Source organism: Chromobacterium fluminis (assembly GCF_011602385.1).
GTDB lineage: Bacteria > Pseudomonadota > Gammaproteobacteria > Burkholderiales > Chromobacteriaceae > Chromobacterium > Chromobacterium fluminis.
This window is the reverse complement of the sequence record NZ_JAAOMA010000022.1, coordinates 1-93,651: the sequence shown is the minus strand read 5'-3', so window position 1 is coordinate 93,651 and position 93,651 is coordinate 1. Positions and strand designations below refer to the sequence as shown.

At 61.7% G+C, this 93,651-nt stretch carries 111 protein-coding genes and 2 pseudogenes; 49 read left to right on the top strand and 64 right to left on the bottom strand.

The features are described 5' to 3' along the window. From HA052_RS16155 to HA052_RS16135, 5 genes are all read right to left on the bottom strand, one after another. On the bottom strand, positions 1 to 481 hold a 481-nt coding region (locus HA052_RS16155), incomplete at its 3' end, for a phage portal protein (RefSeq protein ID WP_166452658.1). Then, positions 481 to 648 carry a hypothetical protein gene (locus tag HA052_RS16150; RefSeq protein WP_166452657.1) on the bottom strand — a complete coding sequence of 56 codons (168 nt, stop codon included), beginning with the start codon at positions 646 to 648 and terminating at the stop codon, positions 481 to 483. The genes HA052_RS16150 and HA052_RS16155, both read right to left, overlap by 1 nt. After that, entirely contained in the window at positions 645 to 2,351 is a 1,707-nt protein-coding gene (locus HA052_RS16145) for a terminase large subunit (protein ID WP_166452656.1), read from the bottom strand. Before HA052_RS16145 ends, HA052_RS16150 begins: the two co-directional genes overlap by 4 nt. Before the next feature lie 4 nt (positions 2,352 to 2,355). Next, positions 2,356 to 2,841 (bottom strand): phage terminase small subunit P27 family, encoded by a 486-nt coding sequence (locus HA052_RS16140; protein WP_166452655.1) that lies wholly within the window; start codon positions 2,839 to 2,841, stop codon positions 2,356 to 2,358. Between the two features lie 138 nt (positions 2,842 to 2,979). After that, positions 2,980 to 3,231 (bottom strand): hypothetical protein, encoded by a 252-nt coding sequence (locus HA052_RS16135; protein WP_081575655.1) that lies wholly within the window; start codon positions 3,229 to 3,231, stop codon positions 2,980 to 2,982. Positions 3,232 to 3,499: 268 nt separating this feature from the next. Between HA052_RS16135 and HA052_RS16130 the strand changes: the two genes are divergently transcribed. Continuing rightward, a complete protein-coding gene (locus HA052_RS16130; RefSeq protein ID WP_081575657.1) occupies positions 3,500 to 3,673 on the top strand; it encodes a YegP family protein in 174 nt (57 codons plus the stop codon). Between the two features lie 101 nt (positions 3,674 to 3,774). Here the strand turns inward: HA052_RS16130 and HA052_RS16125 are convergent, their stop codons facing one another. The 11 genes from HA052_RS16125 to HA052_RS28255 all read right to left on the bottom strand — a co-directional run bounded on the left by HA052_RS16125 (position 3,775) and on the right by HA052_RS28255 (position 8,808). Then, positions 3,775 to 4,158 (bottom strand): HNH endonuclease signature motif containing protein, encoded by a 384-nt coding sequence (locus HA052_RS16125; protein ID WP_081575658.1) that lies wholly within the window; start codon positions 4,156 to 4,158, stop codon positions 3,775 to 3,777. Continuing rightward, positions 4,158 to 4,355, bottom strand: a complete 198-nt coding sequence (locus HA052_RS16120; protein WP_166452654.1) for a hypothetical protein — start codon at positions 4,353 to 4,355, stop codon at positions 4,158 to 4,160. The genes HA052_RS16125 and HA052_RS16120 overlap by 1 nt, the downstream gene beginning before the upstream one ends. Positions 4,356 to 4,500: 145 nt before the next feature. Beyond that, positions 4,501 to 4,845: a hypothetical protein gene (locus HA052_RS16115; RefSeq protein WP_019100043.1), complete on the bottom strand. Its 345-nt coding sequence runs from the start codon at positions 4,843 to 4,845 to the stop codon at positions 4,501 to 4,503. After that, positions 4,814 to 5,122, bottom strand: a complete 309-nt coding sequence (locus HA052_RS16110; RefSeq protein ID WP_166452653.1) for a hypothetical protein — start codon at positions 5,120 to 5,122, stop codon at positions 4,814 to 4,816. The genes HA052_RS16115 and HA052_RS16110 overlap by 32 nt, the downstream gene beginning before the upstream one ends. 1 nt (position 5,123) lies before the next feature. Continuing rightward, on the bottom strand, positions 5,124 to 5,510 hold the full coding sequence (locus HA052_RS16105) for a hypothetical protein (protein ID WP_166452652.1): 387 nt from the start codon (positions 5,508 to 5,510) through the stop codon (positions 5,124 to 5,126). Positions 5,511 to 5,517: 7 nt separating this feature from the next. Next, on the bottom strand, positions 5,518 to 5,958 hold the full coding sequence (locus tag HA052_RS16100; RefSeq protein WP_081575026.1) for a RusA family crossover junction endodeoxyribonuclease: 441 nt from the start codon (positions 5,956 to 5,958) through the stop codon (positions 5,518 to 5,520). Beyond that, positions 5,958 to 6,164, bottom strand: a complete 207-nt coding sequence (locus HA052_RS16095; RefSeq protein WP_081575025.1) for a hypothetical protein — start codon at positions 6,162 to 6,164, stop codon at positions 5,958 to 5,960. The genes HA052_RS16100 and HA052_RS16095 overlap by 1 nt, the downstream gene beginning before the upstream one ends. Then, positions 6,161 to 6,898, bottom strand: coding sequence for a replication protein P (locus HA052_RS16090; protein ID WP_166452651.1), 738 nt, complete (start codon positions 6,896 to 6,898; stop codon positions 6,161 to 6,163). The genes HA052_RS16095 and HA052_RS16090 overlap by 4 nt, the downstream gene beginning before the upstream one ends. 31 nt (positions 6,899 to 6,929) lie before the next feature. Further along, positions 6,930 to 7,958 carry a hypothetical protein gene (locus HA052_RS16085; protein WP_166452650.1) on the bottom strand — a complete coding sequence of 343 codons (1,029 nt, stop codon included), beginning with the start codon at positions 7,956 to 7,958 and terminating at the stop codon, positions 6,930 to 6,932. A 27-nt stretch (positions 7,959 to 7,985) separates the two neighbouring features. Beyond that, on the bottom strand, positions 7,986 to 8,558 hold the full coding sequence (locus HA052_RS16080; RefSeq protein WP_166452649.1) for a DUF8585 domain-containing protein: 573 nt from the start codon (positions 8,556 to 8,558) through the stop codon (positions 7,986 to 7,988). Between the two features lie 34 nt (positions 8,559 to 8,592). After that, positions 8,593 to 8,808, bottom strand: a complete 216-nt coding sequence (locus HA052_RS28255) for a Cro/CI family transcriptional regulator (protein WP_369598569.1) — start codon at positions 8,806 to 8,808, stop codon at positions 8,593 to 8,595. Here HA052_RS28255 and HA052_RS16070 point away from each other — a divergent pair. Continuing rightward, complete coding sequence (locus HA052_RS16070; protein ID WP_240937383.1) at positions 8,807 to 9,265, top strand: helix-turn-helix domain-containing protein; 459 nt, start codon at positions 8,807 to 8,809, stop codon at positions 9,263 to 9,265. The two genes, HA052_RS28255 and HA052_RS16070, sit on opposite strands and share 2 nt — an antisense overlap. Positions 9,266 to 9,699: 434 nt before the next feature. Here the strand turns inward: HA052_RS16070 and HA052_RS16065 are convergent, their stop codons facing one another. From HA052_RS16065 to HA052_RS16035, 7 genes are all read right to left on the bottom strand, one after another. Beyond that, positions 9,700 to 10,464 (bottom strand): autoinducer binding domain-containing protein, encoded by a 765-nt coding sequence (locus HA052_RS16065; RefSeq protein WP_081575021.1) that lies wholly within the window; start codon positions 10,462 to 10,464, stop codon positions 9,700 to 9,702. A gap of 296 nt (positions 10,465 to 10,760) precedes the next feature. Beyond that, the gene (locus tag HA052_RS16060; protein ID WP_166452646.1) at positions 10,761 to 10,979 is read right to left on the bottom strand and encodes a hypothetical protein; all 219 of its coding nucleotides are present in this window, start codon (positions 10,977 to 10,979) and stop codon (positions 10,761 to 10,763) included. A 1-nt stretch (position 10,980) separates the two neighbouring features. Then, positions 10,981 to 11,217 carry a hypothetical protein gene (locus HA052_RS16055; protein ID WP_166452645.1) on the bottom strand — a complete coding sequence of 79 codons (237 nt, stop codon included), beginning with the start codon at positions 11,215 to 11,217 and terminating at the stop codon, positions 10,981 to 10,983. Positions 11,218 to 11,219: 2 nt separating this feature from the next. Then, a complete protein-coding gene (locus HA052_RS16050; RefSeq protein WP_166452644.1) occupies positions 11,220 to 11,426 on the bottom strand; it encodes a hypothetical protein in 207 nt (68 codons plus the stop codon). 13 nt (positions 11,427 to 11,439) lie between these two features. Continuing rightward, complete coding sequence (locus HA052_RS16045; protein ID WP_166452643.1) at positions 11,440 to 11,874, bottom strand: DUF4124 domain-containing protein; 435 nt, start codon at positions 11,872 to 11,874, stop codon at positions 11,440 to 11,442. Between the two features lie 10 nt (positions 11,875 to 11,884). Then, entirely contained in the window at positions 11,885 to 12,511 is a 627-nt protein-coding gene (locus HA052_RS16040) for a BRCT domain-containing protein (RefSeq protein ID WP_166452642.1), read from the bottom strand. Between the two features lie 428 nt (positions 12,512 to 12,939). After that, complete coding sequence (locus HA052_RS16035; protein WP_166452641.1) at positions 12,940 to 13,254, bottom strand: hypothetical protein; 315 nt, start codon at positions 13,252 to 13,254, stop codon at positions 12,940 to 12,942. A gap of 322 nt (positions 13,255 to 13,576) precedes the next feature. Here HA052_RS16035 and HA052_RS16030 point away from each other — a divergent pair, with 322 nt between their 5' ends. From HA052_RS16030 to HA052_RS15890, 30 genes and pseudogenes are all read left to right on the top strand, one after another. Continuing rightward, on the top strand, positions 13,577 to 13,804 hold the full coding sequence (locus HA052_RS16030) for a hypothetical protein (RefSeq protein WP_166452640.1): 228 nt from the start codon (positions 13,577 to 13,579) through the stop codon (positions 13,802 to 13,804). Between the two features lie 79 nt (positions 13,805 to 13,883). Beyond that, on the top strand, positions 13,884 to 14,297 hold the full coding sequence (locus HA052_RS16025) for a hypothetical protein (protein WP_166452639.1): 414 nt from the start codon (positions 13,884 to 13,886) through the stop codon (positions 14,295 to 14,297). Beyond that, on the top strand, positions 14,297 to 14,908 hold the full coding sequence (locus tag HA052_RS16020; RefSeq protein WP_166452638.1) for a hypothetical protein: 612 nt from the start codon (positions 14,297 to 14,299) through the stop codon (positions 14,906 to 14,908). Before HA052_RS16025 ends, HA052_RS16020 begins: the two co-directional genes overlap by 1 nt. Then, positions 14,905 to 15,096 (top strand): hypothetical protein, encoded by a 192-nt coding sequence (locus HA052_RS16015; RefSeq protein WP_166452637.1) that lies wholly within the window; start codon positions 14,905 to 14,907, stop codon positions 15,094 to 15,096. The genes HA052_RS16020 and HA052_RS16015 overlap by 4 nt, the downstream gene beginning before the upstream one ends. A 39-nt stretch (positions 15,097 to 15,135) precedes the next feature. Continuing rightward, entirely contained in the window at positions 15,136 to 16,077 is a 942-nt protein-coding gene (locus HA052_RS16010) for a YqaJ viral recombinase family nuclease (RefSeq protein ID WP_166452636.1), read from the top strand. A gap of 56 nt (positions 16,078 to 16,133) precedes the next feature. After that, positions 16,134 to 16,760, top strand: a pseudogene (locus HA052_RS28355) (RecT family recombinase); the annotation flags it as partial. A gap of 425 nt (positions 16,761 to 17,185) precedes the next feature. Then, positions 17,186 to 17,398 carry a hypothetical protein gene (locus tag HA052_RS16000; protein ID WP_019103072.1) on the top strand — a complete coding sequence of 71 codons (213 nt, stop codon included), beginning with the start codon at positions 17,186 to 17,188 and terminating at the stop codon, positions 17,396 to 17,398. 10 nt (positions 17,399 to 17,408) lie between these two features. Beyond that, complete coding sequence (rdgC, locus tag HA052_RS27695) at positions 17,409 to 18,605, top strand: recombination-associated protein RdgC (protein ID WP_166452634.1); 1,197 nt, start codon at positions 17,409 to 17,411, stop codon at positions 18,603 to 18,605. 150 nt (positions 18,606 to 18,755) lie between these two features. Further along, the gene (locus HA052_RS15990; protein WP_166452633.1) at positions 18,756 to 19,202 is read left to right on the top strand and encodes a hypothetical protein; all 447 of its coding nucleotides are present in this window, start codon (positions 18,756 to 18,758) and stop codon (positions 19,200 to 19,202) included. Then, a complete protein-coding gene (locus HA052_RS15985) occupies positions 19,199 to 19,972 on the top strand; it encodes a hypothetical protein (protein WP_166452632.1) in 774 nt (257 codons plus the stop codon). Before HA052_RS15990 ends, HA052_RS15985 begins: the two co-directional genes overlap by 4 nt. After that, a complete protein-coding gene (locus tag HA052_RS15980) occupies positions 19,972 to 20,151 on the top strand; it encodes a hypothetical protein (RefSeq protein WP_081575003.1) in 180 nt (59 codons plus the stop codon). The genes HA052_RS15985 and HA052_RS15980 overlap by 1 nt, the downstream gene beginning before the upstream one ends. A 9-nt stretch (positions 20,152 to 20,160) precedes the next feature. Beyond that, positions 20,161 to 20,484: a helix-turn-helix domain-containing protein gene (locus HA052_RS15975; RefSeq protein WP_166452631.1), complete on the top strand. Its 324-nt coding sequence runs from the start codon at positions 20,161 to 20,163 to the stop codon at positions 20,482 to 20,484. Then, complete coding sequence (locus HA052_RS15970; protein ID WP_166452630.1) at positions 20,481 to 21,116, top strand: hypothetical protein; 636 nt, start codon at positions 20,481 to 20,483, stop codon at positions 21,114 to 21,116. Before HA052_RS15975 ends, HA052_RS15970 begins: the two co-directional genes overlap by 4 nt. A gap of 55 nt (positions 21,117 to 21,171) precedes the next feature. Beyond that, positions 21,172 to 21,432, top strand: coding sequence for a hypothetical protein (locus tag HA052_RS15965; protein WP_166452629.1), 261 nt, complete (start codon positions 21,172 to 21,174; stop codon positions 21,430 to 21,432). Next, positions 21,429 to 21,728, top strand: coding sequence for a hypothetical protein (locus tag HA052_RS15960; RefSeq protein ID WP_166452628.1), 300 nt, complete (start codon positions 21,429 to 21,431; stop codon positions 21,726 to 21,728). The genes HA052_RS15965 and HA052_RS15960 overlap by 4 nt, the downstream gene beginning before the upstream one ends. Further along, a complete protein-coding gene (locus HA052_RS15955; protein WP_166452627.1) occupies positions 21,725 to 22,111 on the top strand; it encodes a hypothetical protein in 387 nt (128 codons plus the stop codon). The genes HA052_RS15960 and HA052_RS15955 overlap by 4 nt, the downstream gene beginning before the upstream one ends. A 2-nt stretch (positions 22,112 to 22,113) precedes the next feature. Next, complete coding sequence (locus tag HA052_RS15950; RefSeq protein WP_166452626.1) at positions 22,114 to 22,527, top strand: hypothetical protein; 414 nt, start codon at positions 22,114 to 22,116, stop codon at positions 22,525 to 22,527. 61 nt (positions 22,528 to 22,588) lie between these two features. Further along, a complete protein-coding gene (locus HA052_RS27690; RefSeq protein ID WP_166452625.1) occupies positions 22,589 to 23,029 on the top strand; it encodes an XF1762 family protein in 441 nt (146 codons plus the stop codon). A 38-nt stretch (positions 23,030 to 23,067) separates the two neighbouring features. Beyond that, on the top strand, positions 23,068 to 23,748 hold the full coding sequence (locus HA052_RS15940) for an ASCH domain-containing protein (RefSeq protein WP_166452624.1): 681 nt from the start codon (positions 23,068 to 23,070) through the stop codon (positions 23,746 to 23,748). A 1-nt stretch (position 23,749) separates the two neighbouring features. Next, positions 23,750 to 24,061: a hypothetical protein gene (locus HA052_RS15935; protein WP_166452623.1), complete on the top strand. Its 312-nt coding sequence runs from the start codon at positions 23,750 to 23,752 to the stop codon at positions 24,059 to 24,061. Between the two features lie 18 nt (positions 24,062 to 24,079). Continuing rightward, positions 24,080 to 24,784 (top strand): hypothetical protein, encoded by a 705-nt coding sequence (locus HA052_RS15930; RefSeq protein ID WP_166452622.1) that lies wholly within the window; start codon positions 24,080 to 24,082, stop codon positions 24,782 to 24,784. Further along, positions 24,777 to 25,661: a hypothetical protein gene (locus HA052_RS15925; protein ID WP_166452621.1), complete on the top strand. Its 885-nt coding sequence runs from the start codon at positions 24,777 to 24,779 to the stop codon at positions 25,659 to 25,661. The genes HA052_RS15930 and HA052_RS15925 overlap by 8 nt, the downstream gene beginning before the upstream one ends. Positions 25,662 to 25,868: 207 nt before the next feature. Then, entirely contained in the window at positions 25,869 to 26,147 is a 279-nt protein-coding gene (locus HA052_RS15920; protein WP_166452620.1) for a hypothetical protein, read from the top strand. After that, positions 26,147 to 26,350: a hypothetical protein gene (locus HA052_RS15915; protein WP_166452619.1), complete on the top strand. Its 204-nt coding sequence runs from the start codon at positions 26,147 to 26,149 to the stop codon at positions 26,348 to 26,350. Before HA052_RS15920 ends, HA052_RS15915 begins: the two co-directional genes overlap by 1 nt. Continuing rightward, positions 26,347 to 26,481: a hypothetical protein gene (locus HA052_RS27985; RefSeq protein ID WP_277345107.1), complete on the top strand. Its 135-nt coding sequence runs from the start codon at positions 26,347 to 26,349 to the stop codon at positions 26,479 to 26,481. Before HA052_RS15915 ends, HA052_RS27985 begins: the two co-directional genes overlap by 4 nt. Beyond that, on the top strand, positions 26,478 to 26,702 hold the full coding sequence (locus HA052_RS15910; RefSeq protein ID WP_166452618.1) for a hypothetical protein: 225 nt from the start codon (positions 26,478 to 26,480) through the stop codon (positions 26,700 to 26,702). The genes HA052_RS27985 and HA052_RS15910 overlap by 4 nt, the downstream gene beginning before the upstream one ends. After that, positions 26,689 to 26,955, top strand: a complete 267-nt coding sequence (locus tag HA052_RS15905) for a hypothetical protein (protein WP_166452617.1) — start codon at positions 26,689 to 26,691, stop codon at positions 26,953 to 26,955. The genes HA052_RS15910 and HA052_RS15905 overlap by 14 nt, the downstream gene beginning before the upstream one ends. A gap of 13 nt (positions 26,956 to 26,968) precedes the next feature. After that, positions 26,969 to 27,457, top strand: coding sequence for a hypothetical protein (locus HA052_RS15900; protein WP_166452616.1), 489 nt, complete (start codon positions 26,969 to 26,971; stop codon positions 27,455 to 27,457). Between the two features lie 229 nt (positions 27,458 to 27,686). Continuing rightward, positions 27,687 to 28,862 (top strand): tyrosine-type recombinase/integrase, encoded by a 1,176-nt coding sequence (locus HA052_RS15895; RefSeq protein ID WP_166452615.1) that lies wholly within the window; start codon positions 27,687 to 27,689, stop codon positions 28,860 to 28,862. Positions 28,863 to 28,864: 2 nt separating this feature from the next. Continuing rightward, positions 28,865 to 29,290: a hypothetical protein gene (locus HA052_RS15890; protein ID WP_166452614.1), complete on the top strand. Its 426-nt coding sequence runs from the start codon at positions 28,865 to 28,867 to the stop codon at positions 29,288 to 29,290. Positions 29,291 to 29,371: 81 nt separating this feature from the next. On the opposite strand, the gene argS is transcribed toward HA052_RS15890, so the two are convergent. From argS to HA052_RS15820, 13 genes are all read right to left on the bottom strand, one after another. Then, the gene (gene argS / locus HA052_RS15885) at positions 29,372 to 31,090 is read right to left on the bottom strand and encodes an arginine--tRNA ligase (protein WP_166452613.1); all 1,719 of its coding nucleotides are present in this window, start codon (positions 31,088 to 31,090) and stop codon (positions 29,372 to 29,374) included. Between the two features lie 167 nt (positions 31,091 to 31,257). Continuing rightward, positions 31,258 to 32,292: an MBL fold metallo-hydrolase gene (locus tag HA052_RS15880; protein WP_166452612.1), complete on the bottom strand. Its 1,035-nt coding sequence runs from the start codon at positions 32,290 to 32,292 to the stop codon at positions 31,258 to 31,260. Positions 32,293 to 32,400: 108 nt separating this feature from the next. Continuing rightward, positions 32,401 to 33,240: an ABC transporter permease subunit gene (locus tag HA052_RS15875; protein ID WP_166452611.1), complete on the bottom strand. Its 840-nt coding sequence runs from the start codon at positions 33,238 to 33,240 to the stop codon at positions 32,401 to 32,403. After that, positions 33,237 to 34,145 (bottom strand): ABC transporter permease subunit, encoded by a 909-nt coding sequence (locus tag HA052_RS15870; protein WP_043631192.1) that lies wholly within the window; start codon positions 34,143 to 34,145, stop codon positions 33,237 to 33,239. Before HA052_RS15870 ends, HA052_RS15875 begins: the two co-directional genes overlap by 4 nt. Before the next feature lie 436 nt (positions 34,146 to 34,581). Continuing rightward, a complete protein-coding gene (locus tag HA052_RS15865; protein WP_166452610.1) occupies positions 34,582 to 35,682 on the bottom strand; it encodes a polyamine ABC transporter substrate-binding protein in 1,101 nt (366 codons plus the stop codon). A 736-nt stretch (positions 35,683 to 36,418) separates the two neighbouring features. Further along, entirely contained in the window at positions 36,419 to 37,762 is a 1,344-nt protein-coding gene (trhP, locus tag HA052_RS15860; protein ID WP_166452609.1) for a prephenate-dependent tRNA uridine(34) hydroxylase TrhP, read from the bottom strand. A gap of 33 nt (positions 37,763 to 37,795) precedes the next feature. Beyond that, positions 37,796 to 38,215, bottom strand: coding sequence for a hypothetical protein (locus HA052_RS15855; RefSeq protein WP_019101451.1), 420 nt, complete (start codon positions 38,213 to 38,215; stop codon positions 37,796 to 37,798). 166 nt (positions 38,216 to 38,381) lie between these two features. Beyond that, positions 38,382 to 38,597 carry a hypothetical protein gene (locus tag HA052_RS15850; protein WP_166452608.1) on the bottom strand — a complete coding sequence of 72 codons (216 nt, stop codon included), beginning with the start codon at positions 38,595 to 38,597 and terminating at the stop codon, positions 38,382 to 38,384. Positions 38,598 to 38,629: 32 nt separating this feature from the next. Further along, on the bottom strand, positions 38,630 to 39,463 hold the full coding sequence (locus HA052_RS15845; protein ID WP_166452607.1) for a ferritin-like domain-containing protein: 834 nt from the start codon (positions 39,461 to 39,463) through the stop codon (positions 38,630 to 38,632). A 177-nt stretch (positions 39,464 to 39,640) separates the two neighbouring features. Continuing rightward, positions 39,641 to 40,873 (bottom strand): ATP-binding protein, encoded by a 1,233-nt coding sequence (locus HA052_RS15840; RefSeq protein ID WP_346774564.1) that lies wholly within the window; start codon positions 40,871 to 40,873, stop codon positions 39,641 to 39,643. After that, positions 40,792 to 43,494 carry a histidine kinase dimerization/phospho-acceptor domain-containing protein gene (locus HA052_RS27685; RefSeq protein WP_240937382.1) on the bottom strand — a complete coding sequence of 901 codons (2,703 nt, stop codon included), beginning with the start codon at positions 43,492 to 43,494 and terminating at the stop codon, positions 40,792 to 40,794. The genes HA052_RS15840 and HA052_RS27685 overlap by 82 nt, the downstream gene beginning before the upstream one ends. A 10-nt stretch (positions 43,495 to 43,504) precedes the next feature. Beyond that, entirely contained in the window at positions 43,505 to 44,236 is a 732-nt protein-coding gene (locus tag HA052_RS15825; RefSeq protein WP_166452605.1) for a response regulator, read from the bottom strand. Next, positions 44,233 to 45,447: an EAL domain-containing response regulator gene (locus HA052_RS15820; RefSeq protein WP_166452604.1), complete on the bottom strand. Its 1,215-nt coding sequence runs from the start codon at positions 45,445 to 45,447 to the stop codon at positions 44,233 to 44,235. The genes HA052_RS15825 and HA052_RS15820 overlap by 4 nt, the downstream gene beginning before the upstream one ends. A 207-nt stretch (positions 45,448 to 45,654) precedes the next feature. Between HA052_RS15820 and fliW the strand changes: the two genes are divergently transcribed. Further along, the gene (gene fliW, locus HA052_RS15815) at positions 45,655 to 46,089 is read left to right on the top strand and encodes a flagellar assembly protein FliW (RefSeq protein WP_166452603.1); all 435 of its coding nucleotides are present in this window, start codon (positions 45,655 to 45,657) and stop codon (positions 46,087 to 46,089) included. Continuing rightward, on the top strand, positions 46,089 to 46,655 hold the full coding sequence (locus HA052_RS15810) for a DNA-3-methyladenine glycosylase I (protein ID WP_081546677.1): 567 nt from the start codon (positions 46,089 to 46,091) through the stop codon (positions 46,653 to 46,655). Before fliW ends, HA052_RS15810 begins: the two co-directional genes overlap by 1 nt. 58 nt (positions 46,656 to 46,713) lie before the next feature. Here the strand turns inward: HA052_RS15810 and clpB are convergent, their stop codons facing one another. Further along, positions 46,714 to 49,293, bottom strand: coding sequence for an ATP-dependent chaperone ClpB (clpB, locus tag HA052_RS15805; protein WP_081546679.1), 2,580 nt, complete (start codon positions 49,291 to 49,293; stop codon positions 46,714 to 46,716). 244 nt (positions 49,294 to 49,537) lie between these two features. Here clpB and HA052_RS15800 point away from each other — a divergent pair, with 244 nt between their 5' ends. Beyond that, on the top strand, positions 49,538 to 50,020 hold the full coding sequence (locus HA052_RS15800) for a hypothetical protein (protein ID WP_107732555.1): 483 nt from the start codon (positions 49,538 to 49,540) through the stop codon (positions 50,018 to 50,020). Between the two features lie 13 nt (positions 50,021 to 50,033). Here the strand turns inward: HA052_RS15800 and HA052_RS15795 are convergent, their stop codons facing one another. Together HA052_RS15795 and selD are read right to left on the bottom strand one after the other, a co-directional pair. Then, complete coding sequence (locus tag HA052_RS15795; protein ID WP_166452602.1) at positions 50,034 to 50,531, bottom strand: LexA family protein; 498 nt, start codon at positions 50,529 to 50,531, stop codon at positions 50,034 to 50,036. A gap of 10 nt (positions 50,532 to 50,541) precedes the next feature. Next, positions 50,542 to 51,582 (bottom strand): selenide, water dikinase SelD, encoded by a 1,041-nt coding sequence (gene selD, locus HA052_RS15790; RefSeq protein ID WP_166452601.1) that lies wholly within the window; start codon positions 51,580 to 51,582, stop codon positions 50,542 to 50,544. 20 nt (positions 51,583 to 51,602) lie between these two features. Here selD and mnmH point away from each other — a divergent pair, with 20 nt between their 5' ends. Continuing rightward, the gene (gene mnmH, locus HA052_RS15785; RefSeq protein ID WP_081546687.1) at positions 51,603 to 52,640 is read left to right on the top strand and encodes a tRNA 2-selenouridine(34) synthase MnmH; all 1,038 of its coding nucleotides are present in this window, start codon (positions 51,603 to 51,605) and stop codon (positions 52,638 to 52,640) included. A gap of 225 nt (positions 52,641 to 52,865) precedes the next feature. Continuing rightward, the gene (gene mnmC, locus HA052_RS15780) at positions 52,866 to 54,851 is read left to right on the top strand and encodes a bifunctional tRNA (5-methylaminomethyl-2-thiouridine)(34)-methyltransferase MnmC2/FAD-dependent 5-carboxymethylaminomethyl-2-thiouridine(34) oxidoreductase MnmC1 (RefSeq protein WP_166452600.1); all 1,986 of its coding nucleotides are present in this window, start codon (positions 52,866 to 52,868) and stop codon (positions 54,849 to 54,851) included. A gap of 72 nt (positions 54,852 to 54,923) precedes the next feature. Here the strand turns inward: mnmC and HA052_RS15775 are convergent, their stop codons facing one another. After that, entirely contained in the window at positions 54,924 to 55,352 is a 429-nt protein-coding gene (locus tag HA052_RS15775) for an acyl-CoA thioesterase (protein ID WP_081546797.1), read from the bottom strand. Positions 55,353 to 56,404: 1,052 nt separating this feature from the next. On the opposite strand from HA052_RS15775, the gene HA052_RS15770 reads away from it, so the two are divergent. Further along, entirely contained in the window at positions 56,405 to 57,133 is a 729-nt protein-coding gene (locus HA052_RS15770; protein WP_081546691.1) for a peptidylprolyl isomerase, read from the top strand. Positions 57,134 to 57,193: 60 nt separating this feature from the next. Here HA052_RS15770 and HA052_RS15765 read toward each other — a convergent pair whose 3' ends face one another. Then, on the bottom strand, positions 57,194 to 58,444 hold the full coding sequence (locus HA052_RS15765) for a chitinase (protein ID WP_166452599.1): 1,251 nt from the start codon (positions 58,442 to 58,444) through the stop codon (positions 57,194 to 57,196). Between the two features lie 232 nt (positions 58,445 to 58,676). Between HA052_RS15765 and HA052_RS15760 the strand changes: the two genes are divergently transcribed. Then, on the top strand, positions 58,677 to 59,261 hold the full coding sequence (locus tag HA052_RS15760; RefSeq protein WP_166452598.1) for a LysE family translocator: 585 nt from the start codon (positions 58,677 to 58,679) through the stop codon (positions 59,259 to 59,261). On the opposite strand, the gene HA052_RS15755 is transcribed toward HA052_RS15760, so the two are convergent. The 5 genes from HA052_RS15755 to HA052_RS15735 all read right to left on the bottom strand — a co-directional run bounded on the left by HA052_RS15755 (position 59,235) and on the right by HA052_RS15735 (position 64,124). Continuing rightward, entirely contained in the window at positions 59,235 to 60,098 is an 864-nt protein-coding gene (locus HA052_RS15755; protein WP_166452597.1) for an AraC family transcriptional regulator, read from the bottom strand. The genes HA052_RS15760 and HA052_RS15755 overlap by 27 nt on opposite strands. Positions 60,099 to 60,102: 4 nt before the next feature. Beyond that, on the bottom strand, positions 60,103 to 60,867 hold the full coding sequence (locus HA052_RS15750; protein ID WP_166452596.1) for a YdcF family protein: 765 nt from the start codon (positions 60,865 to 60,867) through the stop codon (positions 60,103 to 60,105). A 54-nt stretch (positions 60,868 to 60,921) separates the two neighbouring features. Beyond that, a complete protein-coding gene (locus HA052_RS15745; protein WP_166452595.1) occupies positions 60,922 to 62,004 on the bottom strand; it encodes a type 1 periplasmic-binding domain-containing protein in 1,083 nt (360 codons plus the stop codon). 25 nt (positions 62,005 to 62,029) lie between these two features. Beyond that, on the bottom strand, positions 62,030 to 62,884 hold the full coding sequence (locus HA052_RS15740; RefSeq protein WP_166452594.1) for a hypothetical protein: 855 nt from the start codon (positions 62,882 to 62,884) through the stop codon (positions 62,030 to 62,032). A 208-nt stretch (positions 62,885 to 63,092) separates the two neighbouring features. Then, positions 63,093 to 64,124: a flagellin N-terminal helical domain-containing protein gene (locus HA052_RS15735; RefSeq protein WP_166452593.1), complete on the bottom strand. Its 1,032-nt coding sequence runs from the start codon at positions 64,122 to 64,124 to the stop codon at positions 63,093 to 63,095. 229 nt (positions 64,125 to 64,353) lie between these two features. On the opposite strand from HA052_RS15735, the gene HA052_RS15730 reads away from it, so the two are divergent. Together HA052_RS15730 and HA052_RS15725 are read left to right on the top strand one after the other, a co-directional pair. Beyond that, positions 64,354 to 65,103 carry an MgtC/SapB family protein gene (locus HA052_RS15730; protein WP_166452592.1) on the top strand — a complete coding sequence of 250 codons (750 nt, stop codon included), beginning with the start codon at positions 64,354 to 64,356 and terminating at the stop codon, positions 65,101 to 65,103. Positions 65,104 to 65,208: 105 nt separating this feature from the next. Next, a complete protein-coding gene (locus tag HA052_RS15725) occupies positions 65,209 to 66,234 on the top strand; it encodes an SPM autocatalytic domain-containing protein (RefSeq protein WP_166452591.1) in 1,026 nt (341 codons plus the stop codon). A 63-nt stretch (positions 66,235 to 66,297) separates the two neighbouring features. Here the strand turns inward: HA052_RS15725 and flgL are convergent, their stop codons facing one another. The 11 genes from flgL to flgB form a co-directional block, all read right to left on the bottom strand. Continuing rightward, a complete protein-coding gene (flgL, locus tag HA052_RS15720; RefSeq protein WP_081546709.1) occupies positions 66,298 to 67,221 on the bottom strand; it encodes a flagellar hook-associated protein FlgL in 924 nt (307 codons plus the stop codon). Positions 67,222 to 67,231: 10 nt separating this feature from the next. Then, positions 67,232 to 69,013, bottom strand: a complete 1,782-nt coding sequence (gene flgK / locus HA052_RS15715) for a flagellar hook-associated protein FlgK (RefSeq protein WP_166452590.1) — start codon at positions 69,011 to 69,013, stop codon at positions 67,232 to 67,234. 81 nt (positions 69,014 to 69,094) lie between these two features. Further along, a complete protein-coding gene (gene flgJ, locus HA052_RS15710; RefSeq protein WP_240937381.1) occupies positions 69,095 to 70,081 on the bottom strand; it encodes a flagellar assembly peptidoglycan hydrolase FlgJ in 987 nt (328 codons plus the stop codon). Positions 70,082 to 70,169: 88 nt separating this feature from the next. Further along, a complete protein-coding gene (locus HA052_RS15705; protein ID WP_439823240.1) occupies positions 70,170 to 71,246 on the bottom strand; it encodes a flagellar basal body P-ring protein FlgI in 1,077 nt (358 codons plus the stop codon). An 80-nt stretch (positions 71,247 to 71,326) separates the two neighbouring features. After that, entirely contained in the window at positions 71,327 to 72,007 is a 681-nt protein-coding gene (locus HA052_RS15700) for a flagellar basal body L-ring protein FlgH (RefSeq protein ID WP_081546715.1), read from the bottom strand. Between the two features lie 59 nt (positions 72,008 to 72,066). Continuing rightward, a complete protein-coding gene (gene flgG / locus HA052_RS15695) occupies positions 72,067 to 72,849 on the bottom strand; it encodes a flagellar basal-body rod protein FlgG (RefSeq protein WP_043593001.1) in 783 nt (260 codons plus the stop codon). 72 nt (positions 72,850 to 72,921) lie between these two features. Then, positions 72,922 to 73,665, bottom strand: coding sequence for a flagellar basal body rod protein FlgF (locus tag HA052_RS15690; protein ID WP_081546717.1), 744 nt, complete (start codon positions 73,663 to 73,665; stop codon positions 72,922 to 72,924). 17 nt (positions 73,666 to 73,682) lie between these two features. Further along, positions 73,683 to 74,927, bottom strand: a complete 1,245-nt coding sequence (gene flgE, locus HA052_RS15685) for a flagellar hook protein FlgE (RefSeq protein WP_081546719.1) — start codon at positions 74,925 to 74,927, stop codon at positions 73,683 to 73,685. Between the two features lie 36 nt (positions 74,928 to 74,963). Continuing rightward, positions 74,964 to 75,674: a flagellar hook assembly protein FlgD gene (locus HA052_RS15680; RefSeq protein ID WP_081546721.1), complete on the bottom strand. Its 711-nt coding sequence runs from the start codon at positions 75,672 to 75,674 to the stop codon at positions 74,964 to 74,966. A gap of 19 nt (positions 75,675 to 75,693) precedes the next feature. Then, a complete protein-coding gene (gene flgC / locus HA052_RS15675; protein WP_081546723.1) occupies positions 75,694 to 76,104 on the bottom strand; it encodes a flagellar basal body rod protein FlgC in 411 nt (136 codons plus the stop codon). Next, the gene (flgB, locus tag HA052_RS15670; protein ID WP_166452589.1) at positions 76,104 to 76,517 is read right to left on the bottom strand and encodes a flagellar basal body rod protein FlgB; all 414 of its coding nucleotides are present in this window, start codon (positions 76,515 to 76,517) and stop codon (positions 76,104 to 76,106) included. The genes flgC and flgB overlap by 1 nt, the downstream gene beginning before the upstream one ends. Before the next feature lie 300 nt (positions 76,518 to 76,817). Here flgB and HA052_RS15665 point away from each other — a divergent pair, with 300 nt between their 5' ends. Next, positions 76,818 to 77,615 carry a response regulator gene (locus HA052_RS15665; protein WP_081546727.1) on the top strand — a complete coding sequence of 266 codons (798 nt, stop codon included), beginning with the start codon at positions 76,818 to 76,820 and terminating at the stop codon, positions 77,613 to 77,615. Between the two features lie 161 nt (positions 77,616 to 77,776). Here HA052_RS15665 and HA052_RS15660 read toward each other — a convergent pair whose 3' ends face one another. Then, positions 77,777 to 78,604, bottom strand: coding sequence for an AcrVA2 family anti-CRISPR protein (locus tag HA052_RS15660; RefSeq protein WP_081546729.1), 828 nt, complete (start codon positions 78,602 to 78,604; stop codon positions 77,777 to 77,779). A gap of 75 nt (positions 78,605 to 78,679) precedes the next feature. After that, positions 78,680 to 80,209, bottom strand: a complete 1,530-nt coding sequence (locus tag HA052_RS27680) for an EAL domain-containing protein (RefSeq protein ID WP_240937379.1) — start codon at positions 80,207 to 80,209, stop codon at positions 78,680 to 78,682. Between the two features lie 520 nt (positions 80,210 to 80,729). Here HA052_RS27680 and HA052_RS15650 point away from each other — a divergent pair. Continuing rightward, entirely contained in the window at positions 80,730 to 82,049 is a 1,320-nt protein-coding gene (locus HA052_RS15650) for a DEAD/DEAH box helicase (protein ID WP_081546731.1), read from the top strand. Positions 82,050 to 82,119: 70 nt separating this feature from the next. On the opposite strand, the gene HA052_RS15645 is transcribed toward HA052_RS15650, so the two are convergent. Both HA052_RS15645 and HA052_RS15640 read right to left on the bottom strand, forming a co-directional pair. Continuing rightward, a complete protein-coding gene (locus HA052_RS15645) occupies positions 82,120 to 83,796 on the bottom strand; it encodes a glycoside hydrolase family 9 protein (protein WP_166452588.1) in 1,677 nt (558 codons plus the stop codon). A 102-nt stretch (positions 83,797 to 83,898) separates the two neighbouring features. Next, on the bottom strand, positions 83,899 to 85,110 hold the full coding sequence (locus HA052_RS15640) for an ROK family transcriptional regulator (protein WP_166452587.1): 1,212 nt from the start codon (positions 85,108 to 85,110) through the stop codon (positions 83,899 to 83,901). A gap of 233 nt (positions 85,111 to 85,343) precedes the next feature. Here HA052_RS15640 and HA052_RS15635 point away from each other — a divergent pair, with 233 nt between their 5' ends. From HA052_RS15635 to HA052_RS15620, 4 genes are read left to right on the top strand one after another with little or no spacing between them, the layout of a single operon-like run. Further along, entirely contained in the window at positions 85,344 to 86,210 is an 867-nt protein-coding gene (locus tag HA052_RS15635; protein WP_141111196.1) for a glucosamine kinase nucleotide-binding domain-containing protein, read from the top strand. A 27-nt stretch (positions 86,211 to 86,237) separates the two neighbouring features. After that, the gene (locus HA052_RS15630) at positions 86,238 to 87,482 is read left to right on the top strand and encodes an ABC transporter substrate-binding protein (RefSeq protein WP_166452586.1); all 1,245 of its coding nucleotides are present in this window, start codon (positions 86,238 to 86,240) and stop codon (positions 87,480 to 87,482) included. A gap of 10 nt (positions 87,483 to 87,492) precedes the next feature. Continuing rightward, positions 87,493 to 88,359, top strand: a complete 867-nt coding sequence (locus tag HA052_RS15625) for a carbohydrate ABC transporter permease (RefSeq protein WP_166452585.1) — start codon at positions 87,493 to 87,495, stop codon at positions 88,357 to 88,359. Between the two features lie 17 nt (positions 88,360 to 88,376). Next, on the top strand, positions 88,377 to 89,234 hold the full coding sequence (locus HA052_RS15620; RefSeq protein WP_166452584.1) for a carbohydrate ABC transporter permease: 858 nt from the start codon (positions 88,377 to 88,379) through the stop codon (positions 89,232 to 89,234). Positions 89,235 to 89,240: 6 nt separating this feature from the next. Here HA052_RS15620 and HA052_RS15615 read toward each other — a convergent pair whose 3' ends face one another. The 3 genes from HA052_RS15615 to hmpA form a co-directional block, all read right to left on the bottom strand. Then, positions 89,241 to 90,098: an endonuclease gene (locus HA052_RS15615; protein WP_081546745.1), complete on the bottom strand. Its 858-nt coding sequence runs from the start codon at positions 90,096 to 90,098 to the stop codon at positions 89,241 to 89,243. A 98-nt stretch (positions 90,099 to 90,196) separates the two neighbouring features. After that, positions 90,197 to 90,643: an Rrf2 family transcriptional regulator gene (locus tag HA052_RS15610; RefSeq protein WP_081546747.1), complete on the bottom strand. Its 447-nt coding sequence runs from the start codon at positions 90,641 to 90,643 to the stop codon at positions 90,197 to 90,199. A 215-nt stretch (positions 90,644 to 90,858) separates the two neighbouring features. Further along, on the bottom strand, positions 90,859 to 92,076 hold the full coding sequence (gene hmpA, locus HA052_RS15605; protein WP_166452583.1) for an NO-inducible flavohemoprotein: 1,218 nt from the start codon (positions 92,074 to 92,076) through the stop codon (positions 90,859 to 90,861). Positions 92,077 to 92,324: 248 nt separating this feature from the next. On the opposite strand from hmpA, the gene HA052_RS15600 reads away from it, so the two are divergent. Both HA052_RS15600 and HA052_RS15595 read left to right on the top strand, forming a co-directional pair. Then, on the top strand, positions 92,325 to 93,116 hold the full coding sequence (locus HA052_RS15600) for an oxygen-binding di-iron domain-containing protein (protein ID WP_166452582.1): 792 nt from the start codon (positions 92,325 to 92,327) through the stop codon (positions 93,114 to 93,116). Further along, a pseudogene (locus tag HA052_RS15595) lies at positions 93,109 to 93,651 on the top strand (hypothetical protein); the annotation flags it as partial. The gene HA052_RS15600 and the pseudogene HA052_RS15595, both read left to right, overlap by 8 nt.

Sequence of the window (93,651 nt, the reverse complement as noted above, 5' to 3'; positions counted from 1 at the left end):
GAATCATCCGCATCGGCATCGCCGGGTTGCTGCCAATCCGGTAGTACGGCAGCAAGTCCTCGCCTTTCAGGACCGTTACTTTGGGATGGTCCAGCGGAATCAGCGCCACCGGGTAGCCTGCCGCATCACGCTCAATAAAGCTGTAAGCGGCACCTCGCAGCCCTGCCGATATCTGCTGCTGCTCACGGTATTCAAACGAGGTCTGCCACTGGTTAGGCGCATGATGAATCAGCGGGTAAACCGGGTGCTCCGTTGCCCGAACTCGGTTTTCTCCATCACGCCGGTACAGCTCGCAGGGGAGCTGGGCAACAGATTCGGCGATCTGCGTCACGCACGCCTGCAGTGTGGTCAACGCCAGCGCCTTTTCAGGCGAAACCCGAACGCCAGCTGCGCTGCGCGCCCCGGCTCCCATCAGGCTGGAGATCCACCCGCGCTCCGGGTTGGCAGCGTCCTGAACGCCAAACTGCTGTGAGGAGAACATTAGCCAGCCCTCCCGGCAGCCGCCCGGGCCGTCATGAACGACCACACCAGGGCGAAGCCGCCGCCAACTATCCAGCCGGCAGCGGAATGAAGAAGGGCCGCTCCGGTCGTAACCGCAGCGGCCCCCGCCAGGCCCACCAGCATGGTGAGCTTGTCCGTTTTGCTCATATATAAACCTCGTCCTCGTAGGCGGACTTGAAACCGCTGTCCGGCTGCTCCGGATTCATCGCGCGCGTCATGCCAATGATCAGCGCCACGGCGCCGTCGATCTTGTTCTGCGCGCTCTGCTTGTCCGGGAACAGGTTGTCGTTTTTGTCCGCCCGTGCGGTGACGTTGGACATCATCCAGGCCAGCACTGGGTCGCCGTTGTGATGCAACCGGCCCGAACGCAGCGCCGCCTCGATCTCGCGCATTGCCGGCGTCAGATACATGGCCTTCATCGGCACGTCCACCACGGTGGCGCCGCCAGCGGTCAGTTGCTGGGCGATCCAGGCAGCTCCGAACTTGTCCTGGCAGAACTCACGCACTTGGAACCGCGTCGGGATGTCCTCAAGATCCTGCAGGATCATGGCGAAGTCGTTCTCCGTCCCGTCGTGTTGTTCGATCCAACCTGCGTTGCGCCACCGCACATAGGCGGCCCGGTTCGGGTTGTCCTCCGCCTCCAGCGTCGCCTCGGGCAGATAGTGGTGCGCGAAAACGTAGTAGTGAGTCCGTCCAGTTTCCTCGTGTTTGCGAGCAAAGATTTTGACCCGCGTTGCAAAGTCCAATTTGCTGGCCAGGTCATACGCGGCCACGCACTCTTCACCGAGGAAGTCTTCCTCCCTCAGCGTCTCGTCGCCCGCGGCGTGCCACTCCGCCATATTGATCCAGGCCGATTTCGCCGAGCACCAGATATTCAGATGCTTCGTCTTGAAACGAACCTGCATGCTGGCGTTCTGCGCAGCCTGCCTCTGCTGGCTGAGCATGAAATCCGGATCAACGGATATTCCCCAGTTCGGGTTTGCCTTGATCAGCGTTCCCGGCGCATAAGGGTCGTCATCCTCGTCGGCGCTGAACATGATGCAGAACAGTTCGTTGTTCTCCACCAGCCCCTGCAGCACCTTCTCCGCTTCGATCCTCTTTTCGTAACACGGCCCGGCCAGGTTGAAGCCTGAGGTCGTGATGATGAAGGCCAGCGGCTGCTCGCGTGCCCCCATGCCGGAAATCATCGTGTCGTACAGATCAGACGAGTCGTGCTCGTGGTATTCGTCGATCAGCGCGCAGGATGGCGACGCACCGTCGCCCGGCTTCCCAATCACAGGCTCGAATCGGCTGCCATCCTCGGGGATGGCCATGGCCTTCGCGTAGACCTCCGCGCCGGATGCGTCTAGCAGATCCTGTGTCCTCTCCAGCATCTGCTTGGCCGGTCGGAAAACCTCCCAAGCCTGCTTTTCGCTGGAAGCGCCCGAATACACCTCGGCGCCAAACTCCCCGTCCGCAACAAAGCAGTACAGACCGACGCCGGCCGCCAACACTGACTTGCCGTTCTTCCGTGGGATCTCGTTGTACGCCTCGCGGAAGCGCCGGAGCCCAGTCTTTTTATGGACCCAGCCGAAGACGTTGACGAAGATGAAGCACTGCCAGGCGCCGAGCTTGATTGTCTCGGCCGACCGCGCCCACTTGCCCTTTGTGTGCGGAAGCTCTTCGACGAAGCAGCAAGAGCGCTCGGCCTCCGCCTTGTCCAGCTTGTACGGGAAGCCTTTGGTTTTTGCGCGGTCTAGGTCATCAAGGAAGCGCTGGGCGGAAAGCCGCGTCCACTTCCCTGCCGGGAAGCGGCCTGCCACCACATCACGCGCCCACCTGGTAGCCGCGGTGACGTGGGGGTATGCCATCGTTTCATGACGCTTTCTTTTTCAGCAGCCCGGTAAACCGGTTGGTTGTCTTCGTGGCCGCGCCGGCCGTTCCGAGCCTGCTTCGGCTGGAAGGGTCCAGGCCAAGCATGGCGCCGAAGGCGGCCAGCTGCCGGCTGGTCTCGTTGATGACGGTACAGGCCGGGTTCTTCTTCGGCCCGAACGGCGTGTCAACAATCACGCCATTCTTGCTGACGCTATTCTCGGCTTCCCGCCAGCGCGCATAGGCCTGGCAGAACACTTCGAGGTTGTGCAGGTCGACATCGGTCAACACCTTGGTGCCGGCCAGCAGTGGCGCCAACTCTTCCCACTTCTCAACGGCTAGCGGCGAAAGCCAGTCCGGCGGCGGCGCGGCCGGCACGGATGAATACTCCGGCTCCGCCTTGTTTAGCGCGCGCTTGCCCGGGTTGCCGGTGATGATTTTCAGGTGGGTCGGCTTTGGCTTCCGCCCTCCCCCTGGCGCTCGGGCCATCTCACCCCCAAATTTTTTATTTCGCGGGAAAAAATAAAGTCTGAAGCACGCGGTTCCGGAAGGCCGAATCCCGCGAAGGATTTACCCCCCCTACCCCCCGGCATGGTTCAAACGCGAACAGTTCGTACCGCATCCGGCTCAGGCGTCTGGCGGCCTCGCGCTGACCTGCTCCGCGTGGTCCTCGGTGATCTCCACCACGACGCGCGTCTTGCCGGTCCCGAGGCTGCCCTCGGAGTAGCTGGTGGTGTAAGCCCGCACCTTGACGTTCGCCGCGCGGGCATCCAAGCCAAGCTGCTGGGCGATGGCCTCAGTCACAAGCCGCAGCAGATCGGGCTCGTCAACGTGTGCCAGATGGATTGTGTGGTGTTGCTGAATGCTATTGACCTTCATGCCATCTCCTCGGCTATCAATCAGGTCTACTTGCTTGGGGTGCCTAGCACATATCGCATGAACTGCAACAACCTTTTCAGCATGCTTCCATTACCCACATCAATGACAAGACATATCTCTCCGTCATATGATGCATTGGAGGCGATACACCGTAGATGCTGCTTGGCCTCTTCAGCAGATCGCGCCTTGATCTGGAAGCCATACCGCTCTCCGTTATATCGGTACTCGAAAAGGTAGCTTTTGAACTCTTCTTCCATGGAGGATCACCATGCAATTCGTTGTGTACAAAGACAATGCTGGGCAATGGCGTTGGAGACTGTTCGCGGCCAACAACAAGATCGTTGCGGACTCCGCAGAGGGTTACAACAACAAGCAAGACTGCCTCCACGGCATCGACCTGGTAAAAAGTACTAACGCAAACACCCCTGTCCATGAAAAATAGAGTGTTTACAGTTTTTCTGCTGTGCCTGTGATCTACGGGCAGTGACAGCGGAAGACTGGAGATGCCCTGTGGCAATAGCTGCAGGGCAATGCACTTAATAATCAGCATCTCCCATTCCCAAACCCACCATCCTCGCGGGCGGTCTTCTCCGAGTGGCAGCGCCAGCACAGCGCCTGCCAGTTGGTCTTATCCCAGAACAGAGTCTGGTCGCCGCCATGCGGCTTGATGTGGTCTACGCACGCTGATGGCACCAGCCGGCCGGCGCGCTTACAGGTCACGCACCATGGGTTCTTTCGGCGGTAGCCGATGGATGCCTTGATCCACGCGTTCGAATAGCCGCGCTCGGTTCGGGTGCCGCGCCGCGCGTCAGCCTCTGCTGCCAGCTTGCGTTCGCTCTCGGCATGCGTCGGGCAGTAGCGCTCCGGCGGCGTCACCAGGGCGCCGCAACCAGGCCGGCCGCATAGCCGCTTGGGTGAGCCCGCCATCAGAACCTGACGCCTTGCCGCACTTGCTCCCACGACAACTCGACCAGCTCGCGCTGGCGCAGGCCCAGGTACTCGAACACGATGGAGTGCAGCTTGATCTCGGCGACGCGCGCGGCCTGGCCTGACGGCATCAGGACATGCTGACCGTGGGCCAGCCCCAGGGCGTCATGAACAACCCGCGTTTGCCGCATGTGCATACCGCCTCCGGAAATAAAAAAGGCCCGACAGAGTTAACTGTCGGGCCAGGTCGTCTTTGTTGTGCGTAGCTTCGCCACCACGCCGTCAATATAGCGAATCCCCGTGGTTATTGGAATCCACTCGCAATGAATTTATATATAGATTTTACTCGACCTTGATTCCACACTGACTGTAAAGCGCCTCTTTAAGCTCTACAAGCCCTTTTTCACCTACCCCTCTGATTCTAAGGGTTGAAGTTGCTTTTACATTCTTTATAACATCATCAATCTCAACGACACCGTTTGTTATAAGTGTAGATTTTAATCGCGAACTGATTGGAAGCTCTTTGACTTGGATAATCGAGCAAGTACTCATTATCTGTTTCATTTCGACTTGGTCCGCGATATACCGCAAATAGGCAACGAGCGCATCACTACTGAATTTGGTGTCTGCATCAAACTGTTTATCCAATTGCTGATCAAGCATTTCCTTGATTTCCCGATAAGACATAACTTGTCTCCAATGTTTTATCTTCCGCCATCAAAAGGAGGTCATCTGGCGCAGTATAGAAATATGCATTTGCAACCTTCGGCCCTTTACCATAGCCTCTTTGCATTTTTCGTGCACCTATCTTCCTCTGTTCTTTTAGCCAGATTAATGTCGGCATGATATAAGTGCCAGGGTAGTCACCATCAAGGCTCTCCACTATCTCGGACAAGAAAAGCGGCCTGGGCGCATCCATCAGCACCCAAAGGATTTGCTTGGCGATACTCGGCGAGGCCTTCACCTTACGCCGCCTTCCTGATTTGCACGCGCCATACCCGGCCAAAGCGCACGGTGGCCGCCAGCAACAGGGTGTCGAAGGCCCTGGCGCTCATGGCCAGCCGGCGCGCGATGTCCTCGTTCGCCAGATGCGGGTAATGGACGTGGCGCGCGCGCAGTGCTGCCTTCTCGCCCTGGTGCAACTGGTTCACCATCTGCTCGACCTGGCTGGCGATCAGCGGGCTATAGCGGACCTCGCAGCGGCGCCTCGCCGTCTCGGCATCCTCGGCGAACCGGTAGCGCTCCGGGTCGCTGGCATAGCGCCCCTCAATCGAAAACGTGGTGCCGCGCCAGCTGCCGCTGTCGTTCAGCCACTTTCCCCACTGTGCCAATGCTGCTGCCGGTTCGATCATGGCCGCCTCACGCCGCGAACAGTGCGCCGGCGATTTCGCGCACGGTCACTTCCACGCCGGGCTTATCCGCGTAGCGCTTCCGCACGACGATATCGCAGGCCTGGACGTCATCCACCCAGACCACGCCGTTGATGCCGTCGAAGATGGCCTTGATCACGTTGTCCGCGTCCGGCTTCTTCGTCGGGTACACCTGGCCCTGCAGCGCGGCCGCTTGCTTCTTCTTGCTCCAGCTGGACGGCACCGGCAGGAACATGGAGATTTCGACATCAGCAGGGCCGGCGATCAGCGGGTTGCCGGCCATTGCCTCCTGCGCCGCCAGGGCGATCAGGGATTCGTAATTCGCGGTCTTCTCCGGCGTGTACATCTGGGCGAACTTGCCCCCGCGGCTGCTCACCTTGGGGCGGCCCTTGCCTACCGGCGCGCCTGGCACAAAAAACGAAATGTTCATCACTGCCCTTTCTTGTTCGATTTGGCGAAGTGCTCCTCGCACCGTGCCATGTGGTCCTGGGCCGGGCCGGCGCCAACCGACAGCATGGCGCCCTCCGGCGTGAACGCCCGGTAGATCGAGTCGCCGCTGGCGCCGTGGCCGTACTTCACGACGCTATAGCCGCGCCATTCCATCGTGTCGTCGGCGGTCTTGACCCATTCGGTCACGCGGCTTCCTCCCCGTGGTCATTGGCGGCCACTAGTGCTCTCGCCGGCAAGAACGGCACCAACGCAGGCGGCACCGGCTGCCGGAGGTTGACGAACGCCTCAGCGGCCATGCGCTGGCCGTAGGCGTTGCCGTAATGCCCCCGCGCGGTCTTCTCGGCGATGCTGCGCGCCCAGTCCAGCTTGATGCCAGACGCCGGCGCACCTATGGCCTTGACCTTGCCGCCGATCTCGCGCAGCCTGTCTGCTGCCTCCGCCGGCGAGATGCGCGCTACGGCGATCTGCTTGGGGGCTTCCTCCGGCGCATCCGTGCGGTGCTGATTCGCCTCCATGGCCACACACCAACGCGCCTCCATGCCCTTGAACGTGCCGTACAGCAGGTCATTGCCGAGCGAGGCTGCGGCCCAGAACAGCGCCCAAGACGGCCAGTTGTCCGGCAGGCCATCGCGGCGCCGCTGCATCTCGGTCTGGGCGCGGTAGAACAGCGCCTCCGGCGTGTTGGTGCTGGCCGGCCGACAGGCTCGCAGGAACTCGGCGATGGACGGCGGCCAGTCGTAGAGCCGGCGGCATGCCTTGCGACCAACGCCAACATCGCGCGGCGTCAGCCCTTCGTCCTCGAACGCCTGCGCCCACTCGTCCTGCCAGTGGTCGATGGCGTGCTGGTCGGGGAACGCGGCGCGCCATCGGTTCGGATACGCGCCATCCAGGGCGTTGAACAGCCGGTCCATCAGCGACATGTCCAGTTTCCCATCCGGCCAATCCCGGCGCTCAAGCCACGCGCTGGGGCGTAACGTCGATAGGTTCGTTGCCATTGCCTGCTCCGTTGTCGTTGCCATTGGCCGCATCCCAGCGGGCGCGGTAACTCGGGTCGTTCACGTACAGCGTCGGGTTGAACTTCTCCCCTCGCCGGGCTGCTCCTGCTGTTGGCGTCGGCGGTGCGCCGGGCTGGCATTGGCGAGCTTCGATCAGATCGCCGATCACCGCCGCTACCAGACCAAGGTTGATGCGAAGCTGGCCCCGGTCCCGAAGTGTCTGCACCGCCAGGTGGAAGTCATCGTCGCTAGAGTCCTCCAGCCCGCGGTACTTGCCTTGCAGCTGGGCTGGGCTGCAATTCACCCCCTTGTCCCGCAGCAGTCGGCAGACATAGCCGATTCGCTGGACCTGGGCCGAGGGTTCGGAAAGCGGCGGCCGCGGCGGCGCTTGTTCGCGCGGAGTGGGATTTAGACTGCTACTACTGCTACCGTCTTTTCCTCTTCCTATTCCCTTCCTATTCCCTTCCACTTCCGTCAGTGAGTCCTCACTGAGTACTCCGTGAGTGTTCACTGAGTCCTCCGTGAATGCTTCGTTACTACTCACTGAATCTGCTATTGAATCGAGGCCTTCATCAGTGTTCGATTCACTCAGCTGATCAGCATCACTCACTGAGTCACCCTGTCCGGCGGCCTCGGGTTGCGGCATATGGCAATGCGGCGGCGAGGGGTAGCGGGACTTGGAGGGGCGATTGATCAGTTGGTGACGCTTCCAGCCAGTGACGAACCACCAGCGGCGGCCATCGGCTTCAAACAGGCCAAGGAGGCCCTGGCCAATCAGCTCGGAAACGAAGCCTTCGACATCCGCGGTCAGGATGTCGTCGGAGGGGAAAATTTGGGCCTTCACGGTCTTTGCGCTCGCCGGCATCACGCCGTTGTCGTCGCAGAAGTTCCACATGCCGATGAACATGAGGCGCGCTAGCGGCGAGCACTCCATCACCTGCTCAGCGGTCCAGAACTCCGGCTTTACCGTGCGAATTCGAGCCATGCCGCTGCTCCTCTTCCCGTAGCCGGTTTACTTGCCTTCAATGGTGTCCACCTTGGCGAACTCCAGCTCCCAGCCGGCCAGTTGCCCGGCGATCTGGCGCATAGCCTGACGCGCGTGCTTGATCTGCTCGCGGTCGTCGTGGTCTACCTTGCCGTCCGCAATGATCTCGGCGAGGTGTACGAACAGGTCGGCGGTGGTGCGCATCGTGGCACCCAGCGTTGCCGCGTCGGCGGTGGTGTCATTGGCCACCGCCAGCATGCCGTGGACTTTGAGCAGGTCGGCCAGGCACCCGTCGCGGTACTTACCTTCCAGGGTGGCCACCCAGGCGTCCAGGATCTCCAGGGGTATCTTAATTGCCCGTTTGATCCATCGCTCCACCGCCAGCGCGTTCTTGGCCTTAATCGCGTAAAACTCATCCGTGCTGCCATCCAGAGGGATTTCGTCCAGCGGGCAAGTCCGGCGCGCCTCCGGCGTCATCGCCAGATAGTTGTCGGTCAGCGCCTCGGAAAACTTGGTCAGGGGCTGCTTGGTCTCGGCCATTTGCTGCTTGGCCCAGGCAATCAAGGTGTCAGTCGGTGACTGAAAGTGTTGGGCGCTCATCGTGGTATGCCTTGTTTGCGATGTCATAATTGGATCATTGAGTTTGACTTGCGTTGCTAGCATCTACGCAGTCAGCCTTATCTAGGTCATAAAGAGCTGGAAATCGTTGGATCAATTGGTAGGCGCTTCCATCCGGGACAAACTCACGCCACTTAGCCACAGCGGCAGTTGAAACCCCGAGAGCTCGGGCGATTCTTGACTTTGCGCCGCGGCCACCACCGAAAAAGGAAACAACTGTAGAGGTCTTCATGAATAGAATGGTAACTTCAGTTCGCATGGGTTGCAACCCAAGGTTTTCACTCGATGCGCTAACCTTGGTTACCATGGAACACACACTCGGTGCGCGAATCCGCAGAGCGCTTGATGCGTTGACTGCTCGGAGCGGAGCAAAGAAGACTCCAAACTGGCTTGCAGGCCAAGTTGGAGTGTCGCGAAATGCTGCTTACAAATGGATGAACAACCCCAACGCGGGGATTGATGGAGAGAACCTATACAAAGCCGCAAAGGCGCTGCAGGTAAGTTCTGATTGGCTGGCTTCTGGAAAGGGAGAGATGGAGCCCGACGCCAACAACGGCAACTACGTTGTGGCCGAGACAATGGAAGACCTTGTTCGTCAGGTCAAAGCCCGTGGCCATGATGAAGTGCTGGAGCTGATCAAACTGCTGGCCGACAACAAGGATGAAATCTTCAATAAAAAAAGCGACTGATGCCAGTCGCTTTTTTCGCTTTACCGTAGCTCAATCCCCTTCAAAATCTCCCGTGCAGCAGCCAACATCCCTGCTACATCGCCCCCGTAGTTCATGATTTTTTTCCCATCCCGTCGAACTGCCAGATAGAAAAAACTGACCAGATCATCGGCGCCGCCTGTTTGAGTCCGCGGCCTGAAATGATGACAAGAAGCTGTGTGTGTACACGTGGCGCCAGGGTCAAGGGGTACTTCGGTGTTACCGCAGTGCATTTCTTACTCCGTTTCGTCGTCGAGCTAAGGGCCTATCTGTCATGTGTCAGTTCTGACATGTGAGGGTCATACTGATCTTGAATGCAAATATTGTCCCATCTGACATCGTTCAGAGTCACTGTGTAAAATTCTAGTTAACAGAAATATTCTGTACTGATGGCGAGTTTAGAAAAACTTAACAAGCTATGAGTTTTCTCCCGCTCCCAACTTGAACATCAACTGCTCCATCGTGGTACAGCCGTACTCGGCTTTCAGCTGGTCAAGGCTGTATCTCAGCCCATTAAGAGACATGTTCAATTGTAATGCGGCCTGCCGCTGTGTTAAGCCCTGGTTCAGTATCAGGTTTATTATCATTCTCTGATTGACTGTCATTTTTGCTAGTAATCTGTTTGAAGCAAAAACTCTATAGGCAACATCCGCAAAATCGGGCATTAGGATTTCCAGCAGCTCGCGCGCTGGGCGCTGAGTCTCCACATCCTCGCCGATCAGGGACAGAATCAGCCGGCAGTCTGGCCATGCCGCTTTGTACGAGAGACCATGCGTCAGGCCACTGGCGACCACGCCGCGGTGGAAGCGCTCTTCCAACTGCGTCTTGGGCCTCATGCCCAGCAGCAAGGGCGACCAAGGGAAAACAATGCCTGAGGGGCCGAGGGCGACGGGGTCGACTGTGTCATAGCGCGCGGCCGCGTATTGCTCCAGCCAAGAAGCCGGCCAGCCCAGATTGATGTGCATGCCCTCATCGAAGCCGTCATCCCCGAAAAACGCCACAAGGATCAGCGGCGCGCCGCCGGTAGTCACCCGCACGAGGGACAGGGCGGCGGCGAGGTCATCCTTGGTTTTGACTCGGATCAACAGCCGGCGAAGCACCGCAGTGTCGTGGACGGCGGCGCCGGCACGGTTGCGGAACAGCTCGATGGCTTCGGGGAGATTCGACAGGGTTATCTGCATTAAATGGCCTCCTCATTGTTCAAGGTAGGTTATTCGATGGAGCAAAAATACCCTGTCTCGTGACGTTACTGAATGACAAATAAAAAGCCCGCTTGCGCGGGCTGCCTGGCCGGGTGGGTTCTATTTGGGGAGATTTTGCCCTGCCTGTCCTAAGTATAGAGGAGGCGATTCTAAGATCAAGAGTGATTCGCTATGAAGTAAACGGCCGCCACCAGAGCCGACCCAAAGCCACAAACGAACGTCACCAGCTTCCCGGTCTGGGCGTTAATTTCCTTGTGCAAGTCAGCGCGCAGAGATCAAATCTCGCCAGTCAAATCTTCCTTGGTGGCCATGATGCGCTCTCTCACCGTAAGACGCGACTCAACCCCAGCGAGACGGTCACGGGTGGTTTCAGTAAGGGTTTCGAGCTTCGATACGCGGGCATCCATGTCTCCATTATGAGGGGGGCCGCCCCCACCTGCAAGTTGACCAACTTTTGAGATCAACTCACATTTTCGAGTTTGGAAATCAGACACGTTAGAGCTCTCCATTTCGCCTCCGGACAAGATCATTGGAGAACAGCTCGGCTCCATTCATTAGCCCATTGATGACGGAGCCTAACTCCGCCCTCACCTCCTCGGGGATGTCGCCTCTCTGAGTCATTCCATACAAAACATCCGTCTGGGTGATCACATTCATTACGAATGCTGAAGATGCCAACAAGAGTTTATCGAAGTCGCTTCTAACTTGGATTGTGTCCTGCTCCTCTTCCATGATCACTCCCCCATATGGTTGCCAATAGCCCCATCCAAATCATCTTGATAACGAGCAATTTGCTGCATCAATGTTTCTAGTGTCTCCTTGCGAGCACGGGGTATTCCTGCTTGGTCATCATTAAGCAGTTGCGTCACTTCATCACGAAGCTCACCGATAACACTACCCAACAATGCCGCTTGCACCTTTACGTTTTCGAAATCCGCCATAGCATCCTCCAGTTCACTCAAACTCTTTGCAGTTGTTGTCCTTCATGCCGTTTTGGACGTAGCGTTCCTGCCACTTGAGGTCACGGTCCTTTGCGCCGTTGTAACCCTGGCTACGCTCCTCGGCATTGTCATCGCGCCAGCTCTTGTAGAACTTGCACTTGCGCTGGTGATCCTTCTTGTCGGCATCCTCTATCGCGTTGCGGTACTCGTTTCTGGCCTGCTGCCGTAGGCGGTCGTTCTCTTTCCGCGCTTCGCGGTTCTGCCGTAGCCGTTCCTGCCGCTGGATGTCGCGGCTGTCGTATTCCATGTAGCCGCTGTCCAGCGTGTGGTGCCGCACCGATCCACTACAGGCCACGTCCGAGTAAGTCACCTTCCCGTCCGCTCCCACGCATTTGAAAATCGCGTGGGCCGGCGCCGCGGCGACGATGGCGGCAAAGGCCGCGATCAATGAAAGTGTTCTATGCGACATATCTCACCCAGTGGGACTCGGGAATGATGTGGATTTGACGGCCCTTAGTTTGGTACTCCACCGCCTTTTCGATCTTGTTTCCGAACGTGCTGTGCTTCCAGTCTCGGCTGCCAATGGTGCCGATCACTAGAAAATCCAGATCGGCTTTGACGCCAGACAGCACCACGCCGCCTTTGCTCTCTATCGCATCCTGCACCTTCTTCCTTGTGCCGAATTCAAACGTCCCAGTTACGCAGAACTTACAACCATCAATGGTGAGCTCCGGCAGAGGGCTAGAGAACGGGAGCTCAGTCGAGAGAGAGGCTACGTCGCCGGCAGGATTGCCTCCGGTAATGCCTGAAATGAGGCGGATCAATTCCAGTTGCTCATCTGGGTCCACCACGCCATCGGCCATGATTTCTGGCAATCGCTCAACAACAACATTCAGCGGCCATTGGTCCATTGCTTCTTGATGGGTGTGAAGCCAGTTCGCGATGAACTCCACCTCCTCGGCAACAACAAGGCCGTCAGCGATGACCCCCTTACAGATGCCAACGAATTCTGAGACGTCTCTCTTGATCCGGTCCTTTGACTGGAGGGCGGCGATTGGTTGCCCTTGGTTGTCGAGGTACTTCATGGCGAGCTCCGTATTTTGACATTGTCATTTTATCCCCAAAGTTGGTGTTGCATAAATGCGAACTGTAGTTAACAATTTTTGGAACCCTTGGTTGACATAAATGCGAACCAAGGTTTACATTTCACTCACCAGCCCAGAACACCGGGCAGCCAGCAGGCCAAGAGCCTGTCCTACACCGACACCGGAAAGCCTAAGCGGTTGCGAAGAGCGAAGCGCAGGTGAACAGCAAGGGTCGGTTCAGCGGATGAAGCGTGATAGCGCGGACGCGGGGATCAGATAAGGACGGATGATGTCGAGCCGCCGTCCTCGTGGTCGCCACTGGGCGCGGCGCTGATTGGTGGAAGATCTTTGATGGCCGCTTCTCGAAGAGGCCGGTAGTAAGTATGGATACGGTTTCCATCTCTTCGGGGATGCGACATAGTTACATGTCATTCTCTTGAAGAGGTGGAAATCATGTCGTTGCGGGATGAGTACATCAAGGCAGGGATCATCAAGCCTGCAGGAGTGGTTGCTGAACCAGTGGCCAGGCGTCCAAGAGATGTTGTTGGATTGGTGCTTCCAAGCGACAGGCCAAAGGCCCATAAGGGTTCAAAGGCAGCAAAACCCCTGGAGAAGAGCGTCCCACCAAAGAAGAAGACTGCAAAAAAGCATTCATTTCCAATCGCGATCCACCCAAAACCAAAACCGCTGTTCTGTCCACTTTGTGGTGAGAAAGTACCTGGCGGCACGCTGCTAGAACACAAGAGCCTCGCTCATGGCGAAAGCCTGTACTCGCGGCGGTCGAAACGCACGGCACCGATCTACGTTGAGAAAGCAACATTCGTCCAAGGCGGAGCGCCTGGACTGAAGAAAAGGTAGTCAACCCACGGCCCGCTAAGCGGGTTTTTTTACGACCACCGGCAGGCATACCAAAGCGCCTCCGCCCTTAGCTGGGGTGCTTTGGTGTGCCACGGCACACAGGCGAGAGCGGCCTGCACAAGAACGGCTTCAGGGGCCAGCGTGGCCCCACCTAACACCCCGTTGCCCAGCCTCCGCGCTGGGCTTTTTTATTCCCGAGGAGGTTGTATGCATGCACTGAAAGTAGACATGGCGCCGCGGGTGGTGGCCAGCAACACCGAACTGCCGGCGGCGCGCATGGGCGCCTACGTGATCGAGCTGCAGCAACCCCGGACTCGCATCCGCCGGACTCAAGACGTTGTCCAGCGCGACCTGGACGCGGCCCTGGCCACCGCCGCGCGGCTGAACCCTGGCTTCCTGATTTCCGGCTGGCGGCCGGCGGCAGGCCGGCAATGATTCGCGCAGCAGCACTCTTTACCTACCGCATGGCCGCCCTCTTCGCGGCCATTGTTCTTCTCTCCATGGTGATCCCCAAATGAAACTCGAACACATCGCTGGCGACCCGGCGCTGATCCACGCCGCCGGCCTGATCGCGGCATTCGCCGAACGCATCAACGGGCATTTTGAAGGCATGGAGCCCCGCCCCTCTGCGACCATTCGCCACGCCGGCGGCGGCCTGCTGCTGGACATTACCGCGCCGTGGGAGGGTGGCGGCACGATGTCGCGCTCTATCAGCAAGCTGGACTGGGAGGAGGCGGACCTCCTCGGCGAGCTGCTGCGCGTGGCGCTGAGCCGCAGCATGGAACGCACGATTGCGCGCCGGCACGAGCTGGCCCTGGCTTGGGCCGGTGCCGCGGCGCGCAGCATGTCGGCGCCGGACGCTGCTTCGCTGCGTGAGGACGACGGCAGCGCGCCGGCGAACTGGCAACGGGCTGAGGATGCGGCGTGATGACGCACACTAAAGAGCCATGGCCGCCTTTCATTGATCTTTGTGAGCCGTCCACACCGCACCCGGACAGCGAGCTAATCGTCAGATTGTCAGTTGATGACTACTACCGGGCGAAGATCTGCGTAAATGCCTTGGCCGGCTGGGACACTGCCACGCTGGAACCCTATGCACAGGGTGGTGCGCCTGGTAATCCTAACCTCGGCCAGAAGTTCTCCGAACTGAATATCGCACGCAAACAGCGCGATGAACTGCAGTCCCATCTTGCAAAGGCGAACGACGCTTTGGCAATTATGGCTGAGCAGCGCGATCAAGCTTGGGCCGAACTGCGCGCGATCCGCGAGGCGATTGGAGCTAATCCGGAAGAGTCTACACTCGACGAGGTCGCAAGCAAGATGACCTCCAATGACGAGGCAGTCAGCAAGCTGATCTCTCAGCGCGACAATATTCTGGGGGCGCTTGAGCTTATGGTGGAGCGCATCGCCGAGCCTCCTGAAGCGAATTGCTCTTGCCACCTCTCGCCCCCCTGCAACGACTGCGTTGACTACGGTGGCGAACGGGAGGCCTTCGAGACGGCTAAGGCCGAAATTGCAGAGGCTCGAAACGCCAAATGATCAGCCACAACACCAAGCTGCGCGACTACCTGATGGTTGCCCGTCAGGCGCGGTCCAACGAACTGGTGCCGAAAGTTCGCAGCGCGCCTGAATCCCCCGAACTGCGCCGCCGGCGCGACGACGCCTGGGAACGCCGCATCGCCCGCGAGCTCGCCGGCAACGATCCGATCACCGACAAGGCCGCCTAAGCGGCCTTTTTTACGCCCTCTGGGCGAGGAGGCATAGCATTGACCGCAATATCCCGCGATGAATGGCTTGCGCTGCGCAACACCGGAATCGGCGGCAGCGACGCCGGGACGGTGCTGGGCGTGAACCCCTACAAGACTCCCCTGCAGCTGTACTTGGAGAAGCGCAACGAGCTGGAGCCGGACGACATCGGCGCCAAAGAGGCAGTCCATTTCGGCAATGTGCTGGAAGACGTGGTAGCGCAAGAGTACAGCCGCCGCACGGGCCGGAAGGTGGAGCGCTGCAACACCATGCTGCGCCATCCAAAGCATGACTTCATGCTGGGCAATCTCGACCGTCTGGTATGGGAAGGAGACAAGCGCCCGCAGCACCGCGGCGAGATCCGCACTCGCCACCTGCTGGAATGCAAGACCGCGCTCGGTCGATTTATCGACAAATCGGCCTGGGGTCCGGATGGCTCCGACGAGGTGCCGATCACCTACATGGCGCAATGCCAGCATTACCTGGCAGTGACAGACGCCGAGCAGATCGATTTGGCTGTCCTGTTGTCCGGGCCGGAGTTTCGCATCTACCCCATCCGGCGGGATGACGAGCTGATAGCCGCGATGATTGAGCAAGAGGCCGAGTTCTGGGAGCAGGTGAAAAGCGGCCGCGCGCCGGCGATGGACTATGACCACGCCTCTACGCCCGACCTGCTGGCCAAGCTCTACCCCGGCACCGACGGCAGCGAGATCGTTCTGCCAGACGGCGCGCTGCACTGGCAGCAGGTCATGGCTGAAGCCAAAGAGCAGGCCAAGCACTATGAGGGCGTGGCCACCGGCGCCAAGAACCACCTCCTCCATCTCATGGGCAACGCCGCGATTGGCAAGCTTTCTGACGGGTCGCAGTTCACCCGCAAAGCCATCTCCCGCGGCTCTTACACCGTTGACGGCGTTACCTACATGGATTTCCGCTACAAGAAGGCCAAGGAGCAGGCAGCATGAGCGCCCTGATTGAACACGAAAGCATTGCCGAAGTGCCGGCATTCCACGGTCACCAGACGTCCACCTCCGCATTGGTTTTGGATGATGGCAGCCTTGACCGCATGATGCGCCTGGCTGAAATCATGGCCAGCGGCAAAGCCACCATCCCCCAGCACTTGCGCGGTAACTCTGGCGACTGTCTGGCAGTTGTAATGCAGGCAATGCAATGGCGAATGAACCCGTTTGCCGTTGCCCAAAAAACCCACCTGGTTAACGGCGTATTGGGCTACGAGGCCCAGCTGGTGGCGGCGGTCGTCAATACCAGTGGGGCAACCAAAGACCGGCTGAACGTTGAGTGGTTTGGCAACTGGGAAAAGGTCATCGGCAAATTCGACATCCGCAAAGGGGAGAAAGGCGAGTATCGCGTCCCCGGCTGGAAGATGGCAGATGAGGAAGGCCTTGGAGTTCGGATCTCGGCAACTATCAAGGGCGAGGCAGAGCCGCGCGTTCTTGAATTGCTGCTGGCCCAGGCGCGAACCCGTAACTCAACGCTTTGGGCGGACGACCCGAAACAGCAGTTGGCTTACCTCGGCGAAAAACGTTGGGCTCGCCTGCATGCCCCTGATGTGCTACTTGGCGTTTACACCCCGGACGAGCTTGAGCCTTCCGCGCCGGCGGAGCGCGACATCACTCCGCGCGCAGAAGCCACGAAGGAAGCGCCACGCACCCGCGCGGATCAGCTCAAGCAGCGCCTGGCATCCAAGCCTGCACCGGCAGCCCTGCCCGCCCCGAGCCTGGATGACGTTTTGCTTGCCATCAGCACCGCCGGCGGCCGGGCGCAGATGCAGGCCGCGAAGGAGATGGCCGGCCAACTGAGCGAGCAGGACTACGCCGTCGCCGCGCAGCGCTACCAGCAACGCGTCGATGAATTGCGCGCCCAGGCGGCGCCGGCCACCAGTAGCGCCAGCGGCTTTGATCTCGATGGGTTCAAAAACAAGCTGGCCAGCTGCAATGATCTCGACACCCTCGATGTGATGGCGGCTGACGCAAGTAGCCTTGCAGATGGCGTACAGCTGGACGAAGTAAGCCGGCTCTATGCGGCGCGGCGCGCCGAGCTGGGAGCCTGACCATGGCCCGCCCTTCTCTCAGTAGCCCCATTCACCAACTCTACACCGCCGACCAGTTCCGGCAGCTGCTGGCCAGCGCGGTGGCCAACGCCGCCGGCCGGCCGTGGGATGAACAGTTCATCAGCGACCTGGCGCAGCGTTACCAGCAGCACGGCCAGGAAATGCTGATCAGCATCCTCCAGCGGCACCAGCTGACGCGCATCGCCGGCGCATAGGAGACAAGCCATGTCATTGGCCTTTTACAAAAACCTCTCGCTCTTCCACATCCTGGGCGGCCGCTCCATCGTCCGCCTGGACATTGAGGAGAGTCTGGGCTTCCTGAAGTTCGCGCCGCCCAGCGCGCTGCAACTCACCAGCACCGGCTTTGTGAATCCGCTCACGTTGCAGCCTGACGACGAGCTGACCTATGCGGCCAACCAGTGCGTATTTTTCGCCCTGCGCACCGACGAGAAGCAGATCCCCAAGGCGGCACTGGATCAACTGGTCGCGGCGAAGGTGGCCGAAGTCGAAGAGAGGGAGCAGCGCAAGGTCGGGAAGAAGTGGCGCCGCGAGTTGCGGGATCAAGTCATTGAATCTGTACTGCCGACCGCCTTGCCCAAGCAATCGCTGTTGCGCGGGTACTTCGACCTCCGCCAGCGGCTGCTCGTGGTGGACTCCACCAGCGCCAGCAAGCTGGACGAACTGACCGGAGCCCTGACCAAAAATCTGTTCTTAAACTCCGGCAACGGCATCAGCTTCCTGGGCCTGAAGGTCGAACAGAGCGCGGCGGACGAGATGACGAGCTGGGTTAAAGATGGCTATCCACCGTTCGAAGATTTCACCATCGACGACCAAGGCGAGATCATCAAGACCGGCGACGACGCTGGCGCGATCCGCATCGCCAACCTCACCATGGTTGAGCCGGACATCATCAACCTGCTCTGCCCTGGCCGCGTCGTGAACAAGCTGGGCCTGACGTGGGACAGCCGGATCTCCTTCGTCATCAGCGCGCAGTTCCAGTTCAGCAAGCTGGCCTGGGGCGAGGCGGTGCAACTGCGCATCGCTGAACAAGGCGCCGAAACTGTCGAGGATCACCGCGACGCCAGCATGACGATCATGACCGGCGACATCCGCGAACTGGTCTATCGCACGGGCGAGTGCTTCGGCGGCATTAAAGTGCCGGACGAAGACGAGAAGAACCCGCGGCAGATCGAGCAAGAGCCCGTGTCCTATGACGGTGGTGACGCGCTGGTCAGTGAGGCCCTGCGCATCGTCACAATGACCGGCAAGGCCAGCATCAGCCACCTGCAGCGCAATCTGCAGATCGGCTACAACCGCGCCGCGCGGCTGCTGGAGCATTTTGAATCCGTCGGTGTGGTCAGCCCGATGGACGCCAGCGGCAACCGTGATGTCCTGATCGCAACCGAGAAGGCCGCCGCATGATCCGCCGCTTACCTAACTCACTGCGCCCCATCCTGATGCTGTTTCGGGATGGGGTAGTTTTTGGCGCGGGTGCCGTCGCCGGTGGTGCAAGCGTCGTGTCCCTCCTCCTCATATTTCAGTTCGTCGCGGAAGCGGCGGGAAAGTAAGACAATGACTTTAGCTCTCGTCAATTGGCCGGAACCCGCCGGCCAAACCGGAAGCGATGCCGGCTATATCGAGCGGCTGCAAACCGCATACCGGGACTTAAAACGGGACAACGAAAAGCTGACGCGCGGCATCGCGACCGCAAGCGAAAACGCCGCGCGGCACTTCGCCGCCCACGCCCAGATCCAGCGCGAGCTGGCACTCGCCCAAGCCCAGGTGGCTGCAGTTGCGGCTGACTTCGAAATGGAGCGGGCGAACAGCGAGCGCCTGGCGGCCGAAGTTTCCGAGTTGCAGAAGCGCATCGGCATCCTTGAACAGGATGTCGAGCTGCGCGACCAGCAACTGGAGGCCCGCGACCGGGAATGCGACGAGCTGACCCATGCACTTTCGATTGCCAAGTTGCGGCCCTCCAGTCGCAATAACGTGATCGACCTGCTGCGGAACGCTGCGTGATGGCCGGCAAATACAACCCGCGCAAAGCAGCCGAGCGCGCGGCCCGGCTGACGGACAACTGCACTTCGAACACGGTCGCGCGCGTCATCGCACAGGTCAACACCATGACACCCGGCCGGCAGTCTGGGCTGATGATGACCCGGGAGCAGATCGAGACCCACAGCATCGGCATGCTGGCAGCGCTGGACCAGCTGACCCAACGCTGGGACAGCTTCGCGTTCCGCTGCCTGAGCAGTTGGTATCGAATCGCCTACTACACCGCCCACAACCTCAGCCGACCGGACCTCGACAAGCTGGCGCGCGGCGCCCGCTGCGCGCTGTTCGACCTCAGCAACGACGGCATGCAGCCGGTGATGCGCGCCAATCAGTACCGCATCCTCCGCGGCATGGTGCTGGCGCTGATCAACGCCTTGCCCTTCGTGCCGGCCAAGCTGATGGACGTCATGCAGCAGCAAAGCCGAGAACAGTTCGAGCACGACGTCGCGCCGGAGTGGTACGACGCTCCGGCCTGGGCGCGTGACGCCGTGGTCAAGGTGATCAACGGCGCCAGCATGGCCGCAGCGATGCAGCGGCACGACCTGGGCAACCGCGAAGCGCGCGAACAGGTGATCACTCTCGGCATGGCCGCGCACGCGATGCTGCACGACAGCACCACGCCTATTCCCGAAACCCTCCAGGCTCTGCGGAGTCTGCGCCGGCAGTTGCTGCCGGTGATTGAGCGCTTCAACCGCGGCGACTACCTGCCCGAACCGATGAGAGCCGCGGCCTGATGTCGATTGCAGCCCACCGCCGCCGGATGTGGATTCGCGCGGCACTGAACAAACTGGCCCGCCAAGCGCGGGCCTTGTCATTGGAGCAAGCCCAAATGGAAGAAGCGGACGTGCAAGCCTGGCGCCGGATGAACCCCGGAGCGCCCATCAACCAACAGCCCCCCAGCCAACAGAAATAAGGAGTGGCCATGTCGTCTTTCGCCATCATCAAACAGCCCCGCGAGATCCGCCGCAAGCTCGGTCTGAACCAGCAAGAGTTCTGGAGCCGCGTCGGCGTTACCCAATCCGGCGGCAGCCGCTACGAGAGCGGCCGCAACATGCCCAAGCCGGTGCGCGAGCTGGTGCGCCTGGTCCACATTGAGCAGGTCGATCTCACCGCGGTGACGCGCGCAGATCTGGAAGTCATCGCGCTGCTGAAAGCCGAGCACCCCGACCTGTTCAAGAGCCTGCGCAAGGCGGCAAAGACCCGCGCGGAAGCGGCCAATCAAGAGCTGCAGGAGCAAGCCGCATGAGCTCGCTCTCCATCATCGACGTGATGAAAGCCATCTCTGCGCCGATCTCCATGCAGGCGCTGGCCGACGCCATGGGCATCGAACGCAGCGAGGCCCGCCGCCAGGTACGCGAGCTGACCGCCGCCGGGACCGTCAGCCCGGTCAAGGTCGGCAATGAAACCCACTACCGGCCGACCGACCATATTTACCCCACGGCAGCGCCGGCGCCAGAGACTGACACCGCAGCCGAGCAGTTGACGGCAGTGCGCGGCCGAGAACAGCAGCTGGCGCGCGAGGTGGACGACTTGAATCAGCGGCTGGCCATCGCCGAGCAAGAGCGGGACAAGCAGGCCGGCCTAGCAGAAGAGGCGCTGCAACTTTGCCAGGAACAGGTAGACCGACTGGCACAGCTGGAATGCAACGCCGCGGCCTTGGGCTTCTCCCCTTCGGCCGGTATCCCGTTCTTTGACTGGCTGGAGCTGACGCTGGCGGAACTCGTCAACGAGATGGCCCACATGCAGGCGCTGCAGAGCCAACTGGCCCAGGCCCGGAACCTGAACCGCGGCTTGCGCCTGGCGCTGGAACTCAACCCGGCGGAGCGCGCGGCGCTGGCCGAGTGCATCTCGCCGGCGGTAGAACAGAAAGCCGCGTAACTGCCTTTCCCTATATGCCGCCAACTTGGGCGGCTTTGCTTTTGGAGATGAGCGCATGAATACGAACTGCACATCCGCGTTAATCATCAAGGTTGGCGACCAGTTCTTTGCAGGGTTTGGCGGCAGGCCGGGAACGACAAAAGCGACAGTGATTACAAAGCTGCGCCCAGGGCTGAGCGAGGCCCTATTCATCGGCGGGAACAACACTAGGAAAGCCGGTGATTATGTGCGCCGATTGGCTGAGAAGGGCTTTGAAGCGACGGTATATCAAGTTCATCTCGGAGACGAGATGAAGATCATCCCGAGGTTCGTATGAAAACAACGGTTGCTATTGAAATCGACACTGACCGGCTGCGCGACCTTACTGACACCCACTTGGCCGAGCTGTGGCACATCGCCCAGGCTAACCCGGTGGACATTGAGGACCGCGATGCAGGCGAGCTCGTCGAGGAAATCGGTCGCGAGATCATCCGCCGGTTTCTGATGAACACCACGCCAGAACTTTGGGCCCATCAAGGGCGCCATCACTTCTGGAACAACCTCACCAAGCACTGCATTTGGTCCGATACAGCTAATGCTTGGGTGCCCAAAGCGCAAAAGGAAGAAGAATGAACCCGCAACACCTGCACGAAGCACCCGACACCGGCGCCGCCCTGGCCGGCCTGAACGAAGCCCACGCAAGTGGGCTTTTTAACGCCCGCGAGGAGCAGGCCATGAACAACAGCATCAACGGCATCCAGATCTACGTAATGAACGACTGCGATTGTGTGGTGGCGCGCAGCAAGGAAGAGGCCATCACGTTCTACAAAAGCATCTCGGCTGACCCGAAGGACTGGCAGGACGCGGAAGAGATGGATAGCAGTGAGTTAGATAGCCTTCGCTTCTACATCGAAAGCAGCCGTAGTGGCCAGACCATCAGTTTCCGCGAGCGTTTGCAGCAGATCGTGGACAACGGCGAGGAAGTCCCGGACCTGTTCGCATCGACGGAGTTTTAACCATGAACCCACTGAACCTATTGGCGGAAAAAGTAGAAAGCACGGCTGGCACTAGCGAAACAAAGTGGGCCATTCACATCCCAGGCCCGGACGACCTGTATGCAGCGCCCAGTCACGCCGCCGCCGTTTTTGTGGCCGAGCATCACAACAAAACGACACTACCCGCTATTCAGAAAATCATGGATAGCAAGCCGCCAGAAGATCGGCGGATGTATCCGCCAATCGAATGCATAACAGCAGAGGTTGTGCCGTGGCCATGGGACGACGCCGGACACAAAGAGTCGTTATCCGAGGACTGGCCCGAGTTCTTGGAAGAGCATGGCTTAACCGTTGACGGCGTCGCCTACGCCTCCAGGAATGCCGCCACGAAGGACATGTTCGACGGTGGCGAAAGCGCAGGCCCTGAACCGTCATGACCGGCTGCTGGGGCCACACCGTCTATCGCAAAGATGGCCGGCCAATCTTGAGGTGGGTCGCATGTCTCTGAACATCACACCGGTATCCATCAGCGAGGCGAACGAGTTCGTTCGTCAGCAGCACCGCCATCACAAACCGGTGGCCGGCGCTAAGTTCGCCGTTGCGGTGAGCGATAGCGATGGAGTGCGCGGCGTGGCCATCGTCGGCCGGCCAGTTGCGCGCGCCCTCGATGATGGCTGGACATTGGAGGTCAACCGCTGCTGCACCGATGGCGCGCGCAATGCCTGCTCGATGTTGTACGGGGCAGCGTGGCGTGCCGCCAGGGCGATGGGCTATCGACGCTTGATCACCTACACGCTACCGGCCGAGGGCGGCGGCTCTCTTCGCGCAGTTGGCTGGCGCCTGATTGGCCAGGCCGGCGGCGGCTCATGGAACTGCCCATCGCGGCCGCGCGTAGACACGCACCCCACCCAAGAAAAGCTGCGGTGGGAAATCGAATAACGGGTCGCTCACGCGGCCCTTACTTATTGGGAGTGAGCATGAAAGAACGCCCGATGCTGTACACCGGCGCCATGGTTCGAAAAGTCCTGGCGGATGCAAAGACCCAGACGCGGCGGATCATCAAGCCGCAACCCGACGTGACTGAAGAGCGACTGCGCGAGCTGGGCGCATGGATCGACGGCTTTACGCTGAGCCAGCAAGTGGACGGAGCGTGGCAACACGGGTTCATCGACACTGAATGCCCCTACGGCCAGCCCGGCGACCGGCTTTGGGTGCGGGAGACGTGGGGCGTCATCAGCCACTCGTGGGACAGGCACGGCAATAGGGTTAAGTGGACCCCAAACCGGCCGGCCACGGCAATCAGCGAGATGCCATTCGGCAATGGCTACTACTCCGGCCACGTCATCTATGCCGCTGATGGCCCGAATGAATGGTCAGACGACGACGATGGTGGCGGCGAGCCCCGTTCGCTGTGGCATCCATCGATCCACATGCCGCGGGCTGCCTGCCGCTTGATGCTGGAGATAACCGACGTCCGTGTTGAGCGGTTGCAGGACATCAGCGAGGCGGATGCTGTGGCAGAGGGCGGCCCGGTAGATCACCCCAACGGTACTGCCCGTGGGTGGTTCGAGCAGTTATGGGAGAAGCTCTACGGCGCTGGCAGCTGGGATGCAAACCCGTATGTGTGGCGAATTTCGTTCAAGAAAGTGGAGGCGTGATATGCAACAGAACCTGATCGACGCCGCGCGCGCCGTCATCGCAGCCGACCGAGCCGGCGAGCTGACCGACGAACTGATCAACGCGCTGGAGAAGGAGTTGACGCGCGCCGAGACACCGCGCGGCCGCGGCCCCTACGGCGTAGACACCGGCTATTTCGACCGCAAGCTGGCGCGCGTCATCCCGGCGCTGGACAACTACACGCCGGGCGACCTGGCGCGCGAGTTCGCTCGAATGGCCGCTGTTGCTGACCGTGATGCGGCGCTCGCAGAGCTGTCCCACTCCTCCCATGACCATCCCGCAGAGCGACGGTAACGCCATAGGAACTACACCATGAAATCTCTCTTCATCGGCGGCCCTGCCGACGGCAAACGCTTAGACGTGGCAGACGGCCTGGAGCAGGTCAAAATTGCCCCGCCAATGCCTGCTCTGGAACGTTTCACCCACGCTAACGCCACGCCGAAGAACACCACGTTTGAAGACGTCCCCTACTACGCGGGGAGGCTTCGGAACCACAGGGGCGAGTCCTTCCGCGTTTTTCATACGCGCGACATCGATGACGTGGTCAAGGCGCTGATCGATGGCTATCGCCAACCGTTGCATGATGCTGACCACCTCGCGGAGGAGTTGCAAACCGCCAAACACGAACTCTCCGTTCTGGCCAAGGCCATCCGCAACGCAGCGATTAAAGCCGGCATCTGCCGCGCCGATGCCGCATTGACCGGCCCGCATCTGCTGATGCTGTGCGATGACCTGGCAGAGGCCGCCCGAGAGAAGCCGGCCGGCGAGCCGGTTGCCTGGCGGCACAGCTTGACTCACAGCCTGCACGATCTCGAAGGCGAGGTGGAACTGGCTGATGGCAATGAGTGGGCCGAACCGCTCTACACCGCTCCGCCCGTGTCGCCTGATGCCTTCGCGCTGCTGGAAATCTGGCAAACCTGGCTCGGTTCGGGCCGCGAGTCGTGCAGCGAGTACGACAAGCAGCTATGGGACCGGATTGACGCTGTGCTGGCCAGCAAGGAGCCGAAACATGACTGATCTGGAAAAGCAGCTGCTCGATGTAGCGCGCTCGATACTGGCAGACGACATGCTGCCGCTTCTGCCGGCCGAGTATGTGGCCAAGGTTCGCTCTGCCATCGCAACCGCCGAGGCCGCAGCCACCAGCGCCCAGCCGGCGCCCAACTATCCGGCCGTTCCGGATGGTTGGCCGGATGAGTCGTGGCTGATCAACACCATTCTGAAGTTTCGCATCGGCGAAACGCCACATGGTATCGAAACGGCACAGCGCTGCGCCCGTCTGATCTCACGTCGATATAACGCCGCCATGCTCGCGGCCGCGCCGCAGGCAACCGGTAAGGATTCATTACAGGTTCAGGACGAGCCGCCCGCGCCGGGCAGCGGCCGCGGTGTCATGTTCATTGAGTTCTTGTCGGCGCAGGCGGCCAAGGCCGGGCGCAAAGAATTGTCGGCTGATCTGCTGGCCGCGATCCGCGCCGGCGGCGAGATGGGCATCCCAGGATTGCCGGCTCCGGCCGAACCAGCCTGCCACATTGCCGAGGTCAGCGACGAAGAAGTGGCCATCGCCTGCACACCGGCGCAGCGCCTGCTGTTGCGGGAAGGGATGCAGCTCTACGCCGCGCCGGTTGCTGGTGGCGCGATACAAGTCCGCAAGCTCGGGATTTTCGGCAAGGCGTATGACGGCCCGCAGGAAAAGCGCGCCTACACGTATACGGATCAGCCGCACAACGTCGCGGCGTGGAGGCTGGGCCGCGCGACAGCCAAAGTCTCTGCGGGTGGCGATCTCATAGATCGCGGGCTTTCGCTGCTATCCACGCTCCAGGCAGAAGGCTTTGGCGTGTTTGAGATGGCCGACGATTCGCTGGCGGCCGGACCGCAGGAAGGCGGCGAGGCATGAAGATCAAACTCGGTGATAAGGTCGTGACGCGGCTTCCACCGGTTGAGTTCGACACCGGCCACGACTCGATGCAATCCAAAATCGTTGCTGCCGGCCGGCGGCACGCGCTCAGAGGTGGAAGCATCTGCGACTGCCCGTGGTCCAGCGGCGTCACTGCCGAATGGTGGCACGCGGGGTTTGCGAGCGCAGAAGCGAGAGGGGGGAGTGATGCAAACCACTGACCAAAGCCGCGCGAAGCAGGAGTTGCAGGCGCGGCTGATCGAGATGACGGCCGTTGATGAGCATGAAGTCTCCTGCCTCTATCGGGACCACGAGATCCTTGTATCACGGGATTTTGAGGGCGACGACTGGTACATCCAAGTGTTCGCTCCGTGCGGCCGGATGGCTTATGACGGCTGGTGGCATTGCTCTACGGACAAGAGCGCTGAAGAGGCGGTGCTTGAGGCGCTGACCGGCGCATTGCTGCGAGAGAAAGGGGGCGAGTGATGGCGTGCGAGCACTGCACCGGGCTTGATGGCGACGTCTTGTGTCCGTACTACGGCCACGCCCCGCACGTCCACACTCAGCCGGTGGGCGGCACCGTCTTTGTCGGCGAGCCGCCGGACAACTTCATCCCGGACCCTGACGCGCCGGGCCTGGGAACTTGGTATTGCCCGGTCTGCAAGGCGGGCATGGAAGGAAATGAATGAAAGACGTCCTCGCGTTTATCGGAGCCGTCCTCGTCGTCCTCACGCTGCTCGGCTCTGCCGGCGTTGGCGACTTCGTTTTCTACTATGGCCCCAGCATTCAGCAGTGGTGCCAGCAGAAAGGAGCCAAATGAAAACCGCAGTTGAACAAGGCGCGGCGCTGATCGGCCGCGAGGTCAAGATTGGCAAGCGACAAGGCAAGATTGAAGCCGTCCGCAAGGGTCGGCCGCTGACCGACATCTACACCGAGGCTGTGGACAGCGACACCGTTCAGTTTCAACTGAGGCTGGCGGGCGGGCGCACTTGGTGGAGCGACAGCTACCCGCGGCAGGAGAGCGAACATGCTGACTGCTGACGAGCTGGACGCAATACGCGGCGCTGCGGCAAATGGTTTCGTAATGTCGCAAGCCATCATCTCCCATATCGACGCCCAAGCCGCCCGCATCACCGAGCTGGAGCAGGACGCAGCTCGGCTGGATAGCGGATGCATACGCACGCTGGAGCGGGATGATTTTGGCGAGGAACATTACTGCATCCGAAATGGAATTAATCTGCGCGCGGCCATCGACGCCGCGATGTCCACCCAGGCCGCCACCGAACGGCCATAGTTTTGAGGTGATGATGATCCCCGATCAACGTGTTATCCAGCTGGCCGGCGAGCACGGGCTCGCGCTGTCCGGCGCCGCAGTGCAGGGCAGTCGCCACGCCCTCCTCCAAACCATTCGCTCCGCAGTTGCTGAGTCTGTCCCTACCACGCCCTTCCATCTGCAGCTGGTCAACGAGATCCGCGACGAGATGCTGGCCGCCAACGCGCGCGCGGCGCAGCTTGAGCGCGATATCCAGACCCTCCTCCAGATGACCTTCGGCGGCGTCCGCTGGCCGGAGGGGCAGGACGCCGCAGCTGTTGCCCATTACATCGCGCAGCTTCGGCAGCAAAACATCTTGGGCGTTGACCAGCTGAAACCCGGCAATCGCTATTGGACACGCTGCGGCCCGCCGATGAAGTGGGCGCTGATCGATGTCAGCAACTTGGAAGGCATCCGCTACGGCATGAAGGGCTGGGAGTTTGTCGGGCCGGTACTTCCGCCAATGATTGACGCGGTGATATAGCGCCATCTGGAAACACGCATTTGATTAATTATGAGGCTGCTTCGGCGGCCTTTTTTATTTTGAGGGCAACCATGTATAGGTTCGTCACCATCGAAAGGTTTGCAGAGCAGACCGGATATACGCCGGTTGCCATCAGAACCAAAATCCGGGACGGCATTTGGAAGGAAGGTGTCGTTTGGAGGAAAGCGCCCGATGATCGGGTGCTGATTGACACGGAGGGTTATCAGGAATGGGTACAGAACGGGAGTACGACGGCGTTCGGGCCGCTTCGGCCTCAACGATCGAAATCGATTTCTACTATGCGGGAGAGCGCTGCAGGGAGCGGATCAAGCTTCAGCCCACCCCCGCTAATATGAAACGCGCGGCCCAACACCGGGCCGCCGTTTTGATTGCAATTGAGCAAGGTACTTTTGATTACGCAACGACATTTCCGAATTCGAAACGAGCCTCAACATTGGCGAGAGCGACTTCTGGCAAAATGTTGGCGAGCGACTATTTAGTTATCTGGCTAGAAAAGAAATCATTGACTATTAAGTCAAGCACAATAAATGGATATCGGAAAATAATTTACGGCCACTTAATTGCCATCCTCGGCAATGATTCATTGGCCGATGTTTCTCGAAGTTCTCTGAGGGATAAATTCTCCAACATCGCCTGCAAGAATAAAACCCTTGCCAATATTCAATCTGTCTTACGGGCCGCATTAACCGATGCACTTGAGGAGGGCTTAATAAGTTCCAATCCAATTGCAGATTGGACTTACCGAAAGGTCGAGCCACCGAAATTAAGCGATGATATCGATCCGTTCACCTCAGAAGAACAAAACCGCATCTTGCAAGCATGCGAAGGGCAAGCCCGAAATTTCATTCAGTTTGCTTTCTGGACTGGTCTGCGCACATCTGAAATAGTTGCGCTTGATTGGTCTGATGTCGACTGGACAAGAAAGGTTATCAAGGTCAATAAGGCCATAACCCAAAAGTCCGGGGAAGCTGAGGACACAAAGACCAGAGCGGGACGAAGGGAGGTGAAGCTTCTCGCCCCTGCTCTATCGGCGCTGATAGATCAAAAGCAATTCACCTATCAACAATGGGCGGAGATTTTCCAGAACCCGAACACGGGAGAACGCTGGACCGGAGACCAGCCAATCCGCAAAACGATGTGGACTCATGTTCTGAAGCTCGCCCATGTTCGTTACCGCTACCCCTATCAAACTCGCCACACCTACGCATCCATGATGTTGTCCGCCGGCGAGCATCCGATGTGGGTTGCAAAACAGATGGGGCACGCTGACTGGGGCATGATCAGGAAGACGTATGGACGCTGGATACCCTCCGAAGTCGACGATGCTGGCAGTAGAGCAGTCGCCATGTTTTGTAAGGAACCGGGAAGTGGTGAAGAGGAATAAAAATGGCCAGCGGTCTGTATTTGGTCGGCAATTCAAATCCTGCCTTTAATTTGCAAGGCTTTACGCGGGTTCGATTCCCGCCGCCTCCACCACAACACCATTTCATGACGCGTCATGAAGACTCAAAAGCCCCGACAGCTCAAAGCTATCGGGGTTTTTTGTCGCTTGAGGTTCAGCATGCGCCACCCTCGTCGCAGTGCCCCCATTCCAAGGATGTGAACATGAAAGAGCAGACGCCATCGAGCAAGCACCGTATTGAACCGGGACGCCACGACAAGACCATGCCGGCCGGCCTGGCCAAAGTACTGGAAATGCTTGGCGCCGCCATCAAGCCGCCGTCGGGCGACGCGACGGGCGTCAAAGAGGCTGAGCCGATGGCGGACGCAAACCGGGACCCCCAGGCTGGCAAACCACCCTCCGCGCCCTAAACGCCCCGACCATCTCCGCTCCCCATGAAAAATGCCGCCGGCGCGAAGCGCGGGCGGCATGCTTGAACAGGGAAGGCCAGCTTACATCGAATCCAACACCTTGATGCCCAACAGATCCAGGCCGGTTTTCAGCGTCTTGGCGGTCAGCGCCGACAACTGCAGACGGCTGGCGCGGACTTCGCCCTCGCTCTTGAGGATGGGGCAAGCCTCGTAGAAACGCGAGAACAGCGTGGCGATGTTGTACAGATACTGGGACAGGTAGTGCGGATAGCAGCCGTCCACCACCGCCTGCAAGGTGTCCTCAAACTGAGCCAACGCGGCGGCCAGGTGCTTCTCCGCCGGCTCGGCGATGACGATGGCGGCATTGGCGTCGTAGTCACCGGCCTTGCGGAACACGCTCTGTACGCGGGTGTAGGCGTATTGCAGATAGGGCGCGGTATTGCCCTCGAAGGCCAGCATGGTGTCCCAGTTGAAGATGTAGTCGCTCATGCGGTTCTTTGACAAGTCCGCGTACTTGACCGCGCCGATGCCCACGGCCGCGGCGATATTGCGGCGCTCGGCTTCCGACAGATCCGGGTTCTTCTCCGAGACCAGCGCGAACGCGCGCTCTTCGGCTTCCTGCAGCAGCTCGATCAGCTTGACGGTGCCGCCGGAGCGGGTCTTGAACGGCTTGCCGTCGTCGCCCATCATCACGCCGAAACCAACATGTTCCAGCTTCATGCTTTCCGGCGCGAAGCCGGCCTTGCGGCAGATGGAGAACATCTGAGCGAAGTGCTGGCTCTGACGCGCGTCCACCACGTAGATCACACGGTCAAGGTTCAGGGTTTTATGGCGATAGCGCACCGCGCCCAAGTCGGTGGTGGTGTACAGATAACCGCCGTCCTTTTTCTGGATGATCACGCCCATGGGCTTGTCTTCCTGGGTGCGGAATTCTTCCAGGAACACCACTTGGGCGCCGTCGTCCTCGGTCAACAGGCTTGCCGCGCGCAACTCCTCGACGATGACCGGCAGATCGTCATTGTACGAGGATTCGCCACGCACATGCTCGCGCTTGAGGCCGACGTTGAGCTTCTGGTACACCGCCTCGCAATGCTTCAGCGATACGTCGACGAACTGCTCCCACAGCTTAAGCACGTTCTGGTCGCCGCCTTGCAGCTTGACCACGTAGTCGCGGGCGCGGTTGGCGAAATCTTCGCTTTCGTCGAAACGCACCTTGGCGTTGCGGTAGAAGGTCTCCAGGTCGGACAGCTGCAGCTCGGCGTCGCCAGCGTGGCTGGTTTCCACCAGGTAAGCGGTCAACATGCCGAACTGAGTGCCCCAGTCCCCCACATGATTGGCGCGCACCACGTCGTGGCCGACATACTCCATCACTCGGGCCAGCGCGTCGCCGATGATGCTGGAACGCAGGTGGCCGACGTGCATTTCCTTGGCCAGGTTGGGCGAGGAGTACTCCACCATCACGCGCTGCGGCGCAACGCGGTGGATGCCTAGCTTGTCGTCTTTCAGGGCGGCTTCGCTTCGTCGGGCAAGATATTCAGGGGCTAAATGAATATTGATGAAACCCGGACCGGCGATTTCCACCTTGTCGGCGATGCCGGCAAGATCCAGCGCGGCAACCACTTTCTGGGCCAGTTCGCGCGGGTTGGTCTTAAGCTGCTTGGCAGCGCTCATCACGCCATTGGCTTGATAGTCGCCAAATTCCGGCTTGGACGCCGGCTGCACCACGGCGGGCGCGTCCGGCGCGCCGGCTGCCGCTAGGGCGGCCTGCACCCGTTGATTGATCAGTTGAAGAATAGTCATTAGAGCCCCAAGAATTGCCGCGAAAACGAAAATTAGTCTTCGCTTCTGAAAAAAACTACTTATTGATTGTATTCCCGCTTGCCATCAGGGGCAATGCTTGCAGCCAAGCCGCGTCGGTAAAATAAGCCTCAAGCGACGACGTTTGGGATTTACGGCCAAGAGCCGGCTCAAAACCAGCGGGTTTCGCCCATGGCCGGCAATTGAAACACCTCCGGTGAGATATTCCATTGCGCTAGCGCGGCGGCAAGATCGTCCTGCGGCCGGTCCAGCGGCTCGTCGGTAAGGATGAAGCTGCCCCAATGCACCGCCCAGGCGGCTCGCCCGCCGGTGTCCAGCAAAATGCGCACAGCCTCCTCCGGATTCACGTGCTGCGGGCGGAGAAACCAGCGCGGCTCGTAAGCGCCTATCGGCAACAAGGCCAGATCCACCGCGCCGATGCGTTCGCCTATCAGCTGGAACAGCTGGTCCTGATAGCCGGTGTCGCCCGGATACCAGAACTGAAGCCCGTCGCCGCGCACGGCGAAGCCGCCCCACAGCGCGCGGTTTTCATCGCCCATCATCCAGCGCTTGCTCCAATGATGAGCCGGCGTCAGTTCCGCCTCCACGCCGCCCAGACGGCAACACTGCCACCAGTCCAACTCCTGAATCCGCGACGCCGGCACGCCGGCGCGCCGCAGGGTCGCGCCCACGCCCAGCGGCGCGGCGAACTGCGGGCAGCCGGCCGGCTGGCGCGCCAGCCGGCGTACGGTGTTGAAGTCGAGATGATCGTAATGATTGTGAGTGATCAGCACCAAATCGATCGCAGGCAGTTCCTGCAAAGCCATCGGCGGCGGCAACTGCCGCTCCGGCCCGGCCCACTGGAACGGCGAGGCGCGTTGCGACCAGATCGGGTCGATCAGAATGTTCTTGCCGCACAGCTGGATGAAGCTGGTGGCGTGGGCGACCCAGGTCAGCGACGGCCGGTCTCGGTTGGCGTTCAGCGCGGCCAGCTCCGGCGCCTGGCGCGGGATACGCTCCAGCCTGTGCTTCACCGCCGGCATGCGGCTGCGCTGCCACTCCCAGCGCAACACGTCGGCCAGGCTTGGTTGCCGAAACGGAAACAGATTGCGGTAGCCGTCCGCCTGATGATGCGGCTGCCGCGGGTCCGGCCGGTAGACGGGCAGCGGCCAGCGGTCTTGCAGCCAGGACTTCAATCGCGACATGACGTCACCATACCGAAAGAATTCCGGCATTGTCGCCGATGAAAGAGGAAAACAAAAGACGGCCGGCGCCGCCGTCTCGCCGACGGCGCCGGCCCGCCTCCCCCGCGGTCAGCCTTGGGCAAAGGCCAGTTTCATCTCGCGCTCGCGCTTGCGCGCCGCCATGCGCATATAGATGTTGGCCGCCACCACACCGGCCGACACCAACACGATGAACAACGTTGCCAACGCGTTCATTTCCGGATTCAGGCCCAGCCGCACCCGCGAGAAGATCACCATGGGCAAGGTGGTTGAGCCGGGGCCGGACAGGAAGGCGGTCAGCACCAGGTCGTCCAGCGACAGCGTGAACGACAGCAGCCAGCCGGACACCAGCGCCTGCGAGATCAACGGCAGCGTGATCACGAAGAACACCTTCAAGGGACGCGCGCCCAAATCCATCGCTGCCTCTTCCAGCGACAGGTTCAATTCGCGTACCCGCGACTGCACCACGATGGCGACATAGGACACGCACAACATCACATGGCCTATCCAGATGGTGAACACGCCGCGCCCTTCCGGCCAGCCGAAGGCCTGCTCCATCGCCACGAACAACAGCAGCAGGGAAATGCCCTGAATCACCTCGGGAATGACCAGCGGCGCGTTGATCATGCCGGCGAACAACGGGAACAGGCGGAAACGGCCAAAGCGCGCCAGCACGAAACCGGCCCAGGTGCCGATCACCACCGAGGCGGTGGCGGTCATCAGCGCGATCTTGACGCTGAGCCAGGCGGCGTTGATCAGTTCGTCGTCCTCCAGCAAGGCGGCATACCACTTGGTGGAGAAGCCGGACCATACCGTCACCAGCTTGGACTCGTTGAACGAGTACAGAACCAGCAGCGCGATCGGCAGATAGAGAAAACCGTAACCCAGGCCCAACACCAGAAGGGACAACGTCTTGTTGGGCTTGATCATCTCGCGGCCTCCATATTCTTGACCTGGTAGTGCTGGAACAGCGCCATCGGCACCAGGAGCAGCAGCACCATCGCGCAGGTCACCGTCGCCGCCATCGGCCAATCCATATTGTTGAAGAACTCATCCCACATCACGCGACCTATCATCAGCGTGTCGGAGCCGCCCAACAGTTCCGGAATCACGTACTCGCCCACCGCCGGGATGAACACCAACAGGCTGCCGGCGATGATGCCGTTCTTGGACAACGGCAAGGTCACCTGTACAAAGGCCTTCCACGGCCTGGCGCCCAGGTCGTAGGCCGCTTCCAGCAAACGCAGGTCCATTTTCACCAGATGGGCGTACAAGGGCATGATCATGAACGGCAGGTAGGAAAACACCATGCCGATATAGACCGCCCAGTTGGTGTGGTAGAGCCGCAGCGGCGTGTCGACCACGCCCAGCCACAGCAGGAACTGATTGAGGAAGCCGTCGTTCTTCAGAATGCCGATCCAGGCGTAGACGCGGATCAGGTAGGAGGTCCAGAACGGCAGCATCACCATCATCATCAAGGTGTTGCGCGCGCTGTCGGAAGCCCGGGCGATGTAATAAGCCATCGGATAGCCGATCAACAGACACAGCACGGTGGAAACGAAGGCCATCTTCACCGAACTGATATAGGTGGCGAAGTACAAGTCGTCGCCCAGCATGAACTTGTAATGACCGATGTTCAGCGCAATGGTGAAAACGTCGTTTTCCAGCTTGGTGAGCGGGGTGTATGGCGGAATGCCCAGTTGTTGCTGCGAGAAGCTGATGCCCACCACCAGCAGGAAGGGCAGCAGGAAGAACACCAGCAAAAACAGGAACGGCATGCCGATGACGGTGGTTCTGCCCGACGGCAGCCAACGGCTTAGCTTAAGACTTTTCATGTCAGCACCACATGGCCGGTTTGATCCGGCTCGCTTGCATTGCTTTTGTGCCGTCCCCCAGGCCCGTCTTGGAAGCGGCTCAAAATCCAGCCAACTGGAGCGAGGCAAGGCGAAAACAGCGGAGAAAGCGAATGGGCATGGGGTGCATGAACATTTCGAATTCGGCGCTCGCCGAGGCACACCTCACTACGCGCAGCGGAGTTTGAACAGCTTATGACGCGGGCTGCCGGTTGAACGGCCTCCTCTTGAACTCCTCTCCCGGATACCCACGGCCGTGGCGGCCGGACATCGCGCCTTCCCTCCTCCTGTCACATGCGACCCGGCCGCGCGCGTGCCCGCCGGCCTGGCTGGCCAGCGGCGCGCTCGCGCTCGGATCGACTCACGGCAGCCGCCGGCCCGATTCAGACTGGCGCGGCGGCGTTGTTGGATGCCTGCCTCAGCGCCCTGTCTTCAACTGCGTCCACAGGCGGTTCTGCAGGCGCATGATGTCGGATGGCAGGGGCTTGAGCAGGAACAGCGTTTTAACGACGGACTCCGACGGATACACGCCCGGGGCGTTAGCTATTTCCGGCTTCACGTATTTGCGCGCGGCGGCGTTGGCTGTCGGGTAGAACACCTCGTTGGTGATCGCGGCGTTGACTTCCGGCGACTGGATGTAGTTGATCCATTTAAGCGCGGCCTCGGGATGCGGCGCATCCTTGGGCACCACCATCACATCGAACCAGAGCGGCGCGCCGCTCTTGGGAATCACATAGGCCAGTTGGTACGGCCGCTTGGATTCCTGGGCGCGGTGCTTGGCGATGTTGACGTCGCCGGAAAAGCCCAACGCCAGACAGATGTCGCCGTTGGCGAGATCGTTGATATAGCCGGAGGAATTGAACTGGGTGATGTAGGGGCGGATTTTCTTCAGCGCTTCGAAGGCGGCCTGGTAGTCGGCGGGGTTCTTGCTGTTAGGGTCTTTGCCCAAGTGGTGCAGAGCAACGGCGAACACGTCGTTGGCTTGATCCAGCACCGATACGCCGCAGCCCTTGAGCTTGGACACGTATTTGGGATCGAACAGGATGTCCCAGCTGTCCAGCGGCGCATCCTTGCCCAGCACCGCCTTGACCTTGGTCAGATTGTAGCCGAGACCGTCGGTGCCGTAGGCCCAGGGCACGCCATGGGCGTTGGCCGGGTCCGCGTCCACGATCTTGGCCATCAGCGCCTTGTCCAGATTGGCCAGATTGGGCAGCTTGGACTTGTCCAGCTTCTGGTAGATGCCGGCCTCAATCTGCTTGGCCATGAAGTTGGAGGTGGGCACCACGATGTCGTAGCCGGCGCGGCCGGTCAGCATCTTGGCCTGCAAGGTGTCGTCGCTATCGTAGACGTCGTACTTGACCTTGATGCCGCTCTGTTTTTCAAATCCGGGAATGGTGGACTTGGCGATGTAGTCCGACCAGTTGTAGACATTCAGCACCTTGTCTTCGGCATGCGCCGCCGCAACCGGCAGCAACATCAGCAATGAACACAGCGCTTTGCGAACCAGCTTATTCTGCATGACAGGCTTCCTAATGGAACGGGTCGCGCAGTCCGACGCCGGGCCTGCGGCCTGCGGACATCGGGCGACCCGATAACGGCAACCTCAGCGCCACGCTCCCCGCCCGTTGCCGGGCCATGGCGCTGCTCCATTTTCCCCGGCCGCCTGGGCGGACCTGGGTCGAATGCGGCACGAGCTTGCGGCTGGCGGACCGGTTCCGGCGCCGCCCATCGCGTGCTGCTCATGCCAACTTACACCCCGCAGCGCGCCATGCCATCTGTCCGCGCGTAACGGTTTGCAACTTTCGAGGTGCTAAGGGTCATGATTCAGGCCGTTCCGCCCCGCGTTCTATTTGGCGAGTGTCGATGAACGGCCAGGGAAACCTGCATGCGAAGCCTGCGCTTCCATGCCGATGCGCGACCGCTAGGCGGCCATTGCTGCTCACATCGTCTCCTCTTGTCTCCACGCTCAGCGAATGTTTAATAAAATTTACATCTCTCTCTGATACGTGACTACTTTTTAACCATATTTTTTTATACACGCAACTTTTATTGATCTTGCAGCGCAAAAAAATAAACACTTACGCCACAGTCTGATTACAAACGTTCACTATTATCAACAACTCGAGGTAAAGCTCACCCAATCCACAGCACCCAAAACGCATGAACGCGGCGTAGGGTTGACCAAAAACGTCGCAATAACGAAAAAAACAGGCGGCCATTAGCCGCCTGTCTTACTCCATTGCTACCCTACCAGATCAGAACAGCCGCGCCAGCAAGGCCTTTTCCTTGCCCTGCATGCCGGGGATCTTGACCTGCATGCCGTTGCCGGCCGCCACGCTCACCGGCTGATCGTTGCGCGTCATCTGCGCCAGTTCGATGATCTGGTTGCCATTCGGATGGATGATTTCAATGCGATCGCCCACCGCGAAGCGGTTCTTCACCTCGATCAGCGCCCAACCGTCGGCGTCCACCGACAGCACGTCGCCGACGTACTGGCTCTGCTTGGCCTTGGAATGGCCGGTGAGGTAGTTCTGGTATTCCTGGGTCTGGTGACGCTCCAGGAAGCCCGGGGTGTAGCCGCGGTTGGCGAGGCCGTCCAGCTCGGCCAGCAGGCCGAGGTCGAACGGGCGGCCGGCCACGGCGTCGTCGATCGCCTTGCGGTAGACCTGAGCCGCGCGCGCCACATAGTACAGGCTCTTGGTGCGGCCTTCGATCTTCAGCGAATCCACGCCGATTTTGGCCAGCTTCTCCACCTGCTCCACCGCGCGCAGGTCCTTGGAGTTCATGATGTAGGTGCCGTGCTCGTCTTCGATGATGGGCATCAGCTCGCCGGGACGGCTGCCCTCTTCGATCAGATAGGTCTTGTCCGCCAGCGGATGGCGCTCGGCGCCGCCGCAGGAGGCGAAACTCTGATTGGCCTCTTCCAGCGCCTTGTTGAAGTCGAACTGGATGGTCTGCACATCGCCGGCGTCGTCGCCCTGAGTGTCGTGCACCTTGTAATCCCAGCGGCAGGCGTTGGTACAGGTGCCCTGGTTCGGATCGCGGTGATTGAAGTAGCCGGACAGCAGGCAGCGGCCGGAGTAAGCGATGCACAGCGCGCCATGCACGAAGACTTCCAGCTCGATGTCCGGGCATTGCTGGCGGATTTCGGCGATCTCGTCCAGGCTCAGTTCGCGCGACAGAATGATGCGCGACACGCCCAGCTTCTGCCAGAACTTGACGCCCATGTAATTGACGGTATTGGCCTGCACCGACAAATGGATGGGCACTTCCGGCCATTTTTCGCGCACCATCATGATCAGGCCGGGATCGGCCATGATCAGCGCGTCCGGCTTCATCGCGATCACCGGCTCCATATCGGCCATATAGGTCTTGATCTTGCTGTTGTGCGGCAGGATATTGCTGGCGACGAAGAACAGTTTGCCGCGCGCGTGGGCTTCGTCTATGCCCTGCTTCAGCTCTTCCAGCTTGAAGTCGTTGTTGCGGGCGCGCAGGCTGTAGCGCGGCTGGCCGGCGTAGACGGCGTCGGCGCCGAAGTCGTAGGCGGCGCGCATCTTGTCCAGCGTGCCGGCTGGCAGCAGAAGTTCCGGTGCTTTCATTGTTTATTCTGGTGGGGTTCGTTGAGCGTGGGCTCAGTGCAGCAGACAGGACATCGGCAACGGCTCGCGGTCCGGCTCAACAAAGCCTTTGCGCGCCGACTCGTCGTCCAGGCGCTCTGAAGAATAGTGTTGCAGGATCACCGCGCGGGGGTCGGCCAGCATGTCCGGGCAGTGGCTGGCGAACGCTTCCCAATCTTCCAGCAACTGCGGCTGGCTGGCCATCCGGCTGTACAAAATCACCAGGATGGCCATGGTCAGGGTGTGGTGGTACTTCATCGCCGCGCCGTTCACCATGGCGAAACGGGACAGCGCGCGCGCGCAGCGGGCGGCGGCCTCCGGCGCCGGGTATTGGCGACGATAGGCCCAGGCGGCGTACAAATGCGCGCGATGGTTGAAGTCGGATGCAGGCAGCGCATTGGTTTCCAATTGGCGCAGGAATGCCTGATGGTCCATGACTCGGTTTCTCCGAAAATTCCAAAAAGCAAAGGCTCCACCCAATGTGGAGCCCTGACCCTTATCGATACGGGGGCGATTATGCGCGGCCTGCCGGTGTCAGTCAAGCCCGCTCGCCGTCCGCAATCAACACTTTAAGCCGCTGTTTTAAAAATCCTTTTTTGGTTTAAGGTCTTTTCGCCAATGCCAGCAAAGCGCTGAACTGGCAGATCAGGGCCAGCAACATCGCCAGCGGACACAGAATGACCAGCAACGGACCGGGACCGCCGTCAAAGCCGCGCCACAGCGCCGAGCTGAGCGCAAAGATCAAGGTGCTGAGCAGCAGCACCGTCATGGCGAAGCGTCGCTGCCTTTGCATCTTCTTAAACAAATTCAATAGCATGTTTCATCGTTCCAGGTAAGGCCGCCAGCATTCTAGCCGGCTGAAGCGGTGTCGTCTTCGCACAAGGCGCGCAGTGCCTCCAGCTCCCTGGCTGAAAACCCCGCCCGCTCGCGGGCGGCCAGATTATAAGCCCCGCGGTAAAGCTGGACATCGTGGCGTCGCAGCAGTTCCTGAAAACAGGCCTCCGGTTCCAGTCCGCGCTGCCGGCACAGCCGGCCGAACCAGGCGTTGCCGATGCGCACATGTCCCACTTCCTCGCGCAGGATGATGTCCAGCACCGCCACGCTCGCGTGATCGCCAATGCCGGCCAGCCGCCGCTGAATGCCCGGCGTCACGTCCAGGCCGCGCGCCTCCAGCACCCTGGGCACCAGGGCCATCCGCGCCAGCGGATCGTAATCGGTCTTGCAGCTCATCGCCCACAGGCCGTTGTGAGCGGGGAAATCGCCGTAGTCGTGGCCCAGCTCCCGCAGACGCCGCAGCAAGAGGGAGAAGTGGCGCGCTTCTTCCGCGGCGACTTGCAACCAGTCGCTGACGAAGGCGTCCGGCATCTCGCGGAAGCGCCAAGCGGCGTCCAGCGCCAGGTTGACGGCGTTGAATTCGATATGGGCGATGGCATGGAGCAAGGCGGCATGCCCTTGTCGCGAGGACAGGCTGCGCTTGGGCACTTTGGACGGATGCACCAGCTCCGGCAGCGAAGGACGTCCAGCCTCGGGCAACGGGTACGGCGGCGGCACATCCACTCGGCGTGGGAGCGCGTCGACGCGCCAGCCCCGCAAGGCCTCGACCGCCAGCGCCATCTTGCGCTCAACGTCGCGGCACAGCAGCGCCGCTTCCAACTGCGGGTAAAGTGATGTCGGCTCGCTCATGGTCGGACATTCTAGCCGACCTTGGCGCGCCTCAGCACCTGTTCAAAGTCTAGCGAGCTAAGGTGAGACAAGGCGAAAACCGCTGAGAAAGCGGCGTGTACACACGGTACATGAGCATTTCGAAGGGGCACTCTCCGTGTCACGTCTCACGACGCGCAGCAGATCGTAAACAGGTTCTCAGGCCGGATTGGTTTCATTCTGTCTGGCCATCCAGGCCTCAAACTCGGCCAGCGCCGCGTCGAAGGCCGGCATCAAGGCCGCCACCTGTTCCAGCGACTGGGCCTTGCCCGCCTTTTCCACCGCTTCGGCGGCGTCGCCCAAAGCGTTGACGCCCACCATGCGGCTGGCGCCCTTGACCCGGTGGGCGGCGAAGCTGACGCGGTCGCTGGAGCCTTCCTCGATGGCGCTGCGCAGCTCGCCCACGTCCTCGGCGTTGCCCTGCTGGAAGTCGCGCAGGATTTCCAGCTCCACTTGCAGGTCGCCGTTGCTGTACACCTGCAGAACGGAGCGGTCCACCGGCCCGTCCTCTGGCCCTGCCTCGGCAGGCGGCGGAGGCGCGATTTCCGGAGCTCCCTCCGTCGTCGTCCATTTTTGCAGAGCGGCGGACAGCTCCGCGATCGACAGCGGCTTGGTCAGGAAATCATCCATGCCCGCTTCACGAGTCTTGTCCAGCTCCTCCTTGGCGGCGTTGGCGGTACAGGCGACGATGGGAATATGGCCTCGCGCCGGTTCCTCTTGCTCCTGCGCGCGCACCAGCCGCGCTAGTTGATAACCATCTATGCCAGGCATGTGGCAATCAGTCAGAATCATCGAGTAGCGGCCGGTTTGCCATTTAGCGAAGGCCTGCTCGCCGTCCTCGGCCCATTCCGCCGAATAACCCAGTTTTTCCAGTTGTTTGAGTGTGAGCTTTCGGTTGGTCGGGTTGTCCTCGGCAAACAGAATGGGCAACACGCGCTGCTCCGGCGAAGGCGCCGCGGTTTCGATCTCCTCCTCGCGCGGCGTCTCCGCCGGCACATGGATCTGGGGCAGGCTGACCGGGGCCACCACCTGTTCCGACCACTCCGCTTCCAGCAACAGGCTCGCGCAACTGCCCTTGCCCAATTCGCTCTCCAGCTCCACGTGGCCGCCCATCAGACCGGCCAGCCGCCGGCAGATGGCAAGCCCCAGGCCGGTGCCGCCAAAACGCCGGGTGGTGTCGGAATCCGCCTGAGTGAAAGGCTGGAACAACCTGGACAAGCTGTCCTCGGTCATGCCGATGCCGCTGTCCTCCACCTCGAAACTAAGCGATTGATAATTGGCCATGGTGCTGAGCACCTTGACGCGGATGGTCACGCCGCCCTGAGCCGTGAACTTGATCGCGTTGCTGATGAAGTTCTGCAAAATCTGCCGTACGCGCAATGGATCCAGCACCAGCGTCGGCGCCAGTTGCTCATCCACCTCCAGCTGGAAATCCAAGCCCTTCTTGTAGGCGTTTTCCTGGTACAGACTGCGGATGCTCTCCAAACCGGCCGCGTCGCCGTGGGCGCGGTGACGATCTCCAGTTTGTCGGCCTCGATCTTGGAAAAATCCAGAATATCGTCGATCAATCGCAATAGCGTGTGCGCGGAATCGTGTATCGTGGCCACCGCGTCCCGCTGCTCGCCGTCCAGCCGGGTCATGTTCAACAACTCCAACATGCCCAGCACCCCGTTCATCGGCGTGCGGATCTCGTGGCTCATGGTGGCGAGGAAGGCGCTCTTGGCGCGGTTGGCGGCATTGGCCTGGTCCCGCGCCATGCGCAGTTCGAACTCGGCCATCTTGCGTTCGGTGATGTCCAGGCAGGCCAGGATCATCACGCCCTCCACCGTTTCCGTCGCCACCATCTGACCTTCGAACAAAACCCAGATCGGGAGGCCGGCACCGGTAAAACACTCCAGCTCACAGTGAACGCGCGTGCCTTGCCGCATTTGCTGCAAATGCTCGGTCAGCTCGATCCAGCCTTGATCCGAAGCCATCAGCTCCATCAAGTGCATGCCAACCAGGCCGTAGACTCCGACATCAAAAATCATTTCCGCCGTCTGATTGGAACGGGATATCTGCAATTGCTCGTTCAGACGCAGCAAGCCCACCGGGGACGAGGCGAACACCGCCTCCTCTTCCTGCAGCACGGTGCGCAACTGCGCTTCCGACACCTTGCGCCGAGCCTCCTCGTCGTAAAAACCCAGGATATTGGCGTAAGCGCCGATCAGAGGCTGCATGCCTACGCCCAGTCGGTACACATCCGGCTGTTGCATGCACACCGCGGCGGCGACATCGCCGCCCAGCATCACCGGCAGGGAAATCCAGGTAGAGCGCTCGCTGAGCAGTTGGAACAATTGACTGAGCGGAGCGGCCGCATGCGCCACTTCCGACAGCGGCGGCAACTCCGGCGGCCATTGGCCTGCCTGCAAGCACAAGGACTGCCCGCCCTCTTCCAACGGCGACCAAGCCACCAGCAGACATTCGCGAGCGCCAGTATGGTGGCAGAACACGCGATGCAGCTCTTCAAACACCTTGTCGCGCGGCTCCCTCGCCAACAGCATGCCCTCCACCACCGAAATCGCGGACAACAACTCGACGCTGCGCTCCAGCGAGGTTTCCGCCTGCCGCCTTTGCTGTTCGTTTCGCACCGTGAGCATGCGCCAACCATGGTCCCGGCTATTGTTGAACTGGCTAAGGGAAATCGCCACATAGAAACGCTCGCCCTTGGCGGACAAGCCCTCCCCGGCCAGCGCCACCGTTTCCTGATCGTTCAGCGCTTGGGTCAGATGCGCGGCGCCGCCCGGCACCTCCAGCAAACTGTAGACCGACATGCCGTGCAACGCCGCCTGAGGGTAAACGAACATCTTGCCGGCTCCGGCGTTGGCGATCTCGATCCGCCCATTGCGATTGACGATCAGCACCGCGTCGCCGGAGGCGTCCAGCATATGCTTCAAGGCGGACAACGGCCGCAGCACGCGCCGCACCATGTAGTACAGCAGCACCAGCACCAGGCCCAGCGCCAACATGCCAAACAGGCCGTCGCGCACCATGCGGAACAAATTGACTCGTCGGCTCTCGTCAATGCGATCGGCCGTCATCCGTTCCACCATGTCGAAAACCCGCTGCAATTCCCCGTCCAGCTCCGCCAAGCTGGCGTGAAAATTCGTGGCCTGACTGAAGGGCTGGGCGCCGTCGATTTGCTCAAGTTGCAGCTTAACCACCAATTGCAGCTTCAGCGTCAAGGTGGTCAAACTGGTGAACTCCGCGGTCAGCGCTTCGTCGTGCACCCCCAGGATCACCGGGCGCAGTTGCTCCACCATCAACATCGCAGAACTAAGCCGGAAGGCCAGATCGTCCTCGATGTCGCGGTTCATCCTATGTCCCAATTGCTCGCGCATGATCAACGCCACAGCGTTGCCGCGCAATTGGCCGCCCAACTGCCACAAGCTCTGCTTGATCATCATCAGGCCGTTGAGGGTGGGATCGCCCTGGCTGGCCAGTTGCGCCATGTCCGCGGCCAGAATGCCGCCGGCCTCGTTGCGCATCCGCGCCGTGGCCAAGTACAGCAAATTGCTCAAGGACTCACTCTGAAAGTCCGGCCGACGCAACTCCGCGTAGGATTCCTCACGCAGCACTTTGAAATCATGGGCCAGATTGCGCAACCGTATCTGACTGGAGGCGTCCATGCCGGTCATCACGGGAATGGAGGCCAGCGCCAGGTCGAACTTGGCGTCCGTATTGCGGGCGAGCCCGCTTAGCTCCTCGCGCTGTTGCGACGTAGGCGGGGATTTCGCCGTCAACAACAAGCGCAGCTTGCTGCTCTCCAGATTTTCCGAGCTAACCGCCTGATACAAGGCGGAAATATCGCGATTGAGTTCGGCCACGTGCCGGGCCGTGCGATAGGAATCCCAAGACTCGTTCAACAAGCGCAGAATGGCCATCGCCTGCAACACGCCGAGCAACAGCACAATCAGGATGACCGCTCGGCGGATGGATTTGATATGGTCTTGGCGCGACCTGGCAAACTTCATTGACGGCCACTCAATGTTCGCGAGACGACTCGGCTTCCGTCTCGGAAACCTCCTCGACGAAAAGCCGCAACACGCCATAACGATCGCTGAAATCACGCAATACCGTGATCTGGTTGGCGGAGATGGCGGCGCCGCGCGGCAGCAGCAAATGGCCGTGTTTACTGAATAGGTCCTGGGCCAGCACCGCTCCGGCCTTGACCGTCAACAAACTCACCGCCGTCCCCGCCGGCGCCTCGGGCAGCGCCGGGGCGTCGAACAATCGGCCAAAGACCTTGCGGTCGTATTCGGTGCCGGTGGCGACGCCGTAATAGCTGAACGGATCGATTTCCGGCCGCTTGCGCTGCATCGCCGCCACAATCGCCTTCTCAACATCGGCCGGCTTAGGCGGCTTGACCACGAAGCCGTCGGCGTGCAGCTGGCTGGCCAGCACCACATTGCTGCGGTCCGCATGACCGGACAAAAACACGAACGGCAGGTTGGAAGGATTCATGGTGTGCCCGCAACGCAACTCCTTGAGCAGGTCCATGCCGTTCATCGGCGCCATCTGCACATCGCACAGCACCAGGTCCACCATGCGGATGTCCAACAGCCGCATCGACGCGGTGCCGTCCGCGGTTTGAAAAATGGCGTCCGAACGCATGCCCATGGCCTGCAAGGCCTGGCCGATCAATGAACGCACCAAGGTCTGATCGTCCACGACCAGTATCCGCATCCGCGAAAAATCCACCGCCGCAACACTCATCCCGCGCCTCCTTCCGCCGCCGCGGTTTCTTGGCTCCGCCGCAAATAATCGCTCAATTCGTTTTCGCGCACCGGCAAAGCCATACAAGCGCCCTGCACGCAAGGACAGCCCATCTCCTGCGCCAACGCGACGTCCTCCTCCTCATCGACGCCGCTTGCGGTGATCGCCCCCGGCGGCAAACCGTAAATGCGCAAAAAACGCAGTGCCTGCGGATCCGCTCCCAGCATGGCTCGTATCCATTGCAGGGATTCGATGGGGATGTTCACATGGTCGAACGGCAGCTTGAGCATATTGCTCTGAGTCAGCGAGCCGGTACCGAAGTGATCGGCGATCAGCCGGAACCCCAGATACTTGATCTTGGCGACGTTCTCGAAAGCCTGAGCCGGCGACTGTTGGCCCAGGCCCTCGGCCAACTCAAAACCCAACAGGCGCGGCGGCACGCCTCGCTGCTGCAACAGGGAATGACAGTGATCGAACAGGTTTTCACTCTCCAGGCAGGCTTTGTCGATGCGCACATTGAAACCGCACTCCTCGCCCAATCCTTGTTGGCGCAAGCCAGCCAGCAAGCTGGCGATGCGCGCCACCAATTCCTCCAGCACCAGCGCGGAAATTCCCTTGCGGCGCGTCAGCACATTGAACAGTCCCGCGCTCCACTCCACCCGCCCTTGCGGCCGGATCAGCGCCGTCACGTCGAAGCCTGCCAGCCGGTGGCCGGACAGACTCAAGATCGGCTCAAGCTCCAGCTTGAACTCCCCGGAGCACACGTCGGCGAAAAAGCTCTCCACTTCCAGTTGCTGTACCTGATAGGCGCGCTCCAGATCGTTGAAGATGCTGTTGAGCGCGGTGAGAAAGGATTCCGCCGAATAGGGCTTGGACAGGAAGCGGGTGCTGCCTATGCCCAAGCTGCAGGCCATCTCGCTGATAGTGTTCAGGGTCTTGCCGTCATAGCCGGAAATGATCAGCAACGCCGCCTGGTAACCGAGTAAAGCCACGTGTTTGATGAAGTCGATGCCGTTCATGCCCGGCATGCCGATATCGGTGACAATCAGGTCGTAGTTGTTCTCGCCGATGCTGCGCAGCGCCTCAGCCGGATCGCTGAACTCATCGATGGCCACTTCGTAACGACTAAAGAAGCTGGCCTGACGAGAAATCAATTTCCGCAACACCAGCTGATCTTCAAGAATCAGAAACCGTTTTGCTGGCAAGCCCATGGGATATCCCCCTTAGCATCGCGCGCGGGCACTCTGCCGGCCGGCCGCAACCCAATTTAAATACGACATTCGAGTAATATTGATATAGGTCGTTAACCTCGCAGCCACAACCACAGCTTGCAATCTTCTCCCGCGACGGCGTTCCGCTTGTGCAATTGCCGCCACCGCCATGCATAATGAGAACATTGTCACGCTAGGAGCCACGCCATGCTGTTCCAGTCCCGCCAGCTCGGCCAAGTCGATATCGACGAGAGCACTGTCATCACTTTCCCCCGCGGCATTCCCGCGCTGGAAAACTGCACCCGTTTCAAGCTGTTTCACAACGCCACTCAGGCGCAGCCTCAAGTGTTCTGGCTCCAATCCTTGGACGACCCCGGCATCATCTTCAGCATCACCACGCCGGAAGCGCTGGACATCCGCTACGAGATCGAATTGGACGACACCGAGGTGTCCGAACTGAAATTGCAACAGCCGCAGGATGTGGCCATCCTGCTCATGCTGAGTAATCAGGCCGACGAGCAACATCCAGCCTTGTCCACGATGAAGGCGAACATTCGCAACCCTCTGGTGGTCAATCTGCAAAGCCGCACCGGCTTGCAAAAAGTGGGGCTGCAGTGCGACATCCTGCTGCATAACCGCTGATGCCCGTCCCAACCCGCTGTGCCTGGTGCGGCGACGATCCCCTCTACGTCGCCTATCACGACGAGGAATGGGGATGTCCCGAGCGCGACGACCGCAAGCTGTTTGAAATGCTGATTCTGGAAGGCGCTCAGGCCGGTCTGTCCTGGATCACCATTCTGCGCAAGCGCGACGGCTACCGCCGCGCTTTTCACGGTTTCGACCCGGTCAAAGTGGCGGCGATGGACGACGGCGACGTTGAGCGCCTGATGCAGGACGCCGGCATCGTGCGCAACCGGCTGAAAATCCAGAGCGCCATCCGCAACGCCAAGGTATTCCTGCAAATGCAGCAACAGCACGGCAGTTTCGCCGACTGGCTGTGGGCGCATGTGGACGGCCGGCCGATACTACGCCGCCGCGACGACGAGCGGGTGCCCGCCAGCACCGAGCTGTCCGACCGCATCAGCAAGGCGCTGAAGAAAGCCGGCATGAACTTCGTCGGCAGCACGGTGATTTACGCCTATCTACAGGCCTGCGGCGTGGTCAACGATCATATGTCCGCCTGCTTCCGCCACCCTGATCGCGGCTAAGCGCGCCGCGCAAAAAAAAAGCCCGGGAATCCGGGCTTTTTTACGAGCGGGCCTGTGCTCAGGCGAAGCTCAGACGGCCGTCGCGCGCCTCTACCATAATGGTGGATTTCGGCGGGTACTCGCCCGCCAGGATGGCCTTGGCCAGCGGATTCTCCAACTCGGACTGGATCGCCCTCTTCAAGGGCCGCGCGCCGTAGACCGGATCGAAGCCGGCTTCGGACAGCAAGGCCAGCGCCTCCTCACTGATCTGCAAGTCCAAATCGAGCTTGGCCAGTCGGCCTTCCAGGCTCTTAAGCTGGATGCGGGCGATGGACTTGATGTGCTGCTCGCCCAGGCCGTGGAACACCACCACCTCGTCGATGCGGTTGATAAACTCCGGCCGGAAGTGGGTTTTCACCTCCGCCATCACCGCCAGCTTGATCACCTGGTAATCATCGGTGTCCATTGCCTGTATCTGCTGACTGCCAATATTGGACGTCATCACCACCACCGTGTTCTTGAAGTCCACGGTGCGACCCTGGCCGTCGGTCAAGCGGCCGTCGTCCAACACTTGCAGCAGGATGTTGAACACGTCCGGGTGCGCTTTCTCCACCTCGTCCAGCAAGATCACGCTATACGGCTTGCGGCGCACCTGCTCGGTCAGATAGCCGCCCTCCTCGTAGCCGACGTAGCCCGGCGGCGCGCCGATCAGCCGCGCCACCGAATGCTTCTCCATGTACTCGGACATATCGATGCGGATCAAGTGGTCTTCGCTGTCGAACATGAATCCGGCCAAGGTCTTGCACAGCTCGGTCTTGCCCACGCCGGTCGGCCCCAGGAACAGGAAGGAGCCGTAAGGCTTGTTGGGATCCGCCAGGCCGGAACGGGAGCGACGGATGGCGTCGGCCACCGCGCTGACCGCCTCGTCCTGCCCCACCACGCGCTGATGCAACACCTCCTCCATGCGCAGCAGCTTGTCGCGCTCGCCTTCCAGCATCTTGGACACCGGAATGCCGGTGGCGCGGCTGACCACCTCTGCAATCTCCTCCGCCCCCACCTGGGTGCGCAGCAAACGGTTGGGCTTGGCCTGCTCGCCGGCGCCGGCCGCCTCCGCGTCCTTCAGCCTTGCTTCCAGCTGCGGCAGCTTGCCGTACTGCAGTTCCGCCAGCTTCTGCCAATCGCCCTTGCGCTTCAGGTCCTCCATCTCCACCTTAAGCCGCTCAATCTCCTCCTTGATGCTCTGCGAGCCCTGTTGCGCGGCTTTTTCCGCCTTCCAGATCTCGTCCAGATCCGCATAGGCGCGCGACAGCTCGGCGATCTCGTCCTCGATCAGCTTCAGCCGCTTTTGCGAGGCCTCGTCGCTTTCCTTGTTCACCGCCTCGCGCTCGATCTTCAGCTGGATCAGCCGGCGGTCCAGCCTGTCCATCTCTTCCGGCTTGGAGTCCAGCTCCATCTTGATGCGGCTGGCGGCCTCGTCGATCAGGTCGATGGCCTTGTCCGGCAGGAAGCGGTCGGTGATGTAGCGCTGCGACAGCTCGGCGGCGGCGACAATGGCCGGGTCGGTGATATCCACGCCGTGATGGATCTCATACTTTTCTTGCAAGCCGCGCAGGATGGCGATGGTGTCCTCCACCGAAGGCTCGCCGACCAGCACTTTCTGGAAGCGGCGCTCCAGCGCCGCGTCTTTTTCGATGTAACGACGGTACTCGTCCAGCGTGGTGGCCCCGATGCAGTGCAGTTCCCCGCGCGCCAGCGCCGGCTTCAGCATATTGCCGGCGTCCATCGCGCCTTCCGCCTTGCCCGCTCCCACCAGGGTGTGGATCTCGTCGATGAAGATCAGGGTCTGGCCGTCGTCCTTGGACAGATCATTCAACACCGCTTTCAGCCGCTCCTCAAACTCGCCGCGGAACTTGGCGCCGGCAATCAGCGCGGCCAGATCCAGCACCAGCAGGCGCTTGTTTTTCAGGCTTTCCGGCACTTCGCCGTTAACAATGCGCTGAGCCAGGCCTTCGACGATGGCGGTCTTGCCGACGCCGGGCTCCCCGATCAACACCGGGTTGTTCTTGGTGCGCCGCTGCAAAACCTGGATGGCGCGGCGGATTTCGTCGTCGCGGCCGATCACCGGGTCCAGCTTGCCCTGACGCGCGCGTTCGGTCAGGTCCTGGGTGTACTTTTTCAAGGCTTCTCGCTGGCTTTCCGCATCCTGGTTGGACACGCTCTCGCCGCCGCGCACCGCGTCAATCGCGGCCTGAATCGCCGCAGGCTGACCGCCATGCTCTTTCAACAGCCGGGAAGCCTCGCCCTTGTCCTGGCTCAGAGCGGACAAGAACAGCTCGCTGGCGATGAACTCGTCGCCCAGCTTCATCGCCGCCTTATCGCTCAGGTTCAACAGATTGGCCAAATCGCGCGACACGGTGATCTCGCCGCCGTTGCCCTGCACCCGCGGCAAACGCTGTAAAGATTGGTTTAGCGCGCCCTTCAGGCCGGGCACATTGACGCCGGCGCGCGCCAGCAGGCCGGCGATGCCGCCATCGGCGTCGTCAAGCATGGTCAGCAGCAAATGCTGCGGCTCAATATAAGCATGGTCTTGAGACAGGGCCAGGCTCTGGGCATCCCCCAGCGCCTGCTGGAACTTGGTGGTCAGCTTGTCGAATCGCATGGAGTGGCTCCTTCGGAACGTTGATATGCACTATTTGGGCATGGCCAGTTGCTTTTCAAGCCTCTCTATTATCGATCTTGAACTCAATTTTACACTTGGCGCCACTTCCACATGGCATTGCCGAAAAACTTAATCTATGCATTAAATCAAGAGCGGTATCGGACCAGGCCCTGACAGAAGGTCCCAAGTCTTGAGCCGCCCGTCTGATGAAATCGCTTACCGAATCTTAAAAAGGGGCATCACCATGAAACAACTCCTGAGCGCCGGCCTCCTATGCGCCGCCTGTTCCCTGGCCCACGCCGACAACGACATCTCCTTGCTGGTGTTCGGCGCATCCATACACAGCCAATGCAGCGGAAAACATTGCGACTTCAACGGTGAAAACCCCGGCTTGGGGCTGGAATGGGCGCCGCTGGGCAACGACGCGGATGGACGCTGGATAAGCCGCATCGGCTCTTATCGCGATTCCTTCCGCGAAACGGCTTGGTTCGTCGCCGGCGGCTGGCGCAAGGAATGGCAGTTGGGCTCCAGCCCGCTCTACGCCGGCACCACCCTGTTACTCGGTTATCTGGACGGCTCCGGCGTCAAGCAGGTAGTCGCCTACCCCATGCTGAGCATCGGCACACGCAAGCTGGCGCTGGAAGTGGGTTACGCGCCCAAGATGGACTATACGCCGCACAAAACGCGGGTCGCCGTCACCACTTTCAATCTACGCTGGACCTTTTAAAAGCCCGGCAAAGCTAGCGCAGCGAGCGCACCACCGCGCTGACAACGCCCCAGATCTCGACGTCGGTCTCCGCCGGCAAATCGGCGCAGCCTGCTTGCGCGGCGCGCAAGCAGGCGTGCCCTGGGCTCAGATGCAGCCGGCGCACCAGAAACTCGTCGCCCATCACCGCCACAACGACATCGTTGTGGCGCGGCGGCGGCATGCGATCGACGATCAATAGATCGCCGTCGAAAATGCCGGCCCCGGCCATGGCGTCGCCGGCGACACGCACGAAGAAACTGGTGTCCGGATGCTGAATCAGAAAGTCGTTAAGATTGAGCGAACGCTCCAGATAGTCGTCGGCCGGCGACGGAAAGCCCGCCGCCACGCTGCCGTCGAACCACGGAATATGAGTGTCGCCGGCGGAGGGGCCCCGCGCGGCGCTTATCCGGCCCGGCGCCAGCCGCGCCAGTTCCGCCAAAGGCCGGTCGCGAGCGACCAGCGGCGGGCTCTTCGGCTTCTCATCGTCCATATCGCGCCGCTCAGCGGACAATGACGCGAACCTCGCCCGCGGCCAGGCGGCCGATCTTGGCGGCATAAGCGAAACCGGCGCGTTGGAAACGCGCCAAAACCTCGTCCGCCTGCTCCGGCGCCACCGCGGCCAGCAAGCCGCCGCTGGTCTGCGGATCGGCCAACAGCCGTAACTGCCACTCCGGTAGATCCGCACCAAAGTCGACGTGCTCGCCGAAACTGGCGAGGTTGCGCTCGATCGCGCCCGGACCGCAGCCTTGCTCCGCAAAAACGCGGGCTTCCTCGATCACCGGCACGTCGGCCATATCAATGTGCGCCACCAGCTTGGCGCCCTTGCATACTTCCAAGGCATGGCCGAGCAAGCCGAAGCCAGTGACGTCGGTCAGCGCGTGCACGCCGTCCATGGCCGCCAACTCCGCTCCCACCGTGTTCAACTTGGTGGTGGAAGCGATCAAAGCCTGGTAACCCTTGTCGTCCAACTCCCCTTTTTTCATCGCCTGCGCCAGCACGCCAACACCCAGGCCCTTGCCCAAAATCAGCACGTCGCCGTCTCGCGCCTCGCTGTTGCGCTTGAGCTGATCCGGGTGTACCACGCCCAAGGCAACCAGGCCGTAGATAGGCTCGGGGGAGTCGATGGAATGACCGCCTGCGAGCGGAATGCCGGCGGCGTGACATACCGACTCGCCGCCCGAAAGGATGTCGCGAATGGTCTCCACCGGCAACACCTTCACCGGCATGCCGACGATGGCCAGCGCCATGATGGGCGTCGCTCCCATCGCGTAAATGTCCGAAAGCGCGTTAGTGGCGGCGATGCGGCCAAAGTCATAAGCATCGTCTACGATGGGCATGAAAAAATCGGTGGTCGCCACGATCGCCTGCGAGGCGTTCAATTGATACACTGCGGCGTCGTCGCTGGTTTCCGCACCCACCAAGAGATTGGGAAAGGCCATTTTTTCCTTGGCCGTCGACAAAATGGACTCCAGCACCGCCGGGGCAATTTTGCAGCCGCAGCCGCCGCCGTGAGACAATTGCGTCAATTTGATTTCAGCCATTTGCGGACTCCGCCATATTTATGCTTTTCAAGGTCGCGAACGTATCACAGCTTGAGCAGTTTGACGAGATCATCGACGTCCGCTCTCCGGCAGAATTTGCCGAGGATCATATTCCCGGCGCCATTAACTGCCCGGTTCTGGACAACGATGAGCGGATTCGCGTCGGCACGCTGTACAAACAGGTTTCTCCATTCGAAGCGCGCAAAGTCGGCGCGGCGCTGGCCGCCAAGAATATCGCCCGACACATCGAAGAACGCTTCGCTGATCGCCCCAAATCCTGGCGCCCGCTGATCTGCTGCTGGCGCGGCGGCCAGCGCTCCGGCTCCATGGCGCTGATCTTCGCACAGATAGGCTGGCCAGCGCATCAGTTGGAGGGCGGCTACAAAGCCTACCGTCGCCAAGCGCTGCAATGGCTGGATGAGCTGCCGGGCCAGCTCAAGCTGCGCGTGATCTGCGGCCCCACCGGCTCCGGCAAAAGCCGCTTGCTGCATGCCTTGGCGCGCGCAGGCCACCAAGTGTTGGATCTGGAGCAGTTGGCCAATCACCGCGGCTCGGTGCTCGGCCGCCTGCCGGACTTGCCGCAACCGCCGCAAAAGTGGTTCGACACCTTGCTGCTGCAACAGATTCGCGGCCTGGACCCCATGCGGCCGGTCTTCATCGAGTCGGAAAGCAAGAAAGTGGGCTTCGTCACCCTGCCCGATGCGCTGTATCGTCAGATGCACCAAGGCGACTGCCTGCTGATCGACGTGCCCTTGGCCGAACGCGTGCGATTCCTGCTTGAGGATTACGCCTTCTACCTGCAAGACCCCGAGGCCTTGATCCGCCAGTTGGGGTTCTTGAAGGGCTTACACTCAGGAGAGCAATTGGACGCCTGGAACCAGATGATCCGAGCCGACCGCTTTGATGCGCTGGTAGCCGATTTGCTGGCCAAGCACTATGATCCGCTCTACTACCGTTCGCTGGGAAAGCATTACCCGCAACTGGCCGAAGCCGTGCCTCTACGGCTGGACAGCCTGGCACCGGAAGGGCTGGATCTGGCCGCCTCGCGCATCATCTGAGAACATGTTTACGATCTAGCGAGACAAGGCGAAAACGACGGAGAAAGCGGAATGTACACGTGCATCTTGGGCTTGTTTTTAACGCCGCATCGCTGAAGCGCAGCTGATCGTAAACCGGTTCAACGTCCGCCTCGCCGAGCGGCGCTGATCGCGACGCGAAACTGCGGTATCATCAGAACATCCTAATTCATCCGCGGCGCCGCGCCGCGCCCCGACTCCGCGCGCATGACCCCACACGCTCAACTTGACTGGCACGACGGTCAACCGGTTTCCCTCGCATTCGGCGATGTCTACTTCTCCCGCGCCTCCGGCCTGGACGAAACCCGCCATGTTTTCCTGCGGCACAACCGCTTGGCCGAACGCTTCGCCGAATTGCCCGCCGGCGGCCACTTCACCATTGCGGAAACCGGCTTCGGCACCGGCCTGAATTTCTTGTGCGCGTGGGAGTGTTTCCTGCAATACGCGCCGGCCGATACGCGCCTGCACTTCATCAGCGCGGAGAAGTTTCCGCTGACCCCGCGCGACCTGACCCAAGCGCTGGCGCTCTGGCCTCAGCTAGCCGGCCTGACCCAACAATTGCTGGCCCAATACCAGGCACTGCCCCCTGGCTGGCACCGCCTGCTGTTGAGTCAGGGACGCGTCACGCTGACCTTGCTGATCGGCGATGTTCTGGAAGTGCTGCCGGAGGTGGACGCTCGCGTCGACGCCTGGTTCCTCGACGGCTTCGCCCCGTCCAAGAACCCGGACATGTGGCAACCGGAGTTGTTCCAGACCATGGCGCGGCTCTCCGCGCCCGGCGCCACCTTCGCCACGTTCACCAGCGCGGGTTTCGTGCGCCGCGGCTTGAGCGAAGCCGGCTTCGCCGTCAGCAAAACAGCCGGTTTCGGCCATAAGCGGGAAATGAGCCACGGCCATTTGCAAACCCTGCCCGCCGGAGAGTGGTCGCCGCCGTGGTTCGCGCGCCCGGCGCGGCGCCATGGCGAACGCAGCGCCATCGTCATCGGCGGCGGCATCGCCGGCGCCGCCAGCGCCTACAGCCTGGCTTGCCGCGGCTGGCAAGTCACCGTGGTAGAACGTCTGCCCGAACTGGCCCGCGGCGCTTCCGGCAACCCGCAAGGCGTGCTGTACACCAAGCTGTCTTCGCACTTCACCCCGCTGACCCGCCTGATCCTGTCCGGCTACGCTTACAGCCTCCGCACGCTGAAAACCCAATTGCCGGAAGACGACGCGAACTGGCGCGGGTGCGGCGTATTGCAATTGGCCTACGATGCGGCCGAGGCTGAGCGCCAGCAAGGCTTGGCCTCGGCCGGTTTCGGCGCTGATTTCCTGCGCCCGGTCGACGCCAGCGAGGCCAGCGAGCTGGCCGGCGTTGAACTGCAGCACGGCGGCCTGTTCTTTCCGGAAGGCGGCTGGGTCAACCCGCCCGCTCTGGTGCGCAAACTGGTGGAACATCCCAATATCCAAGTTCGCACCAGCCGCACCATCGTGGAGCTGGACTACAACCCTCTGGATAAAAGCTGGGTCGCCATCGGCGATGAAGGATCCGTGGCCATCGGCTCCGTGGTCATTCTGGCCGGAGCGGCGGAAACCGGCTCCTTCGACGCCACCCAGCACCTGCCCTTGAAAAAGATTCGCGGCCAAGTCACCGTGGCGCGCGCCACCGAACACAGCGAGGCGCTGCGCACCGTGCTGTGCGGCGAAGGCTATATCTCCCCTGCCCGTTTCGGCGAACACTGCCTGGGCGCCACCTTCAAATTCAACACCGAAGATCTCGGCGTCAATCTGTTCGAGCATCAGGAAAATCTGCAAATGCTGGCGGGGCTGGCGCCCAGCCTCTACCAGGCCTTGGGCGGAGAAGGTTTGCTGGACAAAGCCCTGGCCGGGCGCGCCGCGCTGCGCTGCACCAGCCCGGACTACCTGCCCATCGTCGGCCCGGTCGCCCACGCGCAAAGCCTGATCGACGCCTATTTGCCGCTGAGCAAGGACGCTTCCTTGAAACTAAGCGCCGCCGCTCCCTGGATAGACGGTCTCTACGTCAACACGGCCCATGGTTCGCGCGGCATGATCACCGCGCCGCTGTCCGGCGAAATCCTCGCCGCCCTGCTGGAGGACGAGCCGGCCCCGGTGGCCCGCAGCCTGATGCAAGCCACCCACCCCAGCCGCTTCCTGATGCGCGACCTGATGCGCAACAAAGTCCCCCAGCGGAGCTGACGCGGGCCGAGGGCCAACGCAAAAAGCCCCCAACGCGCCAAGCGCCGGGAGCCAAGAACAGCGGCGGGAGTTTCAGGCGGCGGATTTGGCCGCCGTCTCCACCGCCTCGCGGATATCGTCGGGAATGGATACCGACTTGCCCGCCTGATAATCCACCCACACCAGCGTTACCTCGCCGCTGGCGTACACTACGCCGGGATCGTCGCGCCGATAAAAATGGTGACGCAGCTTCAAGCTGCTGCGTCCCAGCTTTTCCAATTCGATGGTAATGTCGAGCGTGGCCGGATAAGTGATCTCCTTGCGAAACACGCAGGAAGTGCCCGCCAGCACCGGCCCGCAGCCGGAAGGATCGATGCCGTGCCCCAAGCTCTCCAGCCAATCCAGGCGGATCTGCTCCAGATAACGGAAATAATAGGTATTGTTCAAATGCCCGACGGCATCCATATCTCCCCAACGCATCACGATGCTGCGGGTGTCGATTACCGGATAATGCTTGTCCACGCTCTTCCCTTTGAAAGGCGGGCCGGCGCGGCGTCCATCAAGCGCCACTCACGGCCGGCGCGCCATGATGGTTTGCACTGCGTGCATGATAACGGCCAATCCCTTCCGGGTCACATAGCGTCACATAAAACACAACAAATCCAAATATCCGCCTTCGAAACAAAACGGCATACTGGTCTCCGTCAGCAGCCAGGGCTCGCAAGAGTCCTGATCTGGCATGATCAGCGCGCGGGTTCTGTTGGAAATTACCTACCCCTTCTGGCCAGCGCGTTGGTCTCCTGAGCGAAGGTGCAAATTGGGGCCCCATCTGGGGCTCTTTTTTTATGCTCCGCGGCCCCGCTCCAAAACAAAAGCGCGAATTCATTGCGCAAATGTTAAGCCCGCCCCGATTTCATCACAGCCCGTCACACAAGCCCCCAATAATCACTCTATTTGGCCAGTGCCGGCAGGCGCATACTGCCTCCATCGAATTCGCTCTCCCCCGAGGGCGGTTTGATACGATCGAAGCGCTGTTCGCTGTGGATACACGCCCTCCGGCAGCTGCGTCGATCACCTGAGCGAAGGTGCAATTCAGAGCCCCCTTACCGGGGCTCTTTTTTTACCTTCCATCCAAAGCAGAGCGAACCGCTGCCGCCCGCATGCTTTCGTGATAGACTCGCCTGACGCGAAGCAAAAAAAGAGGCCGCACAAAGGCGGCCCAAACGGGGATCTCAATTCACAAAGTGTCCAAGTACAAACTTGGCGCGTCAAAACTAAAGCACAGACGGACGACGTCTACATAACGCAAACTCAATCGAAGGCCCTACAAGCGGCTTGAAACAATAAGTAAAAACCCGCTTGCCGAATCCTCATGCCAGCCTTGAAGCGGCATGACTCGTATACTATCGGCTACGCCGCCGGGCAAATATAAGATTATTCTTAAAATTTTCGTGTTTTATTCCAAAGCCCTGAAGGCGGCCGGCAGCCTTTCTTGACAAGTGCGGCGAACGCTTTTCTAATCGCAAATTTCCCGCCTTTGTGCGCCCCCTCATTTACCATCACAGGAAACCTCCATGACCATTCGAGTCAACGGCATCGAAATCACCGAAGATATGGTGCAAGCGGAACAAGCCCACTACGCTGACGCGCCGAACCCGCACGATGCCGCCGTTCAGGAACTGATCCTGCGCGAGCTGCTGCTGCAGAAAGCCAAGTCCATCGGCATCGACACCGCCGACCAAGGCACCGCCATCGGCGCCTTGCTGGAACAAGAGCTGCAGGTTGACGCCGTAGACGAAGCGGCATGCCTGGCGTTTTACAATCAATACCCAGAGCGTTTCAGCAGCGGCGAATCCGCCGTGGCCAGCCACATCCTGTTCGCGCTGGGCGAAGGCCTGGCCGGCAGCCTGGCCAAGGCCAAGGCGGAAGGCGTACTGGAGGAAATCAAAGCCAACCCGGCCCGCTTCTCCGACCTGGCCCGTGAACACTCCACCTGCCCGTCCGGCCAACAAGGCGGCAGCCTGGGTCAGTTCGGCCGCGGCCAGATGGTGCCGGAATTCGAACAGGCGGTATTCAGCACCGACGCCGGCCAGATCGCGCCGGACCTGGTGCAGACCCAGTTCGGCTACCATATCATCCAGGTGCAGGAACGCCACGAAGGCGGCAAAGTGAGTTTTGAGGAAATCAAGGACCGCTTGCAGCAATATCTGAACGACATGGCCGGCAACAAGGCGATGCAGGCCTATCTGGGCCAATTGGTGGCCGCCGCCCAAATCGAAGGCTATGCGATGCCGGCGCTGTAAGCCACGGCTCGAACCCGTACAAAACCGAGGCGCAGTCGCGCCTCGGTTTTTTTGCGCGCATCAGTTGCGACCGCGCAGCGACGCCCCCACCGGCCTCGAGAATGGGAAGCCGTCCTTGCGGTCCCAATTGATCGACCAGCTCATCACTCCGCGGAACGTCGGGTAGGCCTGATTCGGCTTGACTACGCCGCAGTTCTTCAACGCCATCAGACAATCCAGTGATTTGATGACGGTATCCGCGCTGACAAAACCAGAGTTGGCGGAACTACGCCCGGAAGGCACGCCAAAGGCCACCTGATCCGGCCGCAAGCCCTTGAAACTGCCCGAAGCGCCGTAAGCCAAAGGAAAACCTTCAATCAACATCTTGCTGCCGCCCACCAGCATGTCCACGCTGCCCTCCGCCAAGGCGGCGTTGGAATACGGCGTGTTCAGCCCGCCGTTGTTGTAGTACTGGACATGAATCACGCTCAAATCGTCGCGCAAGGCGTCGATGATGGGCAGATAAGCGCCCCAGACGCTGCCGTAGGCAACGTAGCCGCCCTGAACATAGGGATGCTCCGGCGCCATCGACAGGTAGAAGCCCGCCCCCACCTTGGTTTTCAACTGCTTCACCGCGCCAATCAGGTTGCCGATGATGGGCGCGCCCTGCGACACACCACTTTCCAGATCCAGATCGATGCCGTCGAAGCCGAATTTGACGATGATGGCGTAGAGGCTATTGACGAAATTCTGCGCCTGCACCGAAGTGTTCAGCGTGACCGAGCCATTCTGCCCGCCCAGCGACAGCACCACCTTCTTGCCTTTGGCCTGCTTGGCGCGAACATCCTGGATGAACTGCGTCTCGGAACCGGCCTTGGGATCCAGCGTGAAGCTGAGATTGCCGTTGCCGGCATCATCGGCGAAGGCGACGACGATCACATCCCAATCGTCGCTAACCTGGCTGAGCGGATAGGTATCGCCGCTGGGATTGGCGAAATTATGCCAATACCCGACCAGCGCATGCTTGGCGAACGGCGCGGACGGGCCCGGAGATGGCGATGGCCCTGGGGACGGCGTCGGCTCCGGCGCCGCGCCGCAGCTTCCTCCAGCCTGCCACAGCGTGGGCGTGGCCGGCGGATTCCAATTGGCGCCCACATAAGCGGTATGTGTCGCGCGCGCGGTGAAATTGGCCGCCGCATAAGCCGCCACATCGCCCGCCTGGTAAGTTGAACCCTCTCTCCAATCCGGACACGCGGCGGCCAAGACCGGCCCAGCGCCCAACATCATTGCGCATACCGGCGCCAACAGCATGGCTTTCCCCTTCGAGTACATGCGGCATCCTCCTTTGCGATACGACAGCACGCGCTGCCGGCGGATGCCGGATTGGACGCAAGCTGGTATTTGATTGGTATTACATCAAACACGTAATGTCAAAGGCATTTTTTGGTCAATGCGACAGCCGGGGCAATTTTCTACAATACGTCCCTCCCCGGCCCGGCTACTTTGTCCGCAACAGCCAAAGGCGGATATCCGGCCGCCGCGCTGCCCACCGTCAGGAGACATCATGAATCAGACTCTCGCCATGGCCGGCTTCGCGCTGGCCGCCTCCATCACGCCGGGCCCGGTCAACCTCGTCGCGCTCAGCTGCGGCGCTCGCTACGGCGCGCGTGCGGGCATGCGCCATGTCGGCGGCGCCTCCGCCGGCTTCACCCTGCTTCTATTACTGACCGGACTGGGTCTGGAGCAGACCTTGCGACAATGGCCGGCGCTAACCCAGACGCTGCGGTGGGCCGGCGTGACCTTCTTGCTCTATATGGCGTATCAATTGGCTCGCAGCGACGGCACGCTGGATATGGACAAGAACGGCGCTCGGCCAAGCTGGTGGCGCGGCGCGGCGATTCAATGCTTGAACCCCAAGGCCTGGATCGCGGCGCTGGCGGGCTGCGCGGCGTTCACCTCCGGCCAAGACGCGACGGCGTTATGGCGCTTCGCCGCGCTCTACTTTCTGATTTGCTACGTCTCAGTCGGCTGCTGGGTGGTGGCCGGGGCCTGGCTAGGGCAAAAGCTGGAGTCGCCCAGGCGGCTGCGCCTCTTCAATCAGACAATGGCTTTATTACTGGGGCTAAGCGCGTTGGGCTTGCTGAACTGAGCCGGCGCGGTACTGCCCCGGCGTGGCGGCGACATACTGTTTGAAGATTTTATGCAGATGGGCCTGGTCGGAAAAACCGGCGGCCTGCGCCACTTGCGCCAAGGGCAGCCCGCCGCGCACCAGCCGCCGCGCCAGCTGCACCCGCTGATTCAGCAAAAAGTCGTGAGGCGTGACCCCGTAACGCCGTTTGAACGCGCGAATCAGATAGGAGGCCGACAAGTCCGCCGCCGCGCAGATGTCCTCCAGGCGCAAAGTCTGGTCGCAATGCGCCGCGATATACTCCGCCGCGCGCGCCAAACGCTGGCTCGACTCCGCCGCCGGTTCGACGGCCAAGCCCAAGACTCTGTGCGCGCCGCCGAAAAAAGCCGTAGCCGCCGCGTCCTTCTCCAGAAGCTCCCGCCCCTCCGCGCACAGCAAGTCGAACAAAGCGTTGAAGCCGGCGAACAAACGCGGGTCCCGGCTCGCCGCGTCGCCAAAGGGACGAAAGCCGCCACTCTGATCCAGACCAAGCGTTTGCTGCAAGCCGCCGAGCCAGGCGACGTCCACATACAGCATGCGATAGGACCAGGCCTGCCCCGCCACGGGATTGCAGGCATGAATATCGCCCGGATTCATCAACACCAGGGAGCCTCGCTCGCTGCGGCGCACTTTGCCGTTGAAGTAGTCGCAGGCGCCCGCGGTGATGACGCCGATGGAAAACGTCTCGTGCGCGTGTCTGGCGTAACAGACGCGGCGTCCATCGGCCACAGAGCGAGCCTCGAACTGCGGCAAAGCCGCATCGCGCCAGAAGCGATGATCGACTCTTGGCCGCGCGGGCGCGGCGAATGGCTCCGACATCGGCCTACTCCCCTTTCATCCAGTAAAACAACATGCCCAGCCATTCCCGCAGCGCGGCGTGACATTCCTGCATCGCCCGCCCGCTGGGCAGCAACCAGGCCACGCCGCCTCCATCGTAACGGATGAAGGCGGTTGGCGCGGCTGTCACGTCCAGAGCCTGACGCTGGAAAAACGGCAAGGCCCGGCGCAAATGCCAGCTCTGGCTGACCAACGCAATCCGCTTGACCCCGGCCGCGTGCAACAGGCCGGCGGAATATCGGGCGTTTTCCAACGTGGTGTTGGAACGCGCCTCCACCCAACGCGGGACAATGCCGTATTCCTCGCGCAGGACCCTAGCCATCACCTCAGCCTCCGCTTCTCCGCCCATCGGCGCGCCGCCTGTCAGCAGGATCGGCTTGCCGCTTTGACGCGCCAACCGCGCGGCGTAACGCAGCCGCGCCAACGAATCCGCGCCGGGCTCCATCCCGCCGTATTCTGGCGCCGGCTTCTTGCCGCCGGACAACACCACAATAGCTTCCACCCGGCTCAGTTGCTCGGCGCTAATCACCGGATAACGTTCCAGGCTACGGTTCAGCCACATCGCCGTCATCGGCGTGCTCAAGACATACAGGCCCGCCATGCCTAACATCAGCAAGCAGGCTCCCAAGCGTCGCCAATGGCGACGCAGCCACAGCCCTAGCGACATCAGCAGCAACATGTTCAGCGGCGGCAACAATAAGGAGCCCAAGACCAAGTGGACCAATACTTGCGTGGAAATTGAGGAAACCATGGGAAATGACAATGCGTTGACTTGGCGCCAGTTAAACATGCGACGCCCGGCAAATCAATGCCGCGGAAACCAGATGGCCGCGTAGGCGCGGCGGTAGCCGTTGTCCGGGTCGTAACCGATACTCAGATAACTATCGCGTATCGTCTGTTTGACCAGCAAATGCGGTTGGGTGACGTAAAGGCTGGGCGGCTGACCGGCAAAGGCCCGGTTCAACTCGTCAGCCATCTGCCAACCATGCAGGTGCAAGGGTTCGGCGATGGTCGCTTCCTGCATCAAGCCCGCTCGAATCCGCCTCATCGCGCTCAGCGAGCCGTCTCCCAATGAGATATTCACGACGGAGGCGTTCAGCTTCCCCAGCGGGTGGCCGATGGAATCGTAATACAAGTCGTTGATGCCTATGCTGTGGGTCCAGGCCTTGCCGTGGCGCTGATACAGCTCGGTCACTTTATCCGGCAGCTCCTGCTGGACCTGGGCCAGCGAAATGTCCTCCACCGCCAAAACCTTGCAGCGCTGGCAAGCTTGCAGTTGCCGCACCGCCTGCCTGGTTTTGGCGGTGGCGATGGCAAAACGGCTATCGGTGAACAACACCACGCCGATCGGACCGCGGCTGCTGGCCACGATGTAGTCGGCGGCGGCTTGCGCCGCAGCCAACGGGCTGGTGGTGATATTGGTGAACAACAAGCCGGGCAAGGGTCCGGGTTTGTCGCCGGCATGCCAGCCAAGCACAGTCACGCCCAGCGCATGCAGGCGTTGAATCTGCGGCAGGAACTCCTGAGCGTCGAAGCCCCCCAAGGCCACGGCGGCCGGCCGTTCCCGCTGCGCTCTCTCCAGAAACTGGAGCAGCGAACTCCGCTGCCCCTGACCGTCCAGCAGCGTCAAGCGCCAGCCCAACAAACGCCCGGCCTCGGCCAAACCCCGGTAGACCCCAACCACGCCACCGTTGCGCAGATCCGAGGCCAAAAACCAGACGCTGCGACCAGGCTGTGCCGCCGGACCGCTGACGGGGCCGTCCCACTCGACCCACTCCCGCGCCGGGTTGTCCCGCCCTTGCGGAGCGTCAACGCCTATGACCGCGGAGCCGGCGACGGCGAACTCCACGCTCAGCAGACACAGGAGCAGTATAAGAAGGCGCAACATGGACCCACTATAGACCACGGCCGGATCAAAGCGCCGCGCCGTCCCCCGCCAGCAATTGGCCGGCCACTTCCGCCGCCACGGCGAACAACAGCGGCGACAGACGCTGCGCCTGCAAACCCGTCGCGCCATGCCGGCTGATCGCCAGCCCGTTCCACGGCATGCGCTCGCCGATCAGGCAAGCTGCCAGCTTGCCGCCGCCTCTCTCGGCCGCGGCCTCAATCTCCGGCAGACGCCGACGCAAAGCGCGGCACACGTCGGCCTCCGCCACAAAGGCCAAAGCCACCCCGGCCGCCACCCGCCGGATGCGCAGGCAAAATGCGCCGATTCCCGGCGCCATCAGCCACAGCAGCAGGTCCAAATCGTCCAGCTCCGGCTCGGACTCGCGCTCCAGCGCATCCTCGACGCTCAAGGCCAGCATCGGACCGCCCCAGAGCCAAAACGGCAAGGTCAGCGGCAAGGGCGGCTCGCCGGCGGCTTGTCTGACGCCGGCCAGAGCCAGTTCCGGCAGCTGTTGCAACAAAGCGCCCGGCAGATGATTGCCGCCCGCCTGCTGAAACTGAGTCGCGGCCTGAGTCAGCCGTCCCAACAAAGCCTGTCGCCAGGATTGAGCCAGTTCGGCCGCAGTCGGCAACGGTTTCGCCAGCTTCGGCATCGCAGCCTGCTCCAGTTGCCAGGCTCGCGCCGGCGCTTCGTCGCCGCTGTCCTTGTTCGGCTTTTCCAGCACCAGCGACAGCTGGAGTCGCGGCTGCGTGTCCAGCACCAGCACTTTCAACACCGTGCCGGGCGTCAATTCCGCCGCGCCTTGCGGCCAAGCCGGCAGGTTCAGCAGAATGCCCTCGCCGCTCAAGAGCGGGCGGCCGTCCGCGCCCCGGCTCAACACCGCCTGCCACTCCCGGCCCGGCGCAAGCTCCGCGCCCGGCTGCGCGCCGTTCGAAACCGGCGCGCTCGGCGCGACCGGAGTCGCCGCCGTGATCGCTCGGATTGAAATAGCCGTGCTCCTTGAAAAAAACCACTCGCATGACGCAAAAAAAGCCAGCCGCATACGCAGCTGGCTTTGGACTCGCGCCGGATCGACGCTGAATCGTAAATTACTGCAGCAGGGACATGGCCAGGCTGCTCATACTGCCGCTTTGCTTCAGCATGGAAGTGCCGGCTTGCATCAGCATTTGCTTGGAAGTCATGCTGGCGCTTTCGTTGGCGTAGTCGGTATCCATGATACGACCCTTGGCGGCCAGGGTGTTGTTGTTCACGTTGGCCAGGTTGTTGTTCACGTGGTCCAGACGGTTGGCGTTGGCGCCCAGGGAGGAGCGAACCGAACCTACCGAATCCAGAGCGGCCTGGATGGTGTTGATGGTGTCGGTCTTGCCGATTTCGTCGCCATTGGTGGCCTTATCTACCGCGGCCTGGCCGTCTTGCTGTGCCTTCAGCGCGGTTTCGTAAGCCGTTTTCTTGGCGCCATCGGTCGGTGCAGCGTCGTAAGCGGCTTTGGCGGTGTCGGTCGCGGTCACCAGGGCCGGCATCGCATCGGTAGCGGTCTTGACGGCGGTAGCGTAGGCGGTGCCGGCGGCGTCATCCTTGAAGAAGGTCTTGGAAACGCTGCCCAGCGCATTGTTCAGCGCGGTCATGCCATCCTTCATGTTCACCGTCATGGATTCGTCGGCCGATGCGCCGATCTGGAACTTCATCTCATCGGTCAGCTTGCCGCCTTGCAGCAGTTTCTCGCCGCCGAAGGAGGTGTTCTTCATGATATTGGTCAGTTCCTTGCCCAGTTCGGCGAATTCGGACTGCATCGCGCTCTTGTCGGCCTTGGTGGAGGTGGCGTTGGCGCCTTCGGTGGACAGGTCCTTCATACGCTGCAGGATGTTGGACACTTCGTTCAGCGCGCCTTCGGCGGTTTGCAGCATGGAGATGCCGTTCTGCGCGTTCTTCATCGCCACTTGCATGCCGCGGCTTTGCGCGTCCAGACGGGTGGCGATCTGCAGGCCGGCGGCGTCGTCCATTGCGGAGTTGATGCGGAAGCCGGTGCCCAGACGGGTCATCGAGGTGGACAGCGCGGTTTGGGTGCCGGTCAGGTTGGACTTGGTGTTCAGTGCGGCGATATTGGTGTGCAGGCTCAGCATAGCTTTTGCTCCAGAAGTCAGGTTGGTTGGTCCGGCATCGCTGCCGTCACCATCACAAGGCGGCCGTCTACTGGCAAACTTAAGCCCGCCCGGAACGTGAAAAATCACATCGCCGTCTTGCCTCGCCTCCTCGCCCCTGAGCATGCCGCGCCCTCAAGCCAGTAGCCGCCGGCCTCGCAACTTGCTATCGTCGGTCCGTTCGCCGTTTCAAAGCGCCGCAGGAGCCCGCATGGCACTATCCTTTTCCGAACTGATCGCTCAGTACTGGTCTACCCCCAAGTGGGAAATCAATCTACTCATCACGCTAAACCTGTTCGGCGGCCTGCTGCTGGGTTGCCTGGTGGGTTACGAGCGCTGGTTCAACGGCCGCGCCGCCGGCATGCGCACCTATGGCCTGGTATCCATGGCCTCCGCAGCGGCCATCAGCATCGTCGGCTATTCCGGCTACTGGTACGGCGGCCTCTATCCCGACATGACCCATGGCGACATGACCCGGGTGGCCCAAGGCGTCCTGACCGGCGTCGGCTTCCTGGGCGCCGGCATGATCATGAAGGAAGGGCTGAGCATCAGCGGCCTCACCTCCGCCGCCTCGATCTGGATGTCCTCTGTGATCGGCATCCTGGTCGGCGTCGGTTTCTACGCCGCCGCCATCGCCATTACTTTGCTGTGCGTGCTGTGCATGCTCTCCATCAATCAGATGGAGAACCGCTTGCCGCGCCGCTTCAGCCTGTTCATCGTCATCCGCTTCAAGCCGGAATACCAATGGACGGTGCAGACGCTCAGCGCCGGTCTGCTTCGCTTCGGCGTGCGTCTGCACGAGGACAGCATCGCGCTGAACGCCGGCCCGGACGCCACCGAATGGAGCTTTCTGGTCTCCGCGCAAAACCGGCGCGACCTGATCAATGTCGTGGACCTGTCGCGCGACATCATGCAGATCGACCATATCGAAACCCTCAGCATCCAGCCCGCGCGCAATTAAGGCCTATCGCCCGGCCGGCCCGCCGGCTAGGTGTTTCCACGCCATCAAGTTTCCCTCCGGATTGACGATATCAGTTCACCTACACTTCCTGTTCCGGAGTCTGCAATGCGAGTCGCGTCCATGGCGCTGTCGATGAGCAGCCAATACAGCTTCAGCCAAAGCCTCAGCGTTCAACAACAAAGCCGCACCTGGGTGCAGCTGCCCCCGTCCTCCCCTCCGGCCAAACCTTCCTCCGACGTCAGCCTAAGCTCCGACGGCGTCAACGCCAGCGCCAAAGACAAAGCCTTCGCCGATGGCATGACGCCGATGCTGGGGCTGATCAAGGACATTCTGGAAAAGGTGCTGGGCGTCAAGTTCAAGGTTGTTGACGGCACTTTGCAAAGAGACGACGGCCAAGACGAGCCATCCGCCGACTCGCGCCCCGCGCGATCCGGCCAGTCCTCTGCCCCGCAGTCGCAGCAAGCGCGCGCCGGCGGCGAACTCAAACAAACCGTTGACTATCAGGAAAGCGAAAGCCTGGCGTTTTCGGCCAAGGGTTCGATCAAGACCCAGGACGGACGCGAGTTCAATTTCGCGCTGGACGTGCAAATGAGCCGCAGCTTCGAATACCACAGCAGCAGCACGATACAGTTTGGCAACGGCAAGGCCACCGACCCGCTGATGCTCAGTCTGGGCAACGACGCCGGCAGCTTCAGCGGCGCCAGCGTCAGCTTCGACCTGCAAAGCAACGGCAAGCAAACCCAGCTGCCCTTCATCAACAACGGCGGCTGGCTGGCCCTGGACCGCAACGGCGACGGCAAGATCAATGACGGCAAGGAATTGTTCGGCACCCAATCAGGCAACGGCTTCGCCGATCTGGCCAAGCTGGACGGCAACGGCGACGGCGTGCTGGACGACGGCGACGCCGCGTTCGCGCAATTGAAGCTCTGGTCCGGCCGCGACGGCGACAAGGACCAGTTGATGGGCTTGAAGGAATTGGGCATCGGCGCCATCCTGCTGCCCAGCGTGGACAGTCCGTTCAGCATCAAGAACGCCGACAATCAATCCCAAGCCGACATCCGCCGTTCCGGCGTCTATCTGACCGAAGACGGCCGCGCCGGCCGCGTCAGCCAGGTAGACGTCTACGGCTGAACCCGGCCCGCGCCAACGACAAAGGCCGCTTGCGCGGCCTTTGTCGTATCCGGCGGACGCCGGTCAGGAGATATAGTTGAACAGCGAGAGCTGAGTCACCTTGTTATAGGTCAGCTGGCTGTATTTCAACGAGGTCTGCGCCAGGGTGAAATCAGAGATCGCCTGCGGCATGTCCAGATCCTGCAAATCGCCAATGCTGCTGGCGTACTGCAGCTTCAGGCTGCCCCCTACATTCTGCATATTGTCGTTCTGCTGGCCGCGAGCGCCGATGGACGCCAACGCTAGCGACATCTGCTGCTGAGCCGAGTCGATGGCGTTGATCGCGCTGTTCAACTGGGTTCCGAAGTTGGCTGGCTTTGGATTCTGGCCCAACAGGGTGTTCAACTGAATCAGGCCATCGAAGGCCGCGGTGGCGCTGCCGCCCGGCGTGCCGAACACCGTGCTGCCCGGATCGGAAATCGTCATCTGCTGCGAGGCGCTGATCTGTACACTGCGCTGGCCGGTATCGCCCAGATACGAAGCCGGCGGCACCGCCGACAGGCTGACCGCGAAAGGCAGCGTATCGGTCTTGTTGCCGCTGAACAGATAATTGCCGCGGCCGTCCGTGGAGTTGGCGTAGGTCGTCAACTCGGTAATGCCCTCCTGCAACTGCTTCTGAATCGCCTGCAGCTCGGTTGGGCTCAAGGCGCCGCTGCCGGCGGAAATCGCCAGGCTCTTCATGCTGGCCATTAGGTCCGACGAACTTTTAATCGCGGTCTCGGACAGCGACAACCAAGAGCTCACTGCCTGGGTATTGCTGATGTACTGGCTGTTCTGGCCCTGCGACTGACTGATCAGCAGAATACGCGCCGCGGCCACCGGATCGTCGGCCGGCGTCACCACCCGCTGCTGATTGTCGATCTGCATCGTGAGCTTGTAAATACTGGCCTGCAAGCTCTGCATATTGTTCAGGCCGGACTGATAAATGTTGTTGGAGCTGATACGCATCGGTCTCTCCTTAGCCCATCAGGTTCAGAATGCTGGAGAAGGTGGTTTGCGCCACCTGTATCACCTTGCTGCACGCCTGATAGGACTGTTGATACTTGATCAGATTGGCCGCCTCCTGATCCAGGCTCACCCCGGTGACGTTGGACAGGCTTTCCGTGGTCTGCTTCAACGTATTCAGCATGGCCGCGGACTGCAATTGCGCGGTATTGGTCTGATTGCCCACCGAAGCCACCAGAGTCGAATAATAGGAACCATAGGACTGATTGCCCACCAGCTTAAGGTTCTGCTGCGCCAGCAACTCGCGCAAATTGGTGTTGTCGCCCGGCGGCGGCTTGGTGCCGGCCGGGGCCGGTCCCACGGTAAAAGTCTGGCCGTTGATCGGCGCGCCGGACAGCTGAAAGCTGACGCCCACGTCCACCGGCGGCACCGCCGTTGTCTGCAACTTGAAGCTGTTGCTGGCCCCGCCGCCCACCGGAACCACATTGTAAGGTCCGCCGCCGTTGGGGCCCGCGATGGTGGCCGTCATCGTCGCCGGGCTGCCCGCTGCGGTGATGGTCATCCCGGTCATGCCGATGGACGGATGCGTGCCGGTGCCGGGAAAGACCGGCGGCACGCTGTTGATGCTGCCCGCGTAACCGCCCGGCAAGGTGGCCCACACGCCGCTCATGGTGACGCCGTTGCCCCCGGCGCCGCCGGTGGACACCATATTGGACGCGGTGGCCAGTTTATTGGGATCGCCCATCAGCACTTGCAGATTGCTGGCTGCATTCTGCGGATTGGAGGCGTAGCTGCTCAGATCGTTGAAGATGGGCAGGCCGGCTGCGCCGGTATTGTCCACGCCCAGTTGATTCTGATAATTGATTGAAGCGGAAAAATTGATCGCCATCGTGCCCAATTGCTGCCGAGCCTGCAGCAGGGGACCATCGCGAAAGTTCAGCAAACCGCCCAGCTGGCCGCCGGAAACCAGATTGTTCGGAATCGCCGTCACCGTGCCGTTGGGATTGTTGAACACCAATTGCAAGGTGGTGGGATCGCTGGGCAGCGGCTGGGTGGCCAGGGTGTTGGTCTGACCGCCGGTCACCAGGGTCTGGCCGTTGCCGATATACACCGAGTAAGTGCCATCCGCCTGCGGCACCGCCTTGGCGCTGACCAACTTGTTCAGCTCCAGCATAGCCTGATCGCGCTGGTCCATCAGCGTATTGGGCTGCGCGCTCAGCTGATTGCCGCCGGTCAATGCGGCGATTTCGGTATTGAGGCTGGCGATCTGCGTGGCCAGCGCGTTGATGCTGTCCACCGTGGTCTTGATCTGGCCGTTGGCGCCGGACTGCAGCTGTTGCAGCTGTCCGTCGATGGTGGCGAACTTGGTGCTCAAGGCCTGAGCCATGTTCAACACGGTCTGCCGGCTGGGAATGGCGTCCGGCTGCTGCGACAGCGTCTGCATCGCGCCGAAGAAATCCTGCAAGGCGGGGAGGATGGACACGTCGGTCGACGCCATCAGATTGTTGATCTGATTCAGCTGCTTGACCTGGGTGCTGTAATAGCTGCTGTTGGTCTGCGCGGTCTGCACCTGGCCGGACAGGAATTTGTCATAGGTGCGCAGCACATTGGTGACGTCCACGCCCTGCCCCAGGAAGCCGAAGCCCTGATATTGCGGCGTGCGGCCGGCCTGGGTGATGTATTGAACGTTGTACCCCGGCGTGGAGACGTTGGCGATGTTGTTGCCGGTTACCGACAAAGCCGTTTGAGCCGCATTCAGTCCGCTCACGCCGATCGAGAAAATATTGGAGCTCATGATTTACCTCTCTTTGCCTTATCGGCCCGGCGCGCCAAAACTTGACCCTGAAGTGCAAGCTCGGTCGCCGCTGCCTTGTCCTTAACTGCGCGTGGTTTGCTGCGCCAATGTCGCCGCCACGTCCACCAGCTTGCGCGCGTAGCGCGGATCGGTGGCGTAGCCGCCGGATTGCAGCGCATGCGCGAAACCATACATGTTCTGCCCTTGGTTCAACGCGCTCTTGTAGCGCGGCGAATCCTTCAACAGACGGGCATAATCGCTGAAAGCCTCGGCGTAAGAACCGTAGGCGCGGAATTTTTCCACCCGCTTCTGTGCGATCCCACCCTCGTATTCGGTGGTCATCACGCTAACCGTGCGCCCTTGCCAATCCCCGCTGGCCTTGATGCCGAACAGATTATGGCTGTTGCTGCCGTCCGGGTGGCGGATCGCCCGCTTACCCCAGCCGCTTTCCAGCGCCGCATGCGCGACCACCGCTTCAGGCGCCACGCCCAGTTGGGCCGCGGCCGTGCGGGCATGCGGCAACATCTCGGCGGCGAAGTCGCGGCTGCCACCCTTGCCGGCCGCTTCGGTCTTGGCCTGAGCCGCCGGGGTAGCCAAGGTCAGCGCCGCGCCGGCGGTCTGCTGCGCCTCCTGGTAGGCCAGCAAGGCCTTGGAGCCACCGGTCGGACGCGCGGCCAGTTGCGGGCCCGGAGCGGCGTAAACCGTGTGCGCGCTCTTGTCGTCCGGATCGAAATTCGACTGTTTGGCGATCTGGCGATACAGCATATCGCCCAAACCCAAACCGCCGTTGGAGCTCAAAGCCTGGGTCAGTTGCTGATCGTACAGGCCTTGGTAGGTGCTCAAATCGTTGGATTCGCCTTCCGGGTCGAACTTGGTCTCGCGCATATTCTTGAGCAAGGTGTTCATCAATAAGGCCTCGAACTGCGACGCCACTTGCCGCGCCGCGCCCTTTGGGTCTTTGATCGCCTGTGCCCGCAGCTCATTCAGCTGGCTCGGATCCACAGCCAACTGCCGGTTTAGCAAATCGTTGGCGCTCATGGCACCGGTATTGATGGACTGAATCGTCATTTCTCGCTCCTGGAATTCATCTAAAAGCAAGATTCGGGCCAGAAAAAAAGACGGCTGCTTGGCCGTCTTTTTTCTGGCCTCGCAAGGCTCAGATGATCTGCAAGTCTGCTTTCAGCGCGCCGGCGGACTTCATCGCCTGCAAAATGGAAATCAGGTCCTGAGCATTCGCGCCCAGCGCGTTCAGCGCCGCCACCACTCGCGACAGATTGGCTCCGTTGGGCAGGCTAATCAGCTTGCTGCCCGGGGTGTTGATGCTGATGTCCGCCTGGTTGGTCACCGTAGTCTTGCCGCCCGACAACGGATTGGGCTGACTCACTTGCGGCGTGTTGCTGACAGTTACGGTCAGGTTGCCGTGCGATACCGCGCACGGCGCCAGGGTCACCGCCTGATTCATCACGATGGAGCCGGTGCGGGCGTTGATGATGACGGTGGGGGAAACATCTGCCGGGTCGACGGCAATATTTTCCATCTTGGACAGAAACTGCACGCGCTGGTCCGGATCGAACGGCGCGCGCACTTCGATCAGCCTGCCGTCCACCGCGCGCGCGGTGCCCTGGCCGAACGATTTGTTGATCGCCTGCACCACGCGGTTGGCGGTGGTGAAATCGGACTCGCGCAGTTCCAGATTGACGAATTCGCCGGACCCCAGCGCAGTAGGCACTTCGCGCTCCACCGTGGCGCCCGCGGGAATGCGGCCCACGCTAAGCTGATTGATCTGGGCGGAGCTGCCGCCCGCCGAGGCGCCGGCGCCGCCGACGACCACATTGCCCTGCGCCATCGCGTAGATCTGACCATCCGCGCCTTTTAGCGGCGACAGCAGCAAGGTGCCGCCGCGCAGGCTTTTGGCATCGCCGATAGACGAGGCCGTCACGTCTATCGCCTGCCCCTGCCGCGCAAACGGCGGCAAGGTCGCGGTCAGCGTGACCGCGGCGATGTTCTTGGGGTCGAGCTTGGTGCCCGGAGGCACTTGCACGCCCAGCTGATTCAGCATATTGGACATCGCCTGGCCGGTGAAGGGCGAGGAGGTAACCTTGTCGCCGCTGCCATCCAGACCCACCACCAGGCCGTAGCCTATCAGTTGGTTGGGACGCACCCCACCGACATTGGTCAGATCCTTCAAACGCTGCGCCGCCATGGCCGGGAACAGCGCCAGCGCCAACAACATCCCTAACATCAATCGCTTCATTTTCCGCCCGCTTTCAGCCCATCGCGCCCGCTAAGCGACCGCGGCGGGCCGGTAATCCGTTAAATCGGCAATATGCTCATGAAAAACTTGGCCAGCCAGCCCGGCTCATTGTACAGCCGGTGCGTGCCCTTGGTCTGCTGCTCGATGCGGGCATCCGCCACCTTGAGCGAAGACACGCTGCGATCCGCGCTGATATCGCGCGGATTGACCACGCCGGACAGCCGGATCGACTCGGTATCGCTGTTCACACGCACGACTTTTTCGCCACTGATCGACAAATTACCGTTGGGCAACACCTCCAACACCGTGACAGTGATGGAGCTGACAAAGGAGGTGGCCACCTTGTTGTCGCCCTTGCCGGTATTGTTGGCCGAACCCGAGCCGCCAAAATTGGCCCCGGCCAAACCACCGGCGGCGCCGCTGGGTAGGAAGGGAATCTTGATGCCGGCGTTGATGCTGCTGTTCAGGCCCGAGGTGCGGGTATTGGTTGTCTGCTCCGACGCCGACGTCGACGAGTTTTCCTGGATGTTCACCGTCAAGGTGTCGCCGACATAGGCCGGCATCCGGTCCTGAAACAAAGGCCGGTAACTGGCCACCTGGAAAATCGAGCCATTGGTGGGCATGCTGACCGGCTGCGGCTGCGGCCGCGCGCTGGTCGGCTGCTGCACCAGCGGCGGCTCCTGGGTCACGCAAGCGCTTAATAGTGCGGCCAGCATCGCCGCCATCGCCATCGCCTTCATCAAACACCTCGTCAATTCAAATCTCGATCGACCGCCTTCTGCCGGCGGCCCGCTCCGGCTTACAGCTGGCTCAGTTTCTGCAGCATCTGATCCGCAGTGGTGATCGCCCGCGAGTTCATTTCAAACGCGCGCTGCGCGGTGATCATATTGACCAGTTCCTCGGTGACGTTGACGTTGGACGCTTCCACGAAACCGGAACGCACCGCGCCGCGGGTATCGGTCTGCGGGTCCCCGTCCTGCGGATCGCCGGAGGATGCGGACTGCAAATACAGGTTGTTGCCCACGCTTTCCAGGCCCTGCGGGTTGATGAAGGTGGTGAGCTGGATGGTGCCCGCGGTTTGCGCCGCCGGGTTATTGGGTAAAAAGTACTGCACCACCCCGGCGGTGGACACCGTAATCTGGTTGGCGGTACCGGGGATGTTGATATTGGGATTCAGCGGATAGCCGTCAGGGTTCACCACGTCGCCATTGGAGTTGCGCTTGAACTCGCCGTTGCGGGTATACGCGGTGGTGCCGTCCGGCAGCTGGATGCGGAAGAAGCCCTCGCCGGCGATCGCCATGTCCAGCGGCTGCCCGGTCTGAGTCATATTCCCCTGGGAGTGGATGCGGGCGGTGGCCACCGCCGCCGAACCGGTTCCCACCTGCAGACCGGTGGGCGTGGTGTTGCCGTTGGCCAACTGCGCGCCGGGCTGACGCAAGGTCTGGTAATACAAGTCCTCGAAAATGCCGCGGCTGCGCTTGAAACCCACGGTGTTGACGTTAGCCAGGTTATTGGACACCACGTCCAGTTGAAACTGGCTGGAATCCATGCCGGTCTTGGCGATGTACAGTGCGCGCATCATGGCTTGTTTACCTCGTCTCCAGAACCGCACAGCCTCTACCGGGCCGCCGCGGCGAAATCTTAATCTTATGGTTTAACCGTTGGTGGACAACAGCTGAGCCGCCTGCTGATCGCCTTGCTGCGCGGTCTGCATCAGACGGACGTTGAGGTCGTACTGGCGGGCGTGGGAGATCATCTGCACCAGGCTTTCCACCGAATTGACATTGCTGGCCTCCAACATTTCCGGCACCAGCTTGACGTTGGCGTCGGCGGCCGCGTTGCCGCCACCGTTGACGCGGAACAGGCCGTCCTCGCCCTTGTACACATCCTTGGGGCCAGGATTGACCATCTTGATCTGTCCGACCAACTGCGGCGTGCGCACTACGCCGGATAGCGGAATCGCCACTACCGAACCGTCTTCCCCCAATTGAATGCGGGAACCGGTGGGCACAACGATGGGACCGCCGTCGCCCATGATGGGCAGACCGGAACGGGTGCGCATCATGCCGGTGGCGTCGAGCACATAACCGCCGTCGCGAGTATAAGCTTCGGCGCCGTCCGGCGCCTGCACCGCGAAGAAGCCCTTGGAGCCGATGGCGAAGTCGCTGACGTTGCCGGTATGCATCAGGCTGCCCTGGCTCAGGTCGTGGCCCACGGTGTTGTCCACCACATAGGTCCGCGTCGGCGCGCCCTCGCCCACCACTGGCAAGGCGCGAAACGCCACCACGTCGGCCTTGAAGCCGTTGGTGTGCACATTGGCCAGATTGTTGGCGGTGGTGGCTTGCTGCCACATCACGTGCTTGGCGCCGTTCATCGCCAGGTAAAGCATTCTATCCATCGCGCGCGCTCAGTTCATCAGATGTTCAGCAAGGTCTGCACCAGGGTGTCCTGGGTCTTGATGGTCTGCGCATTGGCCTGGTAATAGCGCTGCGCGGTGATCATATTGACCAGTTCCGCGGTCAGATCGACGTTGGAATCCTCCACCGCGCCGGCCTGAATAGTGCCGGTATTGCCGGTGCCGGGCGCATTGTAGGAGGCGATGCCGGAATCGTAGGTCTGCGCCCACAGATTATTGCCCTTGGACTGCAAGCCTTGCGGATTGATGAAGTTGGCGAGAGCAACCTGGCCTATGGTCTTAGTCTGGCCGTTGGTGAACGTCGCCTGGATGATACCGGAGGACGAAATATTGATGCCCTTCAGGTTACCGGGCGCGGAGCCGTCGATGGTCGGCGGAGTGGTCACGCCGAAGTTCTGCCCCACCTGGGTGGAACCGGTAAAGCTGAAGGCCACGGTCTGTGGCACCGCCGAGCCGTTGAGCGGGCTGGGGGTGAAATTGATATTGAACGGTCCGGGCGTGGTCAGCACGCCAGACGTATTGAAGGTCAGCGAAAAATTGTTGCTGTTGGGCGGCGTGTTATTGGCCGGGTTGCCGTCCACATAGGCGGTCGCGGTCCAGGTCCGGCCGGCGGCGGTGGGCGCGCCGGCGACATAGTACATGGTCACCTGGTGCGGGTTGCCCAGCGAATCGTAAACCGTATTGGTGTTGGACCAGTTGTAGGAGGCCGAATTGGTCGGGTCCAGCGGCGTAACGGTCGGCACCGTGCTGCGGGAATCCAGGTTGATGCCAAGGGTGGCCTTGGTGGTGGCCTGCGGTGACACTAGGTTGGAGTTCAGCTGTATTTTGCTGACCGGCCCCTGGGTGATATTGCCGGCGGCGTCCGCCTGCCATCCCTGCAAGAAGTTGCCGTTATTGACCACATAGCCCTGATTATTGATCTGGAACTGGCCGTTACGGGTGTAGGACAAGGTGCCGTCCGGCTGGGCCACGGTGAAGAAGCCGCCGTTGTTGATCGCCAGGTCCAAGCTGCGGCCCGTAGTGGTCACGTTGCCGTTGCTCATGTTCTGCGTCACCGCGGCCACCTTGACGCCAATGCCCGGCGTGGTGGTGGCGATGCCGTACAGGGTATTGCCGTACATGTCGGCAAACTCCGTGCGCGAACTCTTGAAGCCGACGGTGTTGGCATTGGCCACGTTGTTGCCGATGGTGTCCAGTTGGGTGGAGGCGGCGTTCAAGCCGCTCAAACCTTGTTGAAAGCCCATGATGTCAGTCCTTGAAGTCGAATGAGGTCAGCAGGATCAGGCGGTCATCTGCGCCACGTCGCCCAATTGGGCACGGCTGCCGTCCGGCAGCACCAGCTCTGGGATGCCCTGATCCCAGGCCACCGCGGTCACTGTCTGCGTGTTGTAGGCCACGGCCGTAGTGCTGCCATTGGCGCTGGCCTGGGTCACGTCGGCGCTGAAGCTGTATTTGCCCGCCGGCACCACTTCGCCCTTGTCGTTCTTGCCGTCCCAGCTGAAGGTGTTGACGCCGGCCACCGGCTTGTCGATGGTCATGGTGCGAACCACATTGCCGTTGGCGTCCTTGACGCTGACTTTCACAGTCTGCGCCGGGCCGTTCAGCAACACGCCGGCCGGGGTGGTGCCGCCATCCGGCGGCTTGGGCAGGCTGCTGCCGGCCACCAGTACTTTTTTGCCTATCATGCTGGACGCCATCAGCGACTGGGACGCCGCCTGCGCGCCGATCAGCGCCTGCATGGACTGATTTAGCTGCTGAATACCGCCCACTTGGCTGATCTGCGCCATCTGGGCCGTCATCTGACTGTTGTCCATCGGGTTCATCGGGTCTTGAGAACGCATCTGGGCCACGAACAGTTTCAGAAAGGTGTTCTGAATGTCGCTGGCGCTGGAGCCGACCACGCCGGAATTGCTCTTGCTGCCGTTGACGCTGCTGTTCGGATTGGTCTGAGTCTGACTATTCAGTACGTCATAAGGATTTGCGCTAGCCATCGCCTTTACTCCTCTCGCCTCACTGGCCCAACTGCAGCACTTTCTGCTGCAGCGTCTTGGCCGTATTCATGATTTCGACATTATTCTGGTAAGCGCGGGAGGCGGCGATCATGTCGGCCATCTCCTCCACCGGATTCACATTGGGCATCGTCACGTAGCCGCGCTGGTCAGCCAGCGGATTGCCCGGGTCGTACTTGAGCCGCGGCGGGGTCTGATCTTCTACCACCGCGGTCACACGCACGCCCGCCACCTGCGGCTGCGACGCCGTCACCGGAATCGCGGTGAACACCGCGTGACGCCCTTTGTAGGGCTCCCCCGTGGAGCTGGTCGAACTTTCCGCGTTGGCGATATTGCTCGCCACCAGGCTGAGGCGCATCGACTGCGCCGACATGGCCGAACCGGAAATGGAAAACACATTGGACAAAGACATCAGCCATTGCCTCCCTGGCCCTGGATCGCCGAACTCAGGCCGCTGATCCGCTTGTTCAGAAAAGTCAGCGTCGACTGGAAGCGGACCGCGTTGTCGGCGAAGGCCGCGCGCTCCACGTCCATGTCCACGGTGTTGCCGTCCACGCTGGGCTGCACCGCCGCGCGATATTGCAGCGCGGCGCCGCTGCTCGCGCCGCCGGCGCCCGCAAGGTGCCGGGCATCGGTCAAATTCATCGCCAAACGACCCTGCGCATCGGTTTGCGCCTGCAAGGCCTTGCCGAAATCAAAATCCACCGCTTTGTAGTTGGGGGTTTCGTCATTGGCGATATTGCTGGCCAGCACCTCGGTGCGATAGGCCCGCAAATTCAGCGCTCGCTGCTGAAAGTCGAAATGTTTGGCGATTTTGTCTAGCATGTCAGCCTCCTTGAGGCGACGTTAAGCAGGAAGCGTGCCAAGTCATAAAACCCCAACAGCCCGTTGATTTTTCTAGGCAATCGGACAAACCCTTCTCCGCAACAGCCCAAACGGCAACAATGAGCGGCAAGATTTGCCGCCTCCGGCCCAAGCGACAGATTTTGCTTGCCGCACCGCGCAATTCGTGCCAAACCAACATAAGAACCATTGAAGACGCGTCCGAGATCGCCGACACTTACGCATTGGCAGGCGATTGCGGACGGCTTTGAGAAAATAGAGAAAACAGGCGGGGGAAGAGGCATGCTGGAAGTACAACATTTAATCATCTCGCTGGCGGAGCCGTCGCATGTGCAGGCGCAGATCATCAGCAAGGCGCTGGGCGAGATGGGCATCTCCAAAGTGGAGACCCATCCCAACGGCGAATCGCTGCTCAGCCGTGCGCGCGAGTCGCGCCCCGACTTGGTGATCAGCGCCTATTACCTGCCCGACATGACGGGCCAGCAGTTGCTGCAACAGATGCGCGAAAGCGCCGACCTCAGCGGCATGCCTTTCATTCTGGTTTCCAGCGAAACCAATCCGGAACGACTGGAGCCCATTCGCCAGGCCGGCAGCCTTGGCATCCTGCCCAAGCCCTTCACCAGCGGCCAACTGGACGAGGTGCTGGCCAACGCGCTGGACTTCATCAATACCGAAAGCCTGGCCATGGAGGTGGACACGGACTTGGCCAACGTCCAGGTGCTGATCGTCGACGACAGCCAGACCTCGCGCCGCCATGTGCGCGCCGTGCTGGAGCGCCTGGGCTTCGAACACTTCACCGAAGCCGCCAGCGGCGCCGACGCGCTGCCGCTGCTGGAGAGCGAAAGCTTTCAGTTGATCATCGTCGACTACCACATGCCCGGCATGGACGGCTGCGAGCTGGCTCGCCACATCCGTCAAAGCAGCACCATGGGGCGCACCCCCATTCTGATGATCACCAGCGAGACCGATCACGACCGGCTGGCCGAAGTGGAAGCGGCCGGCGTCTCGGCCTGCTGCGACAAGCCCTTCTCCACCAACAAGCTGAGAGACACCATACGCGAACTGCTGCAGGAATACTGAGAACCTGTTCAAAATCTGCTGTGCTTCGTGAAGCGTTGCACAGCGAGTACAAGCTCAAAATGCTCATGTAGCATTAGTACATTCCGCTTTTTCGCTCGATTTCGCCCTGTCTCATCCTTGCTCGCGGGACTTTGAACAGGCTTTGAAGCAGCCGTTCTTTATTACTTAGGCGCCACCCACACCAGCCGCGAATTCGCCTTGGCCTCGCCAAACGCCTGCCGCCGCCAGTAACCCTGAGTCGCGTAAGCCTGCGCGGCGTCCAGCTCGGGAATGCGGCAGAAGTTCACCTCGCTAAAGCCTGCCTTCAGCAATTGACTTCGGCCGCGCTGCCGGGTCTTGACGCAAGTCGGCGCGCCGGCCTGCTCCACCCATGGGCGCGGCGCGCCCGGCTGCCAGGCCAGCTCCCGCTCCAGCTTGGGCTGAGTCATCATTGCAAGACCGTTGAGCACCGCGGCCAACAAGGCTTGCCAACGCTCCGCCACCGCGGTTATCTGCGGCGCCAGTTCGCCCGGATAAGTGACCAGCAAGGCCTCCACTCCGTCGGACTCATGCAGCCATTGCGCGGCGTCGCGCGAAAAACCCTCCCCCACCAAGGTCAGCAGCAAGGCCTTGCGCTCCGGCTGATGCGAGACAAAAGCTCCGCCGCCGCCCGGCACATGCAGAAAGAAGGCGTCGGCCGGCAAGTTCAGCGTATCCGGCAACTGCGAGGGCAGCCGAGTGTGGGCCAAAGCGTGGACCAAACCATCATCCAGATGGGAAATCACGCGGCCATGACGGGCAAAGCAGCCCCAGGACTCCGCCAAAGCCAGTTCGGCGACGATGGTCTGCTGCTCCACTGCAAATACCTGGGCGGCGCGCTCCAGTTCGCGCTTGATCACTTCCTTCATTTCCTTGCGCGCCGCGGACGGCAGCAAGGCCTGGACATACAACTGGCTGACGCGCTTGGCCCAAGGACGGGAGGCCGCATAACGCTGCACGGCATACATCATTCCCTACCCCTTTCCTGAAACAAAAAGGGCGCATTGTAACAAAGCGCCCCCGCGTACCCAAGCCGCGATCCGGCCTCACCCGTCGCTCCCCCTCTTGCCGGCCGGGCGGACACGGCTTTCCGCAATACCTGAATACAGCCACTGCCTGAAATGATTCAAAGTCATCGGCTTGCCAAAATAAAAGCCCTGCAAATACTCGAAGCCCTTCACATTCAGATAGCTTTGCTGGCCCTGGGTCTCCACCCCTTTCACGATGACCTGCACTCCCATCTCGCTGGAGGATAAAAGCAGGCCGTCCAGGATATTCCCTTTCAGGCTGTCTTGACCCAAGGCCGACACGTAACCCTTCTCAACCTTCAGATAGTCGAAGCCCCAGCGGCTCAGATAAGCTTTGTCGGCATAGCCGGCGCCAAAGTCGTCCAAGGCCAGCCTCACCCCCATCTGCCGCAAGCCGTTGATCACCTTTTGTGCGCCGGAAGCCTCCTGCAGCGGAGCTCTCTCCGACACCTCCAGCACCAGCTGCGCCTGCTTTTCACGCAGTAGATTGACCAGTGGCCGGCAATCCTCCAGCAATTCGGGCAAAGCCAGGTGATCGGTAGAGATATTGACCCCGACCATAAAGCCGGGAGGCAACACGATCTGCTTCAACTCCTCGGCCACCCGCCGCAGCATATAGCGCGTCAACGGCACAATCATGCCGGCCTCAATCGCGGTCTGTATAAAGAGTTCGGAGCGCACATTGCCCTGCACCGGGTGCCGCCATCGCGCCAGCACCTCCACCCCGACGCATTCGCCGCTGGCCGCGGTGACGATGGGCTGGTAATGGGCGAAAAACTCTTTTTGCCGAATGCCCTCGGATATCTCCCAACCCGTCGCCTTGCGTCCGCCGGAACCGCGGCGCGCGCCCCAGGCGACGCCGCCGCCCAACGCCGCGGCCGCCAACAAGGCCAACCATTGGGTTTTCAGAGCCAACAACGGCACCACCGCCCACTGCGGCGCCGCCAGCACGCCTATGCGCGCCGGTGCAGACGGCACCCAAGCCATCTCTCCAACCGTGTCCGCTCCTTGATCCCTCACCTCGCCGTTGGCCGCCAGCGCGCGCGCCCCCGCCAGCAAGCTCACTTTCAAGCCTTCGCGCTCGGCCAACGCCAATTGAGCCACCAGCGGCCCGGCATCCAACTCGATCACCCCTGCGGCATGCCCCAGCCGCAGGCCCGGCAACAACTGGCCATTGCCGGCCGACACCAAGCTCGCCCCGTTTTCAAACCCTCCCGCCTCCTCGGAAACACCCCGCCGGGAGGCGCACAGCGCGCCGCCGGCGCCGCGCGCCAGGGCGAAGCGCGCCAGCGAGGTGCGCTGAACCAATTCCGCCAAAGCCTGCGTTTGAGCACGGCAATCCGGCTCCGGAGGCGGCAGCGCGTCCAAACGCGTCAGCGCGGCGAACGCCGGCGACAATTGCCAGGTCAACTGTCCGACGACCAACTCGGCCTTTTCCCCAGCCGCCGACTGCATCCTCCACGCCGTCAACGCCAACGCCAAGCCCACCATCAACGCCAGGGCCAAACCGACGCAAACCGCATAGGCCGCGCCCGGGGCGCAGGACATCAACCAGGAATGCGCTCGGTCCGCGCTTGCGAATCTGTTCTTTCCACTCATTGCCAGCCCTCAACGAAGGTTTCACGCATGGCCCGTCATCGTTGAAGTGTAGTTAGAACCTCGCAAATCTCCACAAGCCAACGCCATGCAACCGGAGCCCCATCCTCGCCCGCCATCGAGGGCAAGCGGCAGTTTTTTTGGAGAATCGTCGCGGCAAGCGGCAAACAATCAAATACTTAGCCGGCATGTTTTTAAAAAACAGTTGTAAATCCGTCCGATTTACCGTATAGTCCGGCCTCTTGTGTTTCCACCGGGCATTCCAAACCACGCCTCAGCCCGGGTGAGATTGCTTCATCGTCTCTGACCATTTCCAGGCTTCGTCCACGCTTATAATGTCGCATCAGACTGGACCGCTGTTCGCCGCTTGTCAGGTTAGTGCCGATGATTTACGGCTTAAAGGCGCCGTATAACCGACCGCCACCAACCTGGCTATAAGTGACGCCGGCAGTAACCGGCTTGAAAGGACATCATGCATTTCTCCGATCTGGGCATCGCCCCGACCATCCTCCGCGCTCTGGAAGCCGCCGGCTACTCTTCCCCTACCGAAGTACAGGCTCAAGCCGTGCCCGCCGCCATTGCCGGCCGCGACCTGCTGGTATCCGCCCAAACTGGTAGCGGCAAGACCGCAGCCTTCCTGCTGCCGGCGCTGACCAAGCTGTCCGAGCGCTCCACCGGCAAGGGTCAAGGCCCGCGCGTACTGGTATTGTGCCCGACCCGCGAACTGGCTCAGCAAGTGGAAAAGAACGCGCTGGAATACGGCAAGGACCTGCGCTGGATGAAGACCGCCTGCTTGGTGGGCGGCGCCTCCTTCGGCTACCAAACCCGCGCGCTGTCCCGCCCGATCGACCTGATCGTGGCCACCCCGGGTCGTCTGATGGACCACATGCGCTCCGGCCGCATCGACTTCTCGCGCCTGGAAATGCTGGTGCTGGACGAAGCCGACCGCATGCTGGACATGGGTTTCATCGAAGACATCGAGACCATCGTCAAAGCCACTCCGGACACCCGTCAGACCGTACTGTTCTCCGCCACGCTGGACGGCACTGTCGGCCGCATGGCTGAAAAGATGACCCGCGATCCGCAGCGCATCGAAATCGCCCGCAGCGAAACCTCGGGCGGCACCATCGAAGAACACCTGCTGTACGCCGACGATCTGAACCACAAGCATCGTCTGCTGGATCACATTCTGAAAGAGTCCGGCTTCGACCAGTGCGTGATTTTCTCCGCCACCAAAGCCTACTCCGAAGAACTGGCCGACAAGTTGTCCGACCAGGGCTATTCCGCCGCCTGCCTGCACGGCGACATGCCGCAAAGCTGGCGCAACCGCACGCTGAACGATCTGCGTCGCGGCCGCATCAAGATCCTGGTGGCCACCGACGTGGCAGCCCGCGGCATCGACGTGCCCACCATCACCCACGTGGTGAACTTCGACCTGCCGAAACAGGCTGAAGACTACGTGCACCGCATCGGCCGCACCGGCCGCGCCGGTCGCGACGGCACCGCCATCACCCTGGCGGAGTCCAAGGAGTTCCACAAGGTTCGCCGCATCGAGCAATACCTGAAGCGTCAGATCACCGAAGGCGTGATCGAAGGCATGGAGCCGACCCGTCGCCCGCCGAAAGGCCCGCGTCGCAACACCAGCGGCAAAGGCGGCTACGGTGATCGTCGTCCGGGCAGCGGCGGCGGTCGCGGCGGCTACGGCAATCGTCGCGAAGGCGGCTACCAAGGCCAACGCCGCGAAGGCGGCTACCAGGGCAACCGCGGCCCGCGCAGCACCCAACAGCAGTAAGCGCAAGCCGCCCCCGACAACGGGGGCGCTGCAGCGAAACGCCATCGGCTTGCCGATGGCGTTTCGCATTTCAGCTTTCGTTCGCCCATCTGCGCAAAGCCAAGGCCAGAAACAGCCAGGCTCCGTGCGGCAACCATTGTTCTGTCCAACGCCAGGATTGGCCTATATCGGTCTGTTCCGGGCTCAGAAAGGCAATGCCCTCATCCGCGCCCGGCGCGGCGGTGATCCCATTGCACACTCCTCCGCAGGCGTTGTAATAGCCCGGCTCATAGCGCGGATTATTACGGCCCCAGCCCTGCAGCATGCAAACGTCGAAGGGATTGCGCCCCAGAATCCAGTCCAGCGCGCCTTGGGCGTAAGCCCGCAAAGGCTCGCCTTCCTCCTCCGCTTGCGCCAGGCCGCAAGCCGCGGCGGCCAGAGACGCCAAACGCGCGTTCTCCCCCTGCCACCAGTAGCCGCTGCCATTGTGCTGCGGCATGAAAAAACGCGCAGAGCCGGCCGCCCCATCCACCGCCACCCATTGCCGCGGATAGGCGAAAGGGTTTCCCGCCGCCGCCGTCAGCGTCATCTCCGCCTCCAATCCGCGCCGGACCGCCCGCCGCGCATCGCTCGCCAGCGGCGAGGCCGGCAACACCGCGGCGAAACGCAGCAAGGCCAGATAAGGCAAGCCGGCTTCGACCGCGTGAAAATAGCTCTGTCGCCGCTCTGCGTCCATCCAGAAACGACCGGCCTCGTCCTGCTGCGCCAACATGCGCCGCGCGCGGCGGTCGGCGGCATCGGCGAACACCGGCTCGCCGCTGGCCGCGTACAGCTCGCAGGCGGCCAAGAGCGCGCAGTAGTCGTCGATCAGGTTTTCACAGCCGTCCTCCAGATAACGCGCGTTGTATTGCTGCAGATGGGCGAAACCTCGCCGCGCCGCGGCCAGATAGTCTCCACGGCAGAACTCGCCGTCGCGCGGCAATTCCGCGGCGCGCGCCAGCGCGGCGATCGCCAGGCCTCCCCCCTGGCGAAAACCCGCCTGAAAGGCGCCCGATCTGACTCCACGCTGAGTGGTGAAGGCGCACAGCTCGCGCTGCTCCGGCGCCTTGCTCCAACCGTCGAACAAAGTCATATAGAAAAAGCCGGACGAGTGCTGCATGCGCAACAGAAAGTCCGCCCCGTGCAACGCCTCGTCCACCATGCGCTCGTCGAACCAGCGCGGCTGCGGCGGCAAAGCCTCGCGGCCCGCCATCAGGCTCCAGGCCAGCAGCGGCGTCTGCTGAGGATTCATGAAGTTGGCGTAGGACAGATGGGACAGGTATTTGGAACAGTCGCCGGAAGCGTCGAACCAACCTCCGCGCGCATCCCGTCGCGCCTCTCCGCCCCACTCCGGCGCCGCTCGATCGGCCTGGTCGTAAAGACCGGTGCAACGTTGCGACTTGAAATAATGCAATAGATCGGACAGCATCTGGCCGCCCAGACAATCAGGCCCCACCTCGAACTCATGACTGATCACCGGCGGCGCGCTGTCCCGTAGCCACAGCCGGTACCGTCCCGGCTGCGTCCAATCGCTGAAATCAGCCAGCCAGTAGTGCCATTCCGGCCAGCCCTCCGCCATGCCCTGCGGCCTCAAGGGAATGTCGACCGCGATCCGCCCCTCTCCATCCAACAGGGCCAGCGTTGCGGGCACGGCCCCGGCAGGCGCTTGCAACAAGGCCTGCTTGGACGCTTGGGGTTCAAAACCAACATGATTCAGCAGAATCTTCATGGCGCGTCTCCCGGCTAATTAAGTAAATCGTTTTGCCTTAATAACGGGCAATATTTACGTGCCGCGACGGCCAGGTCAAGCCATTGACATAAAAATGCCGCATCAAGCCTTGAGCAGCACTTCGTATTGCGGATTGAATTCATCGAAGATGGGCAGGGCCGCCGCGCCCAGCGCCACCGTGTCGCGGCCGGCGCTCCCCAGCAACACGCGCGGGCCGAAGCTTTGCCGGATAGACCCCGGCAGCGGATGCAGTCGTTGCTCCAGCTGCTCCAGCAAGGCCGGCGGCAGGAAACCCCCTATCACCACCGCCTCAATGTCCAACAGGCTCTCCAAGATATTGATCGCCTGGCGCAACGGCGGCGCGGCGGTGGCCAGCCAGCGTTCCATGCCGTAGCAGATCTCCGGCGTCGGCCGCGCCAGGCTGCGCGCCGCCAGTTCGGCGTCGTCGGCCAGGCCCAGCGTTTCGTACAACGCGCGCAGCGATACATAACGCTCCAGACAGCCGTGGTTGCCGCAGTCGCAAGGCCTTCCGTCCGGCATCACGATCATATGGCCGATTTCGCCCGCGTTGTGGCGAACGCCCGCGTACAGCCTCCCATCCAGAAACAAACCCGCGCCCAGCCCGGCGCCGATGAACAGGTAAACGAAGTTGCGCAGCGCGGCGGCGCGGCCGTACAGCCGCTCCCCGATGGCGGCGGCGGTGGCGTCCTTTTCAAGCAAGACCGGCAGATCCAGCCTGCGCTCCAGTTGCGCCGCCGCGTCCACCTCTTCCCAGCCCGGCAAGGTGGTGGGGCCCACCGAACTCATGCCCTCAACGCCGAACGGACCCGGCATCACCAGTCCCAAGCCCAGCACCCGACCCCAGTCTATTCCGGAGTCGGCGCGCAGCCGCCCCACCACCTCTTCGATCAAGGGCAGGGCCAGTTGCGGATCTGGTCGCTGCACCGGTGCCTCCACGCGCGCGCGGCACTGACCGGCCAAGTCCACAGCCACCGCGATCAGCGACTGGGTGTCCAGCTGAATGCCCAGCGAGTAAGCGCCGTCGGGATTGATGCTCAGCGGTATCGCCGGCTGGCCGCGCGCGCCTTCGCGCATCGGCTCTCCCGCCAACAACATGCCGCCGTCCAGCAATTCCGCCGCGATATTGGACACCGTTTGCGGCGTCAACGCGGTCAGGCGAGCGATCTCGGCGCGGGTTAGTTGCCCGTTCAGACGTATGGTTTCAATCACCGCGCGGCGGTTGTGCGCGCGGGCATGTTCCAGATTGGTCCCCGCCACCGTGCGCGAGTCCCGGCCTGCGGGAATGGATTTCATGCCGGCAGTATGGCGAGCCGGCACAGGGCGGACAAGCGTGCCGGCAAGGTCTGTTGCGCCGGCGGCGACTGACGGACCGCATTGTCGCCACAATTAAATAAATCAACTTGACGAAATGCCAATGCAATGATTGAATTCCTGAAAATTCCAATGGCATCGCAATAGAGTCGACGCAAATCGATGATGTTGCAGTGATTTGCGCCGGACGCCCGCATTTGACCAAGGACAGCACCGTGACTGAAGCTTTTGAATATCGCTTGGGTGTCGATGGCGGCGGCAGCGGCACCCGCGTCTGTTTGAGCGACGCGCGCGCCCGCCCGCTGGCCCATGCCGAGGGCGGCCCCTCCGCCTTGTCGCGCGGCGTGCCGCAAGCCTGGGCCGCCGTGAACGAAGTCATCGCCCGCGCCTTCGAGCAGGCCGGCCTGGCGCTGGCTCCGCCGGCGCAATGCGCGGTCGGCCTCGGCCTGTCCGGCGTGCACAACGCCGGCTGGGCCGAGGCCTTCCGCGCAGCCGATCCCGGCTACGCCCGCTTGCGCTTGGCCACCGACGGCTACACCACCTTGCTGGGCGCCCACGGCGGCCGCCCCGGCGTGATCGTGGCGCTGGGCACCGGCAGCATAGGCGAAGCGCTGTACCCTGACGGCGGCCACCGCGAAGTCGGCGGCTGGGGCTACCCCAGCGGCGACGAGGCCAGCGGCGCCTGGCTGGGCCAGCGCGCCGCCCAGTACGCGCAGATGGCGCTGGACGGCCGTCTGGAACCGACGCCTCTGACTCGGGCGGTGCTGGAGCATGTCGGCGGCGACTGGCAGGCGATGATGGCCTGGAACGGCCGCGCCACCCCGACGCTGTTCGCGCGGCTGGCGCCGCTGGTGGTAGCCAACGGCCGCCGCGACTCTCTGGCCGCAGAACTGCTGCGCCAGGCCGGCCGCGACGCCTGGTCCATCGCCAAGGCGCTGGACCCGGACGAAAGCTTGCCGGTAGCGCTGTGCGGCGGCCTGGGTCAGGCGCTGCGCGATTGGCTGCCGCCGGAATTCGCCGCCCGCCTCAGCCCGCCGAAGGGCGACGCCTGCGCCGGCGCGCTGCTCTTGCTGGCCGCCTGATCCCCTTCTCATCTCAAAGGACTCCCCATGCGCCTCTCCCCGCTGCTGCTCGCCGGCTTGCTGGCCCTGGCCGGCCCGGCCCGCGCCGACAAAATCGTGGTCGAATACTGGACCGACTCCCTCAAGCCGCAGTTCGACGCCTACTTCGCCGCGGCGAAAAAGCAATACGAGACGCGCAACCCCAATGTCGAACTGCACTGGGTGGATGTGTTCAACGAGGGTTTCGAGACCAAGCTCAACGCCGCCATCGCCGCCGGCAAGCCGCCGGCGCTGATCAATCACGACGTGCCCCGCTTGTATAAATACGCGCAGAAAGGCGCGCTCTTGCCGCTGGACAGCACGCTGGCTGCGGACAAGGCCGCTTATCTGCCCAATGCGCTGGCCGACCTCAGCGTAGCCGGCAAGCTCTACGCCTATCCCTGGTACAACAACGTCAATGTGCTGGTGCTCAACGGCGAACTGTTCCGCAAGGCCGGCCTGGATCCGGCGCGCAAGCTGGACAGCCTGGAACAGCAACTGGCCGCGGCCAAGGCCATCCGCGTCAAGACAGGCGTGCCCGGCCTGCTGCCGCAATTGGGCCAGATCGACGGCATCATGCTGGGCCGCGGCTTGCCGCTGCTGCAAAACGGCAAGGCGGTCTTCAACAGCCCGGCGCATGTGGCCTTGCTGCGCCAGTACGCCGACGCCTACAAGGCCGGCGCGCTGGCCAAGGAAAACCTGTTCGCCGACGACAACTACCAGGCCAGCGTCAAGCTCTACAACAGCGGCCGGCTGGCGATGATGGAAACCGCGCCCACCGCGGTTAGGCGCACCCAGACCGACGCCCGCGCCATTTTCGCGGTCAGCCAAGTACAGCCTGCGCCGCTGGGGCCCACCGGCGTGACACAGGGCGGCTACCAGTTCGGCTGGGCGATATCCAAGGGACTGCCTGCGTCCACGCAAGCCGAAGCGATCAAGTTCGCCCGCTTCCTGACCAGCGACGCTCAGCAACTGGCGTTTTCCAAAGTCACCGGCGCCACCTTCCCCTCCACTCGCGCAGCGCTGCGCGACCCTTATTTCACCCAGACCGGAGGCAGCTTGGTCGACATCGCCCGCGCTCAGGGTGCCAAGGCTGCGCCGGACATCCGCACCTTCAGCCTGAGCGGGGTGCCGCGGCTGGCGGACCTGAAGAAAAAACTGGTGGACAGCGTGGAAGCCGCGGTCACCGGCCGCAAGGACGCCCAACTGGCGCTGGACGAGGCGGCCGCGTTCTGGAACCGGCAGTTGAAGTAAGCGCGCTGCGATGAAATCCAGCGCCCGCAACGCTTGGCTGTTCCTGGCTCCGGCCCTGTCGCTGATGGCCGCGTTCACCTTCTGGCCGCTGCTGTTCGGCGCCTATCTGGCTTTCACTCGCTACGATCTGCTGTCCCCGCCGCAGTGGGCCGGCCTGGAAAACTTCGAATTCCTGCTGCAGGACGAGGTGTTCTGGCGCGCGATGCGCAATTCCCTGCTCTATCTGCTGGTGGTGCCGGCGATCCAGTTGGCCGCCATCGCGCTGGCGCTGCTTGCCAACCGGCCCTTGCGCGGCGTCAAGCTGTTCCGCGCCGCCGTCTACCTGCCGGTGATCACCACCGTAGCCGTGGTCGGCATCATGTGGAATTGGATGTACGCCGATTACGGCGTGCTCAACAGCGCGCTGCGCTGGTTGCGGCTATTGACCGCGCAACAGGAGATCGGCTTTCTCAGCGACGAGGACATCGCCTTGTTCGCGGTGATGTTCGTCACCTTCTGGCGCGGCGTCGGCTACTACATGGTGCTCTACCTCGCCGGCCTGCAGGCGATTCCGGCGGAGATGCAGGAAGCGGCGCTGCTGGACGGCGCCAATGCCTGGCAGCGTTTCTGGCGCATCACTCTGCCTATGCTAAGGCCCACCATCTTGTTCTGCAGCCTGATTTCCACGCTGGACGCGTTGAAAGCCTTCGAGGAAGTGTTGGTGATGACGCGCGGCGGCCCGCTGAACTCCACCTACACCGTGTTGTATTACATGTTCCATCAAGGCTTCGATCAGTTGGACTTCGGCCGCGGCGCCGCCGCCGGCCTGCTGCTGACCGGCGTGTGCTTATTGCTGGCCGGCCTCAACTTCCGCCTGTTGCGCCCCGCCCACCGCTAGCTTTCAGGACGCTCGCCATGACCGCAGCCTCAAGCCTACTCGCCCGCCCCGCCCGGCAAGCACGTGCGCGCGCGCTGCGGCGCCTGCCTGACTACCTGCTGCTGCTGGCGCTGGCCTGCGCCGCCTGTTATCCGTTTTGGTGGACGCTGATGATCGCGCTGGGCGACGGCGAGCAAGTGTTCGACTTCCCGCCGAGCTGGCCGGAGCCCTTGTCGCTGACCCACTTTCGCGAAGTCTGGAATCAGATTCCGATGGGACGATTTTTATGGAACTCCGCGCTGATTTCCGGCCTCTCCACCGCCGGCACGCTGCTGGTTTCAAGCTGCGCCGGCTTCGCGCTGGCGCAGCTGCGCTTCCGCGGCCGGCAATGGGTGTTTTACGCCATCATCGCCACTCTGCTGCTGCCCAGCGAAACCAATGTGCTCAGCAATTACGTGACCCTATCCTGGCTGGGACTGGACGACAGCCGCGCCGGCGTGGCGCTGCCGACATTGGCCGGGGCTTTCGGAATCTTTCTGATGAAGCACGCCTTTGAGGAGATCCCCGAGGAAATCATCGCCGCCGCGCGCATGGACGGCGCCGGCGACTGGCAGCTGTTCTGGCGCATATGCCTGCCGCTGAGCCGGCCCTATCTGGCCACCTTGGCCATCTTCACCCTGGTGTGGTCGTGGAACAGCTATGTCTGGCCCAGCGTGGTGCTGAAGAACCCGGATCTCTACCCGCTATCAGTGGGCGTGCAGTATCTGAAAGGCGCTTTCGCCACCTCCACGCGGATGGTGGCCGCCGGCGCGGTGCTGACCATCGCGCCGGTATTGCTGGTATTTCTGTTTTGCCAGCGCTATTTCATGCGCGGCATGGACGGCGCGGTCAAATAGCGGCGCTCAAGCTCCACACAGCTCGGCCAAGCGCTGCGGCTCCGCCACCAGAAAATTGCCCTCGCCCTGCAGTTGGACGATGCGCGCGTCGCGACGGCGCTCCCAGGCGTTTACCGGGTACTGGCGCGCCCAGGCGCACATCAGTTGCTGATCCTGCCGGCTCATTCGCAGCTGATAGCGCGCATGCATGTAAAGCGTGATGCGCGCCGCCGCGCCTCGCGCTTCTTCACGCGGCTGGAAGCGTTTGTTGCCGAAATCCGTCACCGATTGGCATTGACCGTACATAGTCGTCGGTTTGCGGCTCCACGCGCCGTAGGCGAAGTTGGCGCGGTCGCCGTTAACCTCGCCAACCGCCGGCACCAGATTGTTCAAATCGCCTTCCGCCATGCGGAATACCGGATCGCTGGCCGCGCAGTTCTTGCGGCCGCCTTGCTGCCAGCATTGACGCTGATGACCCAGATTCCAGGCCGGCACCACGTGCTCCCACTCAATGCGACTGGCGCGGGTTTCCGATTTTCGCGGCACATAGCCGCAGGAAGCCCAATCCACCGCCTTGCCGCGGTAATCGCAGCCGCAATAGAAATCCTGCTCCATGCCGGAGAACACCCGCGGCAATACTTTCTTGGCGTTGGAAAAGTCGCGGTGCCCCACTTGTTTGACGCCGCTGACCAGCTGCGCGGCCTGAACCCGGCCCGGCGCGCCCGTGTCGGCGTCTGGCCGCGTCGCCTGTTCCAGCTGGCGCACCACGGCTGCTCCGGCCTTGGCCAGGGTTTTGACTTCCGCGGATTGACTGATTTTGGAAAATTCGGCCGCATCGCAGGCGGCCAACAACAAAATAACGGGGAGGAGGATGGGATAACGCATGGCGGGCAGTGTAAGTACCCGCTGCGTTCACGACAATAAGATCCAAAAAATATTACAAATGATAATACATATAAATTTCAATAAAAATTGCAATGTCATTAATTGGGGCGCAAGGGCTGCCGGTGCAGCCGGACGATGGCCTCGCCCGTAGGCGCGGCCATCATGTCGCGCAGCGTATATTGGTCCAGCGTCCGGAAAAACGCCGCCAACGCCTCGTCCAACGCGCCCTTGAGCCTACAGCCCGGCCGCAGCGCGCACGGCGGGTCCGCGCAGTCAATCAGCTGCGACAACCCTTCCAACTCGCGCACCACCTCGCCCACGCGATACTGCTCCGGCGCCCGCGCCAGCGCCAAGCCGCCGCCCTTGCCGCGGCTGGTCTGCAACCAGCCCTGCTGCGCCATGAAGTGGACAACCTTGACCAAGTGGTTGCGCGACACCTCGAAACGGGCGGCGATTTCTGGAATGGTGGCCAACTGCCCCTCTTCCTGCCAGGTCAGATACATCAGCACGCGCAGGCCGAGATCGGTAAAACGGGTCAATTGCATGGTCTTAAAACCTGTTCCAAGCCTAGCGATCAAGCGCGAGACAAGACAAAAATGACTGAAGATGCGGAGTGTACACATGGTACACCAGCATCCTGAAACTGTTTTAAACGCCGTATCGTCGACGCGCGGCAGACATTGAACAGGTTCCAAGGCTCCAGAGACGGAGCCCCACGGAGAGCGCCGCCGGCTCAATGGGAAGCCAGCGGCGCCATGGCTTAAGCGCCGACGGCGTTGGAGCCGAACACTTCGAAATGAACCCGCTCCGCCGCCACGCCCAGGTCCAGCAAGCTGGCGCGCTGCGCCAGCATGAAGCCCACCGGGCCGCACAAATAGTAGTCGGCGTCCGGCAACAGCGTCATTTCACGCAGCTGGCTCAGCTGCAGACGGCCCTGTTGCTGGTAGTCGCGGCCCAGCTCATCTTCCGCGCGCGGCGCTTCATAGCAAACATGGGCGCGCAACTGCGCGTGGCGTTCCTGCATCTGCCGCAAACCGTCGCGCATCGCATGCGCGCCGCCGTGGCGAGCCGCGTGCAGGTAGCGGATTTCGCGACGACTGCCGGTTCTCAGCAAATGCCGCAGCATGGACAGCATCGGCGTCTGACCGACGCCGGCGCTGATCAGCACCACCGGGCCGCTGCGCTCTTCATGCAGGAAGAAATCGCCCTGCGGCGCGCTCAGCTCCAGAATGTCTCCCTCCCGTTTTTCCGCGTGCAGCAGATTGGACACCCGTCCCGCCGGTTTGCCCTCGCCGCCGTCCTCGCGCTTGACCGAGATGCGCAGATATTCGTCGTTGGGCGCGTCGGACAGGCTGTACTGACGCGGCTGGGCCAGGCCCCATTCCTCGACGAAGCATTTAACCGACACATACTGGCCGGGCCGGAAGCCCGGCACCGCGCCGCCGTCGGCCGGCGCCAGATAGAAGGAAGTGACTTCCTCGCTCTCCGCCACCTTGCGCGCAATACGGAACGGCCGCCAACCGGCCCAGCCGCCTTCGGCGTTGGCGCTGACGCGGTACAGTTCTCGCTCCTCCGCGATCAAGATATCCGCCAATTGGCCGTAGGCCGCGGCCCAAGCCGCTATCAGCTCCGGCGTCGCCGCCTCGCCCAGCACTTCCTGAATGGAAGCCAGCAAATGCTTGCCGACGATGGGATAGTGCTCGGCGCGAATGCCCAGGCTGACATGCTTGTGCGCCACCCGGGTCAGCACCGGCGCCAATGGCGATGGATCGTCGATGTGCTGGGCGTAGGCCAACACCGCCATCGCCAGCGCCTGCTGCTGTTGGCCGGAATGCTGATGTCCCTGGTTGAAGATGTTTTTCAACTCCGGGTTGTGAGTGAACATGCGGCGATAGAAATGGCTGGTCAAAACCAGACCGTGTTGCTGCAACACCGGAACGGTGGCTTTGACCAGAGCGCGGATTTCGGGACTCAACATGGCGGGCTCCTAAAGATGTGTGCTTGATACATTTTATTGTGGGTAAAAAATGCCGACTCGGTGTCGGTCTGCTTAAAGATGTAAAAATAATACATCTTTATGGCGACGCTGTCACCGCCGCGTAAAATATTCCTTCCGGGTGAGCTTGACCCAGGTCAAGACCCCAGCCATACCGCTTGCATAATATCTGCGCATTCTTACGGCATAACACGTCCATCCGCGGGCGGGCCAAGCAAACGGGGCGGTTCATGGCATTGGTGCTTTACGACGACGGCAATCACAAATGCGTCGCCTTCACCGAACTGGTGCAAGGCGAAGGCATACAATCCAACCAGTTCGCCATCATCGACCAAGGCGAGGGCATTCTGCTGGATCCGGGCGGCAACCTCACTTACAAACATCTGATCGCGGAACTGGCCGATTACTTCCTGCCCTCGCACACCCGCTACATCTTCGCCTCGCACCAGGACCCGGACATCATCGCCTCAGTGGGCGGCTGGCTGCTGATCACTGACGCCCAAGTGATCATCGCCGAAGAATGGACCCGCTTCCTGCCCCACTTCTGCATGCGCGGGGCCACAGCTGGCCGGCTGGTGGCGATTCCGCCACGCGGCATGTGGCTGCGGCTGGGCGGCGCGGAGCTGCAAATCGTCCCGGCCCATTACTTGCACACGGTCGGCTTTTTTCAGATCTACGATCCGATCAGCAAGATCCTGTTCTCCGGCGACATCGGCGCCTCCTTGATGGACGGCCACGCGGCCGGCCTGCCGGTCAGCGATTTCGACGCCCACCTGCACGACCGCCACATGCTCGCCTTCCATCGTCGCTATATGTCCAATAACAAGGCCTGTCGGCTATGGGTGGAGATGGTCCGCCAACTGGACATCGAGTGGATCGTGCCGCAACACGGCGGCTCCTTTAAGGGCAAGCCCATGGTGAAGCGCTTTCTGGACTGGTTCGAAACTCTGGAATGCGGCACCGACCTGATCGGCCCCGCCGATTTCACGCCGCCGCCCCGCGAGGAGCCGCCTCATGACTGACTGGCTGCCGCAGAACAATTTCGACCTTCTCGCCGGCCTGGCGCTGGCCATGGGTTTGCTCGCCTTGTTGGCCGCGCTGCGCTGGCAAGCCCGCCGCGACCGCGCCGCGCATGCGCGGAATACCGACATCCCGATAGCGGAACCGGAACCTGCGGACGCCAGCGATGCCGAACAGCCCTATCAGGTGGATGAGCTGGATTCGCTCGCCGAGGTCGACATCTTCATCGAGTTCGGCTATCTGGAACAGGCGGCGCAGGCCCTGCGCCACTACGTGGACCGGCAAGCGCCGCACTCCTCCAAGCAGTTGCTGCGGCTGGCCGGCCTCTACCTCAAGACCGGCGCGCTAGACGACTACGCCTTGGTGCTGGAACGTCAGCACGATCTGGCGCTGATCGGGCGGGAAGCGTTGGAACAGGCGGTGGAGGCCGGCCTGCGCGTCGAGCGCAATCACCTGTCCCTGCGCGTGCTGGCGGACCAGAGACTGGGCTGGGGGCCGGAGGAGATCGGCCTGCGCCTGGGCGACGACGCGCCGAAC

Excerpts from the sequence above, each read along its gene's own strand:
- HA052_RS15600 (WP_166452582.1), top strand. The coding sequence starts at position 92,325 with ATGGCATTGGTGCTTTACGACGACGGCAATCACAAATGCGTCGCCTTC.
- HA052_RS15640 (WP_166452587.1), bottom strand. The coding sequence starts at position 85,110 with ATGAAATCCATTCCCGCAGGCCGGGACTCGCGCACGGTGGCGGGGACC.
- HA052_RS15850 (WP_166452608.1), bottom strand. The coding sequence starts at position 38,597 with ATGCTATTGAATTTGTTTAAGAAGATGCAAAGGCAGCGACGCTTCGCC.
- HA052_RS16120 (WP_166452654.1), bottom strand. The coding sequence starts at position 4,355 with ATGCACATGCGGCAAACGCGGGTTGTTCATGACGCCCTGGGGCTGGCC.
- HA052_RS15910 (WP_166452618.1), top strand. The coding sequence starts at position 26,478 with ATGAAAACCGCAGTTGAACAAGGCGCGGCGCTGATCGGCCGCGAGGTC.
- HA052_RS15700 (WP_081546715.1), bottom strand. The coding sequence starts at position 72,007 with ATGAAGGCGATGGCGATGGCGGCGATGCTGGCCGCACTATTAAGCGCT.
- HA052_RS15880 (WP_166452612.1), bottom strand. The coding sequence starts at position 32,292 with ATGTCGCGATTGAAGTCCTGGCTGCAAGACCGCTGGCCGCTGCCCGTC.
- flgC (WP_081546723.1), bottom strand. The coding sequence starts at position 76,104 with ATGTCTTTGTCCAATGTGTTTTCCATTTCCGGTTCGGCCATGTCGGCG.
- HA052_RS16025 (WP_166452639.1), top strand. The coding sequence starts at position 13,884 with ATGAAACTCGAACACATCGCTGGCGACCCGGCGCTGATCCACGCCGCC.
- HA052_RS15930 (WP_166452622.1), top strand. The coding sequence starts at position 24,080 with ATGAAATCTCTCTTCATCGGCGGCCCTGCCGACGGCAAACGCTTAGAC.
- flgB (WP_166452589.1), bottom strand. The coding sequence starts at position 76,517 with ATGCTAGACAAAATCGCCAAACATTTCGACTTTCAGCAGCGAGCGCTG.
- HA052_RS16115 (WP_019100043.1), bottom strand. The coding sequence starts at position 4,845 with ATGTCTTATCGGGAAATCAAGGAAATGCTTGATCAGCAATTGGATAAA.
- HA052_RS15825 (WP_166452605.1), bottom strand. The coding sequence starts at position 44,236 with ATGAGTGTTGCGGCGGTGGATTTTTCGCGGATGCGGATACTGGTCGTG.
- HA052_RS15865 (WP_166452610.1), bottom strand. The coding sequence starts at position 35,682 with ATGCAGAATAAGCTGGTTCGCAAAGCGCTGTGTTCATTGCTGATGTTG.
- HA052_RS15725 (WP_166452591.1), top strand. The coding sequence starts at position 65,209 with ATGCGAGTCGCGTCCATGGCGCTGTCGATGAGCAGCCAATACAGCTTC.
- HA052_RS16065 (WP_081575021.1), bottom strand. The coding sequence starts at position 10,464 with ATGCAGATAACCCTGTCGAATCTCCCCGAAGCCATCGAGCTGTTCCGC.
- HA052_RS16000 (WP_019103072.1), top strand. The coding sequence starts at position 17,186 with ATGGCCCGCCCTTCTCTCAGTAGCCCCATTCACCAACTCTACACCGCC.
- HA052_RS15820 (WP_166452604.1), bottom strand. The coding sequence starts at position 45,447 with ATGGGCTTGCCAGCAAAACGGTTTCTGATTCTTGAAGATCAGCTGGTG.
- HA052_RS15680 (WP_081546721.1), bottom strand. The coding sequence starts at position 75,674 with ATGGCTAGCGCAAATCCTTATGACGTACTGAATAGTCAGACTCAGACC.
- HA052_RS15935 (WP_166452623.1), top strand. The coding sequence starts at position 23,750 with ATGCAACAGAACCTGATCGACGCCGCGCGCGCCGTCATCGCAGCCGAC.
- HA052_RS16150 (WP_166452657.1), bottom strand. The coding sequence starts at position 648 with ATGAGCAAAACGGACAAGCTCACCATGCTGGTGGGCCTGGCGGGGGCC.
- HA052_RS15905 (WP_166452617.1), top strand. The coding sequence starts at position 26,689 with ATGCTGACTGCTGACGAGCTGGACGCAATACGCGGCGCTGCGGCAAAT.
- HA052_RS15970 (WP_166452630.1), top strand. The coding sequence starts at position 20,481 with ATGAGCTCGCTCTCCATCATCGACGTGATGAAAGCCATCTCTGCGCCG.
- argS (WP_166452613.1), bottom strand. The coding sequence starts at position 31,090 with ATGACTATTCTTCAACTGATCAATCAACGGGTGCAGGCCGCCCTAGCG.
- HA052_RS15980 (WP_081575003.1), top strand. The coding sequence starts at position 19,972 with ATGTCGATTGCAGCCCACCGCCGCCGGATGTGGATTCGCGCGGCACTG.
- HA052_RS15875 (WP_166452611.1), bottom strand. The coding sequence starts at position 33,240 with ATGATCAAGCCCAACAAGACGTTGTCCCTTCTGGTGTTGGGCCTGGGT.
- HA052_RS15760 (WP_166452598.1), top strand. The coding sequence starts at position 58,677 with ATGAATCAGACTCTCGCCATGGCCGGCTTCGCGCTGGCCGCCTCCATC.
- HA052_RS15735 (WP_166452593.1), bottom strand. The coding sequence starts at position 64,124 with ATGCTGAGCCTGCACACCAATATCGCCGCACTGAACACCAAGTCCAAC.
- HA052_RS15810 (WP_081546677.1), top strand. The coding sequence starts at position 46,089 with ATGCCCGTCCCAACCCGCTGTGCCTGGTGCGGCGACGATCCCCTCTAC.
- HA052_RS16125 (WP_081575658.1), bottom strand. The coding sequence starts at position 4,158 with ATGGCGGGCTCACCCAAGCGGCTATGCGGCCGGCCTGGTTGCGGCGCC.
- hmpA (WP_166452583.1), bottom strand. The coding sequence starts at position 92,076 with ATGTTGAGTCCCGAAATCCGCGCTCTGGTCAAAGCCACCGTTCCGGTG.
- rdgC (WP_166452634.1), top strand. The coding sequence starts at position 17,409 with ATGTCATTGGCCTTTTACAAAAACCTCTCGCTCTTCCACATCCTGGGC.
- HA052_RS16140 (WP_166452655.1), bottom strand. The coding sequence starts at position 2,841 with ATGGCCCGAGCGCCAGGGGGAGGGCGGAAGCCAAAGCCGACCCACCTG.
- HA052_RS16070 (WP_240937383.1), top strand. The coding sequence starts at position 8,807 with ATGAATAGAATGGTAACTTCAGTTCGCATGGGTTGCAACCCAAGGTTT.
- HA052_RS15755 (WP_166452597.1), bottom strand. The coding sequence starts at position 60,098 with ATGTCGGAGCCATTCGCCGCGCCCGCGCGGCCAAGAGTCGATCATCGC.
- mnmC (WP_166452600.1), top strand. The coding sequence starts at position 52,866 with ATGACCCCACACGCTCAACTTGACTGGCACGACGGTCAACCGGTTTCC.
- HA052_RS15975 (WP_166452631.1), top strand. The coding sequence starts at position 20,161 with ATGTCGTCTTTCGCCATCATCAAACAGCCCCGCGAGATCCGCCGCAAG.
- HA052_RS15950 (WP_166452626.1), top strand. The coding sequence starts at position 22,114 with ATGAACCCACTGAACCTATTGGCGGAAAAAGTAGAAAGCACGGCTGGC.
- mnmH (WP_081546687.1), top strand. The coding sequence starts at position 51,603 with ATGCTTTTCAAGGTCGCGAACGTATCACAGCTTGAGCAGTTTGACGAG.
- HA052_RS15650 (WP_081546731.1), top strand. The coding sequence starts at position 80,730 with ATGCATTTCTCCGATCTGGGCATCGCCCCGACCATCCTCCGCGCTCTG.
- HA052_RS15730 (WP_166452592.1), top strand. The coding sequence starts at position 64,354 with ATGGCACTATCCTTTTCCGAACTGATCGCTCAGTACTGGTCTACCCCC.
- HA052_RS16040 (WP_166452642.1), bottom strand. The coding sequence starts at position 12,511 with ATGAAGTACCTCGACAACCAAGGGCAACCAATCGCCGCCCTCCAGTCA.
- trhP (WP_166452609.1), bottom strand. The coding sequence starts at position 37,762 with ATGAAAGCACCGGAACTTCTGCTGCCAGCCGGCACGCTGGACAAGATG.
- HA052_RS15960 (WP_166452628.1), top strand. The coding sequence starts at position 21,429 with ATGAAAACAACGGTTGCTATTGAAATCGACACTGACCGGCTGCGCGAC.
- HA052_RS16020 (WP_166452638.1), top strand. The coding sequence starts at position 14,297 with ATGACGCACACTAAAGAGCCATGGCCGCCTTTCATTGATCTTTGTGAG.
- HA052_RS15765 (WP_166452599.1), bottom strand. The coding sequence starts at position 58,444 with ATGTACTCGAAGGGGAAAGCCATGCTGTTGGCGCCGGTATGCGCAATG.
- HA052_RS15610 (WP_081546747.1), bottom strand. The coding sequence starts at position 90,643 with ATGCAATTGACCCGTTTTACCGATCTCGGCCTGCGCGTGCTGATGTAT.
- HA052_RS16135 (WP_081575655.1), bottom strand. The coding sequence starts at position 3,231 with ATGAAGGTCAATAGCATTCAGCAACACCACACAATCCATCTGGCACAC.
- HA052_RS15795 (WP_166452602.1), bottom strand. The coding sequence starts at position 50,531 with ATGGACGATGAGAAGCCGAAGAGCCCGCCGCTGGTCGCTCGCGACCGG.
- HA052_RS15940 (WP_166452624.1), top strand. The coding sequence starts at position 23,068 with ATGAAAGAACGCCCGATGCTGTACACCGGCGCCATGGTTCGAAAAGTC.
- HA052_RS15925 (WP_166452621.1), top strand. The coding sequence starts at position 24,777 with ATGACTGATCTGGAAAAGCAGCTGCTCGATGTAGCGCGCTCGATACTG.
- HA052_RS15965 (WP_166452629.1), top strand. The coding sequence starts at position 21,172 with ATGAATACGAACTGCACATCCGCGTTAATCATCAAGGTTGGCGACCAG.
- HA052_RS16015 (WP_166452637.1), top strand. The coding sequence starts at position 14,905 with ATGATCAGCCACAACACCAAGCTGCGCGACTACCTGATGGTTGCCCGT.
- HA052_RS15845 (WP_166452607.1), bottom strand. The coding sequence starts at position 39,463 with ATGAGCGAGCCGACATCACTTTACCCGCAGTTGGAAGCGGCGCTGCTG.
- HA052_RS15620 (WP_166452584.1), top strand. The coding sequence starts at position 88,377 with ATGACCGCAGCCTCAAGCCTACTCGCCCGCCCCGCCCGGCAAGCACGT.
- flgK (WP_166452590.1), bottom strand. The coding sequence starts at position 69,013 with ATGAGCTCCAATATTTTCTCGATCGGCGTGAGCGGACTGAATGCGGCT.
- HA052_RS16105 (WP_166452652.1), bottom strand. The coding sequence starts at position 5,510 with ATGATCGAACCGGCAGCAGCATTGGCACAGTGGGGAAAGTGGCTGAAC.
- HA052_RS16050 (WP_166452644.1), bottom strand. The coding sequence starts at position 11,426 with ATGGCGGATTTCGAAAACGTAAAGGTGCAAGCGGCATTGTTGGGTAGT.
- HA052_RS27985 (WP_277345107.1), top strand. The coding sequence starts at position 26,347 with ATGAAAGACGTCCTCGCGTTTATCGGAGCCGTCCTCGTCGTCCTCACG.
- HA052_RS15855 (WP_019101451.1), bottom strand. The coding sequence starts at position 38,215 with ATGGACCATCAGGCATTCCTGCGCCAATTGGAAACCAATGCGCTGCCT.
- flgG (WP_043593001.1), bottom strand. The coding sequence starts at position 72,849 with ATGATGCGCGCACTGTACATCGCCAAGACCGGCATGGATTCCAGCCAG.
- HA052_RS27685 (WP_240937382.1), bottom strand. The coding sequence starts at position 43,494 with ATGAAGTTTGCCAGGTCGCGCCAAGACCATATCAAATCCATCCGCCGA.
- HA052_RS15615 (WP_081546745.1), bottom strand. The coding sequence starts at position 90,098 with ATGCGTTATCCCATCCTCCTCCCCGTTATTTTGTTGTTGGCCGCCTGC.
- HA052_RS15745 (WP_166452595.1), bottom strand. The coding sequence starts at position 62,004 with ATGTTGCGCCTTCTTATACTGCTCCTGTGTCTGCTGAGCGTGGAGTTC.
- HA052_RS15870 (WP_043631192.1), bottom strand. The coding sequence starts at position 34,145 with ATGAAAAGTCTTAAGCTAAGCCGTTGGCTGCCGTCGGGCAGAACCACC.
- HA052_RS15690 (WP_081546717.1), bottom strand. The coding sequence starts at position 73,665 with ATGGATAGAATGCTTTACCTGGCGATGAACGGCGCCAAGCACGTGATG.
- HA052_RS27680 (WP_240937379.1), bottom strand. The coding sequence starts at position 80,209 with ATGTCCTGCGCCCCGGGCGCGGCCTATGCGGTTTGCGTCGGTTTGGCC.
- HA052_RS28255 (WP_369598569.1), bottom strand. The coding sequence starts at position 8,808 with ATGAAGACCTCTACAGTTGTTTCCTTTTTCGGTGGTGGCCGCGGCGCA.
- HA052_RS16085 (WP_166452650.1), bottom strand. The coding sequence starts at position 7,958 with ATGGCTCGAATTCGCACGGTAAAGCCGGAGTTCTGGACCGCTGAGCAG.
- HA052_RS16080 (WP_166452649.1), bottom strand. The coding sequence starts at position 8,558 with ATGAGCGCCCAACACTTTCAGTCACCGACTGACACCTTGATTGCCTGG.
- HA052_RS16145 (WP_166452656.1), bottom strand. The coding sequence starts at position 2,351 with ATGGCATACCCCCACGTCACCGCGGCTACCAGGTGGGCGCGTGATGTG.
- HA052_RS15990 (WP_166452633.1), top strand. The coding sequence starts at position 18,756 with ATGACTTTAGCTCTCGTCAATTGGCCGGAACCCGCCGGCCAAACCGGA.
- HA052_RS27690 (WP_166452625.1), top strand. The coding sequence starts at position 22,589 with ATGTCTCTGAACATCACACCGGTATCCATCAGCGAGGCGAACGAGTTC.
- HA052_RS15895 (WP_166452615.1), top strand. The coding sequence starts at position 27,687 with ATGGGTACAGAACGGGAGTACGACGGCGTTCGGGCCGCTTCGGCCTCA.
- flgJ (WP_240937381.1), bottom strand. The coding sequence starts at position 70,081 with ATGACGATTCAGTCCATCAATACCGGTGCCATGAGCGCCAACGATTTG.
- HA052_RS15645 (WP_166452588.1), bottom strand. The coding sequence starts at position 83,796 with ATGAAGATTCTGCTGAATCATGTTGGTTTTGAACCCCAAGCGTCCAAG.
- HA052_RS15750 (WP_166452596.1), bottom strand. The coding sequence starts at position 60,867 with ATGGTTTCCTCAATTTCCACGCAAGTATTGGTCCACTTGGTCTTGGGC.
- HA052_RS15800 (WP_107732555.1), top strand. The coding sequence starts at position 49,538 with ATGAAACAACTCCTGAGCGCCGGCCTCCTATGCGCCGCCTGTTCCCTG.
- HA052_RS15955 (WP_166452627.1), top strand. The coding sequence starts at position 21,725 with ATGAACCCGCAACACCTGCACGAAGCACCCGACACCGGCGCCGCCCTG.
- HA052_RS16130 (WP_081575657.1), top strand. The coding sequence starts at position 3,500 with ATGCAATTCGTTGTGTACAAAGACAATGCTGGGCAATGGCGTTGGAGA.
- HA052_RS15915 (WP_166452619.1), top strand. The coding sequence starts at position 26,147 with ATGGCGTGCGAGCACTGCACCGGGCTTGATGGCGACGTCTTGTGTCCG.
- flgL (WP_081546709.1), bottom strand. The coding sequence starts at position 67,221 with ATGCGTATCAGCTCCAACAACATTTATCAGTCCGGCCTGAACAATATG.
- HA052_RS15665 (WP_081546727.1), top strand. The coding sequence starts at position 76,818 with ATGCTGGAAGTACAACATTTAATCATCTCGCTGGCGGAGCCGTCGCAT.
- HA052_RS15705 (WP_439823240.1), bottom strand. The coding sequence starts at position 71,246 with ATGTTGTTGGCGCTGGCGCTGTTCCCGGCCATGGCGGCGCAGCGTTTG.
- HA052_RS16090 (WP_166452651.1), bottom strand. The coding sequence starts at position 6,898 with ATGTCGCTGATGGACCGGCTGTTCAACGCCCTGGATGGCGCGTATCCG.
- flgE (WP_081546719.1), bottom strand. The coding sequence starts at position 74,927 with ATGGGCTTTCAACAAGGTTTGAGCGGCTTGAACGCCGCCTCCACCCAA.
- HA052_RS15890 (WP_166452614.1), top strand. The coding sequence starts at position 28,865 with ATGGCCAGCGGTCTGTATTTGGTCGGCAATTCAAATCCTGCCTTTAAT.
- HA052_RS15630 (WP_166452586.1), top strand. The coding sequence starts at position 86,238 with ATGCGCCTCTCCCCGCTGCTGCTCGCCGGCTTGCTGGCCCTGGCCGGC.
- HA052_RS15900 (WP_166452616.1), top strand. The coding sequence starts at position 26,969 with ATGATCCCCGATCAACGTGTTATCCAGCTGGCCGGCGAGCACGGGCTC.
- HA052_RS15920 (WP_166452620.1), top strand. The coding sequence starts at position 25,869 with ATGCAAACCACTGACCAAAGCCGCGCGAAGCAGGAGTTGCAGGCGCGG.
- HA052_RS16100 (WP_081575026.1), bottom strand. The coding sequence starts at position 5,958 with ATGAACATTTCGTTTTTTGTGCCAGGCGCGCCGGTAGGCAAGGGCCGC.
- HA052_RS16030 (WP_166452640.1), top strand. The coding sequence starts at position 13,577 with ATGCATGCACTGAAAGTAGACATGGCGCCGCGGGTGGTGGCCAGCAAC.
- fliW (WP_166452603.1), top strand. The coding sequence starts at position 45,655 with ATGCTGTTCCAGTCCCGCCAGCTCGGCCAAGTCGATATCGACGAGAGC.
- HA052_RS15770 (WP_081546691.1), top strand. The coding sequence starts at position 56,405 with ATGACCATTCGAGTCAACGGCATCGAAATCACCGAAGATATGGTGCAA.
- selD (WP_166452601.1), bottom strand. The coding sequence starts at position 51,582 with ATGGCTGAAATCAAATTGACGCAATTGTCTCACGGCGGCGGCTGCGGC.
- HA052_RS15660 (WP_081546729.1), bottom strand. The coding sequence starts at position 78,604 with ATGATGTATGCCGTGCAGCGTTATGCGGCCTCCCGTCCTTGGGCCAAG.
- HA052_RS15625 (WP_166452585.1), top strand. The coding sequence starts at position 87,493 with ATGAAATCCAGCGCCCGCAACGCTTGGCTGTTCCTGGCTCCGGCCCTG.
- HA052_RS16055 (WP_166452645.1), bottom strand. The coding sequence starts at position 11,217 with ATGGAAGAGGAGCAGGACACAATCCAAGTTAGAAGCGACTTCGATAAA.
- clpB (WP_081546679.1), bottom strand. The coding sequence starts at position 49,293 with ATGCGATTCGACAAGCTGACCACCAAGTTCCAGCAGGCGCTGGGGGAT.